The sequence below is a fragment of the Cellulophaga baltica 18 genome (assembly GCF_000468615.2).
GTDB classification, from domain to species: Bacteria; Bacteroidota; Bacteroidia; order Flavobacteriales; family Flavobacteriaceae; genus Cellulophaga; species Cellulophaga baltica.
The window spans coordinates 3,748,640-3,863,982 of sequence record NZ_CP009976.1 but is presented as its reverse complement, the minus strand read 5'-3'; the positions used below and the strand labels follow the sequence as shown (position 1 = coordinate 3,863,982).

Annotated in this window: 106 protein-coding genes (2 of these 106 running past the window's edge); 63 read left to right on the top strand and 43 right to left on the bottom strand. The window is 35.0% G+C overall.

What is annotated here, in order from left to right:
* The 12 genes from M666_RS16595 to M666_RS16540 all read left to right on the top strand — a co-directional run.
* On the top strand, positions 1 to 104 hold the end of the coding sequence (locus M666_RS16595; protein ID WP_029446773.1) for an N-acyl amino acid synthase FeeM domain-containing protein. 475 nt of this gene lie to the left of the window's left edge; only the last 104 of its 579 coding nucleotides appear in the window; the start codon falls outside the window, past its left edge; the stop codon is at positions 102 to 104.
* The gene (locus tag M666_RS16590) at positions 97 to 1,599 is read left to right on the top strand and encodes an FAD-binding oxidoreductase (RefSeq protein ID WP_029446772.1); all 1,503 of its coding nucleotides are present in this window, start codon (positions 97 to 99) and stop codon (positions 1,597 to 1,599) included. The genes M666_RS16595 and M666_RS16590 overlap by 8 nt, the downstream gene beginning before the upstream one ends.
* A 194-nt stretch (positions 1,600 to 1,793) precedes the next feature.
* Positions 1,794 to 2,336, top strand: coding sequence for a DinB family protein (locus M666_RS16585; RefSeq protein ID WP_029446771.1), 543 nt, complete (start codon positions 1,794 to 1,796; stop codon positions 2,334 to 2,336).
* A 20-nt stretch (positions 2,337 to 2,356) separates the two neighbouring features.
* Positions 2,357 to 2,893 (top strand): hypothetical protein, encoded by a 537-nt coding sequence (locus M666_RS16580; RefSeq protein WP_029446770.1) that lies wholly within the window; start codon positions 2,357 to 2,359, stop codon positions 2,891 to 2,893.
* 69 nt (positions 2,894 to 2,962) lie between these two features.
* Entirely contained in the window at positions 2,963 to 3,754 is a 792-nt protein-coding gene (locus M666_RS16575) for a hypothetical protein (RefSeq protein ID WP_029446769.1), read from the top strand.
* Between the two features lie 181 nt (positions 3,755 to 3,935).
* Positions 3,936 to 5,261 carry a TolC family protein gene (locus tag M666_RS16570; RefSeq protein ID WP_029446768.1) on the top strand — a complete coding sequence of 442 codons (1,326 nt, stop codon included), beginning with the start codon at positions 3,936 to 3,938 and terminating at the stop codon, positions 5,259 to 5,261.
* Positions 5,262 to 5,265: 4 nt separating this feature from the next.
* Entirely contained in the window at positions 5,266 to 6,498 is a 1,233-nt protein-coding gene (locus M666_RS16565; RefSeq protein WP_029446767.1) for an efflux RND transporter periplasmic adaptor subunit, read from the top strand.
* Between the two features lie 11 nt (positions 6,499 to 6,509).
* Positions 6,510 to 7,250, top strand: a complete 741-nt coding sequence (locus M666_RS16560) for an ABC transporter ATP-binding protein (protein WP_029446766.1) — start codon at positions 6,510 to 6,512, stop codon at positions 7,248 to 7,250.
* 1 nt (position 7,251) lies between these two features.
* Positions 7,252 to 8,472, top strand: coding sequence for an ABC transporter permease (locus tag M666_RS16555; RefSeq protein WP_024481114.1), 1,221 nt, complete (start codon positions 7,252 to 7,254; stop codon positions 8,470 to 8,472).
* Positions 8,465 to 9,529, top strand: coding sequence for a sensor histidine kinase (locus M666_RS16550; RefSeq protein WP_226989923.1), 1,065 nt, complete (start codon positions 8,465 to 8,467; stop codon positions 9,527 to 9,529). The genes M666_RS16555 and M666_RS16550 overlap by 8 nt, the downstream gene beginning before the upstream one ends.
* 3 nt (positions 9,530 to 9,532) lie before the next feature.
* On the top strand, positions 9,533 to 10,282 hold the full coding sequence (locus M666_RS16545; RefSeq protein ID WP_029446764.1) for a LytR/AlgR family response regulator transcription factor: 750 nt from the start codon (positions 9,533 to 9,535) through the stop codon (positions 10,280 to 10,282).
* Between the two features lie 132 nt (positions 10,283 to 10,414).
* Positions 10,415 to 11,161 carry a hypothetical protein gene (locus tag M666_RS16540; protein ID WP_029446763.1) on the top strand — a complete coding sequence of 249 codons (747 nt, stop codon included), beginning with the start codon at positions 10,415 to 10,417 and terminating at the stop codon, positions 11,159 to 11,161.
* Positions 11,162 to 12,055: 894 nt separating this feature from the next.
* Here M666_RS16540 and M666_RS16535 read toward each other — a convergent pair.
* The 19 genes from M666_RS16535 to M666_RS16435 all read right to left on the bottom strand — a co-directional run bounded on the left by M666_RS16535 (position 12,056) and on the right by M666_RS16435 (position 33,879).
* On the bottom strand, positions 12,056 to 13,216 hold the full coding sequence (locus M666_RS16535; RefSeq protein WP_029446762.1) for a metal ABC transporter permease: 1,161 nt from the start codon (positions 13,214 to 13,216) through the stop codon (positions 12,056 to 12,058).
* Positions 13,209 to 14,336, bottom strand: a complete 1,128-nt coding sequence (locus M666_RS16530; RefSeq protein ID WP_024481109.1) for a metal ABC transporter permease — start codon at positions 14,334 to 14,336, stop codon at positions 13,209 to 13,211. The genes M666_RS16535 and M666_RS16530 overlap by 8 nt, the downstream gene beginning before the upstream one ends.
* Positions 14,337 to 14,478: 142 nt before the next feature.
* Entirely contained in the window at positions 14,479 to 15,213 is a 735-nt protein-coding gene (locus tag M666_RS16525; RefSeq protein ID WP_013552708.1) for a metal ABC transporter ATP-binding protein, read from the bottom strand.
* 96 nt (positions 15,214 to 15,309) lie between these two features.
* Positions 15,310 to 16,221, bottom strand: coding sequence for a metal ABC transporter solute-binding protein, Zn/Mn family (locus M666_RS16520; RefSeq protein ID WP_029446761.1), 912 nt, complete (start codon positions 16,219 to 16,221; stop codon positions 15,310 to 15,312).
* 22 nt (positions 16,222 to 16,243) lie between these two features.
* Positions 16,244 to 16,897, bottom strand: a complete 654-nt coding sequence (locus M666_RS16515) for a metal-dependent transcriptional regulator (RefSeq protein WP_024481107.1) — start codon at positions 16,895 to 16,897, stop codon at positions 16,244 to 16,246.
* A gap of 205 nt (positions 16,898 to 17,102) precedes the next feature.
* The gene (locus M666_RS16510) at positions 17,103 to 17,519 is read right to left on the bottom strand and encodes a DUF3592 domain-containing protein (RefSeq protein WP_029446760.1); all 417 of its coding nucleotides are present in this window, start codon (positions 17,517 to 17,519) and stop codon (positions 17,103 to 17,105) included.
* A 458-nt stretch (positions 17,520 to 17,977) separates the two neighbouring features.
* Positions 17,978 to 18,493, bottom strand: coding sequence for a hypothetical protein (locus tag M666_RS20675; RefSeq protein ID WP_029446759.1), 516 nt, complete (start codon positions 18,491 to 18,493; stop codon positions 17,978 to 17,980).
* The gene (locus M666_RS20670; protein WP_029446758.1) at positions 18,468 to 18,851 is read right to left on the bottom strand and encodes a hypothetical protein; all 384 of its coding nucleotides are present in this window, start codon (positions 18,849 to 18,851) and stop codon (positions 18,468 to 18,470) included. The genes M666_RS20675 and M666_RS20670 overlap by 26 nt, the downstream gene beginning before the upstream one ends.
* Positions 18,852 to 19,312: 461 nt before the next feature.
* Complete coding sequence (locus M666_RS20665) at positions 19,313 to 19,963, bottom strand: hypothetical protein (protein ID WP_029446757.1); 651 nt, start codon at positions 19,961 to 19,963, stop codon at positions 19,313 to 19,315.
* Between the two features lies 1 nt (position 19,964).
* Entirely contained in the window at positions 19,965 to 20,726 is a 762-nt protein-coding gene (locus tag M666_RS20575) for a hypothetical protein (RefSeq protein WP_029446756.1), read from the bottom strand.
* A 62-nt stretch (positions 20,727 to 20,788) separates the two neighbouring features.
* Entirely contained in the window at positions 20,789 to 21,550 is a 762-nt protein-coding gene (locus tag M666_RS20090) for a hypothetical protein (protein ID WP_029446755.1), read from the bottom strand.
* 223 nt (positions 21,551 to 21,773) lie between these two features.
* A complete protein-coding gene (locus M666_RS16480) occupies positions 21,774 to 22,712 on the bottom strand; it encodes a hypothetical protein (RefSeq protein WP_029446754.1) in 939 nt (312 codons plus the stop codon).
* 228 nt (positions 22,713 to 22,940) lie between these two features.
* The gene (locus tag M666_RS16470; RefSeq protein WP_029446752.1) at positions 22,941 to 23,516 is read right to left on the bottom strand and encodes a hypothetical protein; all 576 of its coding nucleotides are present in this window, start codon (positions 23,514 to 23,516) and stop codon (positions 22,941 to 22,943) included.
* A gap of 1,588 nt (positions 23,517 to 25,104) precedes the next feature.
* The gene (locus M666_RS20085) at positions 25,105 to 25,992 is read right to left on the bottom strand and encodes an RDD family protein (RefSeq protein ID WP_029446750.1); all 888 of its coding nucleotides are present in this window, start codon (positions 25,990 to 25,992) and stop codon (positions 25,105 to 25,107) included.
* A gap of 504 nt (positions 25,993 to 26,496) precedes the next feature.
* Positions 26,497 to 27,216, bottom strand: a complete 720-nt coding sequence (locus tag M666_RS16455) for a hypothetical protein (protein WP_029446749.1) — start codon at positions 27,214 to 27,216, stop codon at positions 26,497 to 26,499.
* Positions 27,209 to 30,460 carry a toxin VasX gene (locus M666_RS16450; RefSeq protein ID WP_029446748.1) on the bottom strand — a complete coding sequence of 1,084 codons (3,252 nt, stop codon included), beginning with the start codon at positions 30,458 to 30,460 and terminating at the stop codon, positions 27,209 to 27,211. The genes M666_RS16455 and M666_RS16450 overlap by 8 nt, the downstream gene beginning before the upstream one ends.
* A gap of 12 nt (positions 30,461 to 30,472) precedes the next feature.
* Positions 30,473 to 31,171: a PAAR domain-containing contractile injection system baseplate protein gene (locus M666_RS20870; protein ID WP_029446747.1), complete on the bottom strand. Its 699-nt coding sequence runs from the start codon at positions 31,169 to 31,171 to the stop codon at positions 30,473 to 30,475.
* Positions 31,172 to 31,176: 5 nt separating this feature from the next.
* Positions 31,177 to 33,012 (bottom strand): type VI secretion system Vgr family protein, encoded by a 1,836-nt coding sequence (locus M666_RS16440; RefSeq protein WP_039325954.1) that lies wholly within the window; start codon positions 33,010 to 33,012, stop codon positions 31,177 to 31,179.
* 276 nt (positions 33,013 to 33,288) lie between these two features.
* Positions 33,289 to 33,879 carry a DUF4494 domain-containing protein gene (locus M666_RS16435; RefSeq protein ID WP_029446744.1) on the bottom strand — a complete coding sequence of 197 codons (591 nt, stop codon included), beginning with the start codon at positions 33,877 to 33,879 and terminating at the stop codon, positions 33,289 to 33,291.
* Between the two features lie 223 nt (positions 33,880 to 34,102).
* Here M666_RS16435 and M666_RS16430 point away from each other — a divergent pair, with 223 nt between their 5' ends.
* The 3 genes from M666_RS16430 to M666_RS16420 all read left to right on the top strand — a co-directional run bounded on the left by M666_RS16430 (position 34,103) and on the right by M666_RS16420 (position 35,936).
* A complete protein-coding gene (locus M666_RS16430) occupies positions 34,103 to 34,684 on the top strand; it encodes a DUF6515 family protein (protein WP_029446743.1) in 582 nt (193 codons plus the stop codon).
* A 120-nt stretch (positions 34,685 to 34,804) separates the two neighbouring features.
* Positions 34,805 to 35,437 carry a TetR/AcrR family transcriptional regulator gene (locus M666_RS16425; protein ID WP_025615403.1) on the top strand — a complete coding sequence of 211 codons (633 nt, stop codon included), beginning with the start codon at positions 34,805 to 34,807 and terminating at the stop codon, positions 35,435 to 35,437.
* A gap of 13 nt (positions 35,438 to 35,450) precedes the next feature.
* Positions 35,451 to 35,936 (top strand): Mpo1 family 2-hydroxy fatty acid dioxygenase, encoded by a 486-nt coding sequence (locus tag M666_RS16420; protein ID WP_029446742.1) that lies wholly within the window; start codon positions 35,451 to 35,453, stop codon positions 35,934 to 35,936.
* Here the strand turns inward: M666_RS16420 and M666_RS16415 are convergent.
* Together M666_RS16415 and M666_RS16410 are read right to left on the bottom strand one after the other, a co-directional pair.
* On the bottom strand, positions 35,933 to 36,199 hold the full coding sequence (locus M666_RS16415; RefSeq protein ID WP_029446741.1) for a protealysin inhibitor emfourin: 267 nt from the start codon (positions 36,197 to 36,199) through the stop codon (positions 35,933 to 35,935). The two genes, M666_RS16420 and M666_RS16415, sit on opposite strands and share 4 nt — an antisense overlap.
* The gene (locus M666_RS16410) at positions 36,196 to 37,215 is read right to left on the bottom strand and encodes a M4 family metallopeptidase (protein WP_029446740.1); all 1,020 of its coding nucleotides are present in this window, start codon (positions 37,213 to 37,215) and stop codon (positions 36,196 to 36,198) included. Before M666_RS16410 ends, M666_RS16415 begins: the two co-directional genes overlap by 4 nt.
* Positions 37,216 to 37,435: 220 nt before the next feature.
* On the opposite strand from M666_RS16410, the gene M666_RS16405 reads away from it, so the two are divergent.
* Positions 37,436 to 38,887 carry a CotH kinase family protein gene (locus tag M666_RS16405; RefSeq protein WP_029446739.1) on the top strand — a complete coding sequence of 484 codons (1,452 nt, stop codon included), beginning with the start codon at positions 37,436 to 37,438 and terminating at the stop codon, positions 38,885 to 38,887.
* Between the two features lie 84 nt (positions 38,888 to 38,971).
* On the opposite strand, the gene M666_RS16400 is transcribed toward M666_RS16405, so the two are convergent.
* Positions 38,972 to 40,294, bottom strand: coding sequence for a serine hydrolase domain-containing protein (locus M666_RS16400; RefSeq protein WP_029446738.1), 1,323 nt, complete (start codon positions 40,292 to 40,294; stop codon positions 38,972 to 38,974).
* A 235-nt stretch (positions 40,295 to 40,529) separates the two neighbouring features.
* Here M666_RS16400 and M666_RS16395 point away from each other — a divergent pair, with 235 nt between their 5' ends.
* The 4 genes from M666_RS16395 to M666_RS20075 all read left to right on the top strand — a co-directional run bounded on the left by M666_RS16395 (position 40,530) and on the right by M666_RS20075 (position 46,368).
* Complete coding sequence (locus M666_RS16395; protein ID WP_226989922.1) at positions 40,530 to 41,495, top strand: sensor histidine kinase; 966 nt, start codon at positions 40,530 to 40,532, stop codon at positions 41,493 to 41,495.
* Between the two features lie 2 nt (positions 41,496 to 41,497).
* Positions 41,498 to 42,199, top strand: a complete 702-nt coding sequence (locus M666_RS16390) for a LytR/AlgR family response regulator transcription factor (protein ID WP_039325949.1) — start codon at positions 41,498 to 41,500, stop codon at positions 42,197 to 42,199.
* Positions 42,200 to 42,335: 136 nt separating this feature from the next.
* Positions 42,336 to 44,168 (top strand): monovalent cation:proton antiporter-2 (CPA2) family protein, encoded by a 1,833-nt coding sequence (locus M666_RS16385; protein ID WP_029446735.1) that lies wholly within the window; start codon positions 42,336 to 42,338, stop codon positions 44,166 to 44,168.
* A gap of 328 nt (positions 44,169 to 44,496) precedes the next feature.
* The gene (locus M666_RS20075; RefSeq protein WP_029446734.1) at positions 44,497 to 46,368 is read left to right on the top strand and encodes a T9SS type A sorting domain-containing protein; all 1,872 of its coding nucleotides are present in this window, start codon (positions 44,497 to 44,499) and stop codon (positions 46,366 to 46,368) included.
* A gap of 83 nt (positions 46,369 to 46,451) precedes the next feature.
* Here the strand turns inward: M666_RS20075 and M666_RS16375 are convergent, their stop codons facing one another.
* From M666_RS16375 to M666_RS16365, 3 genes are all read right to left on the bottom strand, one after another.
* Positions 46,452 to 47,849: an NAD-dependent succinate-semialdehyde dehydrogenase gene (locus M666_RS16375; protein ID WP_029446733.1), complete on the bottom strand. Its 1,398-nt coding sequence runs from the start codon at positions 47,847 to 47,849 to the stop codon at positions 46,452 to 46,454.
* A 28-nt stretch (positions 47,850 to 47,877) separates the two neighbouring features.
* Positions 47,878 to 48,618 carry an SDR family oxidoreductase gene (locus M666_RS16370; RefSeq protein WP_029446732.1) on the bottom strand — a complete coding sequence of 247 codons (741 nt, stop codon included), beginning with the start codon at positions 48,616 to 48,618 and terminating at the stop codon, positions 47,878 to 47,880.
* Between the two features lie 302 nt (positions 48,619 to 48,920).
* Positions 48,921 to 49,805 carry an AraC family transcriptional regulator gene (locus M666_RS16365; protein WP_029446731.1) on the bottom strand — a complete coding sequence of 295 codons (885 nt, stop codon included), beginning with the start codon at positions 49,803 to 49,805 and terminating at the stop codon, positions 48,921 to 48,923.
* A 270-nt stretch (positions 49,806 to 50,075) separates the two neighbouring features.
* Between M666_RS16365 and M666_RS16360 the strand changes: the two genes are divergently transcribed.
* The 14 genes from M666_RS16360 to M666_RS16295 all read left to right on the top strand — a co-directional run bounded on the left by M666_RS16360 (position 50,076) and on the right by M666_RS16295 (position 62,984).
* Positions 50,076 to 51,443 carry an NAD-dependent succinate-semialdehyde dehydrogenase gene (locus M666_RS16360; RefSeq protein WP_029446730.1) on the top strand — a complete coding sequence of 456 codons (1,368 nt, stop codon included), beginning with the start codon at positions 50,076 to 50,078 and terminating at the stop codon, positions 51,441 to 51,443.
* Between the two features lie 44 nt (positions 51,444 to 51,487).
* The gene (locus M666_RS16355) at positions 51,488 to 52,120 is read left to right on the top strand and encodes an alpha-ketoglutarate-dependent dioxygenase AlkB family protein (RefSeq protein WP_029446729.1); all 633 of its coding nucleotides are present in this window, start codon (positions 51,488 to 51,490) and stop codon (positions 52,118 to 52,120) included.
* Positions 52,121 to 52,332: 212 nt separating this feature from the next.
* Positions 52,333 to 53,007, top strand: a complete 675-nt coding sequence (locus M666_RS16350) for an NAD(P)H-dependent oxidoreductase (protein ID WP_029446728.1) — start codon at positions 52,333 to 52,335, stop codon at positions 53,005 to 53,007.
* A gap of 30 nt (positions 53,008 to 53,037) precedes the next feature.
* Complete coding sequence (locus tag M666_RS16345) at positions 53,038 to 54,045, top strand: zinc-binding alcohol dehydrogenase family protein (protein WP_029446727.1); 1,008 nt, start codon at positions 53,038 to 53,040, stop codon at positions 54,043 to 54,045.
* A 123-nt stretch (positions 54,046 to 54,168) separates the two neighbouring features.
* Positions 54,169 to 54,642 carry a cupin domain-containing protein gene (locus M666_RS16340; RefSeq protein WP_029446726.1) on the top strand — a complete coding sequence of 158 codons (474 nt, stop codon included), beginning with the start codon at positions 54,169 to 54,171 and terminating at the stop codon, positions 54,640 to 54,642.
* A gap of 1 nt (position 54,643) precedes the next feature.
* The gene (locus M666_RS16335) at positions 54,644 to 55,750 is read left to right on the top strand and encodes an L-dopachrome tautomerase-related protein (RefSeq protein ID WP_029446725.1); all 1,107 of its coding nucleotides are present in this window, start codon (positions 54,644 to 54,646) and stop codon (positions 55,748 to 55,750) included.
* A 122-nt stretch (positions 55,751 to 55,872) separates the two neighbouring features.
* Positions 55,873 to 56,736 (top strand): AraC family transcriptional regulator, encoded by an 864-nt coding sequence (locus M666_RS16330; RefSeq protein ID WP_029446724.1) that lies wholly within the window; start codon positions 55,873 to 55,875, stop codon positions 56,734 to 56,736.
* A gap of 124 nt (positions 56,737 to 56,860) precedes the next feature.
* Complete coding sequence (locus M666_RS16325; protein ID WP_226989921.1) at positions 56,861 to 57,709, top strand: enoyl-CoA hydratase/isomerase family protein; 849 nt, start codon at positions 56,861 to 56,863, stop codon at positions 57,707 to 57,709.
* A gap of 20 nt (positions 57,710 to 57,729) precedes the next feature.
* Positions 57,730 to 58,131, top strand: coding sequence for a nuclear transport factor 2 family protein (locus M666_RS16320; RefSeq protein ID WP_029446722.1), 402 nt, complete (start codon positions 57,730 to 57,732; stop codon positions 58,129 to 58,131).
* A gap of 60 nt (positions 58,132 to 58,191) precedes the next feature.
* Positions 58,192 to 58,542 (top strand): putative quinol monooxygenase, encoded by a 351-nt coding sequence (locus M666_RS16315; protein ID WP_029446721.1) that lies wholly within the window; start codon positions 58,192 to 58,194, stop codon positions 58,540 to 58,542.
* A 203-nt stretch (positions 58,543 to 58,745) separates the two neighbouring features.
* On the top strand, positions 58,746 to 59,699 hold the full coding sequence (locus tag M666_RS16310; protein WP_029446720.1) for a 2OG-Fe(II) oxygenase: 954 nt from the start codon (positions 58,746 to 58,748) through the stop codon (positions 59,697 to 59,699).
* A gap of 84 nt (positions 59,700 to 59,783) precedes the next feature.
* Positions 59,784 to 60,575, top strand: coding sequence for an SDR family NAD(P)-dependent oxidoreductase (locus M666_RS16305; RefSeq protein WP_029446719.1), 792 nt, complete (start codon positions 59,784 to 59,786; stop codon positions 60,573 to 60,575).
* A 120-nt stretch (positions 60,576 to 60,695) separates the two neighbouring features.
* Entirely contained in the window at positions 60,696 to 61,904 is a 1,209-nt protein-coding gene (locus tag M666_RS16300; protein ID WP_193353728.1) for a winged helix-turn-helix domain-containing protein, read from the top strand.
* 141 nt (positions 61,905 to 62,045) lie between these two features.
* The gene (locus M666_RS16295; RefSeq protein ID WP_029446717.1) at positions 62,046 to 62,984 is read left to right on the top strand and encodes a LamG domain-containing protein; all 939 of its coding nucleotides are present in this window, start codon (positions 62,046 to 62,048) and stop codon (positions 62,982 to 62,984) included.
* Positions 62,985 to 63,058: 74 nt separating this feature from the next.
* Here the strand turns inward: M666_RS16295 and M666_RS16290 are convergent, their stop codons facing one another.
* A complete protein-coding gene (locus M666_RS16290) occupies positions 63,059 to 64,543 on the bottom strand; it encodes a glycoside hydrolase family protein (protein WP_029446716.1) in 1,485 nt (494 codons plus the stop codon).
* 339 nt (positions 64,544 to 64,882) lie between these two features.
* Here M666_RS16290 and M666_RS16285 point away from each other — a divergent pair, with 339 nt between their 5' ends.
* A complete protein-coding gene (locus M666_RS16285; RefSeq protein WP_029446715.1) occupies positions 64,883 to 65,656 on the top strand; it encodes a polysaccharide lyase family 7 protein in 774 nt (257 codons plus the stop codon).
* Positions 65,657 to 65,733: 77 nt separating this feature from the next.
* Here the strand turns inward: M666_RS16285 and M666_RS20655 are convergent, their stop codons facing one another.
* From M666_RS20655 to M666_RS16270, 3 genes are all read right to left on the bottom strand, one after another.
* Entirely contained in the window at positions 65,734 to 66,288 is a 555-nt protein-coding gene (locus tag M666_RS20655; protein WP_029446714.1) for a heavy metal-binding domain-containing protein, read from the bottom strand.
* 109 nt (positions 66,289 to 66,397) lie between these two features.
* Positions 66,398 to 67,003, bottom strand: coding sequence for a hypothetical protein (locus M666_RS16275; RefSeq protein ID WP_151198079.1), 606 nt, complete (start codon positions 67,001 to 67,003; stop codon positions 66,398 to 66,400).
* A 4-nt stretch (positions 67,004 to 67,007) separates the two neighbouring features.
* The gene (locus M666_RS16270) at positions 67,008 to 67,997 is read right to left on the bottom strand and encodes a YHYH protein (protein WP_029446712.1); all 990 of its coding nucleotides are present in this window, start codon (positions 67,995 to 67,997) and stop codon (positions 67,008 to 67,010) included.
* Positions 67,998 to 68,392: 395 nt separating this feature from the next.
* Here M666_RS16270 and M666_RS16265 point away from each other — a divergent pair, with 395 nt between their 5' ends.
* From M666_RS16265 to M666_RS16235, 7 genes are read left to right on the top strand one after another with little or no spacing between them, the layout of a single operon-like run.
* Positions 68,393 to 68,944, top strand: coding sequence for a LemA family protein (locus M666_RS16265; protein WP_029446711.1), 552 nt, complete (start codon positions 68,393 to 68,395; stop codon positions 68,942 to 68,944).
* A 12-nt stretch (positions 68,945 to 68,956) separates the two neighbouring features.
* A complete protein-coding gene (locus tag M666_RS16260) occupies positions 68,957 to 70,102 on the top strand; it encodes a glycosyltransferase family 4 protein (RefSeq protein ID WP_029446710.1) in 1,146 nt (381 codons plus the stop codon).
* Between the two features lie 2 nt (positions 70,103 to 70,104).
* Entirely contained in the window at positions 70,105 to 71,031 is a 927-nt protein-coding gene (locus M666_RS16255) for a hypothetical protein (RefSeq protein ID WP_029446709.1), read from the top strand.
* Between the two features lie 6 nt (positions 71,032 to 71,037).
* On the top strand, positions 71,038 to 71,424 hold the full coding sequence (locus tag M666_RS16250) for a hypothetical protein (RefSeq protein WP_024481062.1): 387 nt from the start codon (positions 71,038 to 71,040) through the stop codon (positions 71,422 to 71,424).
* Entirely contained in the window at positions 71,425 to 72,528 is a 1,104-nt protein-coding gene (locus M666_RS16245) for a glycosyltransferase family 4 protein (protein WP_029446708.1), read from the top strand.
* Positions 72,525 to 73,142 (top strand): hypothetical protein, encoded by a 618-nt coding sequence (locus M666_RS16240; RefSeq protein ID WP_029446707.1) that lies wholly within the window; start codon positions 72,525 to 72,527, stop codon positions 73,140 to 73,142. The genes M666_RS16245 and M666_RS16240 overlap by 4 nt, the downstream gene beginning before the upstream one ends.
* A complete protein-coding gene (locus M666_RS16235; protein ID WP_029446706.1) occupies positions 73,142 to 73,948 on the top strand; it encodes a hypothetical protein in 807 nt (268 codons plus the stop codon). The genes M666_RS16240 and M666_RS16235 overlap by 1 nt, the downstream gene beginning before the upstream one ends.
* A gap of 27 nt (positions 73,949 to 73,975) precedes the next feature.
* Here M666_RS16235 and M666_RS16230 read toward each other — a convergent pair whose 3' ends face one another.
* The gene (locus M666_RS16230) at positions 73,976 to 74,875 is read right to left on the bottom strand and encodes a DMT family transporter (RefSeq protein ID WP_029446705.1); all 900 of its coding nucleotides are present in this window, start codon (positions 74,873 to 74,875) and stop codon (positions 73,976 to 73,978) included.
* A 357-nt stretch (positions 74,876 to 75,232) separates the two neighbouring features.
* Between M666_RS16230 and M666_RS16225 the strand changes: the two genes are divergently transcribed.
* Entirely contained in the window at positions 75,233 to 76,492 is a 1,260-nt protein-coding gene (locus M666_RS16225) for a DUF2130 domain-containing protein (RefSeq protein WP_025615373.1), read from the top strand.
* Between the two features lie 134 nt (positions 76,493 to 76,626).
* On the opposite strand, the gene M666_RS16220 is transcribed toward M666_RS16225, so the two are convergent.
* The 6 genes from M666_RS16220 to M666_RS16195 form a co-directional block, all read right to left on the bottom strand.
* Positions 76,627 to 77,595, bottom strand: coding sequence for an ornithine cyclodeaminase family protein (locus tag M666_RS16220; RefSeq protein WP_082007924.1), 969 nt, complete (start codon positions 77,593 to 77,595; stop codon positions 76,627 to 76,629).
* Between the two features lie 210 nt (positions 77,596 to 77,805).
* Positions 77,806 to 79,080 (bottom strand): purine-cytosine permease family protein, encoded by a 1,275-nt coding sequence (locus M666_RS16215; protein WP_029446703.1) that lies wholly within the window; start codon positions 79,078 to 79,080, stop codon positions 77,806 to 77,808.
* 6 nt (positions 79,081 to 79,086) lie between these two features.
* Positions 79,087 to 80,532, bottom strand: coding sequence for an aminoacyl-histidine dipeptidase (locus M666_RS16210; protein WP_029446702.1), 1,446 nt, complete (start codon positions 80,530 to 80,532; stop codon positions 79,087 to 79,089).
* A complete protein-coding gene (locus M666_RS16205; protein WP_029446701.1) occupies positions 80,533 to 81,801 on the bottom strand; it encodes a purine-cytosine permease family protein in 1,269 nt (422 codons plus the stop codon).
* A complete protein-coding gene (locus M666_RS16200; protein ID WP_029446700.1) occupies positions 81,801 to 82,856 on the bottom strand; it encodes a 2,5-dihydroxypyridine 5,6-dioxygenase NicX family protein in 1,056 nt (351 codons plus the stop codon). The genes M666_RS16205 and M666_RS16200 overlap by 1 nt, the downstream gene beginning before the upstream one ends.
* A gap of 66 nt (positions 82,857 to 82,922) precedes the next feature.
* Positions 82,923 to 85,280: a TonB-dependent receptor gene (locus M666_RS16195; RefSeq protein WP_082007923.1), complete on the bottom strand. Its 2,358-nt coding sequence runs from the start codon at positions 85,278 to 85,280 to the stop codon at positions 82,923 to 82,925.
* A gap of 133 nt (positions 85,281 to 85,413) precedes the next feature.
* Here M666_RS16195 and M666_RS16190 point away from each other — a divergent pair, with 133 nt between their 5' ends.
* Both M666_RS16190 and M666_RS16185 read left to right on the top strand, forming a co-directional pair.
* Entirely contained in the window at positions 85,414 to 86,649 is a 1,236-nt protein-coding gene (locus tag M666_RS16190; RefSeq protein WP_029446698.1) for a hypothetical protein, read from the top strand.
* Positions 86,650 to 86,843: 194 nt separating this feature from the next.
* The gene (locus tag M666_RS16185; RefSeq protein ID WP_029446697.1) at positions 86,844 to 87,983 is read left to right on the top strand and encodes an esterase-like activity of phytase family protein; all 1,140 of its coding nucleotides are present in this window, start codon (positions 86,844 to 86,846) and stop codon (positions 87,981 to 87,983) included.
* Between the two features lie 109 nt (positions 87,984 to 88,092).
* Here the strand turns inward: M666_RS16185 and M666_RS16180 are convergent, their stop codons facing one another.
* Positions 88,093 to 88,935 carry a helix-turn-helix domain-containing protein gene (locus tag M666_RS16180; RefSeq protein WP_024481048.1) on the bottom strand — a complete coding sequence of 281 codons (843 nt, stop codon included), beginning with the start codon at positions 88,933 to 88,935 and terminating at the stop codon, positions 88,093 to 88,095.
* 227 nt (positions 88,936 to 89,162) lie between these two features.
* On the opposite strand from M666_RS16180, the gene hxlB reads away from it, so the two are divergent.
* The 3 genes from hxlB to M666_RS16165 all read left to right on the top strand — a co-directional run bounded on the left by hxlB (position 89,163) and on the right by M666_RS16165 (position 91,038).
* A complete protein-coding gene (gene hxlB / locus M666_RS16175) occupies positions 89,163 to 89,747 on the top strand; it encodes a 6-phospho-3-hexuloisomerase (RefSeq protein WP_029446696.1) in 585 nt (194 codons plus the stop codon).
* A gap of 47 nt (positions 89,748 to 89,794) precedes the next feature.
* Positions 89,795 to 90,424, top strand: a complete 630-nt coding sequence (hxlA, locus tag M666_RS16170; RefSeq protein WP_024481046.1) for a 3-hexulose-6-phosphate synthase — start codon at positions 89,795 to 89,797, stop codon at positions 90,422 to 90,424.
* Positions 90,425 to 90,660: 236 nt separating this feature from the next.
* Entirely contained in the window at positions 90,661 to 91,038 is a 378-nt protein-coding gene (locus tag M666_RS16165; RefSeq protein WP_029446695.1) for a DoxX family protein, read from the top strand.
* On the opposite strand, the gene M666_RS16160 is transcribed toward M666_RS16165, so the two are convergent.
* The 3 genes from M666_RS16160 to M666_RS16150 form a co-directional block, all read right to left on the bottom strand.
* Positions 91,035 to 91,385, bottom strand: a complete 351-nt coding sequence (locus tag M666_RS16160) for a DoxX family protein (RefSeq protein WP_029446694.1) — start codon at positions 91,383 to 91,385, stop codon at positions 91,035 to 91,037. The genes M666_RS16165 and M666_RS16160 overlap by 4 nt on opposite strands.
* Positions 91,386 to 91,506: 121 nt before the next feature.
* Positions 91,507 to 92,367, bottom strand: coding sequence for a sigma-70 family RNA polymerase sigma factor (locus tag M666_RS16155; protein ID WP_024481043.1), 861 nt, complete (start codon positions 92,365 to 92,367; stop codon positions 91,507 to 91,509).
* Positions 92,368 to 92,706: 339 nt separating this feature from the next.
* Entirely contained in the window at positions 92,707 to 94,083 is a 1,377-nt protein-coding gene (locus M666_RS16150; protein ID WP_029446693.1) for a right-handed parallel beta-helix repeat-containing protein, read from the bottom strand.
* A 287-nt stretch (positions 94,084 to 94,370) separates the two neighbouring features.
* On the opposite strand from M666_RS16150, the gene M666_RS20570 reads away from it, so the two are divergent.
* From M666_RS20570 to M666_RS16125, 6 genes are all read left to right on the top strand, one after another.
* Positions 94,371 to 94,511: a hypothetical protein gene (locus M666_RS20570; protein ID WP_193353727.1), complete on the top strand. Its 141-nt coding sequence runs from the start codon at positions 94,371 to 94,373 to the stop codon at positions 94,509 to 94,511.
* A gap of 108 nt (positions 94,512 to 94,619) precedes the next feature.
* Positions 94,620 to 95,051: an RrF2 family transcriptional regulator gene (locus M666_RS16145; protein ID WP_029446692.1), complete on the top strand. Its 432-nt coding sequence runs from the start codon at positions 94,620 to 94,622 to the stop codon at positions 95,049 to 95,051.
* A 42-nt stretch (positions 95,052 to 95,093) separates the two neighbouring features.
* Positions 95,094 to 95,540 (top strand): hypothetical protein, encoded by a 447-nt coding sequence (locus M666_RS16140; RefSeq protein WP_029446691.1) that lies wholly within the window; start codon positions 95,094 to 95,096, stop codon positions 95,538 to 95,540.
* A 61-nt stretch (positions 95,541 to 95,601) separates the two neighbouring features.
* Entirely contained in the window at positions 95,602 to 95,940 is a 339-nt protein-coding gene (locus M666_RS16135; protein WP_029446690.1) for a cupin domain-containing protein, read from the top strand.
* Positions 95,941 to 95,959: 19 nt separating this feature from the next.
* Positions 95,960 to 98,179 (top strand): nitric-oxide reductase large subunit, encoded by a 2,220-nt coding sequence (locus M666_RS16130; RefSeq protein WP_029446689.1) that lies wholly within the window; start codon positions 95,960 to 95,962, stop codon positions 98,177 to 98,179.
* Positions 98,180 to 98,235: 56 nt separating this feature from the next.
* On the top strand, positions 98,236 to 98,634 hold the full coding sequence (locus M666_RS16125; RefSeq protein WP_025615353.1) for a group III truncated hemoglobin: 399 nt from the start codon (positions 98,236 to 98,238) through the stop codon (positions 98,632 to 98,634).
* Between the two features lie 98 nt (positions 98,635 to 98,732).
* Here M666_RS16125 and M666_RS16120 read toward each other — a convergent pair whose 3' ends face one another.
* A complete protein-coding gene (locus tag M666_RS16120; protein ID WP_029446688.1) occupies positions 98,733 to 100,031 on the bottom strand; it encodes a hypothetical protein in 1,299 nt (432 codons plus the stop codon).
* Between the two features lie 410 nt (positions 100,032 to 100,441).
* On the opposite strand from M666_RS16120, the gene M666_RS16115 reads away from it, so the two are divergent.
* From M666_RS16115 to M666_RS16100, 4 genes are all read left to right on the top strand, one after another.
* Positions 100,442 to 101,257, top strand: coding sequence for a transglutaminase domain-containing protein (locus M666_RS16115; protein ID WP_029446687.1), 816 nt, complete (start codon positions 100,442 to 100,444; stop codon positions 101,255 to 101,257).
* A 168-nt stretch (positions 101,258 to 101,425) separates the two neighbouring features.
* Complete coding sequence (locus M666_RS16110; protein WP_029446686.1) at positions 101,426 to 104,782, top strand: transglutaminase family protein; 3,357 nt, start codon at positions 101,426 to 101,428, stop codon at positions 104,780 to 104,782.
* Complete coding sequence (locus tag M666_RS16105) at positions 104,782 to 107,334, top strand: circularly permuted type 2 ATP-grasp protein (protein ID WP_082007922.1); 2,553 nt, start codon at positions 104,782 to 104,784, stop codon at positions 107,332 to 107,334. The genes M666_RS16110 and M666_RS16105 overlap by 1 nt, the downstream gene beginning before the upstream one ends.
* Complete coding sequence (locus tag M666_RS16100) at positions 107,331 to 108,206, top strand: transglutaminase family protein (RefSeq protein WP_024481031.1); 876 nt, start codon at positions 107,331 to 107,333, stop codon at positions 108,204 to 108,206. The genes M666_RS16105 and M666_RS16100 overlap by 4 nt, the downstream gene beginning before the upstream one ends.
* A gap of 105 nt (positions 108,207 to 108,311) precedes the next feature.
* On the opposite strand, the gene M666_RS16095 is transcribed toward M666_RS16100, so the two are convergent.
* Entirely contained in the window at positions 108,312 to 109,055 is a 744-nt protein-coding gene (locus M666_RS16095; RefSeq protein ID WP_024481030.1) for an acyl-CoA desaturase, read from the bottom strand.
* A 68-nt stretch (positions 109,056 to 109,123) separates the two neighbouring features.
* Entirely contained in the window at positions 109,124 to 109,693 is a 570-nt protein-coding gene (locus M666_RS16090; protein ID WP_029446684.1) for a Crp/Fnr family transcriptional regulator, read from the bottom strand.
* A 204-nt stretch (positions 109,694 to 109,897) separates the two neighbouring features.
* Between M666_RS16090 and M666_RS20565 the strand changes: the two genes are divergently transcribed.
* The 5 genes from M666_RS20565 to M666_RS16065 form a co-directional block, all read left to right on the top strand.
* The gene (locus tag M666_RS20565; protein WP_193353726.1) at positions 109,898 to 110,680 is read left to right on the top strand and encodes a hypothetical protein; all 783 of its coding nucleotides are present in this window, start codon (positions 109,898 to 109,900) and stop codon (positions 110,678 to 110,680) included.
* Positions 110,681 to 111,190: 510 nt separating this feature from the next.
* Positions 111,191 to 112,630: a circularly permuted type 2 ATP-grasp protein gene (locus tag M666_RS16080; RefSeq protein ID WP_029446682.1), complete on the top strand. Its 1,440-nt coding sequence runs from the start codon at positions 111,191 to 111,193 to the stop codon at positions 112,628 to 112,630.
* Positions 112,631 to 112,641: 11 nt separating this feature from the next.
* Positions 112,642 to 113,601 (top strand): alpha-E domain-containing protein, encoded by a 960-nt coding sequence (locus M666_RS16075; RefSeq protein WP_029446681.1) that lies wholly within the window; start codon positions 112,642 to 112,644, stop codon positions 113,599 to 113,601.
* A gap of 57 nt (positions 113,602 to 113,658) precedes the next feature.
* On the top strand, positions 113,659 to 114,501 hold the full coding sequence (locus M666_RS16070; RefSeq protein WP_029446680.1) for a transglutaminase family protein: 843 nt from the start codon (positions 113,659 to 113,661) through the stop codon (positions 114,499 to 114,501).
* A 102-nt stretch (positions 114,502 to 114,603) separates the two neighbouring features.
* On the top strand, positions 114,604 to 115,343 hold the 5' portion of the coding sequence (locus M666_RS16065; RefSeq protein WP_029446679.1) for a zinc-binding metallopeptidase family protein. Its footprint extends 304 nt past the window's final position; the window shows 740 of its 1,044 coding nt (coding positions 1-740); its start codon is at positions 114,604 to 114,606; its stop codon lies off the right edge, out of view.

Below are 115,343 nucleotides of genomic sequence, written 5' to 3'. Positions count from 1 at the left end.
CAGAGGCTCCTGCGCAATTAATGTATTGCGATTTAAATATGATTGACGCAGAACACTTCCCGAACCTATTTAGAGAAACCATCTACAAATACTACAATGCATAAACAGACCATTACAAGGTGTTTAGATCAGCTGGCCGCAAGTAAAAATATAGTGTATCCAGAAACTACAGAGGAGATAAAAGAGATTATAATGTATTGCAATACAAATGCTTGTAGTTTTTATCCAGTTTCATCAGGTAATAACTGGGGGTATGGAAGTAGTTTTCCGTCTGATGAAAATACTCCAATTGTAATGAATTTGTCAAAAATGCCAGGGGTCATCAGCTTTGATGCTGAAGAGGGGTTATTGACGTTTGGACCTGGTTTAACCCAAGAAAAACTCTATAATTATTTAAAAGCTAATTCTTATGAGTTTATGGTGCCAGTAACTGGGGCAGGGCCAGAGGCAAATATTATGGGAAATGCTTTAGAGCGAGGATTTGGAATTACTCCAATTCATGATCATGTAGCATCCGTACGTTCCTTAAAAGCAATTTTACCCGATGGGAGTACCTACCAATCTCCTTTTTCTGAATTAGGACTATCACAATTAGACAAACATCATAAATGGGGAGTGGGGCCTAATTTTGATTATATTTTCTTTCAATCCAATTTTGGGGTTGTTTACGAAATGACCATAAAGCTAGAGCGTACGCCAGATAAAATTGTACTATTTACGATGGCTATTTCTAATGAAGCGCTAGACGAGTGTTTATTAAAATTGAAGGAAATAAAAGAATCGTATAAAGGTTTCATTTCGGGGATTAACCTAATGAATACCCGTAGGATGTTGGCAATGAAAAGCAATTACCTGTTAGAGGAACAAGGTTATTGCGCTGAAGATAAAATACAAAAGCTTAAAACGGCCCATAAGTTAGAAGATTGGACTGTTATGGGGGCAATCTATGGCTCAAAAGGAATTAGAGCGACCATAAAAAAAGAGTTAAAAAAGGCATTGAGAGGTATTGGAACAAAAAAGCGCTACATAGCTTCTAACAATGTTATAATTAATAAAAGTTGGCTAGGGAAGCTCTTTGTTGATGCTGAGGACCTAAAAAAAATAAAAGAAGGCTTCTCCATTTTAAAAGGAAAACCTTCTAGATATCCTCTTAATTTAATATACTCTCTATCGGATATAGCTGATGGAGACAAAAAATACAATCCATTAAAGGATCATATAGGAATTTTATGGTACGCACCAGTTTTACCATTTAAAATTGCTATTATTAATGAATATATGGTGGGTATCTATAAAATATTTGAAGCGTTTAACATAGAACCTATGGTAACCTTAACCATTCAGAATGAAAATATCATAGCATCTACCATACCAATTTTGTTTAATAAAAAAGAAAAGGAAGCCGTAGCAAATGCCCATGACTTATATAGACGTTTATTAGCATTCTCATTAGAACTTGGCATTTATCCATATCGGTTGCCCACCATTTTTCAGAAGGACTATGTAGATCGTGTCAACTGGAAAGATAGTCTCGCAGGGAAACTGAAAAACAAACTAGATCCGAATAATATCGTAGCCCCAAATCGTTATTCAGAATAAGCACTGGAGAATATGAAAGAGGCCAAAAGCATCATACTTTAATTGGGTAGCTGAAGATCAATGTATATTTAAATTGAATAATTTTCTGCTATATTAGTATTTTCTATAAAGAACTTATAAGCTATAATAGCTTATAAAACATCGGTAGTGAATGCTGCCAATACTATGTAAAAGAAACAAAAACTTGAATTCTCATGAGAAAACTATTAGTTCTTACTGCTATATTGGTACTATCTTCTATAGCATCACCGTTGTTTGCCCAGCAAGACAATTTTATTGAGCAGTATGTAGAGCGATTAGAAAACTCAAGGAAATACTTACTTCTTGTGGCAGAAACAATGCCCGAAGAGAACTACACATTTAAGCCCACACCAGAATCCTTAAGTTTTGAAGAGCATTTAATGCATATTGCTTGGGCAATGGATTGGCATAGTGAGTCGCTATTAGGAGGCAGAGCTGCAAGAGATTGGGATACAGATACAACCCTTAAGGTAGCCGATAAATCTAAGGCAGAGATGATGGCTACTATTGATAAAACATTTGATACGGCAATAACATTTATCAACCATTTTGAACTGGTTAAATTAGAAGACCGATTAGATTATTTTGGAGCAGATAGAACAAAGAGGCAAATTCTGTTATTGTTAAGTGATCATATCACTCACCATAGGGCTCAGATGCTCGTCTATATGCGATTGAACCAACTGGTACCACCTAGATATGTTTTATTTCAATAATTAATTTCAAGAATTTTTGGATGGATGGATTTGCAGATTGGATCAATGGATTTATAAAAACGAATTTTAAAAGAAAATTTTTACTATTAATTGCAGTACCTTTTTTATTAAGTTCCTTGTTTATAATAGACTTTTTGCTCTTACCCGAGCATCATCAGACAGAAAGTTTACGGAATACGGAATGGATATTTTTACCAAACCATTCCATAGCTTCTAAAGAAAGAAGCAAACACATGGGCTATAATTACACTACCGAAAATGATTATAAATTTTCTACGTTACGGACAAAAATTGAAAGCTCCTATATTGAAATAACCAGTAGCCCAATATTTAAAACAGTAAAGACCGTTATCGTAGAAGGTAAAGAAATTGCTATTCAGTCCGGTTTAAATGGCGTACTGGGTGTATTGATGATTTCAGGGAACCTCATCCTGCTAATTTCGGGCAGTTATGTACTCTTGAAACAAGATATATCACAAAATGCGAGATTAAACTTGAGCTTTTTAAGCCTATTTCTTTTTGCTATTTGGGGGTATGCGCTTGTAGAATATGGATAATCTAAATAGGATTTAAAGGAAATTTCTTAAAAATAGCATCGTACATCTATTCATAGTCGCTTTTAAAATATGCAAATAACCCCTACCAACTCTATAGTATTTATTGGCATCATTTCAATAATCACCTATTGTTTTGTAAAAAGACTATCTCCTGAAAAAGGCTGGTTTACCTATTTTTACAGTGGATTACTCTTAGTTTTTATCAATTTTATCTTTCTTTTTTTTAGTAATTTTTTCTTGACTACGGTACAAAACACATTTAAATCTCTGGTTGCAGGAGAAAATTATACCGCTAGAGTGATTAATATAACTATAGATGAAACGACGTATAATTCTAAAGGAGATTCCTATATTCCCACCATACGTTTTACTACTATTGAGGGAAAAACATTAGAAAGAAAATTAGAGATCTCAACGTCTGAAATTCAAGAAGGAGATAAGCTAAGCATTAATTATCATAAGATTACCGATACGGTTATTATAAAAGTAAAGTTTTTTACAAGCAAACTATTAAGAAGCTTTTTATTCTTTCTTGTGTTTATCTTTTTTGTAATTGGTCAACTATTATTTGCTTTTAATAGGGATATGACTTGGTATTTTAATGGTGTAAAGGTGGTAGTTTTTTATTTTCTTATTCCTTTAATCATGATAGCTTTTGATGCCTTATTAGTAAATGGACTTTTTCAAGGCGGTAATATTTCTGCACTTAGTATCCTTATAATCATGTTTTTTATTTTTGTACTGAGCGTATCAATACTAGGTTATTTTAAAGTGATTTTATCCAGAGGAACTCCTAAAATAAAACAAGTAGGACCCAATAAATGGGTTGGTGATTGGGAAGATAAAGAGAAAGATAAGTAAGAGGCTTAGTACCCATGAAGCGGAAGCTAATACAATTCTCAATGGCAAACTGACTTCCTATTCAAAAATCTCATCGATAGAATTCTTCTTTTGGTATAGGAAATAGGGCAGAACTTCTATTCCGTTTACTAGATACGCGTATAAGTTTCAATTTTGAAGTGTAAATTAAAAATCACTCCATATGAAACTATATACATTTATAGCATCGCTACTGTTTAGCTTGGGCATTTTTGCTCAAGAGCAGCCTAATACTTCAGATGCTAAGGTTTGGACCTTAGAAGAATGTATAGCTTATGCATTAGCGCATAACATTACGATACAACAAGCCAACATTAATAAGCAATTAACAGAGGTAGCTTTAATGGAGTCTAAATCTTCTCGTTTACCTAGTCTATCAGGGACAGCAAGTCAGAACCTTACCAATGGGAATACGATTGATCCTATTACGAGCGATTTTGTTTCGCAGCAGATAAACTCCACAAGCCTTTCTTTAAATACGTCCGTAACACTATTTCAAGGCAATCAGATCAACAATCAAATTAAACAAAGTAAACTGCTCGTAGATCAGTATCAGTTATACGCGCAAGAGTCTCAGAACAACATCACCTTAAATATTACTGAAGCCTACATTCAATTGTTATATGCGAAAGAGGCTATAAAGATTGCAGAAAACAATGTAAGCACTTCTCAGAAAGAAGAAGAGAGAGCAAAGGCACTTTTTGATGCGGGATCCATAGCTATACGTGATTATACAGATGCTAAATCTCAAACCGCTACAAACAACTATAATTTAATAGCGGCTAAAAATACCTATGATCTACAATTACTGAGTTTAAAGCAACTCTTAGAACTCTCATCAACGGATAGTTTTGCTATTGTAGATGGGGTAGAATATTTGCCAGAGAATGTTCCTGAACTACAAGAAGTATATGCAGAAGCCGTAGCTATACTTCCAGAAATAAATGCCAGTAAAACAAATGTTTTGGTATCAGAAAAAGCCTTAGATATTGCAAAAGGTGGATACTTGCCCACCTTATCACTTACGGGGAGTTTAGGATCAGGATATACGTCTACGCAAGCTTTAAATTTTACCGATCAGTTTGATGGCAACTTTAACCAACGGGTAGGTTTATCCTTAAACGTTCCCATATTTAATAAGAATAAAACAAAAGCAGCCGTTCAAGAAGCACAATTAAATATAGACAATGCAGCCTTGCAATTAGCGCAAGAAGAGAAAGACTTGTATGTGAAAGTAGAAACGGCGTGGAAAAACACTATAGCCACTCAGAGTCAGTTAAACGCGGCCTATATTGCCCGTAATGCGGCAAAAGAATCCTATAGATTGGCACAGAAACAATATGAATTGGGAGCATTGAGTACTACAGATTTAATCTTGAGTCAGAATACCTATACCAATACAGAACAAAATTACATACAAGCAAAATATTTAAACTTATTGTACAATCAATTATTACAATTTTATCAAGGAAACCAAATAAGCATTTAATCATATGAAAAATAATAAAACAAAAAAATGGATTGGAGCTGCAGTTGTTATCGCGCTTGGTTTAGGAAGTTATTTCTTCTTTTTTGCTGGGACAGGTAACGCTGAAGTGCAGGTACTAACGGTAAATGCAACCAAGGGAGATGTTACGACTATGGTGACCGCTACAGGAACAATAGAGCCCGTAAAACAAGTAGATGTGGGTACACAAGTATCTGGAGTGGTAGAAAAGATCTATGTAGATTATAACAGTGTGGTTACCGAAGGGCAACTTATTGCCGAATTGGATAAGACCACTTTACAATCTACATTAATCAAGCAACAGGCTAATTATAATAAATCGGTAAACGATAGAAATTATCAGAAGACTATTTATGACCGTCAGAAAGTATTGTACGACAATCAGGTAATTAGCAAATCTGATTATGATGAAGCCTTGTATAATTATGAGGTAGCTAAGAATACCGTTTCAGAAACCTATTCTGATTATCAGAATGCAAAAACAAACTTGAGTTACGCTAATATCTATTCTCCTATAAACGGAGTAGTGTTGTCTAGAGATGTAGATGAAGGGCAAACGGTAGCAGCAAGTTATAGCACGCCTACCTTATTTACGATTGCCAAAGATTTAACAGAAATGCAAGTAGAAGCAGCTGTAGATGAAGCAGATATAGGACAAGTAAAAGAGGGGCAGCGTGTAAGTTTTACAGTAGATGCGTATCAAGGTGAAGAGTTTGAGGGTACCGTTACTCAAGTCCGTCTTAACCCAACCACTACTTCCAATGTAGTGACCTATACGGTAGTTATTAAGGCAGACAATCCAGACTTAAAATTAAAGCCAGGCTTAACCGCTACAATTTCTATATATACGGTAGAATTGAAAGAGGTACTTACGGTAGCGGCAAAGGCAGTTAATTTTAAACCGAATCAAGAATTGATGCAAGCGTATGAGCTGCAAAAAGGAATAACGCATACACCACCTGCACAAGGTAAGAAAGCAGCTCCTGAAGAGAAGCCGGTAGTATTATGGGTGAATACCAATGGAAATATTAAGCCGCAGCCAGTAACCTTAGGCGTTAGTGACGGCGTAAATGTAGAGATAATAGAAGGTGTTACTGCAAATGATGTAATTGTATATCAAATGAAATATGCGTCTGGGGCCACTACAGGAAAGGCAAGTGGAGATAGTGAGAGTCCGTTTATGCCTACAAAACCACCAGGAGGAGGTGGAAAACGATAAAAGATAAGCGTATGAAAAAGATAGCCATACAAATAGATGATTTAAAAAGGGAATTTAAAATGGGGGATGAGGTTGTTCATGCCCTAAGAGGAGTTTCTTTTACGATAGACGAAGGAGAATTTGTTACCATTATGGGAACAAGTGGCTCGGGAAAAAGTACCATGCTTAATACCTTAGGCTGTTTAGACCAACCTACATCAGGAAGTTATAAGATAGATGGGGTATCGGTAAAGGAATTAGATAAAAATCAACTGGCTAAAATTAGAAATGAAAAAATAGGTTTTATTTTTCAGTCCTACAATCTCTTACCACGAACAACGGCTTTAGAGAACGTAGAATTGCCATTGCTATACAATCCATCTGTATCAACAGAAGAACGCAAAGAAAGAGCCTTAGAGGCCTTAGGGAAAGTGGGTTTGTCAGAACGTTTGCATCATACACCTTCACAATTATCAGGAGGGCAACAGCAACGTGTGGCTATAGCCAGATCATTAGTGAATAATCCTATTGTGTTATTAGCAGATGAGGCTTCGGGGAATTTAGATACCCGCACTTCCTATGAGATTATTGCACTTTTTCAAGAACTGAATCGCCAGGGGAAAACCATCATTTTTGTAACTCACGAGCCAGATATCGCCTCTTTTAGTACGCGTACCATTGTATTAAAAGATGGGCAGATTATAAAAGACGAAAAGAATACCAACATTAAGAATGCTAAAGAAGAATTAGCAGCGATCCCAAAAGAAGATTGATATGAGAATTCTAAATTTATTAAAAATATCATTTAAAGCGATTATCTTAAATAAGGTACGGGCTTTGCTGACCATGTTAGGGGTTATCATTGGTGTGGCTTCCGTGATTGCCATGCTGGCCATTGGTGAAGGCTCTAAACAGAGTATTAAAACGCAAATATCTAATATGGGATCTAATATGATTACCATAAGACCTTATGCCGAACGGAAAGCAGGAGTACGTTTAGACCGCAGTGAAATGCAATCGCTTACGCTTGATGATTATGAGAAAATAGCATCAGAAGCCAGTTTACTAACCTATGTTTCTCCGCAGGTAGATGGTAACGGTCAAGTGATTAATGGAGCCGAAAACTGGCCTTCTAGTATTTATGGGGTGAATCCGGACTATTTGGCCATCAAAGTGTGGGAAATAGAAAATGGAAGTATGTTTACCGATGCTGAGGTTTCTTCGGCAGCAAAGGTTGCTGTTATTGGACAAACGGTCGTAGAGAATGTATTTACGAATGGAGAAGATCCGGTAGGGAAGATGATTCGGTTTAACAATATCCCCTTTATGGTGATTGGCGTATTGGCTGAAAAGGGAGAAAATACTTTTGGTCAAGATCAAGACGATGTGGTTCTTGCTCCGTATACTACGGTGCAAAAACGTATTTTAGCGATAGACTATTTACAATCTATAATTGCTTCTGCCGTCAGTGAAGATCAATCTGCAGATGCGGTAACTGAGGTCACTAAAATTATGGATGAAGCACATGGTTTGCAAAGTGGAGCCACTGCAGATTATGAAGTACGTTCTATGGAAGAATTAATTTCTACCTTTAGTGCTACCAGTGAGATGTTAACGGTATTGTTAGTAGCTATTGCAAGTATCTCCTTATTAATTGGAGGTATTGGGATCATGAACATTATGTATGTTTCTGTAAAAGAACGCACCAGGGAGATAGGCTTACGATTGGCAGTAGGTGCAAAAGGAGCCGATATCTTGATGCAATTTCTAATCGAAGCGATATTAATTAGTATTACAGGTGGAATTATTGGGGTAGTTTTAGGACTAAGCACTACTTTTATCATAGAAACAGTATTGCATTGGCCTACAAGTGTTACGGCATCGTCTATAATAATCTCTTTTGCGGTATGTGCCGTAACAGGTATATTCTTTGGATGGTACCCCGCACGTAAAGCAGCAGCCTTAGATCCTATAGCAGCAATGAGATATGAATAATAGATTTTTTAATATGCCCATAAATAATAAAGTACTACTACCTGTATTGCATGTTCTAGCATGGTTTATCTTGTTTAGTTTGCCTTATTTTTTACTTACGTTAGATGCTACACAAGATCAAGTGTTATTAAAGACTTTTATACGCTCTTGGGTGCACTTATTCTTCTATGGAATTATATTTTATATCAATTACCTGTATCTTATTGATAAGCTTTTGTTCTCTAATAAATTGCTGCAGTTTATTGGCATTAACGTGATTATTATCGGGGTTTCTATTATGTTGAGAGAACACTTAAAAGCTTCTTATTTTGACCAATGGCTGGACCTTAGTAGTGAAGAGACTAGAAAAATGCCACGTAAAGAAATGTCTATCTATTTTAATATTATAGCAACCATCGTTCCTATAGCCTTCGCTGTAGCTTTAAAAACTACGGAGCGCTGGGTGAAAATAGAAAAAGCAACTAAAGAGGCGGCAACCTTAAAATTACAAACAGAGATTCAGCATTTGCGCTACCAATTACAGCCGCATTTTTTCTTTAATTCTTTAAATAATATCTATTCTCTGGTAGACGTTGCACCAGAGCAAGCCAAATCTACCTTACATAGTTTAAGTAAGTTGATGCGTTACTTGTTGTATGAAACCAATACTAGTGTAATTGCTTTGAGTAAGGAAATAGATTTTTTGAAGAAGTATATAGATTTGATGGAGTTACGTACCTCAGATAAAACAAAGATTAGTTATAGTTTTCCGTTGGAAGAAACACAAATACAAATAGCGCCTTTGTTATTTATATCGCTTATAGAAAATGCCTTTAAACACGGAGTTTCGGCAACCCAAGAGAGTGAGATTAAAATAGCCTTGACTACTGAACATAATTTGGTTATTTTTAAAATTGAGAATACAAATTTTCCTAAAACGACGACCGATAAAAGTGGTTCGGGGATAGGCTTACAGAACCTTAAGAAAGGTTTGGCACTTTTGTATGCCGATAAATATACTTTTGAGACGCAATTAAAAGATGGTATTTATAGTGTAGATTTAAGAATAGAAACCTAAGAGATGAGTGTAATTACCTGTATTATAGTAGATGATGAACCTATGGCACTAAATTTAGTGGAGTCCTATGTTTCAAAAACACCATTTCTGCAACTTAAAAAAAAATGCAGCAGTGCATTGGAAGCTTTAGATTACTTAAATGAAGTGCCGGTAGATTTAATTTTCTTAGACATTCAAATGCCAGATTTAACGGGCTTAGAGTTTTCTAAAATGCTTCCTAAAAATACGCGATTTATTCTTACTACGGCTTTTGATCAATATGCTTTAGAAGGGTTTAAGGTAGAAGCTTTAGATTATTTATTAAAACCTTTTGATTATGCAGAGTTTTTAACTGCAGCAAATAAAGCGAAGGTCTGGTTTGATCTATCAAAAAAGCAAACGGTACCGGTATCAGTGGTGCCAGAATTAAAAGAGCAGCCAGAAAAAGAATTTCTTTTTGTAAAATCTGAGTACAAACAATTGCGGATTAAATTAGCGGATGTATTGTATTTTGAAGGCTTAAAAGATTACATCAAAATTTGGATTAAAGACAATCCAAAAGCAATTTTAACATTGATGAGCTTAAAGTCGCTCGAAGAGGAACTTCCCGAACAGAGTTTTATGCGGGTACACCGCTCCTTTATTGTTTCGTTAAAGAATATTGACGTTGTTGAACGGAGTCAGATCCTCATAAACAACCAACGTATTACCGTATCGGAGCAATATAAAAGTAAATTTTTAGACTATATAAATGCCAATTCTCTAAACTTGTAATTCCCTTTTTTTCTTATTCTTTCTAAATGCATTGTAAAGTGCACTAGAACTCTAGTGGCTAATTTTAAGATTAGTACTATTGTTTTTTAAGATTGATATTAAAAAGGATTGTGAGCACCTAATTTAATATATATGAAGCTATTCCGTAAACTAAGAAGAAATCTGATTGCCTTGGGTAAGGTAAAATCCTATATTGTTTATGCTTTTGGGGAGATTGTATTGATTGTCATTGGGATCTTGATTGCTTGGAAAATAGGCGATTTAAATGAGATCCGAAAAAACAATATTGTAGAGCAGAAAGTATATAAAAGTTTAAATGAGGAGCTGAATACCAACTTGAGAATATTAAATGGATTGGTAGCAGAATATCCGCGCGCTATAGTTCGGTTAGAAAACACTTTGAATTATGTTGGGTATACAGAAGATAAAATTACTCAAGGTGCCAAAGACACTATCATCAATGTATTAGATAAAGAAGTAAGTTTATTAGATGGTTCTATAAATTCCATCATTAATACCACAAAGTTTGAGTTTATTGAGAGTGCAGATTTGAAAGATTTAATCATCATGTATCCAAACAAGATTCAGAATTTTAAAGAACAAGATGCTAAGATTAAGCTCATTGTAGCAAACCGACTCAAACCAGTATTAGAAAAGTACATTTCGTTGGTTGATATGTTGCCCTATACGGATCCAAAATACGATAGTATCCGAAAGTATGGAGCCAAATCTGATTATATTGGCTTGTTGTCGGATAAAGAATACCAGAATAGTATTATAGATCGCATGTTACAAACACAAATTCAGTTTGACCATGCAAAGAGTCTCCGCAGTAAAACTAAAATCCTTATCAATACCCTAGCTGAAGAGCTAGACTAGCTTTAAGGCGATTGCTGAGGTTTTTTACTTTAGATTATTTATTAGTAATATGTAATACAGTAAGGAAGGAATAGACAGGCCTTTTTGAAAGTACAATAGTGTTGTGTTGTCACTTCGAGTGAATGATGAAGTAGCGCTAGCGGATGCATGATTAGTATCGAGAAGTTGTCGTTTTTCAAAAGTTCTCGATACAATTTTCTATCGAAAATTACTCGAACTGACATTTGTTTTTATAGTATTAAGTAGATAGTATTTAGTACGAAGTATTGAGTATTAAGTAATAAGGGTAGGAGCAGCTATGTGTACTAAATATAAAACAAAACTACGCTGTCACTTCGAGTGAATTATAAAGTAGCGATAGCGGATGCGTAATTAGTATCGAGAAGTATTCCGGTATTAAAAAGTTCTCGATACAATTTTCTACCGAAAATCACTCGAACTGACATTTGTTTTTATAGTATTAAGTAGATAGTATTTAGTACGAAGTATTGAGTATTAAGTAATAAGGGTAGGAGCAGCTATGTGTACTAATTATAAAACAAAACTACGCTGTCACTTCGAGTGAATGATGCCATAGCGAAGCGGATGCATCATTAGTATCGAGAAGTTGTCGTGCTTCAAAAGTTCTCGATACAATTTTCTATCGAAAACCACTCGAACTGATACTTGTTTTTATAGTATTACGTAGATAGTATTTAGTACGAAGTATTGAGTATTAAGTAATAAGGGTAGGAGCAGCTATGTGTACTAAATATAAAACAAAACTACGCTGTCACTTCGAGTGAATTATAAAGTAGCGATAGCGGATGCGTAATTAGTATCGAGAAGTATTCCGGTATTAAAAAGTTCTCGATACAATTTTCTACCGAAAATCACTCGAACTGACATTACACGTTACCCCCTAAATAGAAAGAAATCATCTTTCATATACTCAATTTTAGCATCTTCATTTGTAATAATATAATCAATAGCAAGAGAGGTAAATTCTTCTCCTTTTTCCGTTAAGGAAACCACCCCATTATCAATAACAATCATGTTATTTTTTTGGGCAAGTTCTACGACCGTTTTACTGCGGACTTTCTGCCAATTGATATGCTCATTTAAATGGTTCACATGGCGTTCTTCTTCCTCTTGGTGATTTTTTAAATGCAATAAAAAGGTAAGTAAGGAAACCTCTGTTCGTTGTTGCCGCTCCCGATAGATTACGGCAATAACCCCTTTGCTAGGTGCAAATAAGTAGACTAAAAAGAAGATAATACCTAACATCGTAGTTATAGAACCCGCAATAGAAGCATCTAAGAAATGCGCTAGCCAATAGCCAGAAATAGCCCCTGTAACCCCAAAAACTATAGCTAAAAGAAGCATGCGCTTTAAATCTGTTGTTAATAAATAGGCAGTAGCCGCTGGTGCAATCATTAATGCAACTACCAAAATAGCCCCGACGGCATCAAAAGCACCCACGGTAGTCACCGAAGAAACTGTCATTAATCCGTAATGAATTACGGTAGGCGAGAATCCTAATGAAGCCGCTAGACCAGCATCAAAAGTGCTTATTTTTAGTTCTTTGAAAAAGGCAATCAGAAGGATAATTGTAAGTACTAGAATACTCCCGATGATCACTAATGATTTTGGACCAATATCTGTTCCACCAATAATCATACGATCAAAAGGCGCGAAGGCTAATTCTCCTAGGAGAACGGCATCCACATCTAAATGCACATCGTTTGCATTTTTAGCAATTAGAATAACACCAATGCTAAATAGAATAGGGAATACCAATCCTATAGCGGTATCTTCTTTTACTAAGCCTGTTTTTTGAATGTACTCTACTAATACCACGGTAAGAATCCCTGTTAGTGCTGCAAGAATAATGAGTACGGGCGAATTTAAATCTTGGGTGATAAAGAATCCGATAACAATACCTGGGAGTATAGAGTGACTGATGGCATCACTAATCATGGCCATTTTACGCAACACCAGAAAGGTTCCTGGAATAGCACAAGCGATGGCTACGATACTAGCAATAAGCTGAATTTCTATTTGTGAGCTACTCATCTTTGGCGTTTTGTTGATTGTACAAATTGGAAGCTACTTTAAAACCTTCTTCGGTTAAACTCCACATATTCCCTTGAATAGTAACGTAATGTTTATGCTCTAATTCTTTTAGTGTTTTGGTGGTATACCCTTGAAAATTATTCAATATTTTAATTGTATGCGGATGCGAAATATTATCATGTGTTTCGGCTATATGATACATGAATGCTAAGGTTTTGTGTAACTCTAAATCACGTCTGTTTTTAATAATCCGTAGCTGTTTAAAAAGTAAGCCGCGACTTGGAGAAAAGATAAAAGAAAATAGCACAAAAACACCGGCTACAATAACAATTACAGGTCCTGTAGATAGGTTGGTCTGGCTAGCACTAATTGCCGTACCAAACACACCTGCAAAGGCACCAAAAATAGCTGCGAGAACCACCATAAAGCTTAAACTATTTGTCCACTGTCGTGCCGCAGCAGCGGGAGCAAGGAGCATAGCGCTCATTAGCACAACACCTACTGTTTGTAGCCCTAAAACAATAGCGAGCACAATAAATGAGGTAATTAGAATATCTATGAATTTTGTATTGAAACCGAGTGTTTTGGTATAGTCGGCATCAAATAGAAGAATTTTAAATTCTTTCCAAAATAGTAGTAAAATGATTAGGCAAATACCGGTTACGATAGCCATAAGCCAAACATCGCTTTCTACGAGTGTTGCTGCTTGCCCAAAAAGGTATTTATCTAAACCCGCTTGGTTGGCATTGGGTTGCTTTTGAATAAAAGTAAGGAGCAACATACCAAATCCGAAAAAGAGGGATAATATTAACCCTAATGCGGTGTCTGATTTTAAATGCGTTTTAGTGGTAATTCCACGAATCCAAAACGTGCCTAAGAGTCCGCTGATCAGTGCACCAATTAGCAGTACGCTACTGTCTTTTGTTCCTGTGATTAGAAATGCAATAGCAATACCTGGTAACGCAGCGTGTGAGATGGCATCTCCTAATAAACTTTGCTTTCTAAGAACGGCAAAGCTACCGAGCATACCACAAACAGCTCCTAAAATGGCAGTCCCTAAAGTGATGGTTCTCAGGGTATAATCAGAAAAGACAAGTTGTATGTATTCTAAAGGATCTATGATTATTTGTTTTAGTGGTTAGTCTGTAATATTTGGTTAGTATTGTTTAGTACTCAAGGTTCAATATTTGTTCTTAAATGTTTTTGTAAGCCGGTAATCCTCTTAGACAGTTCTACTAATGTTTCTCTTCAACCTCTAATCGCTATTCTTGCACACTAACTTTAAAATTAATGCCATAGGTTTTGGTTAAATTATCATCATTAAAAATATCTTTTACGGGGCCTGTGGCAATTTTCTTTACGTTTAAAAAGGTAACCCAATCAAAATATTCGGGTACGGTTTGCAAATCGTGATGCACTACAATGACTGTTTTATTGGCTTTACGTAATTCCTTTAGGATGTTGATAATGGCAATTTCCGTAGTAGCATCTACCCCTTGAAAGGGTTCATCCATGAAATAGATAGCTGCATCTTGTACTAAAGCGCGTGCTAAAAAGATACGTTGTTGTTGTCCGCCAGAAAGCTGATTGATTTGTCGGCTCTGAAAAGCAAGCATGCCTACTTTTTCTAAGGCCTCTAAGGCCGATTTCTTCTCTTTTTGTCCTGGACGCTTTATCCACCCTAGGCTACCATAGGTACCCATCATAACCACATCTAATGCCGTGGTAGGAAAATCCCAATCCACACTCCCTTTTTGTGGTACATAGGCAACTAAAGAGCGTTGCTTGTTATAAGGTTTACCATAAATGGTAACGCTACCTGCTAAGGGTTTTAAGATTCCCAAAATAGATTTTATTAAGGTAGATTTACCTGCGCCGTTGGGGCCAACGATGGCCATAAGTACTCCTTCGGGGATTTCTAAATCGATATCCCAAAGTACAGGTTTGTAGTTATACGCTACGGTTAAATCATCTACTTTTACGGCTATATTTGTCATTTTAATAGGTGTTTAGCCCTGATAGTAGCGGCATACTTTTTTGATTTTTCATCAAAAAAGATACAGCGGATAGCAGGAAATAGCTTCTAGATTCCATTATTTTAAAGCGTTTACGATGGTATTGACATTGTATTCAAACATACCAATATAAGTGCCTTCTGCCGTACCCGGATTCCCTAAGGCATCTGAATAGAGCGAGCCACCAATTTCTACCTCATATTTCTTAGCATTTACAGCAGCTTTTACCGCTTCAATAGTACGCTTAGGCACTGAACTTTCTATAAAGATAGCTTTTACTTTTCGCTCAATGATAAAATCTGACAGTTTTTGAACGTCTTGTACGCCTGCCTCAGTGGCCGTAGATAGTCCTTGTAGCCCTACCACCTCAAAGCCAAAAGACTTTCCGAAATAGTTAAACGCATCATGAGCTGTAACCAATACACGTTTGTCTTCTGGTAGGGTTTGGATAATCTTATTCAGTTTTGTTTTCAGGGTTTCTAGCTTATTTAAATACGCTTCACCATTAGTTTTAAAAACAGCCTGATGCTCTGGAAGCGCTTCTGATAATTGCAGTACAACAAATTTGGTAGCTTCTTTCCAGTAGTCTACATTAAACCAAATATGTGGGTCATAATTAGAAGCAAAAAACTCTGAACCTATTAAAGTACGTTCATCTAAGGCATCTGAGAGTGCAATGGTTTTTTTATTCTGGTGCGCCATTTTCTCAAAAACTTCTACCAGCTTTCCCTCTAAATGTAAGCCATTATAAAAAATGATATCTGCTTCTGATAGTTTAGAAACATCGCCTTCACTAGCCTTGTAGAGGTGCGGATCTACGCCGCTGCCCATTAGGCCTTGGAGGTTAATATAGTCTCCACCAATATTTTTCACCAAATCTGTGATCATAGAAGTGGTAGTAACGACATTTATTTTTCCGTTATCTTTCTTATCTGATTTACAACTAATAATAGCAAGGGTACAAAGCGTAATTATAAGGTATTTTTTCATTTTAGTGTTGGACATTTTTTGATTAGTTTTCATTCACATAAATTATGGTTGAAAAATCTTCGTTTAGTAGTATAGTATTGTTATTTACAACAATCTGAGTCATTTTATTTTTAATAAATTGTTTGGAAACGGTAATGGTATTGCCATATTTTAAACCATGTTGTGCACAGAAATCAAAAAACTCTTTATCATCGCTCATTAAGCGCGAGATAATATAGGTTTTACCTTCATTAGCTTTAGAAAGGGTAAAGGAAGTATCTGTAGTGGTTATGATACCGTTTTTATCAGGAATTGGATCTCCATGGGGGTCAAATTTAGGATTGCCTAAGTATTCACTAATTTTATTAGCCAGTAAATCTGAGGTCTGATGCTCTAATAATTCTGCTTCCCGGTGAATATCATGTAAAGACATATCAAACATTTTAAACAGAAGCGATTCCCAAAGGCGGTGCTTCCGAATTACGTTTAAAGCCATTTGATTTCCTTTAACGGTGAGCTTTAACTCTTGATATTTTTCATAATGTAGCAAGTCTTTAACGGCTAGTTTTTTTGCCATATCTGTGGCTGCAGCATTGGAAATACCCAATTCTTTAGCGATGATCCCCGGTTTGGTATCGTTGGTACGCTTGGCATTTTTGTAAACCGCTTTTACAAAATTCTCTACTGCTACAGACATAAATGAATTGCTTTAAACTATTTTTAAGTATACTTAAAAATTTATCAAATGTAGCTAAAATTAATAGTTCTGCAAGTTAAAAATATAACTTTAAGAAAGCTTTATGTGCTAAGGAGTAGGGGGTTAGTAGTGGAAGCTGATAGCAGCTCAAATAAATAGAGCGCCTAACGGCGCTCTATTTATTATTTTGTGATGTGTTTAAGCGTTATGCTGAGATGGACTTTTTTCTCATTTTTAGTATTCTTGCAGTACTAAGAATTATACCTAGTGCAATTAAGATATACATGCCATAGGTATTAAAGAAGGATATGTTTTTTGATCTGGCCACCTGTGGGGTTTCTGGATCGTAATAAATAGTAATGATATCACCAGTAGATTTTACGGCGCCATAGATGGGGATGGCCAATATTTCTACTCTGGTCTGGATGGCTTCTTCTTTTTTTGTGGTAAAGGTCACATCTGCAAAAGCGTTTGTTCTACCTCTGCGCCCAATACTTTTATGAATTTCTGTTATGGTAGCTTCGGCCTCCATCCAAGTAGGATCTATTTCTTGGGCTTCCAAAGGGAATAGACCGCCTAGAAGAGCAAGTGTAAAGAAAATTAATTTTAGAGTAAATGTCATATTGATTGTTGGATTAATTACAGGAAAGTGCTAGTGCTCTAATTTATTAAATACTCATGTTTTGAGATGCTACCATGGTAGGATATTGTTTTACCATTTATTGTTGTATACAGAAGTAAGGTTCATTTGCTTTTTAATCAGAAACACTACTATTATTGGCCTTAGAACAACTAGAAACAAGTTCGGTTTATTGTTTATCTGACCATCTATTAGATTTTGATTCATCGCAAGAATAGGTGCCTTGTGCTATTAGTGACAATAGTGATGGTGTCATGATTTTAGGTTTAACTATTTTTATTTATGGTTGGTTTATTTATTGTTAGCCTAAATATAGTGTAAATTCTATTGTTTTTTATTCTTTAGGTTTAAGTCTATTTAATTTGGATTGGACGTTTTTATTTGCAACTCATTTAGGAGTAAAAAAGTATTGATTCTTTAGTTGTTTCAGAATTCTAAATTTACTGCGGAACAACTTCTTTCCATTCCCCATGCAAGGCAATATTTTCAGGTGATTGCCATAATTGATGTGAAATATCTCCATTTTGGTTCGTTGAAATAATATCTTTCCAATGTTTGTCTCGCTCTATTTGCCATTTCAACTTAAATTCATCAGTAGGAATAAAGGTTCTAAAAAGTGGAGGAGGAAAACCTTCTTCTTTCCTGCGTTTATAGTCTTTTTTGCGGTAATCATCAAAGGCATCTCCATCGGGTAAAGGTCTGTTCTTGTCCATATACCAAACTATAAACGATAAATTAGTATCAAGATTACCTCCAACGTGAAGCATATATTTAGAACCTATAATTCTATCTGGACGTTTTACATATAACATATCGGCGGTTGGTGAGCCCAAAGCTCCGCCTGCATGTAACATCCGAATACTTTCAAATTTCATTGTAATTGGACGATTCCATAAAAAACCAGGAAATGTTATTAAACCATTATATCTATCAAAAATCACCTGTTTTAAAGGCATTGTAAAATAATAAATAGTAAAGAAAATTACGGAAGAGGTACATATAAATAAGAATAATAGTATTAGAAATACTCCATATATCAGAAAAGTATAAAATGGATAAAAAGTATAAAGCTATAAACAAGGTTATTCCTCCAAAAATTAATGGAAAAATATGTTGAGGATCCTTACTAACAATATATGAATTATTTAAAAAAATAATATCTTCTTTTTCACCTACATATTTGTCTTTATAATCTATAGGCTTCTCAGTTATTTTAAAGGGCATATAACCTGCCCAATAGTCATTTCTTTTTCTATTAGAAGGATATGATATATGCGTAATGTCTCTTTTTAAACTTGCGTTTAGTTTTGCCATGTTTTATATTTACGTAGTTCGGTTAAGGGAAGATTTTTCACTTTTTTACTTTCACTAGTATTAATAAAGGTAAGTCCTTGAGATTTTGGCGTTATTTTTATGCCCATATAACGATTATTGTTTCCGCCTCTTGCCTATGGAAAGAAAAGCTTTTTGTTCGAATCAATAGTAAGTTGAGCAGCATATATAAGTTCTGTTTTTGTATGAATTTAAGCGTATTAAATTACGTTATTATTTTCACTTCTGCTTTTCGTTACCACATTTCCCCTTGAGAGGACAGCCGATAGGCTGGGGTGTTTTACGGCTTTTGCTTAGAATTAGATATTAAAGTTTACTGCTACTATTTTACATCCCCCGCCCTTCGGGCACCCCCTTCAAAGGGGGAATTGTTGGCGTTAAAAATGTGTTCTTTTTTAGTTATAAGTGGTTTTGTTTCTTATACTATATGTGCTAAAAGTAGACTACCAACCGCCAATTTTCTCACGTTCTTCTTGTTGTTCTGGTGTAGCTTCTGGGGTAGGAATATTGCTAGGGTAGAGTGGACGTGGGAAACCTTCTGCTTTCCGTCTTTCAAAATCTTGTAACCTATATTCATCAAAGGCGTCTCCTGGAGGTAAAGGGCGGTTTTTATCCATATACCAGGCAATAAAGCTCCAATCTTTAACGAAAGTATCATCTGTAATCTCATTAGTAAAAAGGTAAATTAGATAATGTTGCTCATCTTCTCTTTTTTGATAAACCCTTTTTAATTTAAAATCAATTTTTATTGACTCAAAATTATAAATTGTTGTTTGTCTCTTATAAATATTACTAGGGAAAGTAATTTTATTTTCTAACCGATCTATCGAATAATCAATAACTCCTTTTCTTCGTCTCTTTATTTCAAGTTTAATGATAAAAACTAAACAAACGACGCACCAAATTAAGCCAATATAGACTAAGGGTTCTGCTTCTACTAAACCACGATAAACAAAATATAGGCCGCCTAAAAGCATAAGAAGATTAAACGACATCATTCCTAAACCAAGTTCTTTGGTTATTTTTAAATGATTTAGATCGTTGGCTTCGGCAAAAAAATTACTTTTATTTTCATTTATTAACTTTTCCTTCATATTACCATCCCCCAATTTCTTCGCGTTCTTTTTGCTGCTCTATGGTAGCTTCCGGTGTAGGAATATTGCTTTGGTACAAGGGTTTGGGAAAGCCTTCTGCTTTTCTACGCTCAAAATCTTGTAACCTATATTCATCAAAGGCATCTCCTGGGGGTAAAGGCCTGTTTTTGTCCATGTACCAAGTAATTAGTGAAATATCTTCATAACAAGATTGGGCTCCTATCATAAAATCTTCAAAAGTATAGCCTTTGGTGGGCCTTATGATCTGTAGCATAAAGGCTCCTGTTGCATCTTCGCCACCTGTGCTGTAACAGAATATTGCGTTCTTAAACGGCATTGTAATGTTTTTTTGCCAAAGTAAGCCCGTAAAGGTAATTAAACCATCTTCACGGTTGAGAATTTTTTCTTTTTTAGGCATCGTAAAAAAATAGATAGTAAAAAAAACGAAAGCAATGCAAGAAATAGAAAAAATAATAATTGGCATAAAGGTCCATTCTTCATCTGTAGGGATTAAGAACATAATAATCATAGCTAAAGCGACACCTCCAACTATATAAGGTAAGTAATTGGAAAATGTAGGAAGAGTTATATATTTATCATTAGCATAAATTCTTTTATCATTTTCTAGTAATTCTTTGCTTATCCGAAAAAAATCTTTCTCAGTAATCACTTTGTTCACCCCATGTGCATATTGCTGTAAACCAGTTTCTCCTTTGCCATAATCTGTATGGGTTATTTTTCTTTTATAATCTTCTACTTCCATGTTTTTGGTTCTTTTAATTCTCTTCCTATCAAACCAAATTAAGTGTAATAATTTCTTTTCTATTACCAACCCCCAATTTTTTCGCGTTCTTTTTGCTGCTCTATGGTAGCTTCCGGTGTGGGTATATTGCTAGGGTAGAGTGGACGTGGGAAACCCTCAGCTTTACGTCTTTCAAAATCTTTTTTACGGTATTGGTCAAAGGCATCTCCTGGTGGTAAAGGACGGTTTTTGTCCATATACCAGGTTATAAAGGATATATCATCATAACAATCTCCTCCTCCCGCTCCAAAAAGTTCAAATGTATAGCCCTTTGTTGGCCTGATTACCTGCAGCATAAATGACCCTGTTGCATCTTCACTGCCCGTACTGTAGGAAAATATCGCATTTGTAAACGCCATAGTAACGTTGGGCTGCCAATAAAAACCCGTAAATGTAATCAGACCATCTTTGCGGTTAAGTATTTGTTCTTTTTTGGGCATGGTAAACAAGTAGACGGCAAAAAAAACGAAAGCAATGCAGGAGATGGAAAAGAAGAGAATATCTATAAAATCCCAATCTTGATCAAAAGAAGTTAGATAAATAATAATCATTACCAAAGCTACTCCCCCTACAATATAAGGTAGGTAATTGGAAAATGTAGGAATTTTTATATAGTTATCGTTTGCAAAAAATCTTTTGTCTTTTTCCAGTAATTCTTTTGATATCGTAAAAAATTTTTTCTCAGTAATTACTTTATCAACGCCATGTGCATATTGCTGTAATCCAGTTTCTCCTTTGCCATAATCTGTATGGGTTATTTTTCGTTTATAATCTTCTACTTCCATCTGTTATTACTGGTTTATTTCTCACCAAAACTACTAAACAAAGTAAATAGATTTACGTTCACTACCATCCCCCAATTTCTTCGCGTTCTTTTTGCTGCTCTATGGTAGCTTCTGGGGTAGATATATTGCTAGGGTAGAGTGGACGTGGGAAACCTTCTGCTTTCCGTCGTTCAAAATCTTGTAACCTATATTCATCAAAGGCAGTTCCAGGGGGTCAATGAGATTAATTAAAACCCATCCCATCAACACTACCTATATCACACCATTTTAACACAATAGAACTATTCTCTATTTTATTTGTAAATGGGTTTTGCTTAAACTCTCTTTCTTTAGTTCTTCTATTATAAAAACCATACCATTCGAATTGTAGTTCACCTTCCATATTATTAATAATCTTACCTATTGGTTTGTTTAGAGAAAAAGACGCAGCATCTTTTAAATCACTTGGTATAGGATCTAATAATGGTGGTGAAAAATAGATGTAATACTCTGTATCATTAATTCTTGTAAGTCGTGAATTAAAAAAGATATATTTTGTTTTAAACTGTCCACCAACTAAAAAGAAAACATAATCTTCTCCTTTGCAGTCCGTAGAAAATTTCATCTTTTTAAGCTCGTAAATAGTTTCATATGTAATTTTCTCTTCCTCTTCTAATTCTTCTTTCTTTAACTCACTTTTACCTGTAAAGGAAGCTTTTCTCATTATAATGTTATCCATAGGATCACATTCACCTTCATATTTCCCATATTTGCATATCAACTTTACTTCATCTTTATTGTCATCAAATTTTAATTGTTTTATAATTGAATGATTCTTTACTTGATATGTATTTTTAGTTATTAGCGAAGCTTCTAGTTCCTGCTCATTCATAATACACATAGTATTCTCCATAGCTATCTTAAATTTTAGATGAAGACTATCATTCCAATGTACTTTTAATTCTTGCATTGTGTATTCTTCATCATCCTCATCCTCTAATATCCTTGAATACAAGTATGTTACAAATTCTGTGTCAGTTTTTTTTTCAGAAAAAACTTTAGAAGAAAGTAACGAGTTTGATTCTACTTTATCACCTTCATTCTTTTCTTTTGTATTCGTTTTACAAGAAAATAAACATACAGCTATGCAGATTATAATAATTCTATTTATAAAAATTGACATGATTTTTAATTTAATTTTTCTTGTTTTTTTATTTTATCCAAGTTTGAGGGTCCCCGCTATTGCGAGTGTCACTCTCGTAACCGAGAGAGTAAGATACAAAAGAGTGAAAGAAATGAGTAATGAAATATTATACTCAAAGCAGTGACGGCACAAGCGAGACGCTTGTGTTATGTTAATGGGGGGAGTTCTAACCGTGCTATATTTATTATTAAGTTTTTTTTTAATAGACTAAAATTTTGCAGAAAATAGTTCTTTTCTAAACCCTGTCTCTGATTCTTCATCTAAAAATAATAAGGAGATACTATCATTTTGAATAAGGTTTTCAATCAAATCTTTATGTTGAATCTCTAACTCTGCAATTGTTCCAATATTCAATGTATCTTGATTTAATCTCAACATTTTTTCAATATAGGGTTTAAAAAAATTACTTTTGAATTTGGTAGTATCTACAAAATGTTTAGTTCTAATTAAATAAGAATTATTTTCATGACTTTCAATGACTTTGATATCTGTAAAGCCTTGTCGTTTTAGTTTATTATCATTATTTAAAAAAATATTAACCGAATTTCCTTTTTGTTTATTACCATATTTATAATTGTAATTTCTAAAAATTTGGTTTTCATTAGAATTATTCTCAATTTTTAGATTGATAGGTATACTTATTACAGAAATTGTTTCCATTTTAGCACTGTAAAATAAAGTTACTTTCTCATTTGATCTGTAACTGCTTATTTCTATTGGATTTTCGTCTTGATTGCAGCTAAAAAAGAAAGAAATTATTATTAATATTTTGATTGTCTTCATATTCACTATACTTTTATAAAAATTGAATCTATTATATCTATATACATACCTTTATTTTGATTATTGAGTATTCTATATAGCAAGGTTACATTTTTATCAAAATCATCTAAAATTTGAGAGTCATCATACTACTCGTGCCACATCTATAATCACAGAAACTAGCGCGCTTTTGTAAAGCGTGACTAATTGTTTTCTGGATTGTCTTCTTCATAGATTGCATAGCCAACTGTTTTTCCAATCTCTTTCATGATAAACTAATTCTGAAGCCACAGGATTATAATTTATACATTGTGCTATTTTTTTGCTAGTATCTAAAATTACGGGATGATACCCATCTTTCCAAACCTTATAACTAACACCTTTCTTTACACGCTTTGCTGCATAATTTAATTTAGCTAAAAGGCATTCCCTTCTACTTTCAAGAAGTTCTTTTATCTCTTTTATAAATTCCTTATAGGTGTGTTTTTTAAAATCGCGAATAATGTCCTGTAACCCGTTTTCTTAAGAACTAGTAATAGGCTGTATATGACTACTCATATATACGTACGCATGTACGGTTAATTCTTTGTTTGCAATACAATAATTTAGAGAATCATCCAATATTTTAAAATAGGTTGGTCGAATAAATAAATCTACCCAATCAATTATTGTTATTGCTACAAATGTTGGAACGGTACTATCTATGACTTTATATCTCTGAGATATTGTTTCAAGATAATAAATTGCATTGCAAATACTAAAGAAAATTAGACACACTTCAAAGAAGTGCGCCAAGGTAGCGGATATGTCGCGCGAGGGGACTAATTTACAAATTAATGTTAGCGGCAGTTTTATAGCTTATTAAGGTTATTTTTCTATTCATTTAGTGAGTCATCCATTAGCTTTTTTTTACGAATCAGATAGTATATTCCATAGATTAAAATTAGAGAAAATTCGAATATTAGTATTAATAATATGGAACCAGTGTTAAATGAAATTTCTTTTCTGATAGCCCAAAAGAAATAAAAATTATAAAAACAAAAAGTTGCTACGATAAAATATTTTATACTTTTCTTATTTATAAAGCAGAAAGAAAAAGCGATATTTAAAAATATACTTGCAAGCATTAATAAAAATCCAGGCCCAGGATCCCTTTTGTTAAAGGCTTCAACTGATTTCATTATAATAAATGAAGATATTATTATTATAAATATAGAAATTAGAATATCGGTGATGTTATTTTTAGTTTTTTTTGACATATTATCTGTAAAATTTCTTGCGATAAGTTATTGAATAGAAGGCTTAATTGAAAAATTAATGGTAATAAATTTATAAACCTATAGAATATCCGTTCTATGTATCTAAGAAAATAGTAAAGCGTATATTTTCTATTAATTAATTGTAAAAAATTGTTTTGTCTAATTTCTGGGTCTAAAATATCGTATCCAACCTCCATGATTAAAATAATTTTCTGTTAGTGCGATCGTCACGCTCGTAATTGATTAACAAAAATACAATAGCGTTAAAGAAATAAGTGATGAAAATATTATAACCAATAGAGTAACGGCATAATCTAGACGCTTGCGCTAGCGAGGCCCGAAACTCTATGTTAGTAAGGATTTGAGCTATTTTTTATATACGTTTTTGATAATAGTTTTTTTCGCATGTCAATATCAATGACTGTAGTTTTTGAAATACTATCGTGCCATCCATTTTTTCCAATCAAGAATGATAATGCTTCAAAAGGAATTATCCTACTTATAGTTCTTATAAAAGTCTCATCTGAACTTGAACCGTCAGTACCAACGACTTTTGTATTTGTGATAATTTTACCGATAGTAGTGCTAAATACACCTTCCATAATCCAATAATAAAATAAAAATATTATTATTATTATAAAATTATAATTACTGAAGTCAGTTTTGTCAATTAATGGAATACTCATTACGGTAATCACCAAAATATCTACTATATAATTTAGTAAACGTTTAATTTTTGTTGCTTTAATATCATCGGTTGAAACAGTTAATAAATAGGTATTCTTATAAAGGTAATTTTCAAATCTAATTTTGATTTCAGACCCTATTTGTAATTTATTATCTTCAATAAAATCTATCTTTATTATAGATGCAAAAAAACTTTCAATTTCTGCGAAATCTTTATTTGCAAAGCCGAAAAAAATAGGGGAAGCTACTGTTTCAAATTTTATTATTGAGTATCTTTCAAATTTAACAAGTACTATTCTTTTAAATTTAGAATAATTAATTCCAACCTTATTTGTTGAAAAAAGCTTAGCCAAGCTTACTATTAAACCTTTCGGCATTTCTTTTATATGAATTACTGAACTTTTATCTTTTTGATCGCTGTTGCCTAAATATTGATCAAATCTATCAAGGCCGCTTATATATATGATTTTTGCATTAAGAGTATTTTGATTAGCTAAAAACCATTTTTTGCCAACTTCATTCTTTATTTCCGATTTAGTCATAAAATTCATTATTCTCAATTTTTATTTTAAATTGCTACCAATGGTTTAGCTCGTATCTTTGATTTTTAGTTTGAAGATAACATATTTATGTAAATAAAAGTGAATATAAGGGAGAGAGATTTAGCTAGATATAATATTATTGATATTGTTGCATAGATTAACTATCCCCTGCCAGCGCTCTTTTGTAACGAGTACCGCCCCAATTGTTTATTATTCTAGGATACCAATAGCATCAGTTTTTAATGCCTTAGATAAATATTAAAATTTTTAACAAGGCTATATTCCCAATCTATTTCATAGTATATGCTTTCTAATAATATATTAAAACATGCTTTACTTGCGAATACATCTATCCAGTATACTGTAGCAAAAGACACAGAATATGCTCCTATTGGATTATGAAAGTTATGCTTACTGTTTAAAAGAACTAAAGCTATCTATATGGAAAGCTTTAATAGTTGTTTCTTACGCTGTAGGGCACTTGATACAAACCAGCGCTAGTGTATTTATTTTTTACCAACCGCCTATTTTTCTGCGTTCTGCTTGTTGTTCTTTTGTAGCCTCAGGAGTAGGAATATAACTTTCAAATAATGGTTTAGGAAAACTTTCTCTTTTACGTCTTTCAAAATCTTTCTCGCGGTATTCATCAAAGGCAGTACCAGGTGGTAAGGGTCTATTTTTATCCATATACCACACATATAAACTCCATTCCTCATAAGGATCTTTGTAAGAAATAGTTCTTAGCACATCTAATTTTCTAGGTTTAAATGTATTTACAAATTTTAAATACTCTCTCCCAGCAGTTCCATCAACATCTCCACTAACTGAAATTACAGCTTTTATATCTTCAAATTTACCTTTTAATAAAGGTGCGTAAAACATATCTGGATAACTTATTATTCCATTAATTCTATCGAGCAGAAGTGTTTTATTCTCTTTATTAACAGTAAAGCCATAAATTAAAAAAAATAAACCCGCAAAAATTACAAATACCGAAAAAGTGCCATAATACAAATCAATATCATCATGACTTAAAAACCATATACCACATATAATAGCTAAGCCACCAAAAATTTTACTTGAAAATGAAGTATAGTTCCGATCTACCCTATAAAATAAATCATTAGCTTCTATAATTATAGTTCCCTTATGTGGATATACCCTCTCTGTGTCTATTGAAGGGGGGGGTGTGGTTATAATAAAAGATTGATGATTATTTATATATTTACTCATTTTCAGGAATATAAGTTTGTAGATTTTCTAGCTGATTAACGCTGAAAATGTCGCGTTTACGAATAGCCTGTTCTAAGGTGAGTTGTTTGGGTTTTACGTTCTTGTTTGTTTTTTGACCAGTATAATGACTTTCTGGTGGTCCTAAAATTTCATATAAATTGCTATTTTGCCCAATAAAAGTTTGCTTAACCGTTAAGTATACATGTTTATACCTGTCTTCGTTTTTTAGCTGTTCTGGGCTATATTCACATTTGTCTTTATCATTTATTATTCTAATTAGAAACAACACTTCCGCATATCTATATTCATAACCAATACGCGAGGAAATATATTCATATCGATAGTGTTGTGGTACAGCAAAGTCAATGATACAAGAAGGTAATTGTTCATTTTTAGGTGAACGATTACCATGTTTGGGGAAATCATAAATAAAAGTAGTAATCTCTATTTTTTTTGTATTATCGTGTATACCATTTGGATAAAACCATGCCTGAATATCTAAATCTTCGATGCCACTACAACCATAAGCGGAAAATAAATGTACCTTAAAACGATTAATATATATATCATAAGTATCTGTATAATGTAGAGAAGTATGATATTTTTTGTTACTAGCAGCTTTTAATTGATCTTTTTCTAATAAAACTTCTACTTGAGTGTGACTAGGTGTTAACATATCTGATAACTCAATAAAAGCAATTTCTAAATCTTTAAAATCTTGATATATCTCTCCAGTAATTGCGGAACTAATATTGTTCAATAAACGCAAAATATATTTATCTGGTAATTCATTTGGGTCTGGATTTAGTGTGTAGTCGCTTATTGGGAAATTTTTAAAGTAAGCTTCCAATTCAGTATCTTTCAAATATTTATTAATAAGGTATATTGATACAACAATTGCTCCTCCCAAAAGCGCTGCAGGCCAAAACCCTATAGATAAAAAAGCGACACCTCCACAAGCAGCATAGAATGCAGAAATATCTGCAGCTAGAAATATACCACTCAATCCTGTTGCGATACCATAAGCCAAAGCAGCATCAGCATCTCTATAGGAATGGCTAGTAAGTGACGACTTAGCCAGACTATAAACACTAATAGCGGAACTTGCGATACCTAAAGATTTAGAAAAAATTGAAAATTTCTCAGCTGATTTTTCCATTAATAACTTTTCATGAATCTTCGATTGCGTTGCTATTCTAGTTATGGCAGCTCCTAGTTTAATACTGGCTCCTGTGAGTACAAGAGCATTACCCAGTCCCCCTTCCTTTCTATATTTTTGAAAAGCTTCTGCCAAGACAAATGCCTCAATAACAAGTAATACACCTGCTAAAGTACCTGATTGATAAAAATTTTTAAATTGACTTTCAAAACGTTTGGGCACATTTTTAAGGTTGATGACCACTTTACCCTCGTCAATAAATTGCTGTGCCGATGCTACAGCCATTTTCTTATATTCTAAATGCCAATTCTGTTTAAATTGATGTAATGATATTTTTTGTTTTCCTAGTACATAGCGAATCTGCTTTTTGTTTTCAGCTAAATATTTATCAAAATCTTTTAGTGCAGTAAATTTAAAAGAGATTACGCCACTCTTTTTATCTTTAAAATAGGAAATTTTATTATGCAAAGCTATTGTTGCATAGCCCCCTTGAAAATCACTATGGCCTGCATATGCCTCAACAATTTTACCGATATTACTTACGGTTTTTTTAGAAAGATCAAGTGTAAATATATCTTGTAAATCTATCTTATAATTTAATAATTTGTCAGATTTGGAAGAGTCACTCATATCCTCTGAATACATACTTTTCTTTATATATTCATACCATTCATCTTGTTCAGGTTTGTAAACTATTTCTAGATCTAAATGACGGTCGAACATATTAGGGTACTTGGATAACCATATTATATGATCAGCAATAATACCTTTAGCAGTTTCAATACTATCAGGAATACTATTCATAAAATCATCAGTAGCATTCTCATAATAATCAGATTTTTTGAGATTACCTAGATCATTTCGATAACTATTAATAACTGCTCTCTGATCTGCTCGTTCCTTTACACCTAATATTTTTTCAAGTTTAGTTTTTTTGACCCCATTTTTCTCTATAAAAGGACGTAAAAGGCTTCCCACAGTCAAATCTAAAGCTATATTTGCTGCGGTGTTTTCTATTAAATCTGAATTATATTTCTCTGTTTTTTCACGATCATTATAAACAAAGTCATAGGTTAATTGTGCTAGTCTATGTAAATACTGAATTTGTTTTGAATTATCAGAAGTGTCAATAGATATTTGATTGTTGTTTTGAATATTTGTAAATATTTCTTCAATGGGTTTCGCACTTTGCAAACTTACCATTATGGCTTTCAAACGGTTTATTTCAGTATGAATACCAACACAAATATCATAAGCACATCCAACAGGATCATTTAAAGTAATGAACATGTCTTCGAAAATTTCATTGTCACCTTTGCGGTCTTCTTTTCGTTCTTGTGAGTCTATTTGGTGTACAAGTGCTTTTAAACTATTTATTCGTGGATGCTCTTTGTAATGTACAAATTTTAAGGCTTCGTAATGTACTACTGAATCTGTTCGAGATGAAACTTCATATGATTTACCTATATTAAACCCATTGCATTTAACCTTAACCATGCCATATTCCTTACGAAGGTTTTCATCAGTCAATAAGTTATAATGGTGTTCTATATTCCATTGCACGGGCGTATACGCTATCCAAAATGTTTTATCAAGACCTGTAATTATTTTATAGTCCACACTATCGTTCTGACTCTCTCTTATATCCAGATATTTTCCATCCTTCTTGCTGTATTCCCATAATACGTGGGAAATGGTACCAGATTCGCTAATTTCTAACTCATAATGTTCATTAGGATCCCCATCTCTGAACAAATATACATAGCCTTTATTTAAAGAGGTTCGTGCAGTATAAAAGTTCTTGTTCTCAGGTATTTTAGAATTATCTACTTTTACTTCATCAACGGAATAGGAATCTTTTTTTTTATTGTTTTGACCGTAAATATGGAATGCTACATCATCTGGAGAATCGGTCTTGAACAGACCATATCTCAAAAAATGGAGGCGTATACCAGGGACCAAAGCATTTAATTTAGGGCTAGTTTTAGATTCTGCTCCATCATAGCTGGCAGTAAATTCATATTTGGCTGCTATTTGATTAAACGATTTTCTTTGAAAAGCTTCTAATTCTAAATTTTCATTCATAGTAATTAAAAATTAAGTAATTTCATCTTGACTGGTGTCCTCAATCTGCCAAACTACTTCTACCATTTTATTTCGAACTGTACCTGTTATTTCAATAATATCATTTTCATTTGTAATGATTTCACCGTTTTCATTCTCGTTTTCCTTATATCTTTTTACATTAATAGTAACTTTTCCTCCTTCAGGTATATTCTGCACATGCGCCCTTAGGGTCACCTCTTTTAGTACTTTTGATGATCGTAGAATTATTTCTTCTTTTAACCATTGCAAATTAAAAATTCTAGGTTCTCCTTCAATATCTACCGCTGCTTCTCGTAATAATTGCTGATTTGCTATAGCCTCTTCATTACTAGTGTTTGACGCTATCTCTGGGAATGGTATTTTATTAACGGCCATAGTAATAGATGGAGTAGGAGCTGCGCTACCAATAATTACGTTAGGTTCTCCAACGGTAATGGCCCCGCCATGTGCAGTCATATCTCCTATGCAAGCCACTGGCACTCCATTAAACATTACATTAGGTGCTCCTTGCGCTATAACATCTGGAGGACCAACACACACGCAAGTGTCTCCCATCAGGGCAGCTGGCTTTCCGTTTATTAAAATATTGGGTGTTCCTGGACCTACTATGGGTCCGCCCACATGAGGCGTTGTTCCTGTACACATGGGGCAAACATGCATGCTTCCTATTGTTGCTATGGGTCCTGGCATAATTATTATATTACATCTATTTTACCACTAGCTCCTTGTATAGCTATAATTTGTCCTTCTACTTTGGTTTGCGACCCTTTAAGAGTAGCTGCAGCAATACCTTCTGTAGTTAGTGTTTGTCCTTTTAAGCTAGCTTCACTACTAGCTTCTATAGTTATTGAGGCTTCACTTGAGATGTTTGTATCTCCTGTAGCTTGCATAGTGGTACTCCCTTGAGATTGTGAAGTGATATCTCCTTCTGCTACTGTAGCAATATCTCCTTGAGCTTGAATCTCTATATTTTCTTCCGCTATCATTTTTATATTTTTTGCTTGAAATTCTATGTTTTCTGTAGCGGTTATATACAATGATTTGGCTTGGGTATCAAACGTAATTATGCTTCCTTCATGATCATAAATATTTATTTTTTCTTCACCATCGGTATCATTCAATTCTATAGTATGCCCACTGCGAGTACGGATTGTTTTCAAGTTATTATCCGCATCCGCCATACCACTTTTAGCGCTGCTATTGAAACCAGCACTCAGTACATAGGGTTTTTCTGGGTTGTTGTTTTCAAAACCTACGAGTACTTCTTCGTCCAGTTCAGGAATAAAGTAAAAACCTTTACCATTACCGCCATATGGGGTATTCATTTTTATCCATGGGGTAGAGGTGCCCATTCTGCGTTGCCAACCAAACTGTACTTTTATACGGCCTAATCCATCAGGGTCATTGTTATCTAACACAACACCACGTTGTTCTTCTGCAGTAGGGGTTGCGAATACCGCACTGTAATGTGGGTGTTCTGTTCCTTCTGGTACCCCTTCAAAATGATTCTCATAATTACCACTATGATCAAAACGATGCGCTACTTTAGTAACCATATAGGATCCAAAAGCATCTCTACGTGTTTTATCAGAAAAACTAACGCCTTCAATGGTCAAATTATCACCCACACGTAAACCTACAATCTCTGAGGATCCGTTGGCAATAATCATATTAGCGGCTTTAGATAAGGTATCAACTTTTGCTACATGGTCTAATCCTTGTTGTCCGCTATATTCATTCTGATTGTGATTCCAGGAGTAATTTTCTTTTTTAGCAAATAAACCCTCAGATTCATTTTTTACATGCCCGGCATACATATGTCCGCTTTGTGCACTATAGGATGAGGAAACCGATTCTAAGTCGCTATCATTGATCCAATCTTTAGAGGTAAAGCCACTGTTTTGGGATTGTAGGGTAGTGGAGAGTCCGAAAGTTTGAATATCCTGACCATATACGCCGCTGAATTGTTTATCTCCTGTACGTCCTACGCAAAAGGTTCTACCATTATCATACATCCAAACGCCATAACGTGCACACATACGTTGTAAGAAAGAGAAGTCGGACTCATTATATTGTACCGTATAAGGCAAACGGATGTTAGTACCACTTCCTATTTCCATTTTAAGAAGGTCAGTGGAATGTCCGTTAAACGTATCACTCACTACTTGGCTAAAAGAAGACCCTTCTTCATAGCTAAAACATTGCACGGAGCGTGAGAGTAAAATACTAGCTCCTTGTCCAGAGAGTACAATAGCGCCAGAGGCACCAATACCTTTTTGTAAGGCTACCGAAGTAATGATCCCTACATATTCTAATTCGCCATCATTAACGCCTATAGATATTTTTTTACCCGAATAATTAATAGAATTATTCATGAGTGTACCGCCGTACCCTTCGGTAGCATTGGTTTGAAAAACCACACTAAAAGAGCTGTGGGTACCCATGGATTGTTCTATAGAAACCTTATAACCAGATTTAGGAAGAAAACGTTCTCCATCGATAATAAGCACTGGGGTAATCATTTTAGGCATGGCTGTCGTTATTTAAAGGAGGTTAAAATAGACACAATCCCTGAGGTGAACAAAAAATACCGCTGTATTTCGACGAATTACCGTATTAATTGTAGACTATCATCTCTAATTTTTTTGTTTTAAAAAATAGTGGTGGACCAAGAATACCAGGAAAACAGGGTTATTAGAGAAACTTTAATTTAAAAAAATGAACAGAAATAAAGGAACTAGAAAAAGCATAGAAACAAAAAAAGAGGGCTAGAAAGCCCTCTTTTTTTATTGCATTTTTAAAGAAATTTATTCTTCACCAGTTCTAGGTTCAAAATCTGTTTCTGTTTCAGAAGCTAAAACATCTGCCAATTCTAAATCATCATTAAGTTCTGCAACTTCTGGCACAGAAGCCTTTACTTCATTGAAACTTTTAATACGTTCCATATCATCTTCTTCTCCGGAGAAATAAGGGAAGACATCCATAATAGGCGATTCTGTAATAGCAGGGATAGAATATTCTCCCATAGTACCTTTCATGACCGAAACCGTATTATCGTAGGCCTCTTTAACATCATTGGCTTGTATTAATAAATACATATTTGTTTTACGCTCTTTACCACTCTCTTCATCAAAAGCAATTAAAGAAACTTTTGATTTAAACCAACGGTCAGAATTCTCAAAAGGATGTATTTCAGAATAGTTCGCTACTTTAATATTGGTAATTTTTATATCATCACTATCACTAAGGTAAGCAGCCATTTCTTCTGTAATTCTGCTTTCTGCTTCTGTGTAAGAAATAGCATCTACCAAATAAGGTTCTGATGCTACTTTTTGCATTCCACTAGCTTCATCTAGCTTTCTATATTTTATTTTACACTCGTACCATGTTGCACTCATAATGTTATTGTTTTGGGGTGGCAAATATAGGGGTTCTCTTAGGTATGACTTCTATAAATGGAAGAATAGATATTCACAATTTTAAAATTAAAAAGGTATTGTATTTATTTTGAGGACATTGAGGGCAAATTCTGAAAAGTTAAATGCTAAAGTTTTCTAAATAGATTAAACCAACTGTGATGCATACGGTCAAAGATGTATAAACCCTAAAATAATAATCATTATGATAAATAATCGCAAAACATTCGCTTTGATAGGTATGGCCTTAATTGCATTTTCATTTTCTGGAAATGCACAAACACGGAGTACAAAATCTAAATCTAAAACAGTGGTGGTAAAAACCAGCACACGTTCTCGTGTGGTACCACGTAAGACTGTAGTATATAAAACGCCTAAAAAGAAGGTTACCACATATAGATCAGTACCTACTAATGCTAAGGTAATAAAGCACAACAATCAAAATTACTATTATGCGAATAATAGATATTATAGAAATTACAATGGCCGTTATATTGCCGTTGCACCGCGAGCAGGTCTTCGTGTAAGTAAATTGCCTGTTGGTTACCGAATGGTGAAATTCGGGAATAGAAACTATTATAATTTTGAAGGCGTATTTTATATTCAAAGTCAAAACCACTATGAGGTAGTAGTACCAGAGGTAGGAACTATTGTTTATGAATTGCCAGACGGAGCAGAAAAAGTAGTTATTGACGGTACGGTTCTTTATGAATATAATGATGTGTTGTATGAGAAAATACAATATGATGGAACTAGAGCTTATGAAGTGGTAGGAATGATAGAATAGGACCTATTCTGATATTTTAGATAAAAAGGGAGCATGAATAATGCTCCCTTTTTTGGTATTTAGTAAAGACTTACTAAATAATTTCCTATATTAGTAAGCTTGTATTTTTTTAAGCAGCCTATGAAAGAAGAAATCAAAAAAGAGGCGGTAAAATTATTTAACACCTTTGGGATGTCTAATGTTTCTATGAAGCAAATAGCAGATAGCCTTTCTATTAGTGCAGGAAACCTTCAATATCATTATAAAACCAAGGCAGTTTTGTTGGCAAATATCTATGATGATATGTTTGAAGAAACAAAGAATAATATCCTTCCAGAAAATGCCTACATTACTTTATTTCATTTTGAAGAAATGATGCGCAATTTTGATCGTCTTCAAGAACATTATAATTTCTTCTTTAATGATATTGTAAACATTAATAAAACATATCCTGAAATTGCAGAACACTATAAAGTGACGAATTTAAACCGATTTGAGGAAGGTAGAAAATTAATAGATTATTATATAGAAACAGGAAGAATGCTTCCAGAGTCTGAAACAATAGATTATGATAAAACAATGCATTTAATTTGGATGTCTAGCACCTTCTGGCAGTCACAAAAATTAGTCATTACAGCAACCACTTATGAGACTAATAAATGTGCGTCTATAGAAATGCTTTGGACGTTACTTTTACCGTACCTCACAGAAAAAGGTTTGGAAGAGTATCACCAAGTTAGAAAATTTGTAGCATTACCTAAAACCAACGAATAAAGAGATGCCCCCTATGAGAAAAATAGATGCTTTATTGTCTGAGTATGGAGAGAGCCACCAGACAAAACTTAATATTACGATTCATTATATTTGTGTCCCTGCTATTTTTTTTAGTTTGATAGGCTTATTAGCAAGCATTCCGGTTTCAGAGGCTATAATTTTAGCATTCCCTGAATTTTTACAATCGTATGTGCATTTTGGTACTTTGGTGATTTTACTAGGATTGGTTTATTATTTAAGCCTTTCTAAAACCCTTTTTGTAGGCATGTTGTTGTTTTCTATTCTTGTTTTATTAGGCATAGATGTTATAAAAGTAAGTACTAGCTTGGCTTTATGGATACCTATGTTGGTTATTTTTATAGTCGCTTGGATAGCACAGTTTATAGGCCATAACCATGAAGGGAAGAAGCCTTCCTTTTTAAAAGATTTACAATTCTTAATGATAGGTCCAGCTTGGACAATGAGTCATTTATTTGAGGGATTGAAAATTAAATATTAATCTTTTTGGATGATCTTCGTAATTAGATTTCTTACGGACTGGGGTATATTGGCATCATCAAATTTGGCCTCATAATTTTCGGACCCCTCTGCTACTTTTAAATGGTATTGTAGCCCGTCTCTTAAGTTTTTATTTTCAGAACGGTCAGCAGCTGTAAGGATGTCTAGAAGCTCTTTTTCTTCCTTACTAGCTACGGTGATGGTGCCTGTATACCGCTTAGGAATTCCGGTAAATCCTCCAGAAATTAACAAAGAATACTTCATATTAAAGCTTTTTGTGGCAAACCAACACTACTAAAGCTATCTTCTACAACTGCTATGGTCTTTTCAGAAATCTTTTCTTGGGCTATTAAGGTAGTAGATGTGGTGATTAAAACATCATATAGGTCGTTAAAAGTAGCGGTGCGCCATAGGAATTTTAAGGTTTCAAACCATAAAAGAGCAGCGTCATCAATACCTATTTCTAAACAGCATAGGTAAAAGGCCTTATTAGGAATGCCAGAATTGATATGCACTCCTTGGTTGTCTTCGGGTCCGGCATAATAGTTATCCATGTGATCTGGTTGTACATCAAAATCATTAGCGGTTCCAGGTTCTTTCATAGAGCGTAAGGCCACACCAGGAAAAGATTCTGTAATGATCGTATCGCCTATCAGCCAATTTGCATCTTCTAAAGATTGGTCTAAATATTTCTGTTTTATAACGGTACCGAATACATCAGAAAAATGTTCGTTTAATGCTCCAGATTGACCTTGGTATTCTAAATTTGCCATAAACTGGGTGATCCCATGGGTAAGCTCATGCGCTACAACATCAATAGCACTAGCAAACTCTTTAAAATCTTGTTGGTCACCATCGCCATACGTCATTTCATCACCATCCCAAAAAGCATTATTATAGTTCTCGCCATAATGTACATTAGAAACTAAATTCATCCCTTCTCCATTAACGGAATTAAGATTAAATGTAGTTTTAAAATAGTCTCGTACAAAGCCAGATGTTTCGTACGCATTATTTATGGTTTCATCATCAGTAGCAGCCTCTCCTTCGCTACGGCTCAAAGAAACACGTTGTTGAAACCTATTCTCACAGTCATAAATGAGCCTTTCTCCTTTCGCAATTCTTAGTTCTTGTTGCAACAAACCATTTAAAAGTGTATTCCTTTTTTCTAAAATGCGGCGGGTATCATTCAAGGTTTTTTTACAACTCTTACTACCGCGCTTGGCTAAGGCAGCTAATATATGTTCTGGAACAATATGACAATGGTGTTTCGTACACATAAGTATCGATTTTAGGGAATTATAATTTCTAATATACGAGCATTTATACTATAAACAACAATAGATTATGTTAAGCTTATGAAATTTTGAAGTACCGTTAAAATTATAAAGATGTATTGGGCGGGTTTACTGATTAATAGAAGCCTTTCACTGAAAAGCTTTAAAAGCTAAGCAATAAAGTGGCAAATTAGCCTACTGTTTAACACAATAACTCAATAGTATGAAAAAATTAAGCACCTTATTTATTTTACTAGTTTGTTTCTCCTTATTTAATGCATGTTCAGAAGATGATATAACGACCACCACAGAAGAAACGGTAGATACAACCGATACGTCTAGTGATGATGCTTATGTAGAAACGTACTCAGATACAGATTTTGATACGGTAGATTGGACGGATGCCACACATAGTAAATCTGCAGATCCTGATATAGAAGAAATTTTTGAAGATGAAGCGGTTAAACGTTTAGATATTGTGATTACTGCAGAACGTTGGCAGGCGATGTTAGATGATATGACATCTTTGTATGGCGATTTCGGGACGAGCACTTCTGGAGGTGGACCCGGTGGTGGGGGATTGGTAGAGACCGATGAAGACCCCATTTTTGTTCCGGCAGAAGTATTTTATGAGGACAAAGAATGGTATAAAGTAGGGGTTCGTTTTAAAGGAAATTCTAGCTTACAGTCTACCTGGTCTAGTGGTAACTTAAAACTTTCTTTTAAGCTAGATTTTGATGAATTTGAAGATGAATATCCGCAGATAGATAACCAACGTTTTTATGGTTTTAAAAAACTTAGTCTTAAAAATAATTACAATGATAAATCGATGCTTCGCGAGAAAGTAGCTACAGATATTTTTAGAGATTTTGGCGTGGCCAGTTCTCATGCTGGTTTTTACACGGTATATGTAGATCATGGAGACGGACCTGTTTTTTTTGGAGTTTATACCTTAGTAGAAGAGGTAGATGATACGGTAATAGATACACAGTTTTCAGATAATGATGGTAATTTATACAAGCCAGATGGCGATGGTGCTTCATTTGCAGAAGGAAGCTTTTCTGAAAGTGTCTTTGTTAAGAAAACAAATGAAGATGAGGCCGATTATTCAGATATAGAAAGTGTTTTTGCAGCTTTACATTCAGAGACGAGAACCACAGATCCTGCCGCATGGCGAGAAAGTTTAGAACGTATATTTGATACGGATACGTTTTTGAAGTATTTGGCGGTAAATACGGTGATTCAAAACTGGGATACGTATGGTAGGATGACGCACAATTACTTTTTGTATAATAATCCCGATACGGCCGTATTATCATGGATTCCTTGGGATAATAATGAAGCCTTACAAACAGGGAATATGCAAGGCTCTTTGGCTTTAGATTTTTCTGATTTAAATGCTACAGAATGGCCGCTTATAGGGTATCTGTATCAAGATGAAGTGTATCAAGAGCAGTATGATGGGTATGTCCAAGATGTGGTGAATACCGTATTTAATGCTTCATTAATGCAGCCTAAATATGCCACATATGCTACCTTGATAGCACCGTATGCTGCGGCAGAGGTTTCAGGCTATACCTTTTTAAATTCAAGCTCAGATTTTCAAGCTGCAATTAGCGAACTTAATAGTCATGTAGAGCAACGGGTCAGTGCCGTATCTAATTATTTAGAATAATAGAAGTCATCTTATTATTAAAAAGCCTGCTTTCTTTTCAGAAAGCAGGCTTTTGTATTTTTTAGCACCTATTGTGGACGCCATTTATTTTTTGCCCCTTCGTTTTATAAGCGTTTCAAATCCGTTTTGGGAAAATTTCAATCCGGCATCTGAATCTTCTAAGCGTTCTAGTGTGGCGCCTACAGTGGTGTCAAATAATGTTGATTTATTCTTCTGTATCAACTCACTTTTTACTCCTTGCGCTTCTGCTAGTAAGTAGAGTTTGTTGCCTTCTTCAATAATTTCCAAAACTAATTTAGCTTCTTCTAAATAATAAGTTCCTATAAAATCTCTAAATGTTTCTATATCTATGGCTAGTGTAGGTTTTATGGGCTCATTAGTTACATAAGCTTTTAAATCAGTAGTAATTGCTTTTTGAAAAGGAAGTGTTTTTGTATTCGTAAAAGCAAGGTATAGCGTTTTTGTTTTAGGATTGTATTCATTTCTAAATGCATACCCAATATTATTACCGCCATGTCCATATAGGATAGTCTCATGGTATGAAGATTTCATTAATCCTAATCCATAGTGGTCATTACCTTTAGTCATCATTAATTGTAAAGTTTCCTTTTTTAAAAGTTGTTCTGTTTCAAAAAGTGTTGTGTAAAATAGTTCCATATCTGTTAGCGTAGAAGCAATACTCCCGGCAGCGTAAGCAATATTCGTAAAGTATCGGAAATCTAAATACTCCGATACATTCTTATCTTCATGTCTTGGTTGGGCTAAATTTTTAATATTTTTATGCAGATAAGGATAAGTGTTTTTCAGTCCTAGAGGCTCTATAATGCGCTCTTGAACAAGATCAAAGTAGCTTTGGTCTGTTACTTTTTCTAATACTTTTCCCAGTAAGAAATAATTAGTATTACAATATGAGAATGTGCCACGTTCTTTTGGACGATGTGCTTCTAGTTGCTGTAATAGAGAAATATCGTAAAGAGAGTCATTTTTACCAAAAAAAATGTTTAAAATATTCTTACCGATTATTTCATCTAATCCACTTTCATGTGCTAAAAGTTCTTTGATAGTTAAAGAGCTTGGCACATTTTTGATGGGGGTCAAAAAACTACCAATACTATCAGATAAAGTTAAATTTCCTTTTTCTATTTCTTGAAGAATTAATATCGCAGTAAAAGTTTTTGTTGCGCTTCCTATATTAAAAACACTTGTTTTATTAAGGTTATGAGCACCCAAACTTAGTGTTTCAGTGCGTCCTTCTTTTTTAGTGAGTATGGCAATTCCTTGTTGTTTCTCTAGAAGAGAAGAATCATATTTTAATTTGATGGTGTTAAGTGATACATCTTGAGCAGAACTGATAAAAGCAAAAGACATTAAAATAATTAGAATTAAAGAAGTGTGAAGTGTTTTCATGAGATATCGTTTTTGATTTATACTTCAAAACTCCGGGTTATATTTTATTGGGACTAAAAAGAATGATGAAGAGACCTTAAGTTATGACAACTGGATTTTCGGCTTTTATCCTCAATTTAGAGCTGTTTGGATTCCATTTATAGGCTTACGTCATAAAATAGCGGCTTATTTTAATGTAAAACTTATCTTTAGACTTCAAAAGTATACTCTAAGAATGACAAAATTTGATACTTTAATGGAGAATAAATTAGCTCAAAATGTACTAGTTTGGTTCTTCTTGTTTATTATTTTAATGGGCATTGTTGTTACAGATGATAAATTTACTACCGTCTTTCTAATCATGTGTATTTTTGCAGCTGCTGTATACATAAATAATCTATCGATTTTACCTTACTTCAGTAAAAGCAAAACATTATTCGGCCTACTTTTTCTTTTAAACAGTACTTTTTTTACTGGAATTATGGTTTATTTTTTGATTAAATACTCCAATCAACTATTTGAGTGGTTAGTATTTCTTAACCTATATGGAGTATTAGTATTAGTATTGGTTTTTGGTATTGCCTTAAAAATGTCAAGAGATAGTATTCAGCGAAAACATAAAGAACGTGAGGCGGAACTTATGCTGCTTAAAGCACAATTAAATCCTCATTTTTTATTTAATACACTTAACAATTTGTATGGACTTTCTGTATTAAAGTCTGATAAGTTACCAGATTTGATGCTCAAATTATCGGATTTACTGCGCTATAGTTTGTATGATACGAAAGAATCTTTTGTGCCCCTTGCAAAAGAAATTACTTATCTGGAAAATTATATCGCTTTAGAAAAAATTAGATTAGAAGATCAAGTAACTATTAGTTTTGATTTAAAAGGAGCGTTTACAACAGAAAAGATAGCACCCATGTTGTGTATTATTTTTGTTGAAAATGCATTTAAACATTTAGGAAACTCAGATAAAAGCCAAAGTAAAGTTGTTGTTAGTCTTGATTTAAGAGGCGATAAGCTTATTTTTTCTTGTGAAAATTCTAAGGATGACTTATTCTCAAATGCAGAGCTGATACTGGAAAATGAAGATGGAAGCGGAATAGGCTTAAAGAATGTGAAAAAAAGATTGTCATTATTGTATCCTGAGAAGCATACGCTTACTATTTCAAAAAACCTTACGCTTTTTAAGGTGCAACTAATTTTAGATCTTAATTAATTATGTTACAGTGTGTTATTGCGGATGATGAGCCTATTGCTCGTCAAATTATAGAAACTTATATACAGCAAATACCGAACTTATCACTAGTAGCATCATGTAAAGATGCCTTTGAAGTAATGCAGGTTTTAGCAGAACAAAATGTAGATGTTTTGTTTTTGGATATTAATATGCCAAAACTTTCAGGATTAAGTCTTTTAAAAACCTTACAGATGAAACCCTCCGTAATTCTAACTACGGCATATCCCGAATATGCATTAGAAGGATTTGAATTATCTGTGACCGATTACCTCTTAAAACCTTTTTCATTAGAACGTTTTATTCAAGCGGTACAAAAGGTGGAGACCAACACAAAAGTATTTAATCAAGGTATTATTATCAATGATAAAGAGCCAATTTCGGGTGTTTTTGTAAAAAGCGATAAGCAGATTATAAAAATTAATTTTGAGGCTATTGAGTATGTTGAAGCTTACGGAAATTATATCAAAATATTTACCCCACAAATGGTTCTCACACCACAAACTTTATCAGAGTTCATCACTAAATTACCTCATCAATTTATGCGAATCCACAAATCCTATGTGGTTAATTTTGAAAAAATTAAGATGATTGAAGGAAATTTGATTCACCTACAACGCGATGTGAACTTGCCTATTGGAAAATCATTTAAAAAAGATGTTTTAGAACGCGTACAACTAGGCTAGTATACTATGTAAATTTTATTTTTTATACAATGTGTAAGGCTTTGGACTTCAGAAGTACTAATCTGCTTTTATTATAACCAGCGATAGTATGCGTTTTATGCCTATTTTTACTTTTACCACTGAACTCCAATAAACCATGAATGAAGATATCCTTTTTGAAGCAATTGTATTTCTAGTAGGGGCTATTATATGTGTGCCCATTGCGAAAAAATTAGGCTTAAGCTCTGTTTTAGGCTATTTGTTGGCAGGTGTTCTCATAGGACCCTATCTTTTAGGCTTTATCGGAGAAGAAGGCGATGATATTCTTCACTTTGCAGAATTTGGTGTAGTCATGATGCTATTTTTAATAGGATTAGAGATAGATGCCAAGAGTTTCTGGAAAATGAGAAAAACCATTGTTGGGATGGGCGGAACCCAAGTGTTTTTAACGAGCCTTATTTCGTTTGCAATTCTAATAGCTTTTGGCGTTTCATGGCAAGTATCTTTAACCTGTGCTATGGCCATCTCCATGTCTTCTACAGCCATCACCTTGCAAACCATAAGTGAGAAGAACCTTATGAATACCACCTATGGAGCTTCATCATTTGCTATATTACTTTTTCAAGATATCATTGTAATTGTCATGTTGGGGCTGTTACCGTTATTATCTACAGTAGATGCTTCAAAATTAGATGGGGAGGGGAGTTCTAATATTTTAGAATCGCTACCCTTAGGCTGGCAAGCTTTAGCAACAATAAGTTCTGTGGTGTTAATTGTTGTTTCTGGGCGTTACCTTATTATTCCAATGTTACGGTTGGTGGCCATTTCAAAAGTACGCGAGTTGCTTACAGCATCGGCCTTACTCATTGTTTTAGCTATTACATTTCTAATGGAATTTGTAGGGCTAAGTCCGGCTTTAGGAGCCTTTTTAGGGGGAGTGGTATTAGCTACGAGCGAATTTAAACATGAATTAGAAAGTACACTAGAGCCTTTTAAAGGATTGCTTTTAGGCTTGTTTTTTATTACGGTGGGGACTACGGTAAATTTTGTAGTCATAGCTGATAATCCTTGGGTAATAAGCGGTTTAGTAGTGGGGGTTATTTTAGTAAAAGGATTGGTTTTGTATATAGTAGCCACCTTGTTTAAACTAAAAATAAATCAGAAATTTCTTTTAGCAGTTGGTCTGGCTCAAATTGGAGAGTTTGCGTTTGTGATGCTTACTTTTGCCCTACAGTTGCGCATTTTAGATCAAAGACAATTGGATATAATGTTAGTCGTTACCGCACTTACCATGGCATTAACACCTATTATTGGTCTGTTAAATGAGAAATTTGTACTTCCTAAATTTGGAACTAAACAAGCAGAAGAAAAACCAATGGATGCGATAGAGCGTTCAGATAAAATTATATTAGTAGGCTTTGGTCATTTTGGGAGCACAATAGGACGGTTTCTGAGAGCTCATGGGGTAAAAACTACTATTCTTGACCAAGATTCTAGTCGGGTAGACTTTTTGAGAAAAATGGGTTTTGAGGTATTTTATGGTGATGCTACCCGTTTAGATCTCTTAGAATCTGCAGGGATCGCTAATGCCGAGATCTTAATCTGTGCTATTGATAATCCTGAAGTAACCCTTAGTTTAGTTAAAAAAATTAAAGAAAAATACCCCCATATAAAACTTATGGTTAGGGCAAGAAATAGGTATGATGCCTACGAGTTACTTAATATTGGTGTAGATTATATTTATAGAGAATCTCTGGATACTTCTATAAAATTGGCAAGCGATGTCTTGCATCATGTAGGTTTTGATATAGATGCTACTAAAGAGCAAGCTAGCAAATTTATTCGTTTAGATGAAGAAAGTATGCGTAGGTTAGCCGGAGCTCCTAAAACCGAAAAAGAATATATTTTCAAGGCTCGAATGGAAATCGAGCAACAAGAAAAATTACTAGAAGACGATCAAAAAATTGGGAGCAGTCAGCTTAATAATTAAAGTTAATAACAATTTAAAGAGCTAATGGTCTTTTCAATTTTCTTTGTATAAAAATCCTAGACACTACAAAAGGGGATTTATTTTTCAGATAAAATATAGCGAGTAGGGGTTCAATTCTCTATTAACTGCAGTATTTCATCGATGAAATGCGTTAATTTTCTATTTCATTTATTTTTTCATGTTCAGTTTATGTCTAGTCGACTTTCATAAGCTGTTCGGGTTTAAATAGTATCATTGAGGCTAATAATGATGTTTTAGCATTTTATCAAAGTATTTTTTGCGATAACATCAAAAAAATAAAGTTAATAACCTCAAAAATTTAATTTAAATGAAAAAAATCAACCTACTTATTTTAGTAACGTTCTTTCAAATGGTATTAGGCTACGGTCAATATGATTGGGACGGTGTTGCAATACCTGCCAATGCGGGTTCAGGAAAAGAATGGCAATTACAGACCGATGCCAGTGATGATTTTAATTACAACTTTGCGCCAACCAATTCAGTATCAGATTTTGGACCAGCAAACCAGAGTAAATGGTATAACAAATTTCACAACCAAGCGAATGGACAACCGAATAACTGGACAGGTCCGGGGGCCACAGAGTGGAGGCAAGACCACGTAGCCGTTTCTGGAGGGAATTTAAATATTTGGGCTTCGAGAATACCCGGTGCTACCAAATCATTCATAGGTTCAAGTGGTACCGCAATTTCGAGACCAGAAACCAGAGCAGGGTGTATTACTAACAAAACGCGCGTTATTTATCCCGTTTTTGTCGAGGGAAGAATCCGTGTGATGAATTCTTCTTTAGCTTCTGATATTTGGCTACTGAGTCCTGATGATACGCAAGAGATTGATATTATTGAATGTTATGGAGGCCCAGGAGAGGATAATAGAAATAGTTTTTTCTCTTCTAAAATTCACTTAAGTCATCATGTATTTATTAGACCACCAAATTTTAAGGATTATCAACCGGCAGATTTAAATAGCTGGTGGAAAAAAGATGGTGTTGCCCAATGGGGTGGTAGAGTTGTGCGTATTGGAGTTAATTGGGTTTCTCCAACACGACTTGAATATTTTGTGGATGGCCAAATGGTACGTGTGTTAGATAATGATGCAGTACAAACACGTTTAGGTGATGGTACATGGCAGTATACGTATCCTGCAGGCGTTACTAGCACGGGTAATGATGGTCAATTAGTTAGAGAAAATGGATATCAAAAGATGACCGTAGCCTCAAGTTTAGCAGACGCAAAAAATAAATCGAACATTAGTGTTATTGATCCTTTTAATTATTTAAATAATGGAAGGAAATTCTCTAAGGAGATGGATATTATTATCAATGTAGAAGATCAAAGTTGGCAGGCAGAAGCAAATAGATCTCCGAATGACTCAGAAATGACTAATTTTCAAAATAATAATCTTTTGGTAGATTGGATTAGGGTATATAAGCCCGTGAATGTTTCTGGTAATTCTAATTCTGGAGTAAGTGCTGGTAATTATGACTTTGGTGCTACAACATCTGCATTAGCTAATGGATATACTAGAGTTTCTTATGGTATCAATGATGGGATATGGACCAATACCAATGGTTTAAACTATGCAGATAGAGGAGGAAATACAGGAGCAAGTGCATTGAACAGAGATTTTGCTTATGATCAAAATACGACTAGAACTCTTCAGTTTCCAGTGTCAAACGGAACCTATTCTATTTCTGCAACTTTTGGAGATCAGTTGAGTGCGCGTGTTAATAATTCTATTAGAGCAGGCGGTCAAACAGCTACGGTTACAACTAAAATAGCGGAATATAAAAATGCAAACTTAAATAATGTCGTAGTTACCAATGGCTTATTACAGGTAGAGGTATTTGCTTCTGCTAACCAAAGTTGGGCATTAAACAGAATTACATTTTTAAAAAGTGCAGCAAATCTTAAAACATCAACTACAGTGGTAGCGGCTACGGAGACTGTTGAACCAGAGACTTTGCAAATTTATCCAAACCCTGCTTCGGATGTTATTACTATTTCAAATAAGGACTACATCCAAGCGAGAATGTATAATTTAAACGGACTTACGGTGCTTAGAAAAGATGTAATAGATCACAAATTAGATGTTTCTACTTTAGATAATGGTATTTATATCTTAGAAATTACCAAAGAAAATGGTGAAACTGTAAAGCAGAAAATTGTAATTGCAAATTAAAGGTTTACCATAATTTTATAAAATTATTTAAAAGTGAAAAGCACCCGTTAAAGGGTGCTTTTTTTATTGGCAATACATGCTCGTTAATCTTTACGGATCATAATTGATTTTACGTTCACGAATTCTTTCATGCCGAATCCGCCATGTTCGCGACCAAAACCAGAATCTTTTACACCACCAAATGGCATGGTTGGTTCTGCTGTTCCAAAAGAATTTATAAATATCATTCCAGTATCAAAATGCTTTTCGGCTAATTCAATCGCTTTTTTCTCATCTTTAGAGAAGATTCCTCCACCAAGACCAAACCTACTATCATTAGCAATTCTCATGGCATCTTCATTATCTTTAGCTTTAATCAAAGAAGCTACAGGTCCAAATAACTCATCATCATAGGCAGGTTGCCCTTGGGTAACATCCTCTAATACTGTTGCCGGATAGAAGTATCCTTCGCCTTCTGGAATTTTACCTCCACAAAGTATTTTAGCGCCTTTATCAATACTTTCTTGTACTTGGTCGTGAATTTTTTCTCTTAAATCTTTACGCGCCATAGGGCCTAATTGCGTTTCTTCCAAGGTAGGATCTCCTAGTTTTAAGGCACTCATAGCGGCTACAAACTGCTCTTTAAACTCTTCGTAGACAACCTCTGTGGCAATAAATCTTTTAGCCGCAATGCAGGTTTCTCCATTGTTATAGATACGTCCTTGGACACTCTTTTCTACTGCTAACGCTACATCAGCATCATCTAAAATTAGATAAGCATCATTACTACCTAATTCTAAAACAGTTTTTTTAAGTTGTGCTCCTGCTTTTTCTCCAATTTTCTCACCGGCTACGGGACTCCCCGTTAGTGTTACACCGCGAACAAGTTTATGAGATATAATCGCATCCGATTGGTCGTGGTCTATGACCAATACGGTAAATAGTCCGTTTGGTAAACCAGCAGTATCAAAGATAGATTTAAGCAATTTAGCGGTTCCTGTCACATTAGAAGCATGTTTCAATAAAATGCTATTTCCCGCCATCAAGTTGGTAATCGTATAACGAATAACCTGGTATGAAGGGTAGTTCCATGGTTGAATCCCGTAAATGATCCCTAAAGGAGCATAAGCAACAATTCCTTTCCCTCCGTTTAATAATTCGCGCTCCTCACTTTTTAATATTTCTGGCGCATTCTTAGCAGAATAGTCGCATATGGCAGAACAAATATCTACCTCTTGATGACTTTGTGATAGTAATTTCCCCATCTCATCCGTCATCAGCGCTGCTAATTCTGATTTGTAGTTTTGCAACTCTTTACCAATCGCAGTAATAATTTTACCACGATCTTCTATTGATGTAGTTTTCCACTTCAGAAACGCTTTTTGCGATTCTTGAATGCTATCTTCTACCTCGCTATCGGTCATATATTCATAGGACGATAGGGTTTTTCCCGTTGTTGGATTTGTAGTTTTAAATGTATTTTGTTTTGTTGTCGTAGACATACTTTTATTTTTTTAATTTAAATTCCTTTTACTTTTGCTCACTAGGAACAATATAAACATCATTAATATTTACACGGTCTGGTTGTGTCAAAGCGTAGTAAATGGCATTGGCAATATCTTCCGCCTCTAATGTTTCCATCTCAAACATTTCTTTCATCATTTCTTTGATATCATCATCTGTGATGGTACTCGTAAGATTCGTCGCTACAGCTCCAGGTTCTATAGAGGTTATATTAATTCCATATTTTGGCGCTAATTCTTGTCGCAGTCCTTCAGAGAACATTTTTACAGCGGCTTTTGTAGCGCAGTATACGGCTCCACCGGGAAAGTAACGGTGTGCAGCCATGGATGAGATATTAATGATATTACCGCCATTATTGGCTTTTAATTCCGGCAATACTGCGGCAACGCCGTTCAATACTCCTTTAATATTAACATCCACCATTTTATCCCACTCATCCGTTTTTAATTTTTCTACAAATGATAATGGCATTAATCCGGCGTTATTGATGAGTCCGTTTACCGTTCCAAATTTCTCTTTGGTTTTGGTCACTACGTTTTCAAAATCTTCCATCTTGGTAACGTCTCCAGTAACTACTAAAGCTTCTCCACCGTTTTTTTCAATTTCCGTTTTCAAATCATTTAACTCATCTTCGCTTCGAGCCATAAGCACCACTTTAGCTCCGTTTTCGGCTAATTTATGCGCGGTTGCTTTTCCAATTCCACTTGATGCTCCTGTAATTATTAGTATGCTATTTTCAATTTTCATAAGTTTCTTTTTTTTGTTCCAATCAAAGGTAGCAGCTAGGTGCGGGGTTCATTGACTAGAATAAATTAAGAATTGATCGATATGCTTTTTACTCCCATAAGATTATGGAAGTAAAAAGAGAAGGGAGATAAAATGGAGTATACTTGAAGTGTATTTGTTCTGTGGAGGAAGCTATGGATATAAAAAACCTAAGTAACCTGGTTATTGAGATGAAATAGGGTTTGAGAAAAGAAGTTTAAAACATTAAAAAGATGAATAAAATTATTTCATTTTAGGATAAAATAAATCTTGATGGTTGCTGGCTAACCTGTACACGCTGTTCTTTTTAATAACAGATACTCGCCATTAGTTTTAAATTCTTTTATAGAAACTCCAGAATATCGTTTAAAGGTTTTAGAGAGGTGACTCACATCGGTAAAACCTAAATCGTCTGCTATTTGTGTTAGGGTGAAGTCTGAATTTAAGAGTCGGATTTCTACGAGTTTTAATTTTGCTTTGATGATATACTCGCGCAAAGGCATATGCACTTGCTTTTTAAAATACTCACTTACGTAAGAAGGAGACATCATAAAAACATCGGCTAAATTTTCAACTTTCAATAATTCAGTCTTGTCAATATTTTCATTGATGTAGGTTAGCATTTTTGTAATCCTATCATCTGCATTTTTTTTAGGCACTTCAAAATAAGTTCCTTTTTTTATATTCCGAATTAAGATTTCTAGAATACTAGTCATAAGGCTTGTAATTAAGCTAATAGATTCTGCGCCGTAACTTCTAGACTCTTGAAGGATCATACTCACTAAGCTTTCTAGGTGGTTTCGGTCTAGGTCGTTCTTAATAATATCACCAGGTAATTGATTATAATTAGAAAGGATGTATGATGCTTCTTTAAACCATTCATTTCTATCTATAGTCATCCGGTTTACATTCTTAAAAAAAGAATCGGTAAATTTTAAAAAGACAAATCTGGTAGGTTTTTCGATCGTAAACGAATGGCATTTTAAAGGTGGTAGTAAAAACATACTGCCTTTAGCATACGGATAATGGTTGTAATTTATACACTGTGTACCATCGCCATCATTAATCAACACTAACTCAAAAAAATTATTTTTAACAGGGCGTTGCTTCCAACTGGTTAATTCTATTTCTTGTATTTCAAAAGGTTTGTAAGCTTCTAATACTTGCATTTTACAACATATTTAATGGTAAAGCTACTTAATTTTGTTTAAACCGTCGTAAAAACACCTTATTAACCTCTGAAAATACCAAATTTACCACTCGTTATACCAATGGTACCCTTAAAATATTAGAAACCTTTGTACATAGTTGTAGGTTAATGATAATAGGTAATAGCTTCAAAGGAGTTAATATATTATTTAATTCCATTAAGTATTTGTTCTTGTGTATCCGTTCTTGTTTAGGTAAAAGAATGGTATTAATTTTTAAAATAAACGCTTATGTCAAGTATCACAATAATTAATCCAGCTACCGATGAAGAGGTGGCTACTTATGATAGAATAACTCAAAAAGAATCAAAAGATAAAATTGCTATGGCCAACCAAACTTTTGGCCGTTGGAAGGCTACCTCTTTTGAAGAACGATCTAATTTGATGCATAAATTAGCAGATTACTTAGAGAAGCACAAGGAAGAATATGCACAGCTAGCAACTAGAGAAATGGGTAAGATAATTGGCCAGTCAAGAAAGGAAATTGAAAAATGCATTTGGATTTGCAAGTATTACGCCGATCATACTAAAGAATTATTGGCAGATGAATTAGTAGCTACAGAAGCTAAAAAAAGCTACGTGACCTTTCAGCCTCTGGGCGTAGTATTGGCAGTTATGCCTTGGAATTTTCCTTTTTATCAGGTGATTAGATTTGCTGTTCCTGCTTTAATGGCTGGTAACGTAGGGGTTCTTAAGCATGCTTCTAATGTTCAGGGTTGTGCTTTTGCGTTAGAAGATGCTTTTTTAAAATCGGGCTTTCCTGAAGGGTGTTTTACTAATTTAAATTTAAGTTCTGAACATATAAAAGAGGTTATAGCAGATAAAAATATTGTTGCAGTAACGCTAACGGGTAGTGATCCTGCTGGGCGCTCTGTAGCTTCAATTGCTGGTCAAAATTTAAAGAAAACGGTCATGGAATTAGGCGGCAGTGATGCTTATATAATTTTGGAAGATGCAGATTTAGAAGAAGTGGTAGAATTAGCCACTTTTGGTCGTTTACAAAACAATGGACAAACCTGTATTGCGGCAAAGCGTTTTATCGTATTAGAAGATATATATGATGATTTTCTAATAGCTTTTAAAAAGAAAATGAAAGCTGCAAAAATGGGCGCTCCAACAGCGGAAGACACGTATTACGGACCTATGGCACGTAAAGACTTGAGAGATGAATTGCATGAGCAAGTACAAAAAACAATGGAACAAGGTGGCCGTTTAGTACTGGGAGGAGAAATTCCACAAGGTAAAGGTGCTTATTATCCAGCAACTATTTTGGCAGATTTAACACCAGGAATGGAAGGTTTTGATGAGGAGTTGTTTGGTCCAGTAGCCTCCGTGATTAAAGCAAAAAATGATGATGAAGCTATAGCCTTGGCTAATAATTCTCAATTTGGTTTAGGTTCAGGCGTATTCACTAGTAACTTAGAGCGAGGGGAACAGATTGCTTTGCAATTAGAAGCGGGTAGTAGTTTCGTAAACAAGCTCGTAGTTTCTGATCCAAGATTACCCTTTGGAGGCATTAAAAATAGTGGTTATGGAAGAGAACTTTCTGCATCTGGTATTAAAGAATTCGTAAATACGAAAAGTGTCTGGATAGCATAAGCAACTGGCACGTGTAAATAATGTTCACTTAAGAATTTATTAGAATGGATTTATTTAATCAAACAGATCTTTTTTCAACAGATGAAGTCCGTAAAACGGAATTTGTTTTGCCTGGGGCAGATATTGTTTTGTTTGAGAATTATTTTAGTACCGAAGAAAGTAACAAACTGTTTAATAATTTAATAAAAAACACGCCTTGGCAGCAAGAGCAAATTACGATTCACGGTAAAGAAGTAGATTACCCTAGATTGACCGCTTGGTATGGAGATGCTACCAAGGATATTAAATACACGAATACAAAAAGTACAATGCATTCATGGAATGCTGATTTACTTTTTATTAAAGAGCGAATAGAGCAGGAGGTCAATGTAAAATTTACACGTTGTTTGCTTAATTATTATAGAGATGGCAAAGACAGTGTAGACTGGCATCAAGATTATAAGGGAAGCCAGCGTAAAAATACGGTAATTGCTTCGGTTACTTTAGGAGTAACAAGACCTTTTCAATTAAAACACGCCACACGTAAGGATTTAAAACGTTTAGCTATTCCATTAACCCATGGCAGCCTACTTTTAATGCAAGGTGCTACCCAAGAGAATTGGAAACATAAGATACCGAAAACAACGAAAAAAATTAAACCTAGAATAAACCTCACCTTTAGGTGGCTGCCAGAATAGGTATCTTGTATAATTAAAGGATTAACTAGGTAGTATAGATCTTATATTCTGTTTTTATATGTGTTATGGGTGTCATTTTTAGTAAAATATAGAAGTATCTTCTTGAAAAACCTCGATTTATACCTATATCACCATTTTTTGTACCTAAAAAAGACTTATTAGTGGTATTACATTTGTAGCGAATTAATAAAACAACATTTTAAAAATATACAATGAATACACCAAACATTTCAAAAGAAGCTATAATTAACGCATTTAACTTTAGACATGCTACCAAAGAATTTGATGCTACTAAAACTATTTCTGATGATGATATGAAATTCATTTTAGAAACAGCACATTTATCTCCTAGTTCATTTGGTTTTGAACCTTGGCATTTTATTGTTGTACAAGATAAAGAATTGCGTGAGTTGTTAAAGCCTGTAGCTTGGGGAGCGCCTTTAAAATTAGATACAGCTAGTCATTTTGTATTAGGGTTAGCTATGAAAGCACCTATGGTGAAACATGATGCAGATTATATCATGCACATGATGAAAGAGGTAAAGCAATTGCCTGCAGAAGTTATAGAAATGTATTCTAAATTTTATAGAGAATTTCAAGAACGTGATTTTAACTTAGATACGGATAAAAAATTATTTGATTGGTCTTCAAAACAAACCTATATCGCTTTAGGAAATATGATGACTGCTGCTGCTTTAACAGGAATTGATTCATGTCCTATTGAAGGGTTTCATCAAGAAAATGCAGAAGCTTTATTAAAAGAAAAATTTGGGGTAGATACCGATAAATATGGTTTAGCATTTATGGCTGCATTTGGGTACAGAAAAGCAGCTCCTGAATTTGGTAAATCTAGAAGAAATTTTGAAGATATAGTTACATTTAAGTAAGCATATCGATCTAAAAAAACCAATAAAAAAATGAAAGCAATAGGGTATAAAGAGAATCTTCCCATAGAAGATGTTAATTCACTACAAGATGTAGTAGTAGAAACTCCAAAGGCAACAAGGAGAGATATTTTAGTAGAGATCAAAGCAATATCTGTGAATCCGGCAGATTATAAAGTACGTGCAGGGATGCCTGTAGAAGGTGATGATTGGAAAATTATTGGTTGGGATGCTACCGGAATTGTAAAAGAAGTTGGAGAAGATGTTACGCTTTTTAAGGTTGGAGACGAAGTTTGGTATGCAGGAGATTTTACGCGTCAAGGAAGTTATGCGCAGTATCAAGTGGTAGACGAACGTATTGTGGGTAAAAAACCTGCTAGTATTTCGTATGCAGAAGCTGCTGCATTGCCGCTTACCACACTTACGGCTTATGAACTATTATTTGATAGATTACAGGTGGCTAAAGACGATGCGAATAAATCTATTCTAGTCATTGGTGCAGCTGGTGGTGTTGGTTCTATTTTAGTACAATTAGCCAAGAAGCTAACAAAACTGAACATTATAGGAACGGCTTCCCGTGAAGAAACTACAGATTGGTTAAAAGAATTGGGTGCAGACTCGGTTATTAACCACAGAAATAAATTGAGTGAGGAATTTGAAAAATATAAGCTTTCTGCTCCTGATTATATCGTGAGTTTAAATGCTACCGAGCAACATGCAGACGAGATTGTAAAGGTTATTAAACCACAAGGTAAATTCGGTTTTATTGATGACCCAAAGTCATTTAATGTCATGCCTTTTAAAAGTAAAGCAGTGTCTACTCATATTGAGTTGATGTTCACTCGTTCCATGTTTCAAACAGAAGATATGGTAGAGCAACACAACATTTTAAATGAAGTTTCTAAATTGATAGACAACGGAACTATTAAAACCACTTTAGGGGAAAACTTTGGGATTATTAATGCAGAAAACCTTAGAAAAGCACACGCTTTCTTAGAAACAGGAAAAGCAAAAGGTAAAATTGTTTTAGAAGGATTCTAGAGTCTATGAGTCAAATAATAAGGGCATGTCACTTCGAGTGAATTTTGAGGCACGAGAAATTTGTATCGAGAAGCCTAACTAAAAAGAATTTGACTGGAACTGACGAAATATATAAATAGAAAAATGAATTTCAAATCAATTATAGCAGCACTAGCTGTAACTGCATTTTTTGCTAGTAATACAGCAAATGCACAGGTAAATACGATAGATTCTTTAGCCACTTCAAAAGTGCAGCATTTCAATTTTGATGATATGGAATCGGAAACGATTGGAGAAGGTATTCAGCGTAAATGGTTTCATGGAGAAAAAGGACAGATGACCATTTTCGATTTGGAAAAAGGGGCTCATATTCCTTGGCACCAACACCCCAACGAGCAGATTACCTATATTATGTCTGGCAAAGTAAAAATTAAGACGATTATAGAAGGTAAAGAGGAGTTTGTTATTGTTTCTGGAGGAGAGGTAATTGTATTCCCAGAGAACATACCTCATGAGTTTTGGGCTTTAGAAAAAACGGTGGATTTAGATGTTCACGTTCCGGTTCGTCAAGATTGGTTGTCGAAAGAGCTTCCAGATTATTTGAAGAAAAGCGAATAACATGAAAAAACAACTAATTACACTTAGTATACTACTCTCTGTCATGACTACAAATGCTCAGAAAACCTTAGCCAAAGCAGAAGTTTTTGCAACTGTAGACCAAGCTGTGGGGAATATTACTTTCACCAATGATGGCGATTTGGTATACAGTCATCATCCATTTTTCGGTCCAGAAATTAGAGTGGTCAAGTTTGATAAAAAAACAAATTCAACCACACCTTTTCCAAATTTAGAGTGGAATACTCCTAGAGATACAGATGATAATTATTTGAGTAATGTTTTGGGTATCCGTAATGATGAAAACGGTATTGTTTGGATGTTAGATATGGCACAGCGTGATAATGTAACACCAAAATTGGTGGGTTGGAACACCAATACCAATACATTGGAACGTATATATTACTTACCAAAAGCGGTAGTACCAGCAATTGCACAACCTAACGATATGGTGGTAGATACTAAAAACGGTTATTTTATTATAGCAGATGAAGGTATTGGTAATGGTGGAGATGGGAGCAAAGCAGCCTTTATTATTGTAGATATGAAAACCGGCAAAGCACGTCGTGTTTTAGAAGGCACACGTACCACCTTACCAGAAAATACACCTACTGTCATAGATGGTAAACATTTAGCGGTAAACGGTAACGATTTATTAATTGGGAATGATGGTATTACTGCTGATGCTAATTTTGAATATATTTATTACGGTCCATTAAACGGCACCAAAATATACAGGGTCAAAACATTAGATCTTGTAGATGAGACTTTGACCGAGGCTGCATTAGATAGCAAAATTGAAACCTACTCTGAGAAGCCGAATAATGGGGGAATGTCTATTGATAAAGAGGGCAATCTATATTTAACGGCTTTGGAAACAAAAAGTGTTGCTGTGGTTTTAGCTAAAGACCGTAGTGTGCACACAATGATAAAAGATGATTATTTGGTTTGGCCAGATGGCGTAAGTTACAATCATGTAGATGGTTACATGTATGTATCAGCAGCGCAAGTTAATAGAGGTGCAGCTTTTAACAATGGTAAAAGTATAGCTACGCAACCGTTTTATATTTTCAGATTTAAACCTTTGGTAGAAGGCGTTTCTTTTAGATAAGATTTTCAGTATTAGCTTAGCTGCTTTAAGGTCGCTTTTAGTAAGATGCTAAAGACTGTTCTCACTTAAAAAGTCGCTCTAGGGCGACTTTTTTCATAAAAAACCAATAAAATAAACCAACGATGGCAAGGACCATAATAGAGAATATTGTAATTGAGCAATACAAGGATCAATCGTATTTTACGTTTTGTAAATACACTACCATTCGTTTTTTTGAGATTTTATATTTTGAAAAAGGAAGTGGCGTTATTCGTATTAATGGTAAAACAGTGAGTTATACACCAAATAGTATTTTTGTTTTTGTTCCAGACGATATTTACATAGTAGAAGCCGATACTGCAAGTACCGTTACAACTATTAAATTTTTAAAAAGTTTTTTTAGAGGTGACGTTTCACAAAATGTAAATCTTCCGGTGAACGATTGGTTCCGTAAGATCGAAGGTGTTTTAAATAGTGAAAGTCATCAGCTACGTGAAATGCAATTTGAGAACAATTCGGATAAATTGCATTTAACTTCATTGATAAATATGGTAGCTACAGAGAATGAAAAAAAGCAATCTTTTGATATTTTTATCATTCAAAATTCACTTTCCGTTATTCTCCATCTTATTGCAAGAAACATTCAGTTTTTAAATGCAGATATGACTACCAAAGTCGTAGAGTCTTCAAAAATTCAGCAAATCATAAATTACATACATACCAATATTTATAACTCAGATGTACTATCTACTAAAAGTTTGGCAGATGAGTTTCATATGGCAGATAATTACATTAGCGAGTACTTTAAAAAACATACAGATGTATCCTTAAAAAAATACATCCTTAATTATAAATTAAAACTAGTAGAAACCAGGCTAAAATATACAGATTTGCAGTTCTCAGAAATTGCTATGGAATTGGGTTTTACAGATTCTAGTCACCTTAATAAAACCTTTCAAACCTATAAAGGAATAACTATTGGTGCCTACAAAGCCAGCTTATCCTAAAAAAATACAAGTAGCCTCATTTTTTACCTATAACACATTGTTTTGTACCAATTTAAAGGTAGGTGTCTAAAGTAAATTTGTACTGTAATTAAAACACAACAGATACAAATTTATAAATAATTAGATGATGAAAAACAAGACATTTAAAACATTTAGAGTAGAAGAAAAAGAAGGACAAGCCTGGGTAACTTTTGATAATCCACCAGTAAATATTCAGGATATACCAATGATCAACGAGCTTAATATTTTAGCTGAAGATTTAGAGAACGACCGTACTATTAAGGTAGTAGTTTTTCAATCTGCCCATCCAGAAATTTTTATAGCACATGCAGGCACTAACTTCCTAAAAGAGATGTCTACAAAAGCAGTTGCTAGAGAAGATATAGCGTTGTTAGACTTGCAAAAAGTGCTGCAACGTATTAGCAAATTACCACAAATAACAGTTTCTAAAATAGAGGGGTTTGCAAGAGGAGGCGGACACGAGTTTGCTTTAGCAACAGATATGCGTTTTGCAGCACGTGGTAAGGCTGTATTTATGCAAATGGAAGTGGGTATGGGAATTTTACCTTGTGGTGGTGGCTCTTCTCGTATGGCGCGTCAAATAGGTTTAGGTAGAGCTTTGGAAGTTATTTTATCTGCAAAAGATTTTGATGCAGACCAGGCAGAGGCATACGGACTTATAAATAGAGCTGTAGATGCGGATAAAATTGGTGCTTTTGTAGAGGATTTAGTCAATAGAATGTCACAGTTTAATTCAGATGCTATTGAAGCTGCTAAACGTACTATTTATGCGTCTATAGATTTACCAATTGAAGAAGCTTTAAAAGAAGAGGCATATTGGTTGTACCAAGCAACAAGCAAATCTCCCGCAATTAAACGTTTTACATTAGCAGACGATACTGGTTTTCAGAATGATATAGAGAATCAAAGAAATTTTGAAACACTATTAATGGGATTACAAGGCGTTAACTAAAAATTTTAAGAATTAGAATTATGAGCACACAACATAACAAACAAACGATTCTTAACTTTTTTGAACGTTTTTCAGCTGGCGATGCAACAAATGCACTTACTTATTTAGGTGAAGATGTTATTTGGCAATCTATGGGAATTAAAGGAGATCCTCCTGTTTCTGGTAAAATGGATAAAAATGGAATAGCAGACCTTATAAAAATGGTGAAAACTGCCATACCAAAAGGATTAGAGTTAACACCAGTAGGTTGGACAGCCGAAGACGATAGAGTAGCGGCAGAGTTTATTTCTTACGGAGAGTTAACTAATGGTAGAATTTACAACAATCCATACCATTTTTTGTTTCAGTTTTCTGAAGGCAAAATAGTATATATAAAAGAGTATATGGATACGCTGCACGTAAAATCCATATTTGTAGATTAATACAATATATAATGAATGCTTCTTATATGAGAGGCATTCTTTTCAATTAAAAAAAGAAGAATGAAACTAAATAATAATATTGCTTGGACGGTAGATGGTAAAATAATGAACAAGACCAAATTTAATGAAGCAATGGAAAAAATAACTACAGCTACTTTTAATGAAGAAGGTTCGCTTAATCACGAGTGGTATGTTGCAGAAGATCAAGAAAGCATCCATATTTATGAGCGTTATCAAGATGTAGATGCTGCTCTGGCACATTTAAATGTATGGTCTCAGTTTGCAGCTTTGTTTTTAGAAGGTGCCACAATGGATACTTTTAATGTTTATGGTAATGTAACTCCAGAATTAAAAAGTGCACTCGCTGGTGCAACAAATATTATGAGTCGTTACGGCGGATTTGTAAAATAATTTAATTAAATAAAACCTTGAAATATACCTAAACTACCGATTTTACTACTAAAAAAATATGATGGTCTAGAACTACCTTTGTCATCAAATTAATAGTTCTCAAATTATATTAAAAGGCGATTAATTAATTGGTAAATAAACAACTATGTATGCAGGACCAAGATGTTCTATTGCGGCATTTTTGGTGAAAAAATATAGAAACAATGGCAAATAAAAATATACTAGCACAAGCTCGTGCACTTACTTTACCTTCTAGAGAAGCCTCGCTAAACCGTGAAGCTTCTGTATCTGAATTTTGGAATGAAAACCGAAAATTGTTAGAAGCTGCTTGGTCAGAGTGGGAAATTGAAAACAAGGACGATTTACTAATTTCTGATGAAACTTTGCTTGACCCTCGTTTACGAAAAGCAATTAAAGATGCTTGGGAAAACCCAGAAAAAGAATCTGCTGTTGCCGATTTATGGGAAGAAATTATACCTGGTGTTTATGTGGCACAGTTTTTTGATTTAGACCGCTTAGCAGATTTTCGAAAGTACTTAGAAGCTGTTGCAAATTCAAAAGTACCAAAACGTGCTCCTTACGGTATACAGTTAAACCGTTATGGAATGATGTTGGATCCTCGCTCAGAAGGTCATTTGGCTGCACCTAATTTTCAGGCATTTTATAACGATATGATGGACCGTTATATGCGTCCGATAGCGCGTTTGTTATTAGGTACTTATGGTTATGATAACCAAACATTTGGTTTTTCAATCCAGTACAATCCAGATAAAGACAAGGATTTACGTGCACATACAGATGCTTCATCAGCTACGTTGAACATTAACATCAATTTGCCTGAAGAAAAGTTTACAGGATCAGAGGTAGATTTTTATAATAAAGCTTCGGGAAAAATGGTACAAGCAATTTTTGAACCCGGCAAAGCCATCATCCATAGAGGTAATGTGCCACACGCAACACACCCAATTACTAGCGGACAACGTAGTAATTTAGTGGTTTGGTTGTACGGAGACCGTATGCAAATACCACGTGGCAGCACTAGTAGTTATGGTAGCGCTAATAACTCAGTATCTGAAGTTGTTACACCAGAAAGCATTAGTGCTCGCGCACGTTGGAGTTTACCAGATGGTCCTAAAGATACTATTGCACCTTTTTAAAAAGACTAACGGCAAAACGGAAACTGCTTTAGAGAAAATAGCAGAAAAAGTTTTGCCTATATTTTATCAACATAAAAAACAACAATGAAACATATATTAATTACAGGAAGTACAGACGGTATCGGTAAATTATTAGCGCTGCGTTTAGCAAACGAAGGTCATTTTGTGGCTATTCACGGTAGAGATACAACAAAATTACAAGCTACGTTAGCAGAAATTAAAACAGCATCTAACAACGAGAAGGTAATTGGTTTTTTAGCTGATTTTTCTGATTTAGAAGCTGTTAAAAAAATGGCGATAGACGTAGAAAAGCAAATGCCTATTATAGATATTCTTATTAATAATGCAGGTTTATTTATGAGTAAGAATTCAAGTACAGCATCTGGTATAGATGCTCGTTTAGTGGTGAATTATTTAGCCCCTTACCAACTAACAGCAGCAATAGTACCCTTACTTAAAAAGGCAGAATCACCACGTATTATAAATCTTAGTTCTGCGGCACAAGCACCAGTATCTTTAGAAGCTTTACAGAAAAATATTGGATTGGGAGCTAATGAGGCATATGCTCAGAGTAAATTAGCATTAACTATGTGGAGTTTTTCTTTAGCAAAGCAAGAACCATCCATTACGGTGGTAGCAGTAAACCCAGGGTCGCTATTAGATACCAAAATGGCAAAAGAAGCATATGGGCAACATTGGTCTCCAGCGGAAAAGGGAGTGGCTATTTTGTATGATTTAGCTTTGACAGATTTAGCAGAAACGGGAACCTACTATGATAATGATAAAGGATTTTATTCAGAAGCCCACCCAGATGCTTATGATTCCAATAAAATTAGTACGCTAATGCAATTAACAAAAGGTCTGTTGTCAAATTAGATTGATTATTAAAGGGCATAAACTCAAATAATAAGAGAATTTTTTCTTTGTATACAATGCTTAACCATTTAAATAGATATTTTTGCACCCCTAGCCAATTTGGTTTAACAGCAATTCAATATGAGTTTAAGAATTGAAAATCTTTCCCTTCGCGAGGTCCAAAAATTAGTGTTGTTATCACAAAGGTTACCTGCTTCAAAATTTGTGGGTACAGCTAGAAATGCTACGCTCACGGCTATAGAACATTTGGGGTATATTCAAATTGATACCATTTCTGTTATTGAACGCGCGCACCATCATACGTTATATAATCGGAATCCGAGCTACCAAGCGGCACATATACAGGAATTAATAGCGGATAAAAAAGTATATGAATATTGGTCACATGCGGCTTCCTTTCTTCCTATGGTCGATTTTCGTTTTAGCCTACCTCGCAAGCATGCGATTGCTTCGGGGAAACAAAAACATTGGTTTAAACAAGATGCTAAACTTATGGATTTGGTGACAGCGCGTATAAAAGCCGAAGGCCCTTTGATGGCTAAAGATTTTGATAAAAAAGGAATCAAATTTGGTGAATGGAAGACGGCTCCAACCAAACAGGCCTTGGAGAATTTATTTATGCAAGGAGAGTTGATGATTACAAAGCGGGTAAATTTTCATAAAGTGTATGATCTCACAGAGCGGGTATTACCAAGCAGCATAAACACGACAACACCCACGCAGGAAGAATATGGTCGGTTTTTGATAACAAATTATTTACGTGCCAATGGGGTAGGGACCTTACAAGAAATGACCTATTTACTAAAGCATACCAAAGCAATAGTTACAGGGGCATTAAAGCAGATGCTGGTGCATGGTGAAATAGCGCAAGTACGTGTTGCAGATAGTGATTATTATGTCTTACCAGAATCTCTTGAACTTTTAAATAAACCTTTATCGCGAAAAAAGCTCCATATTCTATCGCCGTTTGATAATTTACTGATTCAAAGAAAACGAACATCTGCTATTTTTGGTTTTGATTATTTTTTAGAATGTTATGTGCCTCAGCATAAAAGAAAGTATAGCTATTTTTCACTGCCCATTTTATGGAATGGAAAACTGGTAGCCCGAATGGATAGTAAAGTTGATAGAAAGAAAGAGATTTTTCATATTCATCAACTAACATTAGAAGCTAGTTTAAAGAACACGGAAAAATTTGCAGCTGCATTGAATAAAGAATTGAAATTGTTTTTGATGTTTAATAAGTGTACAGCGGTTCGTTTGCATACAACTAGTCCTAGCTCTTTCCAAGAGTATTTTGAACAGTCTTATCCGGAGCTGTTGTATTAATGACGTTTGTGAGGGGGTAATCTATAAAAATTGCGATCATTTAAGGGCATGTTCAGATTTTGTTGAGTCTTAATTTTGATTTCCTATGGCAAATAACTGTATTTTTCATTTTTCTAAATTCTAATAAAAACCCCAATAAAAATGAAGCATATTTATTTAATAGCTAGTTTAATTAGCCTTATGGTATTTTCCTGTAAAAAAGATAACAATTCAATTGATGAAAATACCCCAGCTGAAGTTTCCGAAGAACCAACCACAGATCCTGTCACTGAAACACCAGAGGAGACTGCTCCAGAGGTGGTAGATTATACTACGTTAACACCACCAACGCCTCCAGAAGGCATGAAGTGGGTAGCGGTTTCGGAACTTACGGATGAGTTTAATGACACTTTTGATACCGATAAATGGTTTAAACCTTTATGGAATTATGATGTTCCCGTAAATATGAAGGCAGAAAATGCTGGAGTAGCAGACGGTAATTTATGGATAAAAGCTACACTAGATGATACCCAAGAACGCTGGTTTTTAACCTCTAGAGTACAATCAAAAGCACAGATAAATTATCCAATGTATACAGAAAGTAGCATCAAAACGGCTCATATTTCTGCATATAATACTTTTTGGTTAAACAATGGTGATATCTCAGATAGAAACGAAATAGATATTATAGAAAACAATTCAAAACCTTCATGTGATTGTCAGCCAGATTTTCCATGGCAAATGAACTCTCAGTACTTTCATGTAGTTGATGGTGATACCAGAAGGAATAAAGGTAATTTTGATAATAGAACGCTTTCTGATGATAACCCATTAAAAGGAGTAAGGTGGAATGAAGAATACCATACGGTTGGTGTGTATTGGAAAGATGCAAAAAATATACAATTTTATTTGGATGGCGAGCCTGCAGGTAGTGTTGTCTCTGAGCGCGATTTTACTAGAGATTTAAATGTTATTTGGGATTTATGGACATTTGATGTGGATTGGCTAGGAGGTCTTGCTGTAAAAACGGATTTAACAGATGAGACTATTAACACGATGAAAGTAGATTGGATCCATACGTACCAATTAGTAGCAGAATAAATGTCCCTGAAAATATATTTATGGAAATGAAAAAAGCTCCGTACTTGTACGGAGCTTTAGTCTATAGGTACTAATTAGTCGCAAGATGGTATAGTTGAAAGATTGCCAGAGCAAATTTCAGCTGTATTGTGTTTTACATTCAAGATATAATTATTTGGAAAGCCTTGAACGTTAGTCGTAGACACATTTACATTGTAATTTCCTAAACTTAAATCCCTTTTCGTATTATCAATCGAGACCCCCATAGAAGGACCAGAATATTCAAAACCAGAAGGTCCGGGTTTGCATACTTTTGAACGTTCCGAACAAGGTAAATAGGGTAAGAAAGCCTGCTTTAGTTTAGCACCAGTATTTTTATAAATTACCTTAACGTTACTTACGTTTGAAGTGTCAAATTTCCCTGGTTTTATTCCGTTAACCGCAGGGTTAGCATGGTTGTAGGCTCTTTCATTAAAATCATTGGCAATACGGGCAGCCCAAGTTCTTCCATTATTACGTCTGTAAACAATTTCTACAGAACCCGCACCAAGTATTCCTTCTATGTAATTTTTAAAATCGTCACCGGAAGCTCTATTTTCTTTGTCAAAAATTTCAATAAAACCATGCTCTACGCGAACAGCATATGCGCAACCTATGGCGGTAACATCATCTACCGTAACTTTACCATTCTCCATAAAATGTGGAGAAAACATTAAAGGCGTTAATCCATTTATATTTTTAATTTTAGAAGCAAAAATAGCGTTAAGACCTCCTTTATTTGCGGTTTTCATCGCAAGATTATCAGTTTCTAAACGTAAGGTAACACCACCTGTACAGGCTAAATTTTTGAATAAGATATTATCTGCAGCATAGGCCTGAATTAATCCGTAACCCGTATGGGCATCTAGCTGATTTATATTCTCAATAATACCATTATGTGGCCAAGCATTGCCGGTTTTGTCTGTAAAACTAATTAATATGGAAGCAAACACCGTTTTTTCATCCTTAATAGTCATATTAGCTATTTTAAAATTATTGACATTGCCTACATCGGCAACAATAAGATTATTAGAGCTGTTTCCTCTTAAATCTACTATAAACTTGCCCCCTTTACCACTTATACTCGCATTCTCAATTTTGTTCTCAGTTTTACTTGCAAAATCAAAAATTCTATGGTTTTGGGCAGCGACTAATCCTCTAGTTGGATAGATAACGGTCCCTTTTTCAATTTCTAAATGCACATTAGAGCGCATTCTAATTTTATTAAAGTAATATGTGCCCCTTGGAATAGTGAGTACACCACCATTGGTCGCCAAATCTCTAATAGCATTATTTAATTTATCACTATCATCATTGGTATCAGAATTATTAACCCCAAAATCCGTTACTAAATTCTTCTTATTATTGCGAACGGCAGAATTTGGAGGCGTGTAAAATTGGGAGGCAGAAACTTTCAAAACAGTGAGGTCTTCTGAAATTTCGGCTTCATTCTGGCTTTCTGTTTCTTCATAATTTTGCGAACATCCTAGCGTAAGGAGCGCAATAGAAGCTACGTAAATAGTTTTTAAATGTACTTTCATTGTAAGATTTTTTTAAGGTTAAGGGCGCAAATTAGAGCCTTTGATCTGCAAGTGCTGCCTGTATATTATTCCAGTTAAGTACTATTTTACCCTCTATAGCTTGTGTTCTATGTTGACAAGGAAAGGTAGCATGCTGGGAACCCCTTTGTCTGTGCTGTTTTGTGCTTTAATTCTTATAAAATGTAGATTATGTATTATGATGTTGTAAATAATGTGAATTTGTAAATAATTTGTTTTATTTTTTGTCAAATTGATTTTGTATAGATTTTTTTCGTAGAATTGGTAAACCAAATTGGTGCACCAATTTGACCCCAATTTTATTAATTTAAATAATTACACATGAAAAAAATGACCAATTACAAATTTTTGGCAACAGGTATTTTCTCCGTTGCACTATTTTTAACAAGCTGTAGTCAGACAGAGCAAGAAGAAGTGGTTGTAGCACCTGAAGCTATGGAAGCACCAAAACTCAGTGCTAAAGTGTATCAAATTTCAGACTTCTATATTGAGACAAGTTGGCTCAGTGGGGAGGACAGTAGATCTACTAAATCTTTTAGTTCTACAGGAACCGATAATGAAAGTTGGTATGATAAAAATTCCAGTGGATATTATATCATGAAAAGTTTAGCTACAGACGGTAACCGCACAGAATGGAAAGAGATTGAAGAATCTTCATTGACAAATGGTAAGAGTATGATCTATAAGGCCAAAGTAGAGTCCATACCAGAAAACGGAGTAACCATAGCACAAATTCACAACAGAGGTAATAATGTAAACAGACCTTGGTTACGTGTTTTTATAGATGACGATCGTAAAATTAAGATTAAAGTAACTACAAATAATCCTTCTAACAGTTCTGGAACGTATCAAGAGTATACGGGAGCTACATATTCTCAGGGGAGTGATTATATTTTGTCAATTACCTATAATGGCGGTGGCGCTAATGTAAAAGTTACCACTTCTAGTGGCTCAACTATCATTAATAAAACCTTATCGCCCTCTAGTTCATGGAATAACTATTCTAATACCTACTACTTTAAAGCAGGGGTGTATACTGAGGGAGATGACAAGCAGCCTAAAATTACATTTAACTATTTCTATTTTAATGACTAAAATAGCGATGTTGTAAAATATAAAAGACCACCTAAATTGGGTGGTCTTTGTTATTAGAAATAGTGGTGTGCTATGCGCTATTTGTTTTTTGAAGCGCAATCTACACAAGTGCATTTTCCTGATTCACAAATGCATTTGCCATCTTCATTCATGACACAGTCTTTATTCTTTTGGTGTTTTTTGCAATTTTTGTCGGCACACTTACCATCTTCACCTTTGGAGCAAGACATTTTTTTAGCGTGTTCTTCACAATTTGTACATGCACAGGTATCGCCCTCACATTTACACTTGCCATCTTCATGCATTTCACAGGTTATTTTACCAGCATGTTCTTTGCAATTTGCGCATTTACATGTAGCACCTTCGCAGCTGCACTTACCCTCTTTGTGAGCTTCGCAAGTCATAATTTTATCTGTAGTGACCAACATCAAATCCATCTTACACACGGGGCAACTCCCTGCTTCATGATATGTTTTACCGTCTTCGCAATTCATAGGACAGCTGTAAGTTGCATCCACAATTTCTGAAACTTTATCAGGTTTACCGTTTTCTTTTTTGTCTTTACAAGCGGTAAAAATGCTTACAGTTAATAGACAAATAACTATAGGTGTTATAATTGCTTTGATTTTCATAGGGTTAGATTTTTAATAAGGTAAGTTATTTATATTCATACTAAAAGTTAATAGACTTTCAAATAATATGGGACGATGCACAAAAAAAAGTGATTATAAAACAATTAAGCTATTTTTTTTTATTCTTGATCCAATAAAAATAGGCAAGACTTAGCAGTACTACTATTGCTAGCAGCAATCCTAGGTGCTTGTTGCCATCAGAAGACTCTTGTACTAGTTTATTATTTTTAATATGGAGCTTAGCCGTATAATCATTGTCTTCATTTAGGATTACTTTATTTTTTAGGGTAGCTAGGGCAACAGAAAATATGGTTTGATGTTGTTCATTCTCTCGGAATGCATTAATGGAAATAATAATGGTACTAATAGCTTTAGGAAGATCATCCAGTATAAATTTAAAATCGGTTTGATGATTCCCCAATTTAATTCCCCCATCATTTATTGGATACTCACAATTGTTAAGCCGCAAGTCAAAATTGTCCTTAATGTACTGTACGGCTAATTCCTTATATTTAATAGTTGTAATTGTGGTGAAATCTTCTAATGGATGCTGCTTTATCAAGGCTTCATTTAATCCGTCTTGACTTACACTAATGCTCAGGATACCTAAATGATTCTTTAGTTCTAAATAATAGACTGCAGATAATGGGTTATGAGCCATTGCCGAAGAATAACTTAGTAGGACAAATAAAATAGATAATACGAGTTTTTTCATCTTTTTATCTAAATTTAAAACCACGGGTTGCTGCTACACCTTTTAAACATTTAGGAACGTTGGGCGCTCTAGTTGTACTGGCCACATAATGATAAATTCCCCCAGGATATTCTGTTGTATTTGCTATTCTACCACCACAATCATCTACGTCTGAAGGTTCTTGCGCATAGGCATAGATAGGGAAACCGTCTTTAGCAAAACCTATAAGTTTTACCGTTTCTGCTTGATTTATTAGGGTACACGAGACTTCCGTAATATGATGAGCGGCTAAAACCTGGTTCATTACTTCTGGTACAAAATGCCAGTGATAATACCCTGCAGGATCATTGTGACCGCCACAAGGGTCTAAGGAAGGGATGTTCCCTCCAGTAGCATTTGGTATTGGGGGACCATTGATCACTGAAGGAGGGTTACCATTTATGGGGACGCCATCTAGAGAAACACCTACTAATTCAATAGTTTCAATAACATTATTGGTACCAGAGAGCTTCGGTTCTGCAGGAATCAAGAAGGTAAGTTTTAAATCATTATCTGGAGCGGCAGCCAAGCAATAATCAAAATTAGGATCTGGTCGTCCAGAGTTAAAGTCGTCCATTCTAATTTTTCCTTGATCATCGATAATATCGTAACCATCGGTTTCCATGGCGTGGAACAAACTAGCCTTTAATACTTGAAATCCAGGATTAGTTTGGCCATCATAAGTACCCAAACCACCTACGTCTTCAATGGTTTCAGGACAATAAGGACCATCTTCTACGGGGTTACTAGAAAAGACCAGTTCATAACATTCACCCGTAGTGCCATCTTCTAAGGTACAAGCTACTTTTTTATAGGATACTAAGGAGCTAGTATTAAAATAGCTTTTTTTAATAATATCATCATTGGAAACCACCAAATCGGATCTAAAAATTGGTATGTTAGCTCCAAAAATAAAATACAATGCTGTTAGTCCCAAAGCGCTATAGGCAGTGATATATAGTTTGGAGCGATCCATAAGTTATTTATAGTTTTTGTATTAAAAACTAAAGTTCCATAATTAAAAGATTGGATGAAATTGAAATCAGTGAACGCTGTATTATAATCAGTAAACGAGTAGGGGGTAATAGACTAATCTTAAGATATCCGTTAAGGGGTGTTATGTATTGTTAAAAGAAGAAAGTTAATAACTAAAATAAATTAAGTGTGCTGAAGCTTAGTCATAAAAGCTTTTCAAAGTTAAGCGATGCAGCAAATGAATTCTAAATTATATGCTACTTAGAGATACTTCAACTTCAAATACCTCGTTTACCATCTCAGAGGATATAGTCTTGTGTTTAGAAAAAAAATTCAAAACATATGGTTCAATACCTAAAATTTACCTAAATTCCATTTTTTAAAAACTTTTTGAATATGATATTTCTAGTAGTATTAGCAATAATTTTGATTCCTTTATTTATGGGAATCTCTATCTATAATGGTTTGGTTCGTAAAAAAACCTTAATGAAAGAGGGGTGGAGTAGTATAGATGTATTTCTTAAAAAACGAAATGATCTTATTCCTAATCTAATAGAAACGGTTAAAGGATATGCTACTCATGAAAAAACATTATTCGAAAATGTGACCAAATCTAGAAATATGGTACAAAATGCAAATACGGTTGCAGATCAAAGCGCGGCAGAAAATGCATTAAAAAATTCAATGATGAATTTATTTGCTGTATCTGAAAATTATCCAGACTTAAAAGCCAATCAGAATTTTATAGAATTGCAGAATGAGTTAACTTCTATGGAGGAAGAAATAGAAATGGCACGTAGGTATTATAATGGTACGGTAACAGATAACAATATTGCCGTAGAAACTTTTCCATCAAATATAGTAGCCAACATGTTCAATTTTGAGAAAGGTACTTTTTTCGAAATTAAAGATGCAGCACAAAGAGAACCTGTAAAAGTTTCTTTTTAAAGCATACAAAACATGTTAAACATTTATGCTTCTTATGATGTGTTTCCTAGCTCAAAAGGCTCCTCTACACATATAAAAGAAATGATTACCGCTTTAGCCACACATGCGGAAGAACTTTCGTTGTTGTGTCTAAGAGGTAATGCTAAACTTCCGGCAGTACAAAAGCACGATAATATCCTTATCAAACGTTTTTACTCGGAAGAAAAACTGAACTACTTAGAAAAGGCATCGCTATTTTCTGAACGTGTTTATCTAGAAATATCTCAAAATGAAAAGGAAATTAAAATTGCACATTTTAGAGATATTTGGAGTGGTTTAGGAATTACAGCCCATAAAAATATCCCATCGGTTTTTGAAGTAAATGCATTGACTTCTGTAGAGTTACCGTATCATTATCCAAACCTGACGGATGAGTTTTTAGAAAAGCTTAAATTTTTAGAGCAGAAATGCCTAGACGAAGCCACTGTAATTATTACACCATCCGCCACAACAAAAAAGTTTTTAATCGCTGCTTATGCTATTCCGGAAGAGAAAATTAATGTGATTCCTAATGGCGCATATATCCCAGAATCATTTGAAAAACCTGAAGACGCACCTGGTCACTATATTATTTATTTTGGGGCTTTACAACGTTGGCAAGGAATAGAAGTGCTTTTAAAAGCCATGAGCTATTTAAAAGATTATCCAGATTTAAAATTGCTCATCTGTTCTTCTGTAAAAGAAAAGGCGTTTAAGCCTTTAAAAAAACTTATTGAAAAACTAGAGCTTACAGATAAGATTGTTGTAAAAACGCAAGTACAGCGAGAAGAACTTTACAACTATATCCATTTTGCAACGCTATCTATAGCGCCTTTAAAAGCTTGTGACCGAAACATTACGCAAGGATGTAGCCCCTTAAAAATATTGGAAACTATGGCTTGTGGTACGGCCCTTGTCGCCTCCGATTTACCCGTAGTTCGGGAACTGGTATCAGAACAAGAAGCTATGTTGGTAGAGCCTGATAGGGAATTAGATTTGGCTCGCTCCATTCGGTTTTTATTAGATACTCCAGAAGAGCGTGAAGTTTTAGCAGCCAAGGCATTACAAAAAATGAAAGAAGAATTTACTTGGGAATTGCAAGTGAATAAGTTGAACCAAGTTTATAAAAACCTAATCTAATTATGAGTCAACAAGGATCTGTCTTAACTCAGGAACAGTTTCAAGGTGCCCCAATAGAAAGAGCACATTTGCACAGGGGATTTTCATCAAAAAAAACACCTTTAAAATGGATTCGCTTTTTTAGAGCTTGTGTTTTGCAACGGGAAAGTGCGAATACTAATAAAAAGAAAGAAATAAAGAAGGTCTGGTTGATCACCGTAGGGGCAATTATCCTATCGCATTTGATTGACTATGTCGCCTACTTTCCTACAACGCTATTTTTTATTGCCGCTATAATTACGGCTATCATACTTAATGTAAGGATCAAAAAAAAATTCAAAAAGAACTATACAGAAGGTTTTGATTTTTTCTCCGATTACTTCTCTGCTTTTTTTACCTTAATAGAAGAAGACTTACAACCGCAATCAAGAATTACATTAGAGGCTAATGTAAAAGATACCATAGAAAAAAGCAACCTACAAAAGGAAGAAGAGTATACCTCAGAGAACAGAGGTTTTTTATCTGGTAAAGATTTTTACTATGAAAAAATTATTAGTAAAGGTTCTTGTTTTTTAAGTGATGGTTGTACCTTAAACTTTAGTTTTTCAGAACGTTTGCGAAGCAGAATTGTCAAAAAAAGAAGTGCTAGTGGAAAACGAAAAACAAAACAAAAATATAAGTCTATTTATCCTTTTATTTTAAAAATGAAAATACCCAAGGATAAATATGTACTCAATACAGCTATTGATAAGAGCACCTTGGAATTAGCGGAAGATGCCGAATTCTATATTATTAAAACGACTCGGAAATTTGATATCAAAAATGAACATCCTGAAAAATATGAACCGTACAGATCAAGTTCTATTTCGATGTTTTCTTCTGATTATTTTGCCTTAGAATTAATCAATTTAATTAATGTTAGTTACGGTTGTGTAACTCCAAGAGCATAAACGTTTATGGAACAAAGAAAAAATTGCGAAGAAACAATAGGATTGTTTGTATTAAGACCTTGCGAAACGAGCATGGTTCTTACCTGTAAAAAGTGCCAAAAACCAGTTTGTAATGAACATTCGTTTAAGCCTTTAAAAGCAAATAAGCCAGATGCTACCGCGTCTAAATTATGCTTGACTTGTTTTACAGAATTAGATACGAGACTAACCAATGATATAGAGTTATTTTCCAAAGATAGATATGTATGGCGTCGTAAAATGATTGATCGTTTTCATAAAGAATACGAGTACATGCGTTTTATTGCAGAAGATCATGGTTCTTTATTCATGGTTCACGATACCTTCTATGGCTATGATGATACCGATGATAATAGTTCATTTTTTGATAGTTAAATGAGTCTGTTATTCATTACTCAACATTACTACCCCAGTAAAGGAGGTATGGCAGAATCTTGCGATCGATTAATTCGAAATTTTAGGAAATCTGGTGTTGCCGTTCATATTATTCATTTTACCAATAGACGAAAAAAGTTTCATACAGAAGCTGCGGTATATGGCAGTTATTCTGCAGTGCCCGTAAATAATTCAGAAGAATTTACATTAAACCTCGCATCGCAATTTATTGAAGGTTTGCCTATTCTAAAGGATGTAAAGTATGTGGTTGCTTTTGGAGGATATTTGCCGCTTAGTTTAGGGCCTATTTTGTCAAAATATATAGCGAAACCTTTAATTACCTTTATCAGAGGAAATGATTTTGATGAAGCAATTTTTTCTAAGCGTAGAGAAATGTTATTGTATGCGTTAAAAAATTCTGAGTTTATTTTTACGGTAACTAAAGAAAAGCGCGATAAGATAAAAAAGTTGACAGCTCATTCTAAGGTGTATTTCACCCCTAATGGTATTGATACCAAGCTTTGGAAACCAGCAATAAGTCAGCTTCCACAAGTTGAAGCTTTAAAAGAAAGTAGTGCGGGTAAAAAGAGAATTGTTATTGTAGGCCAGTTAAAAGCAAAGAAAGGAATTCTTGAATTTTCTAAAACCTTTGCTAATTTCAGTTATAAAGACGCATATGAAATTTGGTTGATTGGAGATGTAGAAGATAGCGTTAAGAATCATATTGAAACGCTCCCAATTCAAGTGCAGTTTTTCTCTTTTGTAAATAAAAATGAATTAATTGCGTATTATCACGCTGCAGATATTGTGTTAATACCCTCTTTTTATGACGGTATGCCTAATGTTTTATTAGAAGCAGGAGCCTCAAAAAATGTCATTATAGCTTCAAAAATAGGAGGAATACAAGATGTTATCGAACATCAAAAAGATGGTTTTTTATTCAACCCCTTAAAACCAGCAAGCCTATTAGAGGCGCTAACACATGTGCATAGGGCAACAGCGGAAAAAAAAGAAGGTATTGCTAATGCGTTATTTGAAAAAATTGAAAAAGAATATACAGAAGAAAAGGAAATACGTAATTATTTAAAGAATTTAGAATTATGAAAAAGTTTTACATTTTAAGCCTATTTAGCCTAATACTAGTTTTTGGTAGCTGCAAAGAAACTGCAGATAAAAGTACCACTAATAGCCCTACAGAGAACACTACAACAGAGGAAGTTTCTTATAGTGATGCACAAGTGGTTCTTTCTAATCCTGCGGGAGAAGAAATAGGAGGTTTTTCTTTGAGTCCGATGACTATTTATGCCGGGAATACAAAGTATACTAGTAAAAATAAATCAGAAAAACACAAGTACTATACGCACGGAGATTTAGCATTTGAGGTAAAATTTAAGAGTGATGGTTTTAAATTGAGAGATAAAAATTCAGCGCTATTATGGAAGATTAAAATGTACCCTGATAAAATTAAAATATCAGATAATGAAGAGAATACCAATGCTATTGAAATAAAGCGTTATGAAGAGAAAATTAAAATTAAACAAAACGATGACGAGTTATATACTGTAGCCCTTGAGGATGCTACCATCTCTGCAAATGATACGGTATTGTACAAACTATCCGCAAATCAAGAGAGTTATGCGTATGCTATAATGGCCTTAAAAGAAATTCCGGAACAGCAAAGAATTTTTATTTTAGCCGAAGTCTTAGCGCAGCTATAATGATCTTATTTTATGCTTATGGATCAGGGTTAGGCCATATTAACCGCATACAAAGTTATATACAGGATAAAAATATTCCATTTTCATCCTGTATTATTCTTACCAATACCAAGCATAAAAATTTTATTTCTCCAGCGATAAAAACCATTTACCAGCAGGATTCTTTCTTCAAGGATAGCTTGTTATTCCGTGACACTTTGCATCAACTTATAGAAACCTATCTGATTAAAGAGCTGGTGGTAGATGTTTTTCCAAGCGGATTTTATGGGGAGCTTCAATATTTTGATGACGTACCCCTAAAAAAAACCTTGTTAGCACGAATTCTGAAAGCCGCTTATTTTAAAAAACAAGGCACCCCGCGTTATGATGAACTTTTGGTGCTAGAAAAAGGCATCGATTTAAAGCACTATAATTATAAGAAAGCTACTTATGCTCAGGTGCAAACAGATTTACGTCATTCCAAAAAAGAAATACAAATTAAAGCACCCTTCTTTTATATTATACATTCAGAACCAGCGGAAGAAGTGCATCAGTTATATAAAATGGCTAAGATGCATCAAAAGAATGGAGAGCACATTTACATCCAAACGTTTTGTGCCCTAGATGATTTAACTAATGAGGAGGGAGTTACCGTACTACAGAATACACCGCCACTTTTAAGCTTATTAGAGGAAGCAGATAAACTATTTACGGCCTGTGGCTTCAATTTGTTTTATGCTACAGAACAGTATAGAGCTAAACAATATTTTATGCCCTTTAAGCGGCGTTATGATGATCAATTTCAAAGAAAATTACTAAATACCTAAGTGTGGGTTCTTCGCTTCAGAGCACTGTTAAGAATATAAAATTAGAAATACACCTGCCATGATACCTGCCAATGGGACCAGCTTTTTTCGTTTGTTTTGTTCTTTAAAAATAATACCACCAAGTACTACAGCAATAATAATCTGACTTCTTTTTATGGCTGAAAGTAACATAATTAAAGCATCAGGATCTTGTAATGCTTTAAAATAGAAGTAATCGGCTATTTGTAACAGAATTCCAACAAGCGGAATAGACCAACGCCATTTAAACGCTTTTCTTTTTTCTGCATACGGAAACCAAGTAATACTTAAAATAACCAATAGGATAAGAACAGTATACCAACAAAACCAGAATTGTAGTGTTTGTGGATTTAAATGTACGGTTTGAATTAAAAATTTATCATACAGACCACTAGAGGCACCTAAGAAAGTAGCGCCGATAATGGCGAAAATCCATTTGTTGCGTTTAAAATTAATACCCTCTTTTTTTCCTATTTTAGAATACAGCATTACAGATAAGATGATTAGAAAAAAACCAATCCATTGATAAAGGTTCGGTTTTTCTTGGTAAATGGTTATGGCGCCAATAAATGTAAAAAAAGGGCCAGCAGAACGTATGGGAGTGACTATCGTTATCGGTAAATGCTTTAGGGCCTGATAGGCTAAAACCCAGGATGCCGCCATGATAGCGGATTTTATGAGGATAAAACCATGTGTTTTCCAAGGGATGTCTGTAATATAGAAGTCTATGTTTACCATCTCTTCTTTAAAAAAATGGGAGGCAATATAAAAAGGAACCAATAGTAAAAATCCAGAAGAAATAGTACCTAGTAGCACAGGAAAAACTTCATTGCCTTGTACGGCATGTTTTTTACATAAGTTGTGTAAACCAAGAAATAAAGCTGCTAAAAGACCAAGATACATCCACATAATGCGCGCGAAGATATATAATTTATAAAATTAGCCTAAACATTTACTAAAATGTATTGCGATACTAATGTTGGGTGTTTTGTTTTTTAAAGTAATCCAGACTCTAAAAAAGAAACTTTTAAAGGACTTAGAAACCAAGTGTGCACATTAATTTCTAAAACAAGGTGCTTGCTGGTTTAGATTTTGAAGATACATTGAGTAAATTTGTAGAGAAGAACAAATAATTTTTAGATCTTTAGTTGCGTAGCTACCTAAACCTATTACACTTCAAATCCTGATACTAAGATTTTGTAGTATTTGCTGATATGTTTTTACAAGGAGAGGAATTACGGCGCAAAAGATAAAAACGGAAGTAGTATGAATAACGAAACTCAAATAAAATGTCCTAATTGTGGAACATCCATAGACGTGCAGGATATTTTATCCCATCAACTTGAGGAAGAAATAAAGCAGAAATATCAGTCTCAAATTGCTGAAGAAAAGAGAAAGTATCAGCAGGAACAGGAGAAACTGAAACAAGAAAAAATTATATTTGAACAAAAGAAGAAACAAGAAAATGAATTGTTTCAAGAGCGCTTAGAGAATCAACTAAAAGCAGGTAAAAAAGAGATTGAAGCCAAGCTTAAAAAGAAAATATCAGACGAACAGTCCGAACAATTTGAGGCTTTACAAAAAGAGTTGAATGAAAAGTCGGAACAAGTAAAAGAACTAAATCGCTCTAAAGCCGAAATAGAAAAACTCAAACGAGAAAAAGGAGAATTAAAAGAGGCTGCTGAAGCTGAAGCTCAAAAAAAACTCAACGAAATACTTATTGCAGAAAAAGAAAAGATTAAGAAATCTGAAGAGGATAAAAATGAATTGCGTTTTAAAGAAATGCAAAAGCAATTAGAAGACCAGAAAAAGCTGACCGAAGAAATGAAGCGGAAGCAGGAGCAGGGTTCCATGCAATTACAAGGAGAGGTTCAAGAATTGGCTATCGAAGAATGGTTGGCAGCCCAATTTCCATTAGATACGATAGAGGAAATTAAAAAAGGTGCTAGAGGTGGCGATTGTATTCAAATCGTAAATACCCGTACAGAACAGAACTGCGGTAAAATATATTATGAGAGTAAGCGTACCAAGGATTTTCAACCTATTTGGATTGAAAAATTTAAGAATGATATCCGAGAGAAAGGCGCTAATATTGGGGTTTTAGTGACAGAAGTGATGCCTTCTGATATGGATCGAATGGGACTTAAAGAAGGTATTTGGATTTGTAATTATGAAGAATTTAAAGGTCTTTGTAAAGTGTTACGCGAATCTATTGTAAAAGTAAATTTAGCCCTTAGTACGCAAGAGAATAAAGGGGATAAAATGGATATGCTTTATGATTACCTGACAAGCAATCAATTTAGAATGCAAATAGAAGCTATTGTGGAAGGTTTTACGGCAATGAAAACTGCTTTAGATAGTGAGAAAAGAGCTATGCAGCGTATCTGGAAAGAACGGGAAAAGCAAATAGATAAAGTAACGAATAACACGATAGACATGCATGCGTCTATAAAAGGAATTGCGGGGAACGCTATTCAATCGGTTAAAGCGTTAGAACTTCCAGGAGATAATGAGTTGTTATTATAACTCATAACGGATGTCTTTCGACTTGCTTTAGGAAATGCTATTTGCATTCTATCACAATAAACGAATCAGAAAGGGTGATAAATAGCTGAAATTTCTATTTAACATCCTTTTTTACTGATGGTTATTGCATAGTTTTAAGCTGTTTGTTTCTTATTAAACGAGGTATAGACCGCATAGGCGAAGGCTAGATCTTCAATAGCAAGACCCAAAGAAGCAAAGACCGTTGGTTTGTTTTGATAACTACTGTTATCCTGTGAAACCACCTCATAGATACTTTTTTCAATAAGATCTTCTGGAGACGTTTCTATTTCATTTGCGGCAATTATAAGCTCTCCTTTTTGTTGTTCTGCCGCATGATAATTATCTACAATTATAGCTGAGTTTAAAACAATATCAGAAGCGAGTTCTCTATGTTTAGGATCCCAAGCGCCAACGGCATTAATATGTACATGACTACGTAATCCTTTTTGTGAAATAAGGGGTGATTTTGCTCCAGTAACGGTACACACTATATCAGATGCATTAGCAGCTTCTTGTGCTGAACTACATTCCTTGAATGTAATGTTAGGGTAGCGGTTAGTTACCTTTTCGATAAAACTATTTAGATTTTTTTTATTTCTTCCGTAAACAAAAACAGTCTTAATTTCGCGAACTAGCAAAATAGCCTGTAAATGAGAATAGGCCTGTGTTCCGGTTCCTAGTATTCCTAAGCTTTCGGCATTAGGTATGGCGGTGTAATCTGTAACTAAAGCACTGACAGCAGCAGTTCTCATTTCTGTCATGGTGTGGGCATCAAAATTAGCGAGAAGCTGTCCTGTCTCCGTTTCAAAAAGATGGAAAATTCCTTGATGAGAACTTAGCCCTTTTTTATGGTTGTCAGGAAATATACTTAATATTTTTACGCCCATAATGTTATAGGGTTTAAAGTAAGCCGGCATTAAGCCCATGATACCATTTGATGGTTCTGGAAGCTCCATTTTAGAACGCAGAGGGTTCAGTATATTTTCATCAGAAGCAATCTTAAAAAGAGCTCTCATGACCTCAATGCATTCCTTCATGCTAATCAATTCGTGTATTTTATTGTGATCAAAATTATGAACCATGTATAGCGGGTGTTTAATGTGATGTATAATGTAATATGGAGACCAGATCGTCTGCGTTTTGGTGTAAACGAAGGTATTAATTTCTTACGTAATGGCAGGAACCAAAGAGCGTTCTTTTTGTTTTAAAAAAGCGAAATATTGTACGTCTTTTAAGAAGTAATCAACGCTTTAAGTGGTAAATAAATGAGTGAGCCAATGCTATATTGCTTGTCATTTGTCTGTTGCCTTAGAGTTAAATATCGCTTTCCTGTTTAATAGGCCATATAACAATCCACCAAGTATAAAGGAATCTATAAAATAAGCGTGCGTTAGTTGAAACAGTTCCAAATAGGTAAACACGGTGATGATAGAGCTAAGCACCCAACTGATTAAGGCCTTAGGTTGCCATTCAGGAATCTCATCCAATTCATAACGTTGTTTTTTTACCCAATAGAAATTAATGATGTAAATAGCGGAAATGGATGGTGCTAAAACACCCAGGAAATTTAGAAAATCAAATAAGTATTCGGAGAATCCTAATAAGGCGAATACAATCCCAAAAACACTTACGATCAGTACTATTTTTTTAAAAGCCCATTCCGTTTTTATAGTGGAAAATGTCAATACTGTGGAATATAAATTACTCGCATTACCTACCCAAGTAGATATCAATAATAAAACGAAGGCTGGAATAACCAAACCTAACTCTTGCATTACTTTAATAATATCTACTTCTCCTGTTTGTATCGAAGGAATAGCACTAAATAAAAGCGCAACAGGAAAGCCAATGGTGATTCCTAAAACGGCAATCATACTTTGTTTATCATTGTAAATAAACCGTGAGAAGTCTGCCATCATCACAGGAAAAAGAATAGAAGAGCCCACCAGTATAGAAGTGGCTTCAAATAAGGTCATTTTAGGATTTTCAGGAACAAAATTTATTACCGCTGTAAGCGACATCCCTTGGTCAAATGAAACATAAATAACATAGCACAAAAAAAGGGTAAGCACGGGGACCGCAAAATTTGCTAAACGCTCTAAACTTTTAATTCCATAGAGTGTAGTACCGGTGATCATGGCTCCCATAATAATGATGATAGGCCATTGTGGAAGCGCTACTGCAAAGGTGTCAAGCGCCGTATCTACTACAGCAACAGAGAGTAATTCTAGGGCTACAGAAAACCATCCTAAAAGCGTAATTCCGAAAATAAAATTCATGATTTTGGCACCCTGTCTACCAAAACTAAAATGAAGGATCATATACGTAGAAAGCCTAGATCTATTCCCAATTTTAGTGGTTGCTAAACACATCAACGTTAAAACAACAGTACTGATACCAAAAGCCCACAAAGCATCTTTGAAACCGACACCCAAAGCCACTTCAGAACCCAAAAATAATATAGGAAGAGTCAAACCTGTCCCAGCTATTATAATGGCGATAAGCCAGCCAGAAGTAAAATCTTTAGGCTGTACTTTTGTATTTGCGTATTGGTTGTCTTCGGCCATAATTGGTTATTCTAGTTGCTTAAGTAGTGTGGTCAATAGTTTCCAGAATTTCTGAGTAGAACTTATTTGTAAACGTTCTTCTGGTGAATGAGCCCCAAGGATATTTGGACCAAATGAAACCATTTGCATCGTAGGGAAAGTACCTGATAAAATACCACACTCTAATCCGGCATGGATAGATTTTACAAGTGGCAAGGCTCCATGAAGTTCGGCATAGCATTTTTTGGTAAGATGTAACAATTCACTTTCGGGATTAGGCTCCCAACCTGGATACGGACCAACTTCCTTGACTTCGGCAAAAGCAAAGCACTCTTTTATTTTCCCAGCGAGTTCATTGCGCTCTTGATCAACGGAACTTCGGGTATGACAGGCTGCATGAAATTTGCTATCCCCAACATTTAAAATAGCAATATTGTTAGAGGTTTGTACTAAGTCTGCAATTCCTTTACTCATGGAGTACACGCCATTCGGGATAGTCAAAATAGCCTTTAGTAGCTTATTTTGAGTTTTAGAGTCTAAAACACCTGTAGTATTTTTTGTTTTTACATACTCCAATTTCATACTTGGGTCTGTGGCACTATATTTCTCTTTAAGTTGCGTTGAAATTTTTGTAAACGCTTGGGAAAACACTTCTTGCTTGCCTTTTTCAATAGCTACTATGGCCCACCCGTTTCTAGGAATAACATTGGTTAAAGTGCCAACATTAATACTATGAATATAACACCCTGTTTTTAAGACCAACTGTTCTAAACACGTTGCCAGTACAATAATTGCATTTGCTTGGTTTAGGTGAATTTCTACACCAGAGTGTCCTCCTGCCAATCCACTAAGCTTAATTTCAAATAAACTATATTTCTTGGCATCTAAAAGTTCTAAATCGTAGGTGCCATCTATAAGTACATCAACACCACCAGCACAGCCAATGGTAATAATATCATCTTCTTCTGAATCTAAATTCAAGAGCATGGTGCCATTTAGTTGCTCTTTAGTCAAGGCCATTGCACCCGTCATACCCATTTCTTCATCTACTGTAAACAAAGCTTCAATAGGAGGGTGTTCTAAATCTTTGGAAGACAATACTGCCATAATTGCTGCAACGCCAATACCGTTATCAGCACCTAATGTGGTTTCCTTTGCTTTGACCCAATCTCCATCAACAAACATTTTAATTCCTTGCGTGTCAAAGTTAAAGTTAGAATTGGGCTCTTTTTGATGCACCATGTCCGTATGTCCTTGAAGTACGATAGTTCTGTGATCTTCCTTGCCTGGAGTACCTGCTTTTCGGATGATGACATTTCCAATAGCATCAACAGAGGTTTCTAGGTTTAGAGAGGTGCCGAAAGCAATCATAAATTGAGTGATTTCCTCTTCCTTAGTAGATGCTCTTGGTATGGCATTTATGGCTTCAAAATGCTGCCAAATTGCTGTAGGTTCTAAATTAGTAATAGACATTTAGTTACGTATTTTCTTTAAAATTAAATATAAGGTAAAGGCGACAATAAAAGAGTCGAAAAATGATATAGAGGTTAAGGTAATATAATCAAAAGCCCCTAAGTAGGCTACAATACAAGCAATAATCCAACTAACTAATGCAGAAGCATCCAACTGGGGTAATTCGTTAAAACGTGCTAACTCATACTGTTGTCTTTTTACGAAGAAAAAGTCGGCAATAAAAATAGCAGAAACAGGAGGGATGAATATGCTAGAAATATTTAGAAAATCAATAAAATGAGTGGCAACACCAAAAAGAGCCAATAGGGTTCCAATGCCACTTGCTATGATACCCAATTTAGCATCTTTTGTTTTAGTGAATACCGTAGATAAGGTAAGTTGGGTAGAGTATAAATTTGCGGTATTTGTTGTCCAAGTTGAAAATATAAGGATACACAAGGCAGGAATCGTCAAGCTGAGGCCTATCATAATTTTCATGATGTCTATTTCTCCTGTAATAAGGCTTGGTATTCCACCTGCTAAGAGTACTAGAGGGAAACCGATAGTCAGCCCCAGAATTGAAATTAAACTATCCTTATCTGTTTTAGCAAATCGGGAATAATCTGGCATTAATACGGGCGTTAAAATCACCATGCCCACTACTGCTGAAATGGCTTGCGTAGTTGTCATAGATGCATTACCAGAAATTTGCAAAAGGGTAGGTATGCTATTCTGGGAAGTAGTGATATAAAGTACATAAACTACAAACAAAAGCATTAATGGTACTGCAATAGATGAGAAGCGCTCAATAATCCTAAACCCATAAATGGAGGTCAAGGTCATTAAAATACTTCCTAATATGATACCGATCCATACAGGAAACGATACGTTGAAAAGTTGCGCAAATGCATCTGTTAATGCTTGTCCGAATATTTCAACAGTCACCGCATACCAACCTAAGAGCGTTATGGCAACAAGCAAGTTGATGAGTAAAGCTCCTTTTTTTCCGAAGGAAAAGTGAAGGAGCATATAGGTAGATAAACGGGTTCTGTTCCCAATAATAGCGGTCACCGTACAAAGAATACTTAGTACGAGGCAAACGCCCATAAAGACCCAAAAGGCTTTTTCTAGCCCTAGGGCCTGAGTAACTTCTGAACCCACAAAAAAAACGGGTAATGTGACGCCAATACCTACGATAATAGAAGCAATACGAATACCGTTGACTGTTTTGTCTTCAGGAACTTTAGTTCTTGAATAATCATCGATAATCGGTGCTTCTTTATCTAGCATTAATACGTTCCTATTAGTTTTTCAGCCAAGGGCTTCAGAGTTGGGTGGGTGTACACACCATCTTCTACTATTTGTATATCATCTAGGTAGATACTTACTTTATTTACAATCCCATCGAAATGAGATTTAGCGACTTGCCCTAGTGGTGGCATATCCATGGGGCTGGTATGTCCAAAACCAAAATCGACACCACCCCACACACGCTCGTCTTCAACAATTTCTCCACACATTTTTCGTACACTAGGATTAATCCCAAACATATTATGAGATATTTTATACATGTTGGGGTCATCAAAAGAAGCTAAATATTTTTTAAATTTTTCCGCTTCTTTTTCTGTGCCTTTTACATCAACAATAGTACTGTCTTTCATGGTAAACGCTACGCTATTATCATTTCCATAGATATCGGTATGTTGTAACAAATCAAAAACAATGGTCCCGTTCATACTTCCTATTTTGGGTACGATATTTACATATCCGGGAGCAGTCCCAAATTTAGGCATTGAAAAATCACCATCATCAATATCAAAGGAATAATCTAGATTAATATCATACGAAACATCCGTACCGTTGGCACTAGTTATACGTATGGTTTTGCAATCAAGAATCATATCTTTTACCTTGTTGAGCATTTTACCCAAATCAGGTACGCTGTACCCAGTAAAAGTTCTTTTTAAGGATTGTACGCTAGAATCGGCAATGATTAAATAACGTAATTTTTTATTGTTTTTAAAAGCATTTTCCCAAATATCAGAATATAAAAGAACGGTAGAATTACATTCCAACCAAACATCTACATTACTCAAAGTGGCAGTTAATGCAGCTGCTGGCCAATCTTTGACTCCTGCTTGTCCGTCTTCTTTTGCTTTTGGTGTCCAGATTAGTAGTGGCAATCCGCCAACTTCAGAAGCAGCGTCTGCAAAGGCTTGCATAAGTTGTGGGTCAGAACCAGAATCGGCCGTAATGGCAACAGATTCACCTGCTTTTACCTTAAACATATCTTGTATAATTACCTTGGCAACCAAGGTGCAGTCTAAATTTGTATTAGTGCTCATAGTATTTGTGTTATAAAAAAGTAAGGAGTAATATTTTTAAGGGGATCTTCTTTTTGTTAAAAAATATTAGAAATTGATTGAAACTGAAGCACCGTATGTTGCTGGTCTACCTCTCCAACCAAAGTCATCAAAACCACCAAATAATGATCCTGGAACATACTCTGTATAGTATTGTTTATCTAATATGTTATTTCCCCAGATGGTAAATTTCAGGTTGTCAAAAGAAATAGAAGCACGTGCATCTAGTAATTGGTAGGCATTTGTTGTAAATGCATCTGAGTTATTTTCATCCCAATAGGTTTTTCCTGTGCTATTTAGATTAATACTACCGTCAAAATTTATTTTTTCGGTCAAAGCAAAACTAGATTCTAAACCTATATTGAAGTTGTTTTGAGGAACAAAAGGAGTCTTTTTACCATTAAAGGCATTAAGATCTGTTGCGGTACCATCAACACCACCGGTAGTACCACCTGCTGTAATTTCAGAATCTACAAAACCATAATTAGCTAATAAATCTAAGAACTTAGACAATCTAAGTTTTGCATCAAATTCAAAACCAATAATTCTACTCTTATCATAATTGTAGTTTCCAGGATAAAAGGTGTCCAGATCAAATATATACTGCTGTTGGTTAGAGAAATCTGTGTAAAAAGCAGATCCATTTAAAATAAATCGGTTGTTCCACATAGAAGATTTGAAACCTAGTTCAAAATTATCCGTCAATTCATCTTCATAATCTCTGTTAAAACGATCGGTCACTGCAGGGTTAAATCCACCTGTTCGGTATCCTCTTCCGTAATTAGTATAGACCAAAACATTCTCGGTAGCTTGGTACGATATAGAAGCTTTAGGTTGTATGATATTATTAGAACGCTCAAAAGTATCACCAGATAAATGATCTTCTTGTTCGAAAGTATCATTATCGTATCGGAAGCCTGCCGAAGCCGTAAGCTTGTCCGTTAATTTATAATCTATGAAACCAAATAGGGCATAGGTCTTTGTAGTGTTGATAACATCTGCGGCTATTCCGTAAAATAACTGATTTAAGTCAAAATCTCTATTTAATCCGTCTTGAAAAAATGGCTTTTCAATATCTTGATAAAAGCCCCCAGCACTCCAATTAATTTTTCCTTCAGAAGCGATGTTATTAAAGCGTAGTTCTTGATTAAATGTTTTGGTTTCAGCGGTCTCTCCTTGTGTGAAATCATCAAAAGGAATAAAGTCTAAATCACCACTCAAAGAACGATCAACATAATTGTAGGAAGTAATACTTTGCATTTTAACTTTGCCAGGAGTATATTCTAAAGAAAGACTTCCAAAAGCATTGTTGATGTCGGATTTTCCAGGCTCATCATGGTTTATAACATTATTGCCGTCTTCTGGGTTTGGAGAAAGTGCTCCTCCAGGAGCGCCATCTACAAAGATATTTCCTGTAGGATTTACGGAATAGTATGCGGCACCGCCACTTACATCAATAAATTGTAGTGTAGCACTGGCTTTAAAATTGTCTGCAATTCTAGCGATAATCTGACCACGAACATTGAATTCTCTAGAGAAATCTACTTTTTCATTGTTATATTCATTGGTTAATAAACCGTCAAAATTTTTAAATTGTGTAGATAGGCGGTAAAATACTTTATCTTTTTTGATAGCCCCGGAAGAAACAAATTGGGTTAATAAAGCATTGGCATTTCCATAGCCTAAGGTTAAATTGTTTTTGTTCGTATTTACAGGTTCTTTAGAGTAAATGTTAATAGCTCCTCCAATGGCATTCTTACCATAAAGTGCTCCTTGAGGACCTTTCACTACTTCGATCAAAGCCAAATCAAACAATTCTTGATTTAATAAACTTGGATCTGGAATGGTGACACCATCTATAACAAAAGCCACAGGCGCATCTGCATTTCGTATTTGAGGAATACCTCTTATGGTTAAAAAATTTATCCCTGCAGCTTGTGAACTGTTTAATTTTAGGTTCGGTACTAATTTTGCGAAATTGGTAACATTATTTATGCCATTTTTCTCAATGCCCTCACTGTTTAGAGCAGTTACAGATTCTGGGATAGACTGTATTGATTCTGTACGTTTCCGAGCCCTACCAACAACGCCTGTAAACCCTTGGACAACAACCTCATCTAAAGCCTTAGCATCTTCTTCCATGGCAATACTAAGAACCGTTTTGTCTGTAGTATTTACTTCTTGATTTTTAAAACCGATATAAGAGAAGTTTAATACAGCTCCCGAAGCTACAGAAATTTGAAAATTTCCATTAAAGTCGGTAGTCACCCCATTGGTGGTTCCTTTTTCTATAATATTGACGCCAGGTAAGGCATCCCTGCCATCAGTGACCACACCACTAATCGTGGTACGCTGTGCCAAACTTAATAGGGGTAGTAATAATAGTGTAAATAGTACATTTCTCATAGTCCTCAGTTTTTAGAAATAATTTCGCTTTGGTTAGTTTTATGTGTTATAAATTTAATCTTCATCTATTAATTATGATTATTTATACTTATTAAAATATTATTTAATAATTTTAGAATGAAAATCGGAATTTATGAAAAAACAGGAAGTAGACTCTTTACCACTGACTGCAGCATACTTTAAACTACTATTAGAAGATCTGTATGCAAAATTTAAAGAGAATCATAAACTAAATGAACTTCCTAAGTCCATGCAATTTTTTGGTTACGGGAATTATAATGTAGAGAAGCCTAACCTTAAGAGTGATCTGGAGCAAATAGGGAGCGATTTTATTAATGGTAAATATTTATATGATAAGGTAAGAGATTATCATAAAGGAAAACCAGTCATAAAACTCAATAGGTATTATAAGGCTATTGTCTTATTATATCTTGGATATGAATCTATTGATCAATTTTTAAATAAGAATACTTTAGGCGATGTACCTGAAAAGAAGCAACTAGATCTCTTGTATGATGCTACTGCGAACCAAACCTACTACTATGTAAATTACTATTTTGGAGAAGAAAATTTAATTCTAAAAGGGGAGACGGTGATTTCCAATAATTGGAAAAAGGTGAAGCACACCTATGTATATCCTAAGGAAGATGGGAGTATTGAAACTCATTATAATTTTGGCAATATTATTCGTCGTGAAGACACTTTACATATTAATTCTAAGACCTTGTTAGATGGTAAGTTGGTAGAAGGAGCTAGTGAAATTTATTATGTAGGTCATAATGATCTTGCTTCCTTAAAATTTTTAATTGGTACCTACTGCACTTTCGATAATTATACCAATACCGTTGCCGGCGAGGCAATTTGGGAAAAGTGTGCTTCCAAGGAGGATATGGAAGAGCGGGTAAAAGACCCCAGGATTCCGCCTTATATTGCCATGGAGGTAAGGAATAAGCGCATCGTTAACAAGAGTATTGTACCTACTCAATTTTTAGAAATTTCTAATCATAGTCCCTATGCTTCTATCTATGAAAGTCTCACAGGTACGTATGAATTTAATTTTATGATAGATGGCGTAGGCGTAGAGCAGTTAAAATTTAAGATCTCGCCTAATAATTATAAGATGATTCCGCTTACAGAGAATGTGTATTTTGAAAATGACAGTTTAAAACTTTTGAATAAAGGTTCAGTAGTGCATTTTAGTTTTGATTTTACAGGGATTATCGCTTTTGATCAAGTGCAAATATATTTTAAAACCTATTTTTTAAAACCGAATAGTGAAATACAAAATGGAACATTTAGTGGTATTGACAATGAAAATAGATTAGTAAATGGGGAAGTAAGAATTCAATTTAAAGCGAATGTTTATTAGAAGTGTGGATCAATAAATTCTTTCAAAGCTGATTGACAGTTGCCATCAAAACATCTAAACTTTATATCACCCGTAAGGCATAAGTTGCCGCTACTTTCCCTATTAATACCTACTTTAGTAACCCATACTTAATAATTAGGTAAACTTATTGCTAGATAAACGTAAGATATTTGCTGTGCTAAAATACCTATGAAATGAAAACACCAATGATTAAACTAGTAGCACTCGCAGTACTCTTTACGATAGGTTCTTGTGATTCTGATGAGAAAACAGAAACACCGGGACCGGAAGAAAAAGAAAATATAGCTATTTCTGAAGTACAGTTTGTAAATGAATTTATACTTCCGGCAGCAACCGTTTTTGAGAATACTACAGTGGGCGGACTATCAGGAATAGATTATGCTAACAATACGTGGTATCTGATTAGTGATGCTCCTAATGCGCCACATTTTTATACGGCCGCTATTGCTTTAAACCAAGATGGGATCTCTGCGGTAACCATTACGTCTGTAAACAATTTTAAAGATGCGACAGGTACCCCTTTAGAAACGGGAATTACAGATCCTGAAGCCATCCGCTTTGCAGATGGAAACGTACTATGGACGAGTGAAGGGAATATGAACAACCTCATTGATCCTTCGGTGCGTATTGCAGCCTTAGATGGTACAATACGTCATGAAATTACCTTACCAGAACGCTACAAAGCAACGGAATCATCAGCATTTGGACCACGCCATAATGGTGTTTTTGAAGGTCTGAGCCTTAGTTATGATGGCAACGGGTATTGGGTTTCTATGGAACTTCCTTTGAAACAAGATGGGGAAGAACCTACCTTGAAAGATACGGAGGCGCCAGTGCGTATAGCTTATATTGACAAGGCTACCAATACTTTTGGAAAAGAGATTGCCTATGAGTTAGATGCTGTTGCGCGCCCTGCTTTGCTAGGCACTACTTTTGAACTCAATGGAGTGGTGGAAATCTTATCCTATGACGAAAATAAGTTTTTAGTAGTAGAACGTTCTTTTTCTACAGGCTATGCAGATGGTGGGAATACTGTTAAAATTTATAAAGTTGATGCTACAAATGCAACCGATGTGAGTACGCTAGAAACGTTAAAAGGAGCTACCTATACCAAAGCAACGAAAACGCTTTTGTTTGATTTTGAAACCGTGCGTGACCAACTAACCGAAAATATGGTAGATAATATAGAGGGCATAACTTTTGGCCCCATTTTAGAAAATGGGAATCGTTCTTTAGTTCTGGTGGCTGATAATAATTTTAGTGCCTTTATTCCTCAACTAAATCAGTTTATCTTATTGGAAATTCTCAACTAAACTCCTTTCCGGGCACCTTTAAAAAATCTCCTCTTTAAGCCTGCGCTTAAAGAGGAGATTTTTGCTTTTATCCCAGCATCACCCGGCTAACCATGTATAAAATGTAAACTTAGCTATACAAGGTATTGTCATGCGCTATCACATGCTCTTTTACCTTAAGTTGAAATTCTTGTGGTGTTTGTCCTGCATGTTGTTTAAAAAAGCGACTGAAGTACGAATGATCTTTGAAGTCTAAATTATAGGCTATTTCTTTAATTGTATTTTCACTGTGTATGATTTGACGTTTTGCTTCCAAGATTAACCGATCATGAATTAATTGCACGCCTGTTTTGTCTAATTTTTCTTTTAAAATCTGATTGAGGCGTTTAGCACTAATGCCTAATTGTGCTGCATAAAATTTAGCAGTGCGTTCCTCTTTATAATTATTCTCTAACAACAACATAAATTCATAAACACGCTTTTCATTAATGTCTTGTAAGGTAAAATGCTGCTCTTTTAAATGTATCAGCTTTAATAAGAATACTTTTAATAAGGCTTTGATCATGACCAAGTTCACCGTTGGTTTGTTATAATCTTCTTCTAAAAGCTGTAATACAGCAACCAAACCTTTAGAAGTTTCTTCATTGACTTGTAAACATGAAAACTCGCCTTGTATGTTAAACATTCTAAAAACATCCATCAGAAATTCCTTTAAATCGCCCTCCAATAATTCTTGTTTAAAAGAAATCAAAACGCCATTTTTTCCAGCCTTGTTTAATTGATGCACACGGTAAGGTGGAATCAAATAAATCCAATCGCCCTTTAAGGTTTGAAAATCATGTTGTGGCACATGGAGCGCATCTTCGTTCCGTAACCATACAATCTCAAAGAAATCTCTGCGGGCAGGATCATTTAAATAGGCAGGAGGACAATTTCCTAAATCTCGAATATATAATACTTTATCACTAAGCATAGTAAGTGTGTTTGCGGCATTTTATAGTATTTCACTATCTGCCTATTATCGCCCTAAAAAAGCAGGGTTTCCAAAATGTACCACAAAAATAGCGAATAACACCATCGTTTTTTACTATTAGGGCAAATAGTACCAGACAACTATCAAATAGTATAACTATTTAGCTTAAAAGCGGCAATAACTTTGTACTCGAAAGTACAGAGCAATCAATTAAAGTATTAAGCGCAATGAAAAGCATACTCCATAATAAAGAGACCCAATTAGTAGAAAGTGCTATGAACACCATTATTGATGAGCATATAAAACTGATACATCTGATAAAGTATGAAGAAATAGCAGGGCTAATTCCTACAATTACCGATGCCAAACATATTTTTATTATGGGCGCTGGTAGAACGGGACTAATGATGAAAGCTGCTGCGATGCGATTAATGCATTTAGGGTATGAGGTTCATGTGGTCGGGGAGACTACCGCACCAGCAATTATGGAAGGTGATGTCTTCATCGCAGGCTCTGGTTCTGGAACTACGAGTGGGATTGTAAGTGCTGCAGAAACGGCAAAGAAAGTAGGGGCAGAAGTACTTTGTTTTACAACCAATCCCGCATCTGCATTGGCACAGCTAGCAAAGCATACGGTAACCATTCCCGCAGCACAGAAGCAAGAGAGAGATACGGCAGTATCCAAACAATATGCGGGTAGCCTCTTTGAGCAATCTTTATTATTAGTTTTTGATGCGCTGATACAAACGCTCTGGGAATTAGACGGCAGTACTGCTTCCGAATTATGGAAGCGTCATGCTAATATGGAATAATACGAAGCATACACATAGAATTTAAGAATAGTTAAAAAAAGAAGAAAATGGCAAAATTACAAGTAGCAATAGATTTATTAGATATAGACGAAGCAATAGCTTTAGCAACTAAAGTAGCTCCGTACATAGATATCATAGAATTAGGAACTCCGCTTATTAAGAGTGAAGGATTAGCGGGAATTAGAAAGATGAAAGATGCTTTTCCTGATAAATTGGTTTTAGCAGATTTCAAAACGGCCGATGCTGGAGAATTAGAAGCAAATATGGCTTTTGGTGCGGGCGCAGACTACATTACCGTTTTAGGAGCAACAGGAGACTCTACCATTGCTGGAGCGGTTAAAGCAGCTAAGGAACATGGCAAAGGAGTTGTTGTAGATACTATCGGAGTAAAAGACAGAGTAAAACGTGCAAAAGAAGCTATCGCTTTAGGAGCAGAGTTTGTAGAATTACATGCAGGTTTAGATGAGCAGGCAGAAGATGGATACTCTATACAAGTACTGATAGACGAAGCAGCAAGAGCAGGAGTAGCTGTTTCTATAGCGGGTGGTGTTAATTTAAAAAGTATTACTGCAGTTAAAAATTCTGGAGTTATAGTGGCTGTAGCGGGTGCCGCAATTTACGGTGCGGAAGATCCAGCAAAAGCAGCTCAAGAGTTACAGGCGTTAGCAATGGCTTAAGCGTTTTGTAAATTGAATAAGCAGTTTTTATAAGTACAAATCCCCATTACGGCATTATGGGGATTTGTTATTTGGTATAGGTTGCTAATGGTTTCTAAGGGTACAAATAGGGTAATAGGTAGCGGGTATAAAAAAGGTTCAAGAGTATTTGTAGTATTTTAATTACGGATTGCGATGACATTGGTCCGCATTTATCAATAATTTTGGATATCTTAGGTATTAAAAACCAAATTGTTATGACCGTATTAGATTATGTAATTATTGCCTTAAAACTTATTGTTTCTTTAAGCATCTTAAATGTGTGGTTGCTGCAACCTCAAAAAGCTACGAAATGGCGTGGCGGCGCTGCTACGACAATCAAAGAAGAGTTTAAAGCGTATGGCTTATCAGAAACATTCTGTTACGTGATTGGCTTTTTAAAAATAACTTTGGCGCTGATTCTTTTAGCCTCTATAAAATTTGAAAGCTTAAGTTTAATTGGGAGTCTAGGATTAGCCCTTTTATTATTGGGGTCTATCGTGATGCACTTTAAAATAAAAGATCCACTATATAAATCATTTCCAGCCTTCTTATTTGTGGTGATGAATTTAGGTATTGCCTATTTCTTTCTTTAAAAATACAGTGTATACGTTTTAAATGCGATAATACTATTAAGCACAGCAAAGAAGAAAGACGGAGAAGATTGTAAAAAATTATCTTTGATTTTTAAACGAACGATAAATCCTGCTAACATTAAAAGGCTTAACCCTATAGCCGCTATAAAAAGCACTAAGGGTTGAAGGTATAATCCTAAAACTAGACCTATAGCACCAAGCAATTGTAGGTATCCCGTGGTGTGTCTAAAGCGGGTTAAATTATACCGTACAAACTCCTTGATTATAAAATCGGAGTAGAAGCAACTGAATCCGAAATACAGAAAAGCCAGACTAGAAAACCAGATTAAGAGAGGCAATAGATTCACAACATTTTTAGCTAAAGTTAATGATATTTAAAAAGATATAGGCTTAGTAGTTTACTCGAAATTTATAAAACAAAAAACCGACCTGTAAAGGTCGGTTTTTTGTTATGCGCATATGTGTTTTCTATAAGTACGCCTTTAGCACTTCCTTTTGCGATTTTCTGCGCAATAGTCTAATTGCTTTTTCTCTAATCTGTCTTACACGTTCTCTTGTAATTTCAAATACTTCACCAATCTCGGTTAAACTCATTGGTGCTTTTACACCAATACCATAATACAAACGTATAATTTCACTTTCTCTACTCGGCAGTGTGTTTAATAAATCTCCGATATCAGAAGTAAGTGATTCTTCCATCAATTGTGAATCAGGACTATTGGCTTCTTTAGACTGTACTACATTATATAAGTTAGAATCTTCACCTTCTTTGAAAGGAGCATCCATAGAAAGGTGCTTTCCAGAGTTTTTCATCGCCACTTTTACTTGTGCCGTACTCATGTCTAATTCTCTTGCAATTTCAATAGCACTTGGTGGTCTTTGGTAGCTTTGCTCTAAATAAGAAAAGACTTTATTTATTTTACTAATCTCCCCAATCTTATTCAAGGGTAAACGTACCATTCTAGATTGTTCTGATATTGCTTGTAAAATTGCTTGTCTGATCCACCAAACAGCATACGAGATAAATTTAAATCCTCTAGTTTCATCAAAACGCTTGGCTGCTTTAACCAGACCAACATTTCCTTCATTAATTAAATCTGAAAGACGCAATCCGCTTCCTTGATATTGTTTCGCTACCGAAACTACAAAACGCAAGTTGGCGTTTACTAAAGTGTTTAATGCAACTTGATCTCCTTCACGAATTCTTTTTGCCATTTCTACTTCCTCATCAACAGTAATCATATCTAATTTTGATATTTCTTGAAAATACTTTTCTAATGATTTCGTATCTCTGTTTGTAATTTGTTTAGTGATCTTTAGTTGCCTCATATATATGTTTTAGTTACTATTTCTTTTCCTTATTATACACTTTTTTCTACGTTATTCCTAATAAAATGACATATATTATCAAAAAAAGCCTAAAAAAGAGCCTGTTTCGTCTAAAAACGGTGTTTTTTCGTCATTTTAGAAGAAATTATAGATTTGAAAAGCTTAAATAAACGTTCTTAAGTAGGCATTTATACTTAAAAAACAGGCAAAATAGTAGTGGTAGCGCACTCTAGGATAAGCAGAAAACAGCAGCGAAATAGGTATAGAACTAGACCTATAAAAAAATGCCTTTCTAAAGCGGACTTCAAAAAGGCATTTTTTAGGGTGGGACATTAACGTTTACCAACCGTCTAGCACACATTGCATGGTATAGGGTTCATTTTCTTTTAAAGGTAAATCTTGTAATTCATTTTCTAAGTAATTACCACTAGCCATACCGGTTGCATTTTTAAATCGGTAAGACCAGCAATATCTTAGGTTGGTATGTTCTTGAGAATAGGTAACTAGATTATCTTCTAAGATTAAGTTGTCAAAATCAGAAAACGCTGCAAAATACCCGTAGAATTTATTTCTGCGAACATCAGCATCAGCACTTTTATACATATACATACCGCAATTGTTCATAATATTATCATGTACATAAGTGGCGCGGTTATGGCCTTTATCGCCACCACCAGAGTATTGTATATAACCTAATCTGCCATTTACAGAACCACTAAGCATGGTAATGGTATTTCTTGCAATGATGTTGTGGGTTTTATGCCAAGACACAAGCGGCCCGTCTATATAGGTACTGCCTTCTCCTTGCTCTAAAACATTATCTAGAATGTATACATTTTTACCACTGGTATTTACAATATCGCCACCAGCATTATGGTGAAAATAATTATTTTGGATCAGAATATCCTCATCTACACGACCAGCACCTTCTATATCTATTCCAAACTGCGGACTCGTACCATTCATATGGTGTATTTCATTATCAGTAATGGTTATGCGGGTACCACCCACCACAGAAATTCCTTGTCTTCTATTATTGTAAATGGTGTTATTGGTAAAAGTAACATCTGTAGCTTCTAAAACAAGCGAACCATCACCAGTGGTATTTCTTATAATCATATGGTCAATAAGGACCACATTACTATCGTTCCAAACGCAAATTCCGTGACCTTCATCATGCGCTACCTTATTATCACTTTCTCGTGGTGTAAATATGTGCGTGTCTCTATCTCCCTGAATAATACCATCTCTAATGATGATGTTATCGCCATCTAAGCTAAGTACGCAATAGTTCCATTTGTCATTGGTATCTATTTCTAAGATTGCACCTTCACTAAATACAAACTCTGTATTCTCGTGTATTTCTATTCCGCCTTGGTAAATTTCATTTACGTCTTCGCCTACTAAAAATGTTCCGGCAGGCAAAATAACGATCGTGTATGCTTTTTCATGTGCATAGTCTATGGCTGCCTGTAAATTGGTGGTGGTGGTGGCAGCATCTGTGCCATTGGTAGGAATGTTCCATTCCTCGGCATTTATGGTATAGGCTTCAGTACTGCTCATTGCAGGGAGTACAGAACTAAAATTGAGTTCTGGTAAGCCACCTTCATCTAAATTTTCTGTAGTTACTGTTTCCAGTACGTTGAGCTCCTCTTGCTTACAAGAGTTTAAAGCTAATAGCGCGACAAGAAATAAGGTATAATGGGTCTTTTTCATATTATTTTTTTAGAAATAATTTAAGATGTAAACGGACAGCTACCCCAACTTTTTGGACATAGCTCACCCATTAGATAGTAAACAGATTTTTTTATGAATTAGTATAGCAGTACCGCACTAGTGTGTTGAAGCGTAGTGATAATTTCCTTTGTTTGAATGTTACTTGCATTACGAAGGAGGAAAGCAAAGCGCTATACGACAATCTTTTTTCTTGACACTGCGGGAAACCGCAGTGTTGTAATTTTTGTTTTTGGTAGTTTTATTCTCAAGCAATTAAATTAAGTATTATGATAATAGTAGAAGCCATTAAGCCAGGACCAAAACCAAATAAACCAGATGGAACTCCAGATAGAAGAAGTCGAGTTACTCCCGATAATAAACCAAATCATCCAAATTTGAAACCACATGTACATAAGCCGAATGATTAGTTTTGTAAGTGACATTTATGATGGATATGTAAAAATCATAAATTTCCATAAAGGATATTTTTATCCTCTATTAAAATTATATATCTTTGGCATCTAAATAGGGGACTTATGTTTTCAAAATCTTGTGAGTATGGACTTAGGGCAGTACTTTTTATCGCACAACAGAGCGATAAGGGTGCCAAAGTGAGTATGACTACTATTTCGGAAGAAATAAACTCTCCTCAAGCATTTACTGCAAAAATATTGCAGAAGCTTACGCGTACAGACATTGTAAAGGCGGTAAAAGGACCACATGGTGGTTTTACCATAGAACCAGAAATGATGGATACCAAGCTTAGTGAAATTGTTACTATCCTTGATGGAGATAGCATTTATAAAGGCTGCGCTTTGGGTTTAAAGCAGTGTGACGCCAATTCACCTTGTCCACTTCATTTTAAGTTCATTGAGATCCGTGATAACTTGCAAGAAATGTTAGAAACTACTTCAATTAAGTCGGTCGTGAATGATTTAAGTCTGGAAAGCATCATTCTTAAACGCTAAAAATTTAAATTAATAAAGGATAAAAAGGTCTTTAAATCGCTTATGAAAAAACAATCTACTAGTATCGCCATCACCTTTATATGGGTAGGGTTCATAGGAGCCATCAGTTTTATGGAAGCCTGGCTAAAATTTAGAGCACCAGGTATAGATACCGCATTGGGTTTAGGCATTGGACAATTGGTATTTAATGCACTCAATAAAGTAGAGATTACCAGTGCTGTTTTAATAGTGCTCCTAAGTATTGCATCCAAAGAAAAAAAACCTATACAAGTACAAGGATTATTCTATGTAGCAGTAGCCATTTTGGTCTTGCAAAGTGTGTGGTTATTGCCCGCTTTAGATACCAGAGCCAATTTAATACGGGAAGGCGTAGTGCTAGGGAAAAGCAATTTACACTTATGGTACGTGCTCGTAGAGATCGTAAAAATAACCTGTCTTATTTTATTTGGATTTAGGAGCTTTAAACATTTAAATACAAACAATAAATAGGAATACGTAAATACCTATAATTAAGAATATTAAAATTATAACAACAACAAATATATATACTATGAAAACAGCATCAATAACAGCGAATCTTAACTATTTGGAAGACCGACCAGCAGTGAGTGTTTTATTAAAAACAGACAGCACAAAAGAGGTTCGAATTCTTATGAAAAAAGGTCAACAGATGAAAGAACATAAAGCACCATTTCCTATTGTAGTATCGCTTTTTGAAGGCGCTATAAATTTTGGTGTAGCAGGAGAAAAAATGCAATTAAAAAAAGGCGATTTAATTGCTTTAGACGCTAGTGTTCCGCATGACTTGTTCTGTACAGAAGATGCTATCATTCGCTTAACAATTGCTACGGCAGATAGTGTAGATCGTGTAAAAAATGTAGCCAATTAATTCTTGAAAAGAAACAACCATGAAAAAAGTTTGGATTGCATTTTCTAGCGTAGTCATACTCTCATTTATTGCGCTTATATGGGTAGGAACAGAAGTATATCAAACACAACCACCTATTCCTGAAACCGTTACGATTAAAGAAACGGGAGAAACGGTTTTTACAAAGGCCGATATACAAATAGGACAGAATGTCTGGGAATCTATAGGCGGGATGGAAGTAGGTTCTATCTGGGGTCACGGAAGTTATGTGGCTCCTGATTGGTCTGCCGATTGGATTCATAAAGAAGCTGTGTTTATGTTGGACGCTTGGGCTCAAAAAGATTTTAATACATCTTATGGTGCCTTAGATGTTGAAAATAAAGCAGCCTTAAAAGCGCGGTTAATTAAAGATATTAAAACCAATAGCTACAACCCAAAGACCGGAGCTATAACTATTTCTGCCGCACGTTATGCTGCAATTAGGAGCAATACTGCTCACTATACCCGTATTTTTTCTGAAGGTTATGAGCCATATGCCATTCCAGAAGGGGCCTTAACAGATCAAGTAAAACTAGCGCAGCTAAATGCTTTTTTGTTCTGGACCTCTTGGGCGGCGAGTACCAATAGGCCTAATGAGGACTATACCTATACCTCTAATTGGCCGCATGAACCACAAATAGGAAATACCATTACTCCAGATTCTCAAATTTGGTCTGGTTTTTCAATTGTGCTATTACTCCTGTTTATTGGCGCATTGAGTTATTATTACATTCGCAACCATGAGAAAGGAGAGGCGGTAATTCACCCTAAACAAGATCCTTTAGATACCTTAATATTAACCAGATCACAGAGGGCGGTATTAAAATACTTTATTGTGATCTCGTTATTGATTGCCTTACAAGTGGTTCTTGGAGCGCTAACGGTGCATTATACCGTAGAAGGGCAAGCGTTTTTTGGATTTGATTTGTCCAGTTTCTTACCTTATTCCATTACCAGAACATGGCACACCCAATTGGCAGTATTTTGGATTGCCGCTACATGGCTGGCTACTGGATTGTTTTTAGCACCGATGATTAGTGGTAAAGAGATGAAGTTTCAGGTTTTTGGAATTAATTTTCTATTTATGGCCTTACTTCTTATTGTTTTAGGATCTATGTTAGGGGAGTGGTTAGGCGTACATCAGTTTTTAGATTTAACCACCAATTTCTTTTTCGGCCATCAAGGCTATGAATACATGGATCTTGGAAGGTTTTGGCAAATATTTTTAGGGATTGGTTTGGTTTTATGGGTCGTAATGGTAGGCAGACATGTAATCTTTGCAATTAAAAAGAATGATGATTCTAAACACCTGTTAATTATACTACTGATTTCTGTAATTGCTATAGGGATGTTCTTTTTCTCTGGATTGATGTATGGTGAAAATAGTAGTCTGCCCGTAATTAATTATTGGCGTTGGTGGCTGGTACACCTTTGGGTAGAAGGCTTCTTTGAAGTATTTGCGACGGTGATTATTGCCTTTATCTTTTTGAGGATGAAAATACTATCCGCAAAAACAGCAGGAAAAGCATCTATTGCTTCGGCCACTATTTTTTTAGCAGGCGGAATTATTGGAACCTTACATCATTTGTATTATTCCGGCACACCCGTGCAAGCCATTGCACTAGGAGCTACATTTAGTGCACTAGAAGTAGTGCCGTTAACGCTAATGGGCTTTGAAATTCGTGAAAACTGGAACCTTTTAAAATCTAATGAATGGATGCAAAAATACAAATGGCCTGTATTCTTTTTTATTGCGGTAGCTTTCTGGAATATGGTAGGAGCAGGAGTATTCGGATTTTTAATTAATCCGCCTATAGCGCTCTACTACATTCAGGGCTTAAATACTACAGCAGTACACGCACACACTGCTTTATTTGGAGTGTATGGTTTGCTGGGAATGGGTTTTATCATCATATGTTTGCGTTTTTATTCAGACCGGGTATGGAATTCTGTAAAATTAAAGAGAGCTTTTTGGTTCTTAAATGTAGGTTTAGTGGCTATGGTAGTCTTAAGTTTATTACCTATTGGAATCATTCAAGCCTATACTTCTATTACTAAAGGATATTCTTTTGCCAGAGATGCAGAATTACTATATTCACCAACCGTACAAACCTTAAAATGGATGCGTATGATTGGCGATATTATATTCTCTGTAGGGATATTTTATTTCTGCTGGTTTACTATTCAAGAAACAGTGTATTGTATTAAAAAGAAAAACTAAAGACCAATGCCTCACAGGTCAATTTTTGGCCTGTACGGCATTTTATAACGCATAAGATGAAAGACATAGAAAACAGAGCAGCGATTACCGTATTGGTACATACTTTTTATGCTGAAGTTAGAAAAAACGATTTGTTGGGGCCTATCTTCAATGAACATATTGCAACAGATCAATGGCCTGCGCATTTAGAAAAACTAACCGATTTTTGGGAAACCGCATTATTAGGAAATGTATGTTTTAAAGGCAACCCAAGCGAAGCGCATTTAAAAGTAGATGCGCATATGAAACATAGTATTACCCAAGAGCATTTTGATGCCTGGTTAAGCTTGTGGGCGGCAACCATAGATACCTTATATGTGGGTGCTGTAGCGGAACGTGCTAAAGAAGGTTCTAGAAGAATGGCTATTGGACAGTTTCAACATATTTCTAAAAACAGACCAACCTGCATGCGATAACTGAATACTACAAGGTAGTACCTTATCAATTAAAATAGTATAAGCGTATAAAGTTAAAAGGTTTAGCCGCTACAAGAGCATGCTAAACCTTATTTTATTTACGGCGTAAAAGAAGGAAGTTCTACGACGTAAGATTCAACAGACTTACCATCTTCACTACCGCTCCAATCCGAACCAAAAAGTACTCTAGTTCCTGTAGGACTGATTACAGCATGTGGTTCTCCCCAATAATCAAATTGGTCTTCATCAGCTCTATGGTGCCCTATTCTATATACATCAACACTGCCAGGTGCAACACGTGCAATCACTAATTCTTGATCTAACAAAGCCTGACCGTCTCCTTGAAAACCAATCATAGAAGCGGCAATCCATCCCGGATTTTTATGTGCTACGGCAGAAATATGAGTTCCGGTCTTTGGATAGGCATACCCTAAAGACTCTGAAATAACAGGAGTACAGTTTCCTGTATTTAAATCAAATGCAATAATATTCCCTTGACAACCACCATTAGGTCCGCCGTCAAAACTTACAGAATAATCAGTATCCGTTCCATCGGTTATTTGCCCTAAACAAGAATGTTCTGGTTTGCTTTTATTAAGTCTAGCCACAAAATTACCATTGGCATCGTAAGAAGACACGTTATGATAAAATAAGGTGCCACTAGGTGCAGGCATTACAGCCGCATAGTTTACATCATCAAGATTAAAGGGGGTTAATTCCCGAGTAGAGAAACGATACGAATAGGTGGTGCAATTATCACATCGAAAGCCTATCACATCAGAATCCCAAGACATCATTTGTACATCATTGCCCATACTAATACTGCCATCACAACCTGTGACGTCTTTTAAATTGACTAAAATCTCTTTCGTTGAAGATGAAATACTGTATTTAATAAAATCATCCGTACTCGCATCTAAATAATACAGGACATCTGCATCATTGAAATCCCAGAATATTTGCTCTAAATCATCCGGGCGCAGGTCATCTAAATTCCGAATAAATTCATAAGTCATGCCATCTAGCAATTGATGTACACCATTTGTTTGGTCGTACAGAATCATTCTAGTTTCATCAGCATTCCAAGCTTGGATGGTACTGTACATAGGTTTAATAACCCCGCCGTCTCCTGCATTTGATATTCTACGAATGGTAGTTCCAAAAGAAGGGTCTACAATGGTTTTTAAATATTCGGGTCTGGCAATATCTTGCATAGGGTGCGTTTCAAGATCATTGGCAATTAAGGTGTGCGCAACATTTGTAGTGTTTTCATCAGGAACGTCTGTTTCTTCTTCGGTAGGTGTTACAGCATTGGCAGCATCACTGGTACAGCCGCTTAATACAAAACTGAGGCATATGATTCCTAGGTAAAGTTTTAAATGTTTCATAAGATTCATAATCTTGGGGTTTAAGGATGTACGTAGATAGTGAACCTATAGTTGTTTTTATATCTTTTTTTGTTTAATTAATGCGATGTAAAGTGTTGATAGTAATTGAGTTATGTGTTATTGGAACTAATTTTTACAGTACAAGTAGAAAGGGCTATGGGCACTTATATAGTGATCTTCGTGTTGCTATTTTTGTAAGATGCTTATAATTTATCACCTTAAATCGTAATAATATCCTCTGGTTTTTTATCTAATTAGGAAATTAATAGGACTAAAAGTTAAGATTCATAAATAATACGTAATCAACTAAAATAGAACTCTTTTACTACCTAAATAATACTTAAATTGGTTCGGCATTGGAAAATATCCTGTAGATAAAAACAAACTTATTTTCACGTGTTTTATAAAACACTTCCCTTATGGTATTACGAGTTAGCTTTTATTTATTGTTTGAGTTAGAAGTACCTACGCCGTTTATATTAATGCTGCGTCCACGAAGTAATGCTGCACAATGGGTAGAACGCGAAGAATACAAAATTTCGCCTATGATACCGGTGGTTGAACATACAGATATTGCGGGTAACCTTTGTCAGCGATTGATTGCTCCTTCTGGAAATTTCGCCATTAGTACCAAGGCAGAGGTACAAGTTCCAGATGTAGTTGCTGTTCATTTTGGGGCTCCATTTGTCGAAATTCAAAATTTACCAGATTCCATTTTGCGTTATTTATTACCGAGTAGGTATTGTGAATCAGATCGTTTTAATGATTTGGCGGTGTCTATTACAGCAAATGAATTACCAGGATATAACCAAGTTGCTGCCATTGAGTCTTGGTTGCGCAACACCATTAGTTACATTCCAGGAAGCAGTAATTTTCCTATTTCTGCGGTAGATGTCAATTATCGGCAATCTGGAGTTTGTCGAGATTTAGCCCATCTAGGCATTGCCTTATGTAGAAGTATTAGTATCCCTGCCCGTATTGTTGTGGGATATTTGTATAATTTGAAACCTATGGACATGCATGCATGGTTTGAAGTGTACGTAGGTGGTTGTTGGTATACATTTGATGCTACACAAGCGGATAAAAAAGGAGGTTATGTAGCTTTAGGTTATGGCACGGATGCAGCAGATGTAGCGGTCTTTAATCAATTTGGTCCAGGGGTCGTACCCTTAAAGCACTTGGTAAATGTAGAAATAGTAGTCCAAGAGCATGAAAATTTTCATCCCAAATTTTAGTTTTCAATACAGGAAATAAATAACAGTTAATGGTAGTATGTTTCAAAAAAAAACACTTTATTAATGCTTATGTTGAAAAGCTAAATAAGCATTACTAATTTCAGTATTATAAAAAATTCTAAGGGTCAATTTCACGCTTAGTTAGTTCTCACGTTAATTTCTCAGTCGATGTCAATACAAGTAGCCATAAGGCATTACACAGAATACAAATACGATAAGCACATAAAATTATCACCACAGGTAATTAGGCTTCGCCCAGCACCACATTCTCGAACACCTATTATTGGATATAGCTTAAATATTCATCCTAAAAACCACTTTATCAACTGGCAGCAAGATCCTTTTGGAAACTATATGGCTAGAATTGTTTTTCCAGATAAAGTAGATCATTTCTCAGTAGATGTAGAGGTTATTGCAGATCTGGTGGTGATTAATCCTTTTGACTTTTTTATTGAAGAATATGCTTCAAAACCAGGTTTTACGTATGAGGATGGCTTACTACAACAATTATCGCCTTATTTAGAGATAAAAGAAAAAGATAACCTGATGCTTATTCTGGTTAAGGAAGCAAAATCGCTTTTAACCGATGATATGAATATGGTTGATTGGTTGGTTGCCTTAAACCAATTAATATACAATCAATTATCCTATAACATCCGCTTGGAGGCAGGAGTACAATCTTGTGAAGAAACCCTGCAGTTAAAATCAGGTTCTTGTCGTGATTTTACTTGGGTATTGGTACAGTTGCTGCGTCATTTAGGTTTAGCATCACGCTTTGCATCGGGGTATTTGGTACAATTAAAAGCAGATGTTAAATCGCTTACGGGACCTTCTGGAGCGGAACAAGATTTTACAGATTTACATGCTTGGGCAGAGGTATATGTTCCAGGAGCTGGTTGGATAGGTCTAGATGCAACCTCAGGCTTGTTTGCAGGGGAAGGACACATTCCTTTAGCTTGTACTCCTAATCCAGATAGTGCGGCCCCAATTTCAGGACTTGCAGAAGCTGCGAAAACAGAATTTCATTTTGAAAATACGGTGACCCGTATTGTAGAAAAACCCCGAGTAACTAAACCTTATTCAGACGAACAGTGGAATGAAATTGTAGCCCTAGGGGAGCAAGTGGATAAGGTATTGTTAGCTAAAGATGTGCGGCTAACCATGGGAGGGGAACCCACTTTTGTGGCAACAGACAATCAGGATGCACCAGAGTGGAATTCTGCAGCAGATGGTGCACAAAAGCGGAAATTATCGAATGAACTTTTTCATAAACTAAAAGATGAATTTGGTACGGGTGCCTTAATGCTGTACGGGCAAGGAAAATGGTATCCTGGAGAACCTTTGCCTCGTTGGAAATTAGGATGTTATTGGCGTAAAGATGGCTTGCCAATCTGGAACAATGATCAACTTTTAGCAGACCTATCTCACGATTATAAATTTACGGTAGATGATGCGGATACATTTATGAACGCTTTAGCAGCATCCTTGCAATTAAACCAAAAATGTATACACCCGGCGTATGAAGATCCGTTTTATTTTGCTTGGGAAGAAAGTAATATACCTATAGATGTAGATCCTTTAAAACTCGATTTAGAAGCTCCATTAGAACGTCAGCGTTTATCAGAATTGTTGCAACACGGGATGAATAAACCTATCGGTTATGCTATTCCAATTGCATGGAGTTTTGAAAATAGCACGTGGGAAACCTGTGCGTGGAAATTTCGTAGAAAAAACTTATTTCTAGTTCCAGGGAACTCTCCCTTAGGCTTACGATTGCCGTTGAAATCTATTCAGGCATTTGATCACGAAGAAGTGAAAGTAAAGCCGGAGCCTAGTTTATTTGAAGCTGCGGAGACCTTACCCACTATAAAAGAAAATATAGAAAGTAGCGAAGGGCGTCAGCAAATAGCAGATAGTGATTCTATTTTTATCACCAGTTTATCGGTAGAAATAAGATCAGGAAAACTCTTTATATTTTTACCACCGCTTACGCATTTTGAACATTACCTTCAATTGGTTAATCATATTGAGGTGGTGGCAGAGAAGTTGCAGATGCCTATTCTTATAGAAGGGTATGATCCTCCTTCAGATAATCGCATTCAGAAATTTCAAATTACACCTGATCCAGGCGTTATTGAGGTGAATGTACACCCCGCAAGTAGTTGGAAAGAAATTCTCAATAATTATGATATTCTTTATAAAAAAGCCGCGGAAACTCAATTAACTACAGAAAAGTTTAATCTAGACGGGAAACATACCGGAACTGGTGGTGGGAACCATGTAACGCTTGGAGGAGTTACTCCAGCCGATAGTCCGTTACTTCGCAGACCAGATGTATTGCGTAGTTTTATTACGTATTGGCAACATCACCCTTCATTATCGTATTTGTTTTCTACACAGTTTATTGGTCCTACAAGTCAGGCGCCACGAGTAGATGAAGGGCGTGATGAAATGTTATACGAGTTAGAATTGGCTTTTCAGCAAATACCAGAAGACCTAAAAGAAAACGAAGTACCGTTTTGGTTGGTAGATCGTATCTTCAGAAACTTGTTGGTAGATATTACGGGAAATACGCATAGAGCAGAATTTTGTATTGATAAATTGTATTCTCCAGATTCTTCAACAGGCCGTTTAGGGATTTTAGAATTTAGAGGATTTGATATGCCACCGCATTATCAAATGTGTATGGTACAATTTTTATTGATACGCTCCTTAATGGCTTGGTTTTGGGAAAAACCTTATGAACATAAATTAGTGCGTTGGGGTACAGCACTCCACGATCGGTTTTTATTACCACATTATTGTTCTAATGATTTAGGCGATGTGATGAAGGACTTGCAAAATGCAGGATACAAAATGAATTTGGATTGGTTTGATCCATTTTTTGCCTTCCGTTTTCCATTTTTAGGAGAATTACAAGTAGATAATATCCATATAGAATTAACCATGGCGATTGAACCTTGGCATGTACTAGGAGAAGAAATGTCTAGTACGGGAACAGCACGTTTTGTAGATTCATCATTAGAAAGAATTCAAGTAAAAGTAAGCGGATTAACAGATTCTCGTTATATACTGATATGTAATGGATGTCGTATTCCATTAAAAAATACAGGAGTTCAGGGCGAATATGTAGCAGGAATACGCTACCGCGCATGGCAGCCACCCTCTGCATTACATCCTACGCTAGGGGCTGATACTCCTTTAGTGATTGATTTGTATGATACCTGGTCTAAAAAATCTGTGGCAGCTTGTAAATACCATGTGGCACATCCAGGAGGGCGCAATTATGAAACTTTTCCTGTGAACAGCTATGAGGCAGAATCACGACGTATTTCTAGATTCTTTGATTTTGGACATACCGTTAATTTGGTAGAACCTACCATAGCAACACAACAGTCTGCAGGGCGCTATATTACACCAATACAAATTACTACGCAATATGATATTAGTGGTGACGTAGTAAATCCTGATTATCCGTATACTATGGATTTGAGACAATTTAAAGCGAAAAAGAAAATTCAATAATGGACAACCAGCTTTATAAAGAAGATATGATTTCTTCTTTATTACATAGAAAAGTTAAAAGTAATTCTCCCTATTTTGACGAAATAACGTCGCCTGACGGGTCAGTGCATCCACATTGGGAAAAGATTCTGGATACCTTTAATACGTTAGGGAAAGAAGAGATGGACGAGCGCCAGCTTCAACTAAAGCGGCAATTGAAAGAAAATGGGGTTACCTATAATATTTATGGTGATCCGGATGGGATGAACAGGCCTTGGATGCTTGATGCTGTGCCCATGATTTTTGGAGAGGAAGATTGGAATGTCATTGAATCAGGGCTGAAACAGCGGACTATTTTATTAAACCATATTTTAAAAGATATCTATGGCAAACGAACACTTATTCGTTCTGGCCATATCCCTTTTGAACTGATCTATAATCACAAAGGATTTTTAAGACAGGTTGATAAATTAAAAATTCCTGGAGAACAACAATTGATACAGTATTCTGCTGATTTAGCACGCGGACCGAACGGTAAAATGTGGGTTTTGCATGACCGTACAGATGCGCCTTCGGGAGCAGGATATACTTTTGAAAATAGGGTGGCCATGACCCGAGTTTTTCCTGAAATGATCCGAGAAAATCAGATTAGAAAAATCAACACCTACTACGAAACATTAAAGAGAACCATAACCAATCTCGCATGGCAAAATAAGGAAGAGCCAAGAGTAGTTTTTCTTTCGCCAGGTTCAGAAAATGAAGCTTATTTTGAACATGCTTACCTTTCTTCATTAATGGGTTTTACCTTGGTAAGCGGTGCAGATCTTACAGTTAGTGATGGGTATGTTTGGCTAAAAACCATAAAGGGACTTAAAAAAGTAGATGTTATTGTACGTCGTGTTGATGACGTTTTCTGCGATCCTTTAGAGTTTAAAATGAACTCGCAATTAGGAGTTGTAGGTCTTATGGAGGCAGTACGGCAGCAAAAGGTAATGCTTATTAACCCTTTAGGTAGTAGAATTCTTGAAAATCCAGGCTTAATGGCGTTTTTACCTAAGCTATGTAGGCATATTTTAGGCGAAGAACTTATTCTACCTTCTGTCGCTACATGGTGGTGTGGACAAGCAGCTGCAAAACAATATGTATTTGATAATTTAGAAAAATTAATTATTAGAAAAATATATAGTGATGATACAAGTAGTGCCATGTACGGGTCATCATTAGATGAGCAACAGATAGCAACCTTGAAGAATGAGATTAATATGAGGCCTTATTTGTATGTAGGTCAGGAAAGGGTAAATTTTTCTACAACACCCTCATATATTTATGGGCAATTAGCCTCTAGGAATGCTGTTTTTAGGAGTTATGTTGTGGCAGATACAACGAACAATTCATACCAAGTGATGCCGGGTGGGTTAACCAGAAGTTCTGCGGACGAAGGTACGTTTATAGTTTCTAACCAAGCAGGAGGGATTAGTAAAGACACTTGGGTACTTGGTATGGATAAAGACACGAAATCAGATCTTGTACCAAATAAAATTCCGCAAACCGAAAATGTACTACCTAGTAGTACAGCAGAAAAATTATTCTGGTTAGGGAGGTATGTAGAACGTTCCATTTTTCTAGTACGGTTGGCACGGGTTATTATAAAGAAATACTATGAAACCGAGGATAATTTAAATGTTGAAAAAGATGTAGTACTCTGCTCTTTATTAAAATCATTTTCTAATATCACCTTATTATTGCCAGGTTTTGAAGATAAAGAAACATTAGTAAATCCTGAAAAAGAACTCATTTCTGTAATTACTGATGTAACGAAGGCAGGTTCCTTGAATCATTCCTTACAAGCATTTCTACGTAACGCCTATGCGGTACGTGACCGTCTAGGCCTCGATAGTTGGCGCATACTAGATCATATTTCCGAGGAAAGTAACAAGCTTAAAGAAAGCACTAGAATCAATGATATTAGTTATATTTTAGATGGCTTGATTATACGGCTTATGGCATATCATGGCTTACGGGTAGATACGATGACAAGAGATGTTTCTTGGAATTTGCAGTGCATAGGAAGTGATCTAGAATCTTCTTATATGACTTGTACTTTTTTAAAAAACATCCTATCTAAGGAGTTGGACAGCGAAACAGAAAAATCGCTCTTAGAATGTGTGTTAATTAATAACGAAAGTTTAATTACGTATCGTTATATGTATAGATCTACTATTGAATTCACCAATACATTAACATTGTTATTGTTAAATGAATTGAATCCGCGATCTGTAGTGTATCAAATTACACAACTTGAAAAGCGTGTAAATCGCATGCCAAAAACGTCTGGAGTACAGTTGAGTTTAATTCAAAAAAAGCTATTAGAAGCAACAACATTGGTTCGTTTAAGTGAACCTAATCTGTTAAAAAAAGGAAAGAAAAAGTCAGGGTCTAGAAAAGACTTAATCCTATTAATGGAAAAATTAGAACAGTTGCTTGGAGATGCTTCGGGTTTATTTGTAAGTCAATATTTTAACCATACGGAAACTACATTTGGTTTTGTAAGCACTAAAATTCCAGAAATATGATTTACGAAGTGAAACATAAAACAGTATACGAATACCAATCTATGGTTTCGTTATGCCATAATATCGTATTTCAGGTAAGTGGTAATAATACTTTACAGGAAATCAATTCCTCTAAATGCACTATTGATCCCGAGCCTAATTTTATAATGGAACGAGAAGATTTTTTTGAAAATAAGTACTTCTATTTTTCACTGCAAAAAGCCCACAAAAAGCTTGTCGTTGAAAGTACCAATGAAATTACAGTGCATCCGCCAACGTGGTTATCTATAAATCCTGCCGAAACACCTGCTTGGGAATCGGTAGTTAAGTTGTTGCAATCTATAGATACCTCTAATGACATCCGACAGTTTTATTTAGAATCGCCTCATGTCACCTTCTTAACAGCTATACGTGCGTATGCATTAGTGTCTTTTACTCCAAATAGGCCAATAATGGAAGCAATGCATGAATTAAACACGCGAATTTATACTGATTTTACATTTACGCCCGGCTTCACGGAAATAAGTACTCCTTTAGAAGAAGTGTTCAAACATAAAAAGGGAGTATGCCAAGATTATGCGCATTTTGGTTTGGCTTGTGTTCGTTCTATTGGGTTGTCTGCTAGATATATAAGTGGATATATTGAAACTATTCCTCCACCTGGGAAACCCAAGTTAGCAGGAGCAGATGCTTCTCATGCTTGGATGTCTTTATATATACCTGACATAGGTTGGGTAGAGTTTGATGCTACTAATAATCTTTTAGTATCAGATCAACATATACGCGTAGCCAAAGGACGTGATTTTTCAGATGTTGTTCCTTTAAAAGGAATCGTTTATTCAGGAGGAGGTCAACATATGACGGTTACCGTAGATGTCACAAGAAAAAATTAGATATAACTAAAAAATCCATAAAATAGAGTTGCTGATTTGTTGCACTTCTATATTATGTATTTTTTAGCTAATTATAAACGTCCTTTAATTAAGAACTATTTGAAATTAATTATCTTTTAAGGGGATAGGTTTTAATTGGATAATGCCAAAAGCATTTAAGAGTTTTATAATAACATAAGTGACATCTATCTCGTACCATTTAACTCCAAAATTAGCTCTACTAGCATATTTATGGTGGTTGTTGTGGTATCCTTCGCCCATCATTAAAAAGTCAAAACGGAATAAATTTTTACTTGTATTTTTCATTTGAAAATTTACATAGCCATAGATGTGGCCAAACCAGTTAATAATAACGCCGTGAATAGGTGCCATTAAGAAGGTGATAGGAAGTAATGCCCATTGCCAAGCTGCGGTAGTAAAGAAAACAAAGAAAAGTACATACAAACTAATCCATAATACTCTAGAAATACGGGAACTAGCGAATTTGTCAAAAGCTTTCCATTGCGGTACATTTTTGGTAAAACGTTGATCTACAGCAATGCGTTCTTTATTGATGTCTTGATAGATTGTTTTTGTACGCCACATCATCGCAAATAAATTAGGATCGTGAGAAGGGGAGTGAGGATCTTTATCCGTATCGGTATACGCATGGTGCATGCGGTGCATTACGCCATAACCATAGGCACTTAAGTAACTTGAGCCTTGAAAAATCCAGGTTAATATAAAGGTAATTCGTTCCATGGTTTTAGACATGGTAAATACTTGGTGTGCTGCATAACGGTGTAGAAAGAACGATTGAAAAAACAAACCTCCATACCAAAGCACTAAAACAAATAGGATTACTGCCATAACTTTTATTTACAAAGGTACTGGCTTGTTTTTGGCAAAACAATGAACCTAAGTCAATAAAACACGTACTATAAACGCTTTCTAATTCTGCTTAAGGCCTGAGCGGTAACACCAATATAGGAGCTAATGTATTTTAGGGGAATTACTTTTAAAAGCTCTGGGCGCTCTTTGAATAATTTCATGTAACGTTCTTCCGCGTTGAGATTCAATAAGTTCTGCTCTCGCTTAGATTTTAATAAGAAGAGACGCTCTGCTGTAAGTCTCCCAATAAGATTTCCTATTTGTGTATTTTTATAAACCTCTTGCAAATCATCATATGTAATACTTAACAATGTAGTTTCTGTTAATGCTTGTAATTGATAGGCAGAAGGTTGTTGCGTTAAAAAAGAATCATACGCACTTATAAACTGGTCTTCAAAACTAAAACCAAATGTGATTTCCTTATCAGGATTCTCTTTTGGAATATATAAACGCACCACTCCAGATTCAATAAAAGAAATATGATTTTCTATTTCATTGACCTTTAAAAATATAGATTTCTTAGGAATAACACGCCCTTGTAATTTAGACGTAAAATAGTCCCAATCTTCATGCGATATTTTCGCTATTTGATCTAAGTATGCTTTTATCTGTTGCAAAATTGTTTCATCATCAGTATTGTGCCTGTAAAGATAAGGATTCCTGTTAGGATTATTGGAGGATGACGGCGGAGAACTAATTTAAACGAATAGGTAATTATACCGTGTTCACAAAGAACTACGGGCTGTTCACTGAAAGTAAACTATTGGTTTGCTATTATTTGATATGTTTAGGGCAAATTACACCTAATTTAAGAAGTAAAAATGAAATTTATTTTCCATAAAATTAAGTTGTCCCTTTGTATTCTAGGAATGTTTGGGCTATTCAAAATTCAAGCGCAAGGACCTTCTGAAAATACTGATGGTACTATAAATTATAGCAGTACCATGGATGCTAAGAACATCTACGTACAATTAAATACTACCGATGAAGCAACAATGTTTTCTATGTTGCACCGTGGTTTTTCTATATATTTTGATGTGAAAGGCAAACGTAAAAAGAATGTCGCTATTCAATACCCTTCTGAAATAGAAGTACCACAAGGGAAACCTAATAGAAATGACAATGCTCGTGGAACCAGCGAAGAACGGGAAGAAGAAGAAGGCGAAAGAGGTCCAGATATTTTAGCAGAACTTGGGGGGATGTCAAAAATGGCGCGCTATACAAATCCTGATTTGTCTCAAGAATTTCATTTAGACCTGAATAATTTGGGGGTCAGTATGGCATATAACTATGATAAGGAGGCGAATGTTTTACATTATGAACTCATGATACCTAAGAAAAATATTGGTACACCTCCTGTAGATTTATCAAAATTGACCATAGGAGTAGTGACTACTAAAATAGAACGAGAGGAGAATACGGCATCAAATATTAGTTTTGGTGGTGGCGGACAAGGTGCACGTGGGGGGCAAGGTGGTGGACCTGGTGGCGGAGGCCGAGGTGGTCGTCAAGGTGGATCACAAGGTGGAGATCGTCCAGATCAAAACCAAAGGCCTAAAGAAATCGTTATAGACTTTTGGTTCGAGGCCGATTTGAGTCAATAAAAATAAGAATGTCCACAAAAAAAGCTCTTATTTAGGAGCTTTTTTTGTGAGGTAATTTCCCTTAAGATAGCAAGAGTTGTATTTTTGATATTGCTGTTTATAAATTAATCTCAAGTTGTTTAGTAGTATCTAGTTACCTCTATGTATTCTAGGTGCAATTTTTTTTTAAAAAATATAACAAGTTTGCAACAGGCATTTGATACTCTACTGTTTTTAATATGTCATTAGCAATGGTGCTTAGATCTAAAATAAATTCACGGTAAAACTATCATTTAAGTAATTATTGCTTTTTGAGAACTTTGTGCTTAAGTGGTGCAATAATCATAGCTTATGTGGTAAATGTGTAGGATATTCCCTTAATTTTTGTATATTGAGGTCATATACTGCAATGGGTAGTATGTACTTTTTTTAATCACTCCTTTTTTAATTTACAACTAATCTTTTTTTTTAAGCTGAATTTTCAGCAAGAGAAAGGTGTATTAAATCTGGAATAAATCCACACTTTTTTTCATGCCAAAATTAGATTTCTCAGCTTACGAAACCAAAGGGTTTTATGATGAAATGTTTGATGAAAATAATAACGTTAGGCCAAATTACAAATTGTTCTTAGAACGACTTCAAAAAATGAGTCCGAAAAAGCTAAGCACACTTCAGCATTCTACAGATAGAGCACAACTATCTTTGGGAATGACTTTTAATGTGTACGATGACAATCAGGGCGTAGAACGTATTCTTCATTTAGACATTATTCCAAGAATTATTGATAATAAAGAATGGACTCATTTAGAAAGAGGCTTGCAGCAACGTATTAAAGCACTTAACTTATTTATTCAAGATATTTATAATGATCAAAAGGTTCTGAAGGATAAAATAATTCCTAAAGAGATGATTTTTTCAAGTAATTCGTATTTGAAAGAATTAGAAGGTTTTAAGCCTCCAAAAGATATTTGGTGTCATATTACAGGGTCTGATTTAATTAAGGGCGGAGATGGTCAATACTACGTACTCGAAGATAATTTGCGCTGTCCTTCTGGAGTATCCTATATGTTAGAAAATAGAGAGATTTTAAAACGTACTTTTCCTGAGTTATTTGAAAAACTAGGGGTAAAGTCTGTCTATGACTATACCCATATTTTAAGAGATACCTTAGAATCACTTACCGATGCAGAAAACCCAACGGTAGTTGTACTAACACCTGGAATATATAATTCTGCCTATTTTGAACATTCTTATCTGGCGCAGCAAATGGGTGCAGAGTTGGTAGAAGGTAAAGATTTAATTGTGCAAAATGAAATTGTTTATATCATTACAACCAATGGTTTGAAACGTGTAGATGTAATTTACCGTCGTGTAGATGATGAGTTTATTGATCCTTTAGCGTTCAACAAAAAATCAGTTTTGGGAACGCCAGGATTATTTAATGCCTATCTAAAAGGTAATGTGGTTTTAGTTAATGCGCCGGGAACAGGCGTAGTAGATGATAAAGCCGTTTATGCCTATATTCCAAGGATTATAAAGTACTATTTAGGAGAGGATATGATTTTACCAAATGTAAAAACATACATCTGTGATGAAGAACAAGACCGCAAATATGTTCTGGAAAATATACACAATTTAGTAGTTAAGCAAACAGATGCTTCTGGGGGGTATGGAATGCTTGTAGGTCCAAAATCTACAAAAAAAGAACAGCAGGAATTCATTGAGAAAATTAAACATAATCCTAGGAATTATATAGCACAACCTATGATCAACCTGTCTAGAGTGCCTACCATTACCGATGAAAATACAATAGAGGGAAGACATGTTGATTTAAGACCATATGCTCTTTATGGTGATGATATTAAAATTATCCCAGGAGCATTAACACGTGTAGCACTAAAAAAAGGATCAATTGTAGTTAATTCTTCACAGGGTGGCGGAAGTAAAGATACATGGGTATTAAATCATTAAATTAAAAAATTATGCTTGGTAGAGTAGCGAACACAATATATTGGATGAATAGGTATCTAGAACGCGCGGAAAATTATGCGCGCTTTATGGATGTAAATTATAATTTATCTCTAGAAATGCCGCCTGATGAAGAACAACAATGGAAACCTATTGTAGTGATTACTGGAGATTGGGAATTGTATAAATCACTAAACACAAAAGTGTCTAAATCTAAGGTGATTTATTTTTTAGCTTTTGATGAAAAAAACCCAAACTCTATTTACAATTGCATTCTAAAAGCAAGAGAAAATGCACGAGCCATACGCCCTGAAATAACGAAAGAATTTTGGGAGCAAATTAATGCATTAAACTATCTAGTTAAGGCAGGCTTAGAAAACAAGTGTCACAAAGAAAATAATTTACGAGAATTTTTTACTAACGTTAAAAATGGGTGTCAATTACTTTATGGTATGTATGATGCTACTATTTCAAGGAATGAGGGATGGCATTTTGGTAAGTTAGGACAAGCAATTGAACGTGCAGATAAAACATCTAGGGTTTTAGATACGAAATATCATCTCTTGTTAGACTCTCCTAATGAGGTGGGTTCTTCGTTAGATTTAATTCAGTGGTCGTCACTTTTAAAGTCGGTCAGTGCTTATGATATGTATAGAAAGAAATACGGGAAACTAACTTCGGCAAGTATAGCAGAATTTTTAATTTTAGATACAGAATTTCCTAGATCTATACTAGCTTGCCTAATTAGAGCCGAGCAATCTCTTATTACGCTATCGGGGAGTTCTTTTGGATTTAGTAATAGTGCTCAAAAACAATTAGGAGCTTTAAAATCACAACTAGAATATACAGCGATAAATGAGATTATTTCTGGAGGCATGCATGAATATCTTGATGATATTCAGAAAAAACTAAATGGAATATCTACAGCAGTTTATGAATCTTTCTTTACCATTGAAAATCAAATAGCCACTTAAACGAAAATCATCATTACTACATCACCTTTATTAAGTTAGTATTAAAATAGGTACGAAATGAAATTCAAAATTACACATGTCACAACTTATCTATTTGATTCAGAAGTTTTTTTAGAACCTCATTATCTAAGATTCCGTCCATGCCAAACTTCTTACGTTGATGTTTCTGATTTTATAACCACAATTCACCCACAACCCGTAGGTCATAAAATAGTACAAGATGAAGATAACAATGTCGTAGAATTTTGCTGGTTTGAAGGTATGACAACTCAATTAACCATTAGAGCAGAAAGTGTTCTTCAAACAAAATTTTATAATCCTTTTAATTTTTTAATATATCCACAAAGTTTTAATACATTACCTTTTCAATATAATGACTTGCAGAAAAAATTACTTTTTTCTGCATTAGAACTACTACCAATTTCAAAGGGATTAATTGATTATGCTTTATCTATTTTGAAGCGTTCAAACTTTAACACCATTTCATATCTTACTAATCTTATCAAACATTTGCATGATGATTTTAGTGTTGAATATAGAGCAGAGGGAGCCCCATTTATGCCAGAGGAAACTTTTCAACTAAAAAGAGGTTCGTGTAGAGACTTATCTTGGATGCTGATTAGCATTTTAAGGCAGCAAAGTATTGCTGCACGTTTTGCTAGTGGTTATTATTATTTCGATATGATAGCGCCTGCATACGAACTCCATGCTTGGGTAGATGTATATTTACCAGGTACTGGTTGGTTTGGTTTAGATCCGAGTCATGGTATTTTTACAGGGAACACTCATTTTCCTCTTGCTTCAAGTGCCCACTATCAGCATACTATGCCTGTTTCCGGAGGTATCAGAGGTAGCGCTAATTCAAAGCTAAATACACAATTAATCATTAAAAAATTATAATTTAGTAATAATATTCTGCTTATTTTTGTCACCATTTTGTATTTATAAAATGTCAATGGTACTATCCCTTTGTATATTAAAAAATAATACAATCTAATTTAAATGAAAGTATTTCAATGTGGTAACTGCAACCACTCTGTTTTTTTTGAAAATTATTCGTGTGAAAATTGTGGACATTTAACAGGATTTAGAGCTAAAGATCGCAAGATGTTGACTTTCAAACCTAATGAAATGTCTTTATTTTCTGATCGTCAAAATATAGAATATAAATATTGTAAAAATAAAGAATACAATGTTTGTAATTGGGTTCTTAAAAAAAGTTGTAAAGAAGACTATTGTAGTGCTTGTCAGCTTAACCGAATCATACCAAATCTTTCAGATGTAGAAAATTTTGAAAAGTGGCAACATTTAGAGATTGCTAAGCATCGGTTGATTTATCAACTGCAAAAAACAGGTTTGTTATTAAAGAGTAAATTGCGCCATGAAAACGGTTTGTGTTTTGATTTTGTATCACAGCAGGATGATCCTAAACTAATGACAGGTCATGCTAACGGTGTGGTTACCATCTTATTAAAAGAGGCCGACTCTGTTAAGAGAGAGCAAATACGAAAGCAACTTTCAGAACCATACCGGACGCTTGTAGGGCATCTTAGACATGAAGTTGGGCATTATTTCTGGAACCAGTTGGTGTATACTAATCAGGATATTTTATCTGAGTTTAGAGCTATCTTCGGAGATGAACAATATAATTATGGAGATGCGTTAACTGCATATTACAAGAATGGTGCGCCTAAAGATTGGGAAAAATCATATATTAGTAAGTATGCTACTTCACATCCTTG

What these genes read in the sequence shown, in the direction of transcription:
- M666_RS16590 (WP_029446772.1), top strand. Translation starts at nt 97, where the DNA reads ATGCATAAACAGACCATTACAAGGTGTTTAGATCAGCTGGCCGCAAGT.
- M666_RS16585 (WP_029446771.1), top strand. Translation starts at nt 1,794, where the DNA reads ATGAGAAAACTATTAGTTCTTACTGCTATATTGGTACTATCTTCTATA.
- M666_RS16580 (WP_029446770.1), top strand. Translation starts at nt 2,357, where the DNA reads ATGGATGGATTTGCAGATTGGATCAATGGATTTATAAAAACGAATTTT.
- M666_RS16575 (WP_029446769.1), top strand. Translation starts at nt 2,963, where the DNA reads ATGCAAATAACCCCTACCAACTCTATAGTATTTATTGGCATCATTTCA.
- M666_RS16570 (WP_029446768.1), top strand. Translation starts at nt 3,936, where the DNA reads ATGAAACTATATACATTTATAGCATCGCTACTGTTTAGCTTGGGCATT.
- M666_RS16565 (WP_029446767.1), top strand. Translation starts at nt 5,266, where the DNA reads ATGAAAAATAATAAAACAAAAAAATGGATTGGAGCTGCAGTTGTTATC.
- M666_RS16560 (WP_029446766.1), top strand. Translation starts at nt 6,510, where the DNA reads ATGAAAAAGATAGCCATACAAATAGATGATTTAAAAAGGGAATTTAAA.
- M666_RS16555 (WP_024481114.1), top strand. Translation starts at nt 7,252, where the DNA reads ATGAGAATTCTAAATTTATTAAAAATATCATTTAAAGCGATTATCTTA.
- M666_RS16550 (WP_226989923.1), top strand. Translation starts at nt 8,465, where the DNA reads ATGAATAATAGATTTTTTAATATGCCCATAAATAATAAAGTACTACTA.
- M666_RS16545 (WP_029446764.1), top strand. Translation starts at nt 9,533, where the DNA reads ATGAGTGTAATTACCTGTATTATAGTAGATGATGAACCTATGGCACTA.
- M666_RS16540 (WP_029446763.1), top strand. Translation starts at nt 10,415, where the DNA reads ATGAAGCTATTCCGTAAACTAAGAAGAAATCTGATTGCCTTGGGTAAG.
- M666_RS16535 (WP_029446762.1), bottom strand. Translation starts at nt 13,216, where the DNA reads ATGAGTAGCTCACAAATAGAAATTCAGCTTATTGCTAGTATCGTAGCC.
- M666_RS16525 (WP_013552708.1), bottom strand. Translation starts at nt 15,213, where the DNA reads ATGACAAATATAGCCGTAAAAGTAGATGATTTAACCGTAGCGTATAAC.
- M666_RS16520 (WP_029446761.1), bottom strand. Translation starts at nt 16,221, where the DNA reads ATGAAAAAATACCTTATAATTACGCTTTGTACCCTTGCTATTATTAGT.
- M666_RS16515 (WP_024481107.1), bottom strand. Translation starts at nt 16,897, where the DNA reads ATGTCTGTAGCAGTAGAGAATTTTGTAAAAGCGGTTTACAAAAATGCC.
- M666_RS16510 (WP_029446760.1), bottom strand. Translation starts at nt 17,519, where the DNA reads ATGACATTTACTCTAAAATTAATTTTCTTTACACTTGCTCTTCTAGGC.
- M666_RS20675 (WP_029446759.1), bottom strand. Translation starts at nt 18,493, where the DNA reads ATGCCTTTAAAACAGGTGATTTTTGATAGATATAATGGTTTAATAACA.
- M666_RS20670 (WP_029446758.1), bottom strand. Translation starts at nt 18,851, where the DNA reads ATGGCAAAACTAAACGCAAGTTTAAAAAGAGACATTACGCATATATCA.
- M666_RS20665 (WP_029446757.1), bottom strand. Translation starts at nt 19,963, where the DNA reads ATGAAGGAAAAGTTAATAAATGAAAATAAAAGTAATTTTTTTGCCGAA.
- M666_RS20575 (WP_029446756.1), bottom strand. Translation starts at nt 20,726, where the DNA reads ATGGAAGTAGAAGATTATAAAAGAAAAATAACCCATACAGATTATGGC.
- M666_RS20090 (WP_029446755.1), bottom strand. Translation starts at nt 21,550, where the DNA reads ATGGAAGTAGAAGATTATAAACGAAAAATAACCCATACAGATTATGGC.
- M666_RS16480 (WP_029446754.1), bottom strand. Translation starts at nt 22,712, where the DNA reads ATGTCAATTTTTATAAATAGAATTATTATAATCTGCATAGCTGTATGT.
- M666_RS16470 (WP_029446752.1), bottom strand. Translation starts at nt 23,516, where the DNA reads ATGAAGACAATCAAAATATTAATAATAATTTCTTTCTTTTTTAGCTGC.
- M666_RS20085 (WP_029446750.1), bottom strand. Translation starts at nt 25,992, where the DNA reads ATGAATTTTATGACTAAATCGGAAATAAAGAATGAAGTTGGCAAAAAA.
- M666_RS16455 (WP_029446749.1), bottom strand. Translation starts at nt 27,216, where the DNA reads ATGAGTAAATATATAAATAATCATCAATCTTTTATTATAACCACACCC.
- M666_RS16450 (WP_029446748.1), bottom strand. Translation starts at nt 30,460, where the DNA reads ATGAATGAAAATTTAGAATTAGAAGCTTTTCAAAGAAAATCGTTTAAT.
- M666_RS20870 (WP_029446747.1), bottom strand. Translation starts at nt 31,171, where the DNA reads ATGCCAGGACCCATAGCAACAATAGGAAGCATGCATGTTTGCCCCATG.
- M666_RS16440 (WP_039325954.1), bottom strand. Translation starts at nt 33,012, where the DNA reads ATGCCTAAAATGATTACCCCAGTGCTTATTATCGATGGAGAACGTTTT.
- M666_RS16435 (WP_029446744.1), bottom strand. Translation starts at nt 33,879, where the DNA reads ATGAGTGCAACATGGTACGAGTGTAAAATAAAATATAGAAAGCTAGAT.
- M666_RS16430 (WP_029446743.1), top strand. Translation starts at nt 34,103, where the DNA reads ATGATAAATAATCGCAAAACATTCGCTTTGATAGGTATGGCCTTAATT.
- M666_RS16425 (WP_025615403.1), top strand. Translation starts at nt 34,805, where the DNA reads ATGAAAGAAGAAATCAAAAAAGAGGCGGTAAAATTATTTAACACCTTT.
- M666_RS16420 (WP_029446742.1), top strand. Translation starts at nt 35,451, where the DNA reads ATGAGAAAAATAGATGCTTTATTGTCTGAGTATGGAGAGAGCCACCAG.
- M666_RS16415 (WP_029446741.1), bottom strand. Translation starts at nt 36,199, where the DNA reads ATGAAGTATTCTTTGTTAATTTCTGGAGGATTTACCGGAATTCCTAAG.
- M666_RS16410 (WP_029446740.1), bottom strand. Translation starts at nt 37,215, where the DNA reads ATGTGTACGAAACACCATTGTCATATTGTTCCAGAACATATATTAGCT.
- M666_RS16405 (WP_029446739.1), top strand. Translation starts at nt 37,436, where the DNA reads ATGAAAAAATTAAGCACCTTATTTATTTTACTAGTTTGTTTCTCCTTA.
- M666_RS16400 (WP_029446738.1), bottom strand. Translation starts at nt 40,294, where the DNA reads ATGAAAACACTTCACACTTCTTTAATTCTAATTATTTTAATGTCTTTT.
- M666_RS16395 (WP_226989922.1), top strand. Translation starts at nt 40,530, where the DNA reads ATGGAGAATAAATTAGCTCAAAATGTACTAGTTTGGTTCTTCTTGTTT.
- M666_RS16390 (WP_039325949.1), top strand. Translation starts at nt 41,498, where the DNA reads ATGTTACAGTGTGTTATTGCGGATGATGAGCCTATTGCTCGTCAAATT.
- M666_RS16385 (WP_029446735.1), top strand. Translation starts at nt 42,336, where the DNA reads ATGAATGAAGATATCCTTTTTGAAGCAATTGTATTTCTAGTAGGGGCT.
- M666_RS20075 (WP_029446734.1), top strand. Translation starts at nt 44,497, where the DNA reads ATGAAAAAAATCAACCTACTTATTTTAGTAACGTTCTTTCAAATGGTA.
- M666_RS16375 (WP_029446733.1), bottom strand. Translation starts at nt 47,849, where the DNA reads ATGTCTACGACAACAAAACAAAATACATTTAAAACTACAAATCCAACA.
- M666_RS16370 (WP_029446732.1), bottom strand. Translation starts at nt 48,618, where the DNA reads ATGAAAATTGAAAATAGCATACTAATAATTACAGGAGCATCAAGTGGA.
- M666_RS16365 (WP_029446731.1), bottom strand. Translation starts at nt 49,805, where the DNA reads ATGCAAGTATTAGAAGCTTACAAACCTTTTGAAATACAAGAAATAGAA.
- M666_RS16360 (WP_029446730.1), top strand. Translation starts at nt 50,076, where the DNA reads ATGTCAAGTATCACAATAATTAATCCAGCTACCGATGAAGAGGTGGCT.
- M666_RS16355 (WP_029446729.1), top strand. Translation starts at nt 51,488, where the DNA reads ATGGATTTATTTAATCAAACAGATCTTTTTTCAACAGATGAAGTCCGT.
- M666_RS16350 (WP_029446728.1), top strand. Translation starts at nt 52,333, where the DNA reads ATGAATACACCAAACATTTCAAAAGAAGCTATAATTAACGCATTTAAC.
- M666_RS16345 (WP_029446727.1), top strand. Translation starts at nt 53,038, where the DNA reads ATGAAAGCAATAGGGTATAAAGAGAATCTTCCCATAGAAGATGTTAAT.
- M666_RS16340 (WP_029446726.1), top strand. Translation starts at nt 54,169, where the DNA reads ATGAATTTCAAATCAATTATAGCAGCACTAGCTGTAACTGCATTTTTT.
- M666_RS16335 (WP_029446725.1), top strand. Translation starts at nt 54,644, where the DNA reads ATGAAAAAACAACTAATTACACTTAGTATACTACTCTCTGTCATGACT.
- M666_RS16330 (WP_029446724.1), top strand. Translation starts at nt 55,873, where the DNA reads ATGGCAAGGACCATAATAGAGAATATTGTAATTGAGCAATACAAGGAT.
- M666_RS16325 (WP_226989921.1), top strand. Translation starts at nt 56,861, where the DNA reads ATGATGAAAAACAAGACATTTAAAACATTTAGAGTAGAAGAAAAAGAA.
- M666_RS16320 (WP_029446722.1), top strand. Translation starts at nt 57,730, where the DNA reads ATGAGCACACAACATAACAAACAAACGATTCTTAACTTTTTTGAACGT.
- M666_RS16315 (WP_029446721.1), top strand. Translation starts at nt 58,192, where the DNA reads ATGAAACTAAATAATAATATTGCTTGGACGGTAGATGGTAAAATAATG.
- M666_RS16310 (WP_029446720.1), top strand. Translation starts at nt 58,746, where the DNA reads ATGGCAAATAAAAATATACTAGCACAAGCTCGTGCACTTACTTTACCT.
- M666_RS16305 (WP_029446719.1), top strand. Translation starts at nt 59,784, where the DNA reads ATGAAACATATATTAATTACAGGAAGTACAGACGGTATCGGTAAATTA.
- M666_RS16300 (WP_193353728.1), top strand. Translation starts at nt 60,696, where the DNA reads ATGAGTTTAAGAATTGAAAATCTTTCCCTTCGCGAGGTCCAAAAATTA.
- M666_RS16295 (WP_029446717.1), top strand. Translation starts at nt 62,046, where the DNA reads ATGAAGCATATTTATTTAATAGCTAGTTTAATTAGCCTTATGGTATTT.
- M666_RS16290 (WP_029446716.1), bottom strand. Translation starts at nt 64,543, where the DNA reads ATGAAAGTACATTTAAAAACTATTTACGTAGCTTCTATTGCGCTCCTT.
- M666_RS16285 (WP_029446715.1), top strand. Translation starts at nt 64,883, where the DNA reads ATGAAAAAAATGACCAATTACAAATTTTTGGCAACAGGTATTTTCTCC.
- M666_RS20655 (WP_029446714.1), bottom strand. Translation starts at nt 66,288, where the DNA reads ATGAAAATCAAAGCAATTATAACACCTATAGTTATTTGTCTATTAACT.
- M666_RS16275 (WP_151198079.1), bottom strand. Translation starts at nt 67,003, where the DNA reads ATGAAAAAACTCGTATTATCTATTTTATTTGTCCTACTAAGTTATTCT.
- M666_RS16270 (WP_029446712.1), bottom strand. Translation starts at nt 67,997, where the DNA reads ATGGATCGCTCCAAACTATATATCACTGCCTATAGCGCTTTGGGACTA.
- M666_RS16265 (WP_029446711.1), top strand. Translation starts at nt 68,393, where the DNA reads ATGATATTTCTAGTAGTATTAGCAATAATTTTGATTCCTTTATTTATG.
- M666_RS16260 (WP_029446710.1), top strand. Translation starts at nt 68,957, where the DNA reads ATGTTAAACATTTATGCTTCTTATGATGTGTTTCCTAGCTCAAAAGGC.
- M666_RS16255 (WP_029446709.1), top strand. Translation starts at nt 70,105, where the DNA reads ATGAGTCAACAAGGATCTGTCTTAACTCAGGAACAGTTTCAAGGTGCC.
- M666_RS16250 (WP_024481062.1), top strand. Translation starts at nt 71,038, where the DNA reads ATGGAACAAAGAAAAAATTGCGAAGAAACAATAGGATTGTTTGTATTA.
- M666_RS16245 (WP_029446708.1), top strand. Translation starts at nt 71,425, where the DNA reads ATGAGTCTGTTATTCATTACTCAACATTACTACCCCAGTAAAGGAGGT.
- M666_RS16240 (WP_029446707.1), top strand. Translation starts at nt 72,525, where the DNA reads ATGAAAAAGTTTTACATTTTAAGCCTATTTAGCCTAATACTAGTTTTT.
- M666_RS16235 (WP_029446706.1), top strand. Translation starts at nt 73,142, where the DNA reads ATGATCTTATTTTATGCTTATGGATCAGGGTTAGGCCATATTAACCGC.
- M666_RS16230 (WP_029446705.1), bottom strand. Translation starts at nt 74,875, where the DNA reads ATGTGGATGTATCTTGGTCTTTTAGCAGCTTTATTTCTTGGTTTACAC.
- M666_RS16225 (WP_025615373.1), top strand. Translation starts at nt 75,233, where the DNA reads ATGAATAACGAAACTCAAATAAAATGTCCTAATTGTGGAACATCCATA.
- M666_RS16220 (WP_082007924.1), bottom strand. Translation starts at nt 77,595, where the DNA reads ATGGTTCATAATTTTGATCACAATAAAATACACGAATTGATTAGCATG.
- M666_RS16215 (WP_029446703.1), bottom strand. Translation starts at nt 79,080, where the DNA reads ATGGCCGAAGACAACCAATACGCAAATACAAAAGTACAGCCTAAAGAT.
- M666_RS16210 (WP_029446702.1), bottom strand. Translation starts at nt 80,532, where the DNA reads ATGTCTATTACTAATTTAGAACCTACAGCAATTTGGCAGCATTTTGAA.
- M666_RS16205 (WP_029446701.1), bottom strand. Translation starts at nt 81,801, where the DNA reads ATGCTAGATAAAGAAGCACCGATTATCGATGATTATTCAAGAACTAAA.
- M666_RS16200 (WP_029446700.1), bottom strand. Translation starts at nt 82,856, where the DNA reads ATGAGCACTAATACAAATTTAGACTGCACCTTGGTTGCCAAGGTAATT.
- M666_RS16195 (WP_082007923.1), bottom strand. Translation starts at nt 85,280, where the DNA reads ATGAGAAATGTACTATTTACACTATTATTACTACCCCTATTAAGTTTG.
- M666_RS16190 (WP_029446698.1), top strand. Translation starts at nt 85,414, where the DNA reads ATGAAAAAACAGGAAGTAGACTCTTTACCACTGACTGCAGCATACTTT.
- M666_RS16185 (WP_029446697.1), top strand. Translation starts at nt 86,844, where the DNA reads ATGAAAACACCAATGATTAAACTAGTAGCACTCGCAGTACTCTTTACG.
- M666_RS16180 (WP_024481048.1), bottom strand. Translation starts at nt 88,935, where the DNA reads ATGCTTAGTGATAAAGTATTATATATTCGAGATTTAGGAAATTGTCCT.
- hxlB (WP_029446696.1), top strand. Translation starts at nt 89,163, where the DNA reads ATGAAAAGCATACTCCATAATAAAGAGACCCAATTAGTAGAAAGTGCT.
- hxlA (WP_024481046.1), top strand. Translation starts at nt 89,795, where the DNA reads ATGGCAAAATTACAAGTAGCAATAGATTTATTAGATATAGACGAAGCA.
- M666_RS16165 (WP_029446695.1), top strand. Translation starts at nt 90,661, where the DNA reads ATGACCGTATTAGATTATGTAATTATTGCCTTAAAACTTATTGTTTCT.
- M666_RS16155 (WP_024481043.1), bottom strand. Translation starts at nt 92,367, where the DNA reads ATGAGGCAACTAAAGATCACTAAACAAATTACAAACAGAGATACGAAA.
- M666_RS16150 (WP_029446693.1), bottom strand. Translation starts at nt 94,083, where the DNA reads ATGAAAAAGACCCATTATACCTTATTTCTTGTCGCGCTATTAGCTTTA.
- M666_RS20570 (WP_193353727.1), top strand. Translation starts at nt 94,371, where the DNA reads ATGATAATAGTAGAAGCCATTAAGCCAGGACCAAAACCAAATAAACCA.
- M666_RS16145 (WP_029446692.1), top strand. Translation starts at nt 94,620, where the DNA reads ATGTTTTCAAAATCTTGTGAGTATGGACTTAGGGCAGTACTTTTTATC.
- M666_RS16140 (WP_029446691.1), top strand. Translation starts at nt 95,094, where the DNA reads ATGAAAAAACAATCTACTAGTATCGCCATCACCTTTATATGGGTAGGG.
- M666_RS16135 (WP_029446690.1), top strand. Translation starts at nt 95,602, where the DNA reads ATGAAAACAGCATCAATAACAGCGAATCTTAACTATTTGGAAGACCGA.
- M666_RS16130 (WP_029446689.1), top strand. Translation starts at nt 95,960, where the DNA reads ATGAAAAAAGTTTGGATTGCATTTTCTAGCGTAGTCATACTCTCATTT.
- M666_RS16125 (WP_025615353.1), top strand. Translation starts at nt 98,236, where the DNA reads ATGAAAGACATAGAAAACAGAGCAGCGATTACCGTATTGGTACATACT.
- M666_RS16120 (WP_029446688.1), bottom strand. Translation starts at nt 100,031, where the DNA reads ATGAATCTTATGAAACATTTAAAACTTTACCTAGGAATCATATGCCTC.
- M666_RS16115 (WP_029446687.1), top strand. Translation starts at nt 100,442, where the DNA reads ATGGTATTACGAGTTAGCTTTTATTTATTGTTTGAGTTAGAAGTACCT.
- M666_RS16110 (WP_029446686.1), top strand. Translation starts at nt 101,426, where the DNA reads ATGTCAATACAAGTAGCCATAAGGCATTACACAGAATACAAATACGAT.
- M666_RS16105 (WP_082007922.1), top strand. Translation starts at nt 104,782, where the DNA reads ATGGACAACCAGCTTTATAAAGAAGATATGATTTCTTCTTTATTACAT.
- M666_RS16100 (WP_024481031.1), top strand. Translation starts at nt 107,331, where the DNA reads ATGATTTACGAAGTGAAACATAAAACAGTATACGAATACCAATCTATG.
- M666_RS16095 (WP_024481030.1), bottom strand. Translation starts at nt 109,055, where the DNA reads ATGGCAGTAATCCTATTTGTTTTAGTGCTTTGGTATGGAGGTTTGTTT.
- M666_RS20565 (WP_193353726.1), top strand. Translation starts at nt 109,898, where the DNA reads ATGAAATTTATTTTCCATAAAATTAAGTTGTCCCTTTGTATTCTAGGA.
- M666_RS16080 (WP_029446682.1), top strand. Translation starts at nt 111,191, where the DNA reads ATGCCAAAATTAGATTTCTCAGCTTACGAAACCAAAGGGTTTTATGAT.
- M666_RS16075 (WP_029446681.1), top strand. Translation starts at nt 112,642, where the DNA reads ATGCTTGGTAGAGTAGCGAACACAATATATTGGATGAATAGGTATCTA.
- M666_RS16070 (WP_029446680.1), top strand. Translation starts at nt 113,659, where the DNA reads ATGAAATTCAAAATTACACATGTCACAACTTATCTATTTGATTCAGAA.